The sequence below is a fragment of the Specibacter sp. NPDC078709 genome, assembly GCF_040686795.1.
Classification (GTDB): Bacteria; Actinomycetota; Actinomycetes; order Actinomycetales; family Micrococcaceae; genus Specibacter.
Genome location: NZ_JBFBLU010000001.1, coordinates 686,052 through 801,394, shown reverse-complemented (window position 1 = coordinate 801,394; position 115,343 = coordinate 686,052). Strand labels below are relative to the sequence as shown.

Annotated in this window: 101 protein-coding genes, 1 pseudogene and 3 riboswitches (2 of these 105 cut by a window edge); of the genes and pseudogenes, 53 read left to right on the top strand and 49 right to left on the bottom strand. The window is 61.2% G+C overall.

The window, feature by feature from the left end; all coding sequences use genetic code 11:
* Together AB0P14_RS03485 and AB0P14_RS03480 are read left to right on the top strand one after the other, a co-directional pair.
* Positions 1–2,226, top strand: partial view of a glycoside hydrolase family 9 protein gene (locus tag AB0P14_RS03485; RefSeq protein ID WP_363837766.1) — the 3' portion only. Its footprint begins 1,128 nt before the window's first position; the window shows 2,226 of its 3,354 coding nt (coding positions 1,129–3,354); its start codon lies off the left edge, out of view; its stop codon occupies positions 2,224–2,226.
* A gap of 112 nt (positions 2,227–2,338) precedes the next feature.
* Positions 2,339–3,418 carry a LacI family DNA-binding transcriptional regulator gene (locus tag AB0P14_RS03480; RefSeq protein WP_363837763.1) on the top strand — a complete coding sequence of 360 codons (1,080 nt, stop codon included), beginning with the start codon at positions 2,339–2,341 and terminating at the stop codon, positions 3,416–3,418.
* Between the two features lie 986 nt (positions 3,419–4,404).
* On the opposite strand, the gene AB0P14_RS03475 is transcribed toward AB0P14_RS03480, so the two are convergent.
* Complete coding sequence (locus tag AB0P14_RS03475; RefSeq protein WP_363837761.1) at positions 4,405–5,139, bottom strand: FCD domain-containing protein; 735 nt, start codon at positions 5,137–5,139, stop codon at positions 4,405–4,407.
* 190 nt (positions 5,140–5,329) lie between these two features.
* Here AB0P14_RS03475 and AB0P14_RS03470 point away from each other — a divergent pair, with 190 nt between their 5' ends.
* From AB0P14_RS03470 to AB0P14_RS03460, 3 genes are all read left to right on the top strand, one after another.
* Positions 5,330–5,875 carry a gluconokinase gene (locus AB0P14_RS03470; protein ID WP_363837758.1) on the top strand — a complete coding sequence of 182 codons (546 nt, stop codon included), beginning with the start codon at positions 5,330–5,332 and terminating at the stop codon, positions 5,873–5,875.
* 64 nt (positions 5,876–5,939) lie between these two features.
* Positions 5,940–7,343, top strand: a complete 1,404-nt coding sequence (locus AB0P14_RS03465) for a GntP family permease (protein ID WP_363837756.1) — start codon at positions 5,940–5,942, stop codon at positions 7,341–7,343.
* Positions 7,344–7,858: 515 nt separating this feature from the next.
* The gene (locus AB0P14_RS03460; RefSeq protein ID WP_363837753.1) at positions 7,859–8,635 is read left to right on the top strand and encodes a type 1 glutamine amidotransferase domain-containing protein; all 777 of its coding nucleotides are present in this window, start codon (positions 7,859–7,861) and stop codon (positions 8,633–8,635) included.
* Positions 8,636–9,078: 443 nt separating this feature from the next.
* Here the strand turns inward: AB0P14_RS03460 and AB0P14_RS03455 are convergent, their stop codons facing one another.
* Entirely contained in the window at positions 9,079–9,810 is a 732-nt protein-coding gene (locus AB0P14_RS03455) for a hypothetical protein (RefSeq protein ID WP_363837750.1), read from the bottom strand.
* Between the two features lie 179 nt (positions 9,811–9,989).
* On the opposite strand from AB0P14_RS03455, the gene AB0P14_RS03450 reads away from it, so the two are divergent.
* The gene (locus tag AB0P14_RS03450; RefSeq protein ID WP_363837747.1) at positions 9,990–11,210 is read left to right on the top strand and encodes an MFS transporter; all 1,221 of its coding nucleotides are present in this window, start codon (positions 9,990–9,992) and stop codon (positions 11,208–11,210) included.
* An 89-nt stretch (positions 11,211–11,299) separates the two neighbouring features.
* On the opposite strand, the gene AB0P14_RS03445 is transcribed toward AB0P14_RS03450, so the two are convergent.
* From AB0P14_RS03445 to AB0P14_RS03435, 3 genes are all read right to left on the bottom strand, one after another.
* Positions 11,300–12,610, bottom strand: coding sequence for an LLM class flavin-dependent oxidoreductase (locus tag AB0P14_RS03445; protein WP_363837744.1), 1,311 nt, complete (start codon positions 12,608–12,610; stop codon positions 11,300–11,302).
* Between the two features lie 27 nt (positions 12,611–12,637).
* Positions 12,638–13,402, bottom strand: a complete 765-nt coding sequence (locus AB0P14_RS03440; RefSeq protein WP_363837741.1) for a 3-oxoacyl-ACP reductase — start codon at positions 13,400–13,402, stop codon at positions 12,638–12,640.
* A 73-nt stretch (positions 13,403–13,475) separates the two neighbouring features.
* Positions 13,476–13,569, bottom strand: a riboswitch (TPP riboswitch).
* 77 nt (positions 13,570–13,646) lie between these two features.
* The gene (locus AB0P14_RS03435) at positions 13,647–14,213 is read right to left on the bottom strand and encodes a TetR family transcriptional regulator (RefSeq protein WP_363837738.1); all 567 of its coding nucleotides are present in this window, start codon (positions 14,211–14,213) and stop codon (positions 13,647–13,649) included.
* A gap of 76 nt (positions 14,214–14,289) precedes the next feature.
* Here AB0P14_RS03435 and bioB point away from each other — a divergent pair, with 76 nt between their 5' ends.
* Genes bioB through bioD form a run of 5 tightly spaced genes read left to right on the top strand, consistent with a single transcriptional unit; the run spans position 14,290 to position 19,908 of the window.
* Entirely contained in the window at positions 14,290–15,417 is a 1,128-nt protein-coding gene (gene bioB, locus AB0P14_RS03430; RefSeq protein WP_363837735.1) for a biotin synthase BioB, read from the top strand.
* A 58-nt stretch (positions 15,418–15,475) separates the two neighbouring features.
* Complete coding sequence (gene bioA, locus AB0P14_RS03425; protein ID WP_363838173.1) at positions 15,476–16,789, top strand: adenosylmethionine--8-amino-7-oxononanoate transaminase; 1,314 nt, start codon at positions 15,476–15,478, stop codon at positions 16,787–16,789.
* On the top strand, positions 16,789–18,099 hold the full coding sequence (locus tag AB0P14_RS03420; protein ID WP_363837732.1) for an 8-amino-7-oxononanoate synthase: 1,311 nt from the start codon (positions 16,789–16,791) through the stop codon (positions 18,097–18,099). The genes bioA and AB0P14_RS03420 overlap by 1 nt, the downstream gene beginning before the upstream one ends.
* On the top strand, positions 18,086–19,204 hold the full coding sequence (locus tag AB0P14_RS03415; protein WP_363837729.1) for a cytochrome P450: 1,119 nt from the start codon (positions 18,086–18,088) through the stop codon (positions 19,202–19,204). The genes AB0P14_RS03420 and AB0P14_RS03415 overlap by 14 nt, the downstream gene beginning before the upstream one ends.
* Complete coding sequence (gene bioD, locus AB0P14_RS03410; protein WP_363837727.1) at positions 19,201–19,908, top strand: dethiobiotin synthase; 708 nt, start codon at positions 19,201–19,203, stop codon at positions 19,906–19,908. The genes AB0P14_RS03415 and bioD overlap by 4 nt, the downstream gene beginning before the upstream one ends.
* A 251-nt stretch (positions 19,909–20,159) precedes the next feature.
* Here bioD and AB0P14_RS03405 read toward each other — a convergent pair whose 3' ends face one another.
* From AB0P14_RS03405 to AB0P14_RS03390, 4 genes are all read right to left on the bottom strand, one after another.
* The gene (locus tag AB0P14_RS03405) at positions 20,160–20,969 is read right to left on the bottom strand and encodes a DUF1206 domain-containing protein (protein WP_363837724.1); all 810 of its coding nucleotides are present in this window, start codon (positions 20,967–20,969) and stop codon (positions 20,160–20,162) included.
* Positions 20,966–21,709 (bottom strand): phosphatase PAP2 family protein, encoded by a 744-nt coding sequence (locus tag AB0P14_RS03400; protein WP_363837721.1) that lies wholly within the window; start codon positions 21,707–21,709, stop codon positions 20,966–20,968. The genes AB0P14_RS03405 and AB0P14_RS03400 overlap by 4 nt, the downstream gene beginning before the upstream one ends.
* An 83-nt stretch (positions 21,710–21,792) precedes the next feature.
* Positions 21,793–22,725, bottom strand: coding sequence for a diacylglycerol kinase family protein (locus AB0P14_RS03395; protein ID WP_363837718.1), 933 nt, complete (start codon positions 22,723–22,725; stop codon positions 21,793–21,795).
* Positions 22,726–22,795: 70 nt separating this feature from the next.
* On the bottom strand, positions 22,796–23,980 hold the full coding sequence (locus AB0P14_RS03390) for a phosphatase domain-containing protein (RefSeq protein WP_363837715.1): 1,185 nt from the start codon (positions 23,978–23,980) through the stop codon (positions 22,796–22,798).
* 154 nt (positions 23,981–24,134) lie between these two features.
* Between AB0P14_RS03390 and AB0P14_RS03385 the strand changes: the two genes are divergently transcribed.
* Positions 24,135–24,521: a VOC family protein gene (locus AB0P14_RS03385; protein WP_363837713.1), complete on the top strand. Its 387-nt coding sequence runs from the start codon at positions 24,135–24,137 to the stop codon at positions 24,519–24,521.
* A gap of 60 nt (positions 24,522–24,581) precedes the next feature.
* Here the strand turns inward: AB0P14_RS03385 and AB0P14_RS03380 are convergent, their stop codons facing one another.
* Positions 24,582–24,992 (bottom strand): VOC family protein, encoded by a 411-nt coding sequence (locus AB0P14_RS03380; RefSeq protein WP_363837710.1) that lies wholly within the window; start codon positions 24,990–24,992, stop codon positions 24,582–24,584.
* A gap of 398 nt (positions 24,993–25,390) precedes the next feature.
* Here AB0P14_RS03380 and AB0P14_RS03375 point away from each other — a divergent pair, with 398 nt between their 5' ends.
* The 5 genes from AB0P14_RS03375 to AB0P14_RS03355 all read left to right on the top strand — a co-directional run bounded on the left by AB0P14_RS03375 (position 25,391) and on the right by AB0P14_RS03355 (position 31,610).
* On the top strand, positions 25,391–26,434 hold the full coding sequence (locus AB0P14_RS03375; protein WP_363837708.1) for a LacI family DNA-binding transcriptional regulator: 1,044 nt from the start codon (positions 25,391–25,393) through the stop codon (positions 26,432–26,434).
* A 113-nt stretch (positions 26,435–26,547) separates the two neighbouring features.
* Positions 26,548–27,867: an ABC transporter substrate-binding protein gene (locus AB0P14_RS03370; RefSeq protein WP_363837706.1), complete on the top strand. Its 1,320-nt coding sequence runs from the start codon at positions 26,548–26,550 to the stop codon at positions 27,865–27,867.
* A 109-nt stretch (positions 27,868–27,976) separates the two neighbouring features.
* A complete protein-coding gene (locus tag AB0P14_RS03365) occupies positions 27,977–29,032 on the top strand; it encodes a sugar ABC transporter permease (protein WP_363837703.1) in 1,056 nt (351 codons plus the stop codon).
* Positions 29,029–29,949 carry a carbohydrate ABC transporter permease gene (locus tag AB0P14_RS03360; RefSeq protein ID WP_363837701.1) on the top strand — a complete coding sequence of 307 codons (921 nt, stop codon included), beginning with the start codon at positions 29,029–29,031 and terminating at the stop codon, positions 29,947–29,949. Before AB0P14_RS03365 ends, AB0P14_RS03360 begins: the two co-directional genes overlap by 4 nt.
* Positions 29,946–31,610 (top strand): alpha-amylase family glycosyl hydrolase, encoded by a 1,665-nt coding sequence (locus AB0P14_RS03355; RefSeq protein WP_363837698.1) that lies wholly within the window; start codon positions 29,946–29,948, stop codon positions 31,608–31,610. Before AB0P14_RS03360 ends, AB0P14_RS03355 begins: the two co-directional genes overlap by 4 nt.
* A gap of 84 nt (positions 31,611–31,694) precedes the next feature.
* Here AB0P14_RS03355 and AB0P14_RS03350 read toward each other — a convergent pair whose 3' ends face one another.
* Together AB0P14_RS03350 and AB0P14_RS03345 are read right to left on the bottom strand one after the other, a co-directional pair.
* Complete coding sequence (locus tag AB0P14_RS03350) at positions 31,695–31,877, bottom strand: hypothetical protein (protein WP_363837695.1); 183 nt, start codon at positions 31,875–31,877, stop codon at positions 31,695–31,697.
* Between the two features lie 423 nt (positions 31,878–32,300).
* The gene (locus AB0P14_RS03345; RefSeq protein ID WP_363838186.1) at positions 32,301–32,573 is read right to left on the bottom strand and encodes a hypothetical protein; all 273 of its coding nucleotides are present in this window, start codon (positions 32,571–32,573) and stop codon (positions 32,301–32,303) included.
* Between AB0P14_RS03345 and AB0P14_RS03340 the strand changes: the two genes are divergently transcribed.
* Entirely contained in the window at positions 32,526–32,669 is a 144-nt protein-coding gene (locus AB0P14_RS03340) for a hypothetical protein (RefSeq protein ID WP_363838170.1), read from the top strand. The two genes, AB0P14_RS03345 and AB0P14_RS03340, sit on opposite strands and share 48 nt — an antisense overlap.
* 32 nt (positions 32,670–32,701) lie before the next feature.
* On the opposite strand, the gene AB0P14_RS03335 is transcribed toward AB0P14_RS03340, so the two are convergent.
* Positions 32,702–33,286 carry a MarR family transcriptional regulator gene (locus AB0P14_RS03335; protein ID WP_363837692.1) on the bottom strand — a complete coding sequence of 195 codons (585 nt, stop codon included), beginning with the start codon at positions 33,284–33,286 and terminating at the stop codon, positions 32,702–32,704.
* Positions 33,287–33,394: 108 nt separating this feature from the next.
* On the opposite strand from AB0P14_RS03335, the gene AB0P14_RS03330 reads away from it, so the two are divergent.
* Entirely contained in the window at positions 33,395–35,695 is a 2,301-nt protein-coding gene (locus tag AB0P14_RS03330; RefSeq protein WP_363837690.1) for an MMPL family transporter, read from the top strand.
* Positions 35,696–35,700: 5 nt separating this feature from the next.
* Here the strand turns inward: AB0P14_RS03330 and AB0P14_RS03325 are convergent, their stop codons facing one another.
* The 12 genes and pseudogenes from AB0P14_RS03325 to AB0P14_RS03270 all read right to left on the bottom strand — a co-directional run bounded on the left by AB0P14_RS03325 (position 35,701) and on the right by AB0P14_RS03270 (position 48,450).
* A complete protein-coding gene (locus tag AB0P14_RS03325) occupies positions 35,701–36,894 on the bottom strand; it encodes an ROK family protein (protein ID WP_363837687.1) in 1,194 nt (397 codons plus the stop codon).
* Between the two features lie 82 nt (positions 36,895–36,976).
* Complete coding sequence (gene deoC, locus AB0P14_RS03320) at positions 36,977–37,684, bottom strand: deoxyribose-phosphate aldolase (RefSeq protein ID WP_363837684.1); 708 nt, start codon at positions 37,682–37,684, stop codon at positions 36,977–36,979.
* Positions 37,685–37,702: 18 nt separating this feature from the next.
* Entirely contained in the window at positions 37,703–39,781 is a 2,079-nt protein-coding gene (gene tkt, locus AB0P14_RS03315) for a transketolase (RefSeq protein WP_363837682.1), read from the bottom strand.
* Positions 39,782–39,971: 190 nt separating this feature from the next.
* Entirely contained in the window at positions 39,972–40,247 is a 276-nt protein-coding gene (locus AB0P14_RS03310; protein ID WP_363837679.1) for an HPr family phosphocarrier protein, read from the bottom strand.
* Between the two features lie 30 nt (positions 40,248–40,277).
* Positions 40,278–41,987, bottom strand: a complete 1,710-nt coding sequence (gene ptsP, locus AB0P14_RS03305) for a phosphoenolpyruvate--protein phosphotransferase (protein ID WP_363838167.1) — start codon at positions 41,985–41,987, stop codon at positions 40,278–40,280.
* A 12-nt stretch (positions 41,988–41,999) separates the two neighbouring features.
* Positions 42,000–43,112 (bottom strand): annotated as a pseudogene (tal, locus tag AB0P14_RS03300) (transaldolase); the annotation flags it as partial.
* A 134-nt stretch (positions 43,113–43,246) separates the two neighbouring features.
* Positions 43,247–44,776 (bottom strand): PTS ascorbate transporter subunit IIC, encoded by a 1,530-nt coding sequence (locus tag AB0P14_RS03295; RefSeq protein WP_363837676.1) that lies wholly within the window; start codon positions 44,774–44,776, stop codon positions 43,247–43,249.
* A gap of 33 nt (positions 44,777–44,809) precedes the next feature.
* Complete coding sequence (locus AB0P14_RS03290) at positions 44,810–45,082, bottom strand: PTS sugar transporter subunit IIB (RefSeq protein ID WP_363837674.1); 273 nt, start codon at positions 45,080–45,082, stop codon at positions 44,810–44,812.
* 58 nt (positions 45,083–45,140) lie between these two features.
* Positions 45,141–45,599: a PTS sugar transporter subunit IIA gene (locus AB0P14_RS03285; protein WP_363837671.1), complete on the bottom strand. Its 459-nt coding sequence runs from the start codon at positions 45,597–45,599 to the stop codon at positions 45,141–45,143.
* 165 nt (positions 45,600–45,764) lie between these two features.
* Entirely contained in the window at positions 45,765–46,928 is a 1,164-nt protein-coding gene (locus AB0P14_RS03280) for an ROK family protein (protein WP_363837669.1), read from the bottom strand.
* Positions 46,929–47,235: 307 nt separating this feature from the next.
* Positions 47,236–48,090 (bottom strand): HAD family hydrolase, encoded by an 855-nt coding sequence (locus AB0P14_RS03275; RefSeq protein ID WP_363837666.1) that lies wholly within the window; start codon positions 48,088–48,090, stop codon positions 47,236–47,238.
* Between the two features lie 99 nt (positions 48,091–48,189).
* Positions 48,190–48,450 carry a metal-sensitive transcriptional regulator gene (locus tag AB0P14_RS03270; protein WP_253598339.1) on the bottom strand — a complete coding sequence of 87 codons (261 nt, stop codon included), beginning with the start codon at positions 48,448–48,450 and terminating at the stop codon, positions 48,190–48,192.
* A gap of 104 nt (positions 48,451–48,554) precedes the next feature.
* Here AB0P14_RS03270 and AB0P14_RS03265 point away from each other — a divergent pair, with 104 nt between their 5' ends.
* The 3 genes from AB0P14_RS03265 to AB0P14_RS03255 are packed head-to-tail and all read left to right on the top strand — an operon-like array spanning position 48,555 to position 51,237.
* Complete coding sequence (locus AB0P14_RS03265) at positions 48,555–48,734, top strand: hypothetical protein (protein ID WP_253599511.1); 180 nt, start codon at positions 48,555–48,557, stop codon at positions 48,732–48,734.
* A 7-nt stretch (positions 48,735–48,741) separates the two neighbouring features.
* The gene (locus AB0P14_RS03260; protein ID WP_363837663.1) at positions 48,742–50,469 is read left to right on the top strand and encodes an FAD-dependent oxidoreductase; all 1,728 of its coding nucleotides are present in this window, start codon (positions 48,742–48,744) and stop codon (positions 50,467–50,469) included.
* A 51-nt stretch (positions 50,470–50,520) separates the two neighbouring features.
* Entirely contained in the window at positions 50,521–51,237 is a 717-nt protein-coding gene (locus AB0P14_RS03255) for an SRPBCC domain-containing protein (RefSeq protein ID WP_363837660.1), read from the top strand.
* On the opposite strand, the gene AB0P14_RS03250 is transcribed toward AB0P14_RS03255, so the two are convergent.
* Together AB0P14_RS03250 and AB0P14_RS03245 are read right to left on the bottom strand one after the other, a co-directional pair.
* A complete protein-coding gene (locus tag AB0P14_RS03250) occupies positions 51,234–52,304 on the bottom strand; it encodes a CAP domain-containing protein (protein ID WP_363837657.1) in 1,071 nt (356 codons plus the stop codon). The genes AB0P14_RS03255 and AB0P14_RS03250 overlap by 4 nt on opposite strands.
* A 35-nt stretch (positions 52,305–52,339) precedes the next feature.
* Positions 52,340–52,822, bottom strand: a complete 483-nt coding sequence (locus AB0P14_RS03245) for a hypothetical protein (protein ID WP_363837654.1) — start codon at positions 52,820–52,822, stop codon at positions 52,340–52,342.
* Positions 52,823–53,089: 267 nt separating this feature from the next.
* On the opposite strand from AB0P14_RS03245, the gene AB0P14_RS03240 reads away from it, so the two are divergent.
* The 7 genes from AB0P14_RS03240 to AB0P14_RS03210 all read left to right on the top strand — a co-directional run bounded on the left by AB0P14_RS03240 (position 53,090) and on the right by AB0P14_RS03210 (position 62,123).
* Positions 53,090–54,634, top strand: coding sequence for an aldehyde dehydrogenase family protein (locus AB0P14_RS03240; protein WP_363837651.1), 1,545 nt, complete (start codon positions 53,090–53,092; stop codon positions 54,632–54,634).
* Positions 54,635–54,641: 7 nt separating this feature from the next.
* On the top strand, positions 54,642–55,889 hold the full coding sequence (locus AB0P14_RS03235; protein WP_363837648.1) for a CaiB/BaiF CoA-transferase family protein: 1,248 nt from the start codon (positions 54,642–54,644) through the stop codon (positions 55,887–55,889).
* Positions 55,882–56,694: an enoyl-CoA hydratase/isomerase family protein gene (locus tag AB0P14_RS03230; protein ID WP_363837646.1), complete on the top strand. Its 813-nt coding sequence runs from the start codon at positions 55,882–55,884 to the stop codon at positions 56,692–56,694. The genes AB0P14_RS03235 and AB0P14_RS03230 overlap by 8 nt, the downstream gene beginning before the upstream one ends.
* A 208-nt stretch (positions 56,695–56,902) precedes the next feature.
* On the top strand, positions 56,903–57,535 hold the full coding sequence (locus AB0P14_RS03225) for a helix-turn-helix domain-containing protein (RefSeq protein ID WP_363837643.1): 633 nt from the start codon (positions 56,903–56,905) through the stop codon (positions 57,533–57,535).
* The gene (locus AB0P14_RS03220) at positions 57,532–59,196 is read left to right on the top strand and encodes an MDR family MFS transporter (RefSeq protein WP_363837641.1); all 1,665 of its coding nucleotides are present in this window, start codon (positions 57,532–57,534) and stop codon (positions 59,194–59,196) included. The genes AB0P14_RS03225 and AB0P14_RS03220 overlap by 4 nt, the downstream gene beginning before the upstream one ends.
* 282 nt (positions 59,197–59,478) lie before the next feature.
* Positions 59,479–60,552: a peptidoglycan bridge formation glycyltransferase FemA/FemB family protein gene (locus tag AB0P14_RS03215; RefSeq protein ID WP_363837638.1), complete on the top strand. Its 1,074-nt coding sequence runs from the start codon at positions 59,479–59,481 to the stop codon at positions 60,550–60,552.
* A gap of 131 nt (positions 60,553–60,683) precedes the next feature.
* Positions 60,684–62,123 carry a threonine/serine exporter family protein gene (locus AB0P14_RS03210; protein ID WP_363837635.1) on the top strand — a complete coding sequence of 480 codons (1,440 nt, stop codon included), beginning with the start codon at positions 60,684–60,686 and terminating at the stop codon, positions 62,121–62,123.
* A gap of 142 nt (positions 62,124–62,265) precedes the next feature.
* On the opposite strand, the gene AB0P14_RS03205 is transcribed toward AB0P14_RS03210, so the two are convergent.
* Complete coding sequence (locus AB0P14_RS03205; RefSeq protein ID WP_363837632.1) at positions 62,266–63,120, bottom strand: siderophore-interacting protein; 855 nt, start codon at positions 63,118–63,120, stop codon at positions 62,266–62,268.
* An 82-nt stretch (positions 63,121–63,202) separates the two neighbouring features.
* Positions 63,203–63,856: a uracil-DNA glycosylase gene (locus tag AB0P14_RS03200; protein WP_363838164.1), complete on the bottom strand. Its 654-nt coding sequence runs from the start codon at positions 63,854–63,856 to the stop codon at positions 63,203–63,205.
* Positions 63,857–64,179: 323 nt separating this feature from the next.
* Here AB0P14_RS03200 and AB0P14_RS03195 point away from each other — a divergent pair, with 323 nt between their 5' ends.
* From AB0P14_RS03195 to AB0P14_RS03180, 4 genes are all read left to right on the top strand, one after another.
* Positions 64,180–64,473 (top strand): DUF3263 domain-containing protein, encoded by a 294-nt coding sequence (locus AB0P14_RS03195; RefSeq protein WP_363838161.1) that lies wholly within the window; start codon positions 64,180–64,182, stop codon positions 64,471–64,473.
* Positions 64,474–64,560: 87 nt separating this feature from the next.
* Positions 64,561–65,163: a LytR C-terminal domain-containing protein gene (locus AB0P14_RS03190; RefSeq protein WP_363837629.1), complete on the top strand. Its 603-nt coding sequence runs from the start codon at positions 64,561–64,563 to the stop codon at positions 65,161–65,163.
* Between the two features lie 303 nt (positions 65,164–65,466).
* The gene (groL, locus tag AB0P14_RS03185) at positions 65,467–67,092 is read left to right on the top strand and encodes a chaperonin GroEL (RefSeq protein ID WP_363837626.1); all 1,626 of its coding nucleotides are present in this window, start codon (positions 65,467–65,469) and stop codon (positions 67,090–67,092) included.
* A gap of 219 nt (positions 67,093–67,311) precedes the next feature.
* Positions 67,312–68,379: a ribonuclease HI family protein gene (locus AB0P14_RS03180; protein WP_363837624.1), complete on the top strand. Its 1,068-nt coding sequence runs from the start codon at positions 67,312–67,314 to the stop codon at positions 68,377–68,379.
* A gap of 128 nt (positions 68,380–68,507) precedes the next feature.
* Here the strand turns inward: AB0P14_RS03180 and AB0P14_RS03175 are convergent, their stop codons facing one another.
* From AB0P14_RS03175 to AB0P14_RS03135, 9 genes are all read right to left on the bottom strand, one after another.
* Positions 68,508–69,920, bottom strand: coding sequence for a DUF222 domain-containing protein (locus AB0P14_RS03175; protein WP_363837621.1), 1,413 nt, complete (start codon positions 69,918–69,920; stop codon positions 68,508–68,510).
* Positions 69,921–70,379: 459 nt separating this feature from the next.
* Positions 70,380–70,673 carry a WXG100 family type VII secretion target gene (locus AB0P14_RS03170; protein WP_363837619.1) on the bottom strand — a complete coding sequence of 98 codons (294 nt, stop codon included), beginning with the start codon at positions 70,671–70,673 and terminating at the stop codon, positions 70,380–70,382.
* 120 nt (positions 70,674–70,793) lie between these two features.
* Positions 70,794–72,332 (bottom strand): HAMP domain-containing sensor histidine kinase, encoded by a 1,539-nt coding sequence (locus AB0P14_RS03165; protein WP_363837616.1) that lies wholly within the window; start codon positions 72,330–72,332, stop codon positions 70,794–70,796.
* Positions 72,333–72,356: 24 nt separating this feature from the next.
* A complete protein-coding gene (locus AB0P14_RS03160; protein WP_062294031.1) occupies positions 72,357–73,067 on the bottom strand; it encodes a response regulator transcription factor in 711 nt (236 codons plus the stop codon).
* An 87-nt stretch (positions 73,068–73,154) separates the two neighbouring features.
* On the bottom strand, positions 73,155–74,516 hold the full coding sequence (locus AB0P14_RS03155) for a sulfatase-like hydrolase/transferase (RefSeq protein WP_363837613.1): 1,362 nt from the start codon (positions 74,514–74,516) through the stop codon (positions 73,155–73,157).
* Positions 74,513–75,988: a sulfatase gene (locus AB0P14_RS03150; RefSeq protein ID WP_363837610.1), complete on the bottom strand. Its 1,476-nt coding sequence runs from the start codon at positions 75,986–75,988 to the stop codon at positions 74,513–74,515. The genes AB0P14_RS03155 and AB0P14_RS03150 overlap by 4 nt, the downstream gene beginning before the upstream one ends.
* Positions 75,988–76,944, bottom strand: a complete 957-nt coding sequence (locus AB0P14_RS03145) for a carbohydrate ABC transporter permease (RefSeq protein WP_363837607.1) — start codon at positions 76,942–76,944, stop codon at positions 75,988–75,990. The genes AB0P14_RS03150 and AB0P14_RS03145 overlap by 1 nt, the downstream gene beginning before the upstream one ends.
* 10 nt (positions 76,945–76,954) lie before the next feature.
* Positions 76,955–77,911, bottom strand: coding sequence for a sugar ABC transporter permease (locus AB0P14_RS03140; RefSeq protein ID WP_363837604.1), 957 nt, complete (start codon positions 77,909–77,911; stop codon positions 76,955–76,957).
* Complete coding sequence (locus AB0P14_RS03135) at positions 77,911–79,221, bottom strand: extracellular solute-binding protein (RefSeq protein WP_363837601.1); 1,311 nt, start codon at positions 79,219–79,221, stop codon at positions 77,911–77,913. The genes AB0P14_RS03140 and AB0P14_RS03135 overlap by 1 nt, the downstream gene beginning before the upstream one ends.
* Before the next feature lie 270 nt (positions 79,222–79,491).
* Here AB0P14_RS03135 and AB0P14_RS03130 point away from each other — a divergent pair, with 270 nt between their 5' ends.
* Complete coding sequence (locus AB0P14_RS03130) at positions 79,492–80,712, top strand: substrate-binding domain-containing protein (protein WP_363837598.1); 1,221 nt, start codon at positions 79,492–79,494, stop codon at positions 80,710–80,712.
* Between the two features lie 7 nt (positions 80,713–80,719).
* On the top strand, positions 80,720–81,712 hold the full coding sequence (locus AB0P14_RS03125; protein WP_363837595.1) for a Gfo/Idh/MocA family oxidoreductase: 993 nt from the start codon (positions 80,720–80,722) through the stop codon (positions 81,710–81,712).
* 77 nt (positions 81,713–81,789) lie between these two features.
* Here AB0P14_RS03125 and AB0P14_RS03120 read toward each other — a convergent pair whose 3' ends face one another.
* Entirely contained in the window at positions 81,790–84,162 is a 2,373-nt protein-coding gene (locus tag AB0P14_RS03120) for a polysaccharide lyase 8 family protein (RefSeq protein WP_363837592.1), read from the bottom strand.
* A gap of 281 nt (positions 84,163–84,443) precedes the next feature.
* Between AB0P14_RS03120 and AB0P14_RS03115 the strand changes: the two genes are divergently transcribed.
* Positions 84,444–87,620, top strand: a complete 3,177-nt coding sequence (locus AB0P14_RS03115; RefSeq protein WP_363837590.1) for a chondroitinase family polysaccharide lyase — start codon at positions 84,444–84,446, stop codon at positions 87,618–87,620.
* A gap of 55 nt (positions 87,621–87,675) precedes the next feature.
* Here the strand turns inward: AB0P14_RS03115 and AB0P14_RS03110 are convergent, their stop codons facing one another.
* Entirely contained in the window at positions 87,676–89,283 is a 1,608-nt protein-coding gene (locus tag AB0P14_RS03110; RefSeq protein WP_363837587.1) for a sulfatase-like hydrolase/transferase, read from the bottom strand.
* Between the two features lie 122 nt (positions 89,284–89,405).
* On the opposite strand from AB0P14_RS03110, the gene AB0P14_RS03105 reads away from it, so the two are divergent.
* From AB0P14_RS03105 to AB0P14_RS03085, 5 genes are all read left to right on the top strand, one after another.
* Positions 89,406–90,350: a TIM barrel protein gene (locus tag AB0P14_RS03105; protein ID WP_363837584.1), complete on the top strand. Its 945-nt coding sequence runs from the start codon at positions 89,406–89,408 to the stop codon at positions 90,348–90,350.
* Positions 90,351–90,410: 60 nt separating this feature from the next.
* Positions 90,411–91,826: a sulfatase-like hydrolase/transferase gene (locus AB0P14_RS03100; protein WP_363837581.1), complete on the top strand. Its 1,416-nt coding sequence runs from the start codon at positions 90,411–90,413 to the stop codon at positions 91,824–91,826.
* 496 nt (positions 91,827–92,322) lie between these two features.
* The gene (locus tag AB0P14_RS03095) at positions 92,323–92,679 is read left to right on the top strand and encodes a WHG domain-containing protein (protein ID WP_363837578.1); all 357 of its coding nucleotides are present in this window, start codon (positions 92,323–92,325) and stop codon (positions 92,677–92,679) included.
* Positions 92,680–92,690: 11 nt separating this feature from the next.
* A complete protein-coding gene (locus AB0P14_RS03090) occupies positions 92,691–93,047 on the top strand; it encodes a maleylpyruvate isomerase N-terminal domain-containing protein (RefSeq protein WP_363837575.1) in 357 nt (118 codons plus the stop codon).
* Complete coding sequence (locus AB0P14_RS03085; protein ID WP_363837572.1) at positions 93,044–93,382, top strand: hypothetical protein; 339 nt, start codon at positions 93,044–93,046, stop codon at positions 93,380–93,382. The genes AB0P14_RS03090 and AB0P14_RS03085 overlap by 4 nt, the downstream gene beginning before the upstream one ends.
* 46 nt (positions 93,383–93,428) lie before the next feature.
* Here AB0P14_RS03085 and AB0P14_RS03080 read toward each other — a convergent pair whose 3' ends face one another.
* The 4 genes from AB0P14_RS03080 to AB0P14_RS03065 form a co-directional block, all read right to left on the bottom strand.
* Positions 93,429–94,220, bottom strand: a complete 792-nt coding sequence (locus AB0P14_RS03080; RefSeq protein ID WP_363837569.1) for a class I SAM-dependent methyltransferase — start codon at positions 94,218–94,220, stop codon at positions 93,429–93,431.
* Between the two features lie 232 nt (positions 94,221–94,452).
* Positions 94,453–96,198, bottom strand: a complete 1,746-nt coding sequence (locus AB0P14_RS03075; protein ID WP_363837566.1) for a DNA repair helicase XPB — start codon at positions 96,196–96,198, stop codon at positions 94,453–94,455.
* Positions 96,191–98,185: a helicase-associated domain-containing protein gene (locus tag AB0P14_RS03070; protein ID WP_363837563.1), complete on the bottom strand. Its 1,995-nt coding sequence runs from the start codon at positions 98,183–98,185 to the stop codon at positions 96,191–96,193. The genes AB0P14_RS03075 and AB0P14_RS03070 overlap by 8 nt, the downstream gene beginning before the upstream one ends.
* 20 nt (positions 98,186–98,205) lie before the next feature.
* Positions 98,206–98,445: a hypothetical protein gene (locus tag AB0P14_RS03065; RefSeq protein ID WP_363837560.1), complete on the bottom strand. Its 240-nt coding sequence runs from the start codon at positions 98,443–98,445 to the stop codon at positions 98,206–98,208.
* A gap of 198 nt (positions 98,446–98,643) precedes the next feature.
* On the opposite strand from AB0P14_RS03065, the gene AB0P14_RS03060 reads away from it, so the two are divergent.
* Both AB0P14_RS03060 and AB0P14_RS03055 read left to right on the top strand, forming a co-directional pair.
* On the top strand, positions 98,644–99,024 hold the full coding sequence (locus AB0P14_RS03060; RefSeq protein WP_363837558.1) for a cold shock domain-containing protein: 381 nt from the start codon (positions 98,644–98,646) through the stop codon (positions 99,022–99,024).
* Between the two features lie 11 nt (positions 99,025–99,035).
* Entirely contained in the window at positions 99,036–99,620 is a 585-nt protein-coding gene (locus tag AB0P14_RS03055) for a DUF3027 domain-containing protein (protein WP_363837555.1), read from the top strand.
* 143 nt (positions 99,621–99,763) lie between these two features.
* Here AB0P14_RS03055 and serC read toward each other — a convergent pair whose 3' ends face one another.
* Positions 99,764–100,891 carry a phosphoserine transaminase gene (gene serC / locus AB0P14_RS03050; RefSeq protein ID WP_363837552.1) on the bottom strand — a complete coding sequence of 376 codons (1,128 nt, stop codon included), beginning with the start codon at positions 100,889–100,891 and terminating at the stop codon, positions 99,764–99,766.
* A 267-nt stretch (positions 100,892–101,158) separates the two neighbouring features.
* On the opposite strand from serC, the gene AB0P14_RS03045 reads away from it, so the two are divergent.
* From AB0P14_RS03045 to AB0P14_RS03030, 4 genes are all read left to right on the top strand, one after another.
* The gene (locus AB0P14_RS03045; protein ID WP_363837549.1) at positions 101,159–101,854 is read left to right on the top strand and encodes a metal-dependent transcriptional regulator; all 696 of its coding nucleotides are present in this window, start codon (positions 101,159–101,161) and stop codon (positions 101,852–101,854) included.
* A gap of 109 nt (positions 101,855–101,963) precedes the next feature.
* Positions 101,964–102,223: riboswitch (cyclic di-AMP (ydaO/yuaA leader) on the top strand.
* 64 nt (positions 102,224–102,287) lie between these two features.
* The gene (locus AB0P14_RS03040; protein WP_363837546.1) at positions 102,288–103,037 is read left to right on the top strand and encodes a M23 family metallopeptidase; all 750 of its coding nucleotides are present in this window, start codon (positions 102,288–102,290) and stop codon (positions 103,035–103,037) included.
* Positions 103,038–103,188: 151 nt separating this feature from the next.
* Positions 103,189–103,390, top strand: a riboswitch (cyclic di-AMP (ydaO/yuaA leader).
* Between the two features lie 4 nt (positions 103,391–103,394).
* The gene (locus AB0P14_RS03035; protein ID WP_363837543.1) at positions 103,395–104,192 is read left to right on the top strand and encodes an NlpC/P60 family protein; all 798 of its coding nucleotides are present in this window, start codon (positions 103,395–103,397) and stop codon (positions 104,190–104,192) included.
* Between the two features lie 76 nt (positions 104,193–104,268).
* Entirely contained in the window at positions 104,269–104,451 is a 183-nt protein-coding gene (locus AB0P14_RS03030) for a hypothetical protein (RefSeq protein WP_363837540.1), read from the top strand.
* Here the strand turns inward: AB0P14_RS03030 and AB0P14_RS03025 are convergent.
* Together AB0P14_RS03025 and AB0P14_RS03020 are read right to left on the bottom strand one after the other, a co-directional pair.
* Positions 104,448–106,046 carry an MDR family MFS transporter gene (locus AB0P14_RS03025; protein WP_363837537.1) on the bottom strand — a complete coding sequence of 533 codons (1,599 nt, stop codon included), beginning with the start codon at positions 106,044–106,046 and terminating at the stop codon, positions 104,448–104,450. The two genes, AB0P14_RS03030 and AB0P14_RS03025, sit on opposite strands and share 4 nt — an antisense overlap.
* Positions 106,047–106,232: 186 nt before the next feature.
* Entirely contained in the window at positions 106,233–106,952 is a 720-nt protein-coding gene (locus tag AB0P14_RS03020; RefSeq protein WP_363837534.1) for a TetR/AcrR family transcriptional regulator, read from the bottom strand.
* A gap of 145 nt (positions 106,953–107,097) precedes the next feature.
* Here AB0P14_RS03020 and AB0P14_RS03015 point away from each other — a divergent pair, with 145 nt between their 5' ends.
* From AB0P14_RS03015 to AB0P14_RS03000, 4 genes are read left to right on the top strand one after another with little or no spacing between them, the layout of a single operon-like run.
* Positions 107,098–107,838, top strand: coding sequence for an NTP transferase domain-containing protein (locus AB0P14_RS03015; RefSeq protein ID WP_363837531.1), 741 nt, complete (start codon positions 107,098–107,100; stop codon positions 107,836–107,838).
* A gap of 3 nt (positions 107,839–107,841) precedes the next feature.
* Positions 107,842–108,174, top strand: a complete 333-nt coding sequence (locus AB0P14_RS03010; protein ID WP_363837528.1) for a DUF6457 domain-containing protein — start codon at positions 107,842–107,844, stop codon at positions 108,172–108,174.
* A 7-nt stretch (positions 108,175–108,181) separates the two neighbouring features.
* On the top strand, positions 108,182–109,510 hold the full coding sequence (locus AB0P14_RS03005; RefSeq protein WP_363837524.1) for a molybdopterin molybdotransferase MoeA: 1,329 nt from the start codon (positions 108,182–108,184) through the stop codon (positions 109,508–109,510).
* The gene (locus AB0P14_RS03000) at positions 109,507–110,382 is read left to right on the top strand and encodes an alpha/beta fold hydrolase (RefSeq protein ID WP_363837521.1); all 876 of its coding nucleotides are present in this window, start codon (positions 109,507–109,509) and stop codon (positions 110,380–110,382) included. Before AB0P14_RS03005 ends, AB0P14_RS03000 begins: the two co-directional genes overlap by 4 nt.
* 136 nt (positions 110,383–110,518) lie before the next feature.
* Here the strand turns inward: AB0P14_RS03000 and AB0P14_RS02995 are convergent, their stop codons facing one another.
* The gene (locus AB0P14_RS02995; RefSeq protein WP_363837518.1) at positions 110,519–111,232 is read right to left on the bottom strand and encodes a hypothetical protein; all 714 of its coding nucleotides are present in this window, start codon (positions 111,230–111,232) and stop codon (positions 110,519–110,521) included.
* A gap of 577 nt (positions 111,233–111,809) precedes the next feature.
* Positions 111,810–114,137: an FdhF/YdeP family oxidoreductase gene (locus AB0P14_RS02990; RefSeq protein WP_363837515.1), complete on the bottom strand. Its 2,328-nt coding sequence runs from the start codon at positions 114,135–114,137 to the stop codon at positions 111,810–111,812.
* 68 nt (positions 114,138–114,205) lie between these two features.
* Here AB0P14_RS02990 and fdhD point away from each other — a divergent pair, with 68 nt between their 5' ends.
* Together fdhD and AB0P14_RS02980 are read left to right on the top strand one after the other, a co-directional pair.
* The gene (fdhD, locus tag AB0P14_RS02985; protein ID WP_363837512.1) at positions 114,206–115,039 is read left to right on the top strand and encodes a formate dehydrogenase accessory sulfurtransferase FdhD; all 834 of its coding nucleotides are present in this window, start codon (positions 114,206–114,208) and stop codon (positions 115,037–115,039) included.
* An 89-nt stretch (positions 115,040–115,128) separates the two neighbouring features.
* Positions 115,129–115,343, top strand: partial view of an alpha/beta hydrolase gene (locus tag AB0P14_RS02980; protein ID WP_363837509.1) — the 5' end (the start) only. 862 nt of this gene lie beyond the right edge of the window; only the first 215 of its 1,077 coding nucleotides appear in the window; the start codon lies at positions 115,129–115,131; its stop codon lies beyond the right edge, outside the window.

Below are 115,343 nucleotides of genomic sequence, written 5' to 3'. Positions count from 1 at the left end.
GCCGGCGTCGTAGCGGTTGGCGGAAAGACTGTGCCCGCGGGAATCGATGAAACAGCCGGTCTGAACGTCCATGAGCTGGACTTCAGCGATTTCACCAAGACCGGAACATACACCTTGGCCGCAGATGGGGAGGAAAGCTACCCATTTGCCATCGACGCCGGCATCTACCAGCAACTCCGATACGACGCCATGAACTACTTTTACCCTGTGCGCAGTGGTATCGCGATCGATGGTTCAGTCATGGTGGGCCAGCCGGATGCCGACAAATACACACGGCCCGCCGGGCACGTGGAGAACCCCGACAGCTCTCTGGCGGAAGGCAGCGTCAATCAGGGAGATTACGACGTACCCTGCCTTACCCCGGCGACCGAGGGCGAGTACTGGATGTACGGCGACTGGTCTTGCAACTACACAGCCGACGTCGTGGGCGGTTGGTATGACGCGGGTGACCACGGAAAGTATGTGGTCAACGGTGGTATCGCCGTGGCACAGGTCCTCAGTACATATGAGCGCACGCTTTACAGCCCCACCGGCGCTAGTGCCGACCTTAGCGATGGATCTTTGAACATTCCCCTGGATGAGAGCAGCAACGGTGTCCCGGACCCGCTGGACGAGGCCCGTTGGGAACTCGAGTGGATGATGAAAATGCAGGTCCCCAGCGATGCAGATATGTACGCCGGCATGGTCCACCATAAAGTTGCAGACGCCGATTGGACCGGGCTGCCGCTCCTACCCTCAGATGGCCCGCAGGAGCGTTATCTGCACCGTCCCTCGACAGCCGCCACACTGAACTTTGCTGCCGTGGCGGCACAGGGCGCACGCTTGTGGGGCCAGTACGACCAAGAGTTTGCCGCCGAGCTACTTGCGGCCGGAAAGGTCGCCTGGGCAGCAGCCGTCGCGACCCCGGACCTGTACGCACCAGCTCCAAATGCAGATCCCAGCCCTGGCAGTGGTCCGTACAACGATGACAACGTCCTTGATGAGTTTTATTGGGCAGCCGCGGAACTGTTCTTGACCTCGGGCGAGGCTGAATTCAAGGACTACGTGCTCGCGAGCGAGTACAACACCGCCGACATTTGGTCTGCCGGGGGATTCAACTGGTTTGAAACGGCCGCGCTGGGACGCATGAACCTGGCAACGGTTGAGTCGGACATCCCGGGCCGGGCGGAAATCCGCCTATCGGTGGTCACAGCGGCTGAGAAATACCTCGAGTGGCAACAGGGACAACCGTTCGGCACGGCATATCCTGGCGTCAATGGACAATACGACTGGGGCTCGAACAGCTCGATTCTCAACAACCAAGTCGTCATGGGCACTGCATTTGACCTCACCAGTGAGCAACGATTCGCTGACGGCGTGGTGGAGGCGATGGACTACTTGCTGGGCCGCAACGCCCTCAACAATTCCTACATCACCGGCTACGGCCACGAATACTCGAAGAACCAGCACAGCCGTTGGTTCTCCCATTCACTTGAACCGAGCCTGCCCAACCCGCCTCGCGGGTCGGTATCTGGCGGCCCGAACTCCATGACGGAAACCTGGGACCCCGTCATTCAGATGTTCTACAACGAAACCGACACCTGCGCACCACAGCTGTGCTACGTGGACGACATCCAATCATGGTCCACCAACGAAATCACGGTGAACTGGAACTCAGCACTGTCCTGGGTGGCATCCTTTGTCGCGGACCAAGCGGCCGGCGACCAGTCGGGCGCAGGAGACATTGTGCACGTGGACAAGCACCCTGCAGATATCTCAGTCCTAGACGGGGAATCAGCCCAGTTCACGGCCTCGGCAACAGGCAAACCCACTCCGGCCGTGAAATGGCAACAGTTCATCGACGGTGATTGGAAGGACGTCTCAGGTGCCATTGCCTCGACCTTAAAGCTGTCAGCCACCACGGCTGATGACGGGCGGTCCTACAGAGCTTACTTCTTCAATGAATTCGGCGGTTTTTACTCTGACGATGCCAAGCTGACAGTGAATAAGAGTCCAGACGTAGCTGTGCCGGTTCCGACGTCGGAACCGACCATCGAACCCACACCGGGCCCGACGTCGGAACCGGGTGACGACCCGACCCATGAAGCTGCGGCTGAAAACGGCGAAGAGTCAAAACTGGCGGCTACGGGCTTTGGCATGCAGCGGGCGACCTTGGCCATCCTGGTTTTGCTCATCATTGGTGCTGGCGCCATCTTTGTAGGAAGGCGTGTCAGTAAAAATGAATAGGACAGGCGGTCTCTTCGTGAACTGATCCCACACCTCGCCCCTGAGACCTCGACGGTCTCGGGGGCGAGGTGTCTCGTGCAGGGGACAGAAGCGTGGCAGTAGACTTCAAGCCATGCAAGAATCCACGAGCGAACCTTCAGAGCCACGCCCCAAGGTCGCACCTCAGCGTCAGTCCCATGAACCACAAACGAGGCCAACGCTTGACGAGGTAGCACTCCGCGCCGGGGTGTCACGTTCCGCGGCTTCGCGGGCCATGAACAACGCGCCGCATGTCAGTCCGGTCAAGCGTGGCGCCGTCATGAAAGCTGCTCAGGAACTAGGTTATTTTCCCAACGCGACGGCCCGCGCACTCGCCACAAGCAAAGTAGGCTCCGTGGTTCTGGTCGTCTCAAATGAGGACCCAGCCTTCTTTGCCGACCCATTCTTCTCCCAGATCATCGTGGGGATTGCCACAGCCCTGGAGAAGACTGACCTTGATTTGACGCTGATGCTCGCATCTCCGGATGATGGCCCGATACGTCTGGAACGGCTGTTACGGTCCCGCCGTGCGGATGGAGTGATGGTCTTGGCCATGCGCAAAGACGACCCGCTGAACCAGATACTCGCGGCGACTGACCTCCCCATCGTGTTCTGTGGCCGCACACTGGGTATGGAGCCACGTTGGTACGTCGACGCGGACAACCGAGGCGGCGCACGACTTGCCACAGAGCATCTTCTAAACGCCGGGCGCAGACGTATTGCCACCATCATCGGCCCCATGGATTTGGAAGCCTCTGTCGCCAGATACAGGGGCTTCGCAGACGCCATGGCTGTCGTCGGTCTTGCTTCCGACTGGATCGCAGAGGCCGACTTCACCCGTGAAGGCGGTGTCCAAGCCATGACGAAACTCTTGGACGATCACCCTGACCTCGACGCAGTTTTTGTCGGTTCGGACAACATGGCGGCGGCCGCGATTCGTGTTTTGAAGGCTCACGGACGTTCCATCCCAGAGGATGTCATGGTTGTGGGATTCGACGACCTGGCTATTGCTCAGCAGACAGAACCGACCCTGACCACGGTAAGCCAACCGATTAGGGCCCTCGGACTTGAGATGGCAATGATGTTAATGCGCCTGATTGAAGGCGAGAGCCCGAGTCCTATCATTTTGCCCACTCGTTTGGTGGTGCGGGAGTCTGCGCCCTCGCCTGGATGAGGTTCCGACGTGAACCCAGGATAGGTGGGGTGCCAAGCTGCAAACAATTGCCGGCGCGCTCTGTGCAAAGTCGACGTGGCCTCGATACCAGCTACCTCGCAGAACGGGATCTGCCAATTCCGTAAGATTCAGGGAACATTGCCGTGGATCACAGCGATCGGTAGAGTTGCCCCGCCAGCACCATTCGTCACAGTGACCTTAGCTCGGATCACGCCGAGCCATCCCCCGGCCGAAACGCTTCCCAGCACCTTTCGCAATCGATAAACTCGGGATGAACGGTTCGGTGAGATGCCGACCGAAGGTCACGGCGTCTACGTGCCGAGCGAAATCGGTCGAAGGTGACTATCGGTGATGCATGATCCAGGAAGATACCCGACCTGGACTGGTTCAGGACCTGGAACGGAGTTCGTCCATTGGCGTCCACGGTGGGTGTCGATTCGCGGAACGGACGGAGTTACTCGCGAACGTGTACTAACCAAATATGTGCAGCCGGGTGGCCACATCATCTCCTTCGCCGATCAATGTCTCACTGATGTTGGCCGTGTGAATGAATACCACGTTGTAGCCAAGGCTCTAGGTATTTCGCCGCTGGGCGCCCCGCTGAAGAAACCGTCCCGAGTGGTGAGGTGAGCGGATTGATCGTGACGCTTATCCTTAGCCTTATCCATAGTGCGGCACGGATACAACCGACTCATTAGAAACTCATTAAATTGGGTGACAACTGTCACCTGTTCAGTACCATCCATTGTTGCGCGCCTTTCGCGCCGACAAAGGCCAAGAATGACTTTTGGCAAGTCGAAATTGACGATAGAGGCGACAGCGGGGGTCGTCGGTTCGAATGCCGCAGCGGTTGAAACCGTCAAGAGTCTGGCATCACGGAGGGCGCATGTTCCGCCACGGGGCACCTTCGCAAGAGAATCAGCCTGAGCCGTGCGGCGAGCGGAATGAAGATGATGGTTCAAAAATCGTCCCGCAAAGTAGCGGAGTCAGCGCAGGCCCATCGCGTTCCGAACCTCGTTCAGGATGTGGTGGACGGCGGTCTCCGCCATGACAGCGTCACCGCGGGCCACCGCCGCCGCAACATCCTCGTGGGCCTGCAAAGCTTCGTTCCGTGGCTTGAAAGGCATCAAGCCCTGCTTGGTTCGGCTGGTGAGCACCTCGGCCACCATGCCTTCGAGTGCCGTGAACATCTCATTGCCGCAGCTTTCGAGCAGCAAGCTGTGGAACTCGATGTCCACCGCCAGGAACGCCTCGAGCTCGCCGACTTCGCCAAGCCGCCTCAACTCTGCAGCCAAGAAAACCAGCCTGGCCCGTTCCGCCGCGCTCGCCCGGCGGGCAGCTCCGGCAGCCGCAATGGGCTCGATGGCGATGCGCAACTCCGTGAGGCTGCTGTACTGAATATCGCGCTGGGCAGAGCCCAGACGCCAGCGCACCAACTCGGGATCAAAGACATTCCACAGCCTGCGCTCCTGGACCACGATGCCCACCCGCCGACGCGAATACACCAAGTTCATGGACTCCAGGACCTTCATGGTGTCCCGCGAAACGGTACGGGAAACGCCGAACTCCTGCTGAAGGCCCTCAAGGGTCAGCCGGCTGCCCGGCGGAAGGGTCCCTGCAGCGATGGCGGAGCCAACCGCCTCGAGAACGCGTTCATGCATAGCGGGGGAGGCCCCGCCGTCGTGCGCGTTATCCGCGTTCGGTACTGTCGCCGTCGACATCTTCCCTGCTTTCCTCTGCGCTTGCGCGCCCTTCGATCGTACCTAGAAATTTGCAAAGGTATGACTTGTGACACCAAAAGATAGTATCTATCGACAGAAATGGTGATACCTTATTTTTCGGCGGACTTTCTTGTGAGTTGCGCAACGAACGTTCTTCATTGGCCAACGGCGTCTTCTTCGGAGTTGATACATGCAGTATTCAGCCACACATCTGGTGGTGATGGGCGTTGCCGGTTCCGGCAAGTCCACCATTGCGGCAGCTCTTTCCCAGCAGCTTGGCTGGGCATGTGCCGAAGCGGACGAGTTCCACCCGAAGTCCAACATCGAGAAGATGACCCGGGGCATTCCCCTACAGGACGAGGATCGATGGCCCTGGCTGCGGGAAATTCAGGCCTGGATGACCGCCCATGCCGCGGCCGGGAGGAGCACCGTGCTCACTTGCTCCGCGCTCAAGCAGAGCTACCGCAAGCTGCTCTCCGAAGCAAAGGGCCGGGTCCTGTTCATCCACCTCGACGGCGGCGCCGCGCTGATTGGCCAGCGCATGCAGGGCCGCGAGGGCCACTTTATGCCGCCCACGCTCCTGCCCAGCCAGCTGGCCACCCTTGAACCGCTAACCACCAACGAACTTGCCGCCGGCAGCCTACGTCTGGACATCTCCAATTCCCCGGCGGAGATCGTCACCGCTGTGCTGGCTGGCCTCACACTTCCCGCTCAGACCGAGCTCAGTACCCGCTGAGCTCGGCCACCGAGCTTGTCCAATATTTCCCCACTCCCCACGTAGTTCAGTTCAAAGGAGAACCATGGTCATCGAAGGATGGACCCAAACGCTAGGCGCAGGACCTCTGCTGCTCATCGCGGCGGCATCGATCTTCGTACTGCTGTTCCTGATCATCAAGCTTCGGATGCATGCACTCGTCGCCCTGATCGTGATCAGTCTCCTCACCGCATTCGCCACCGGAATCCCCGCTAACCAGGTGGTTCCCGTGTTGGTCAATGGGTTCGGTACAACCCTCGGCACCGTGGCTCTCCTCGTAGGCTTGGGTGCCATGCTCGGCCGCATCGTTGAGACCAGCGGTGGCGCCAAGGTGCTGGCCGACTACCTGATCGGCGTGTTCGGCGAAAAGCGTGCCCCGTTAGCCCTGGGCCTCGCCTCTTTGATCTTCGGCTTTCCCATCTTCTTCGACGCCGGTCTGGTGGTCATGTTGCCCGTCGTGTTCGCCGTGGCCCACCGGCTGGGCGGGGGAGTGCTGCGTTACGGCCTCCCGGCTGCCGGCGCCTTCTCCGTGATGCACATCTTCCTGCCGCCGCACCCGGGCCCGGTCTCCGCCGCTGCCTTCTTTGATGCCAACATCGGCCTGGTCCTGATCGCTGGCCTCATCACCGCCATCCCCACTTGGTACGTCACTGCCTACCTGTTCGGCCTGTGGACCGGCAAGAAGCTGGTCCTTCCGGTCCCGGCGATCCTGGGCCAGGCCAGCGCCGATGCCGAGTCCAACCCGCCGCGCTTCCGCACCATTATCAGCCTGCTGCTCCTGCCGCTTGTCCTGATCTTCATCAACACCGGCCTGAACACCCTGGCATCCTCCGGGGTGCTGTCCGAGGAGGTCAAAAACGAGCAGTGGTTCCAGGTTCTGCGCACCATCGGTGAAACCCCTGTTGCCCTGCTGATCGCCGTTCTGGTGGCCGTGTTTGTCCTGGGCACCCGCCGCGGCCAGAACGCCGGAGCCATAGAGAAGCTGCTCGAATCCTCGCTGGGCCCCGTATGTTCGGTCATCCTGATCACCGGCGCCGGTGGCATGTTCGGTGGTGTGCTCCGCGCTTCTGGCATCGGCTCGGCACTGGCCGATGTTCTGGGTGACCTAGGTATTCCACTGATTCTGGCAGGCTTCCTGATCGCCGCCATCCTGCGCATCGCCCAGGGTTCCGCCACCGTGGCCCTGACCACAACCGCTGGCCTCATCGCCCCGGCCGTGGCCATCGCCGGTGTGAACGGCATGCAGGTTGCCGCCCTGGTAATCGCCGTGGCAGCCGGCTCCGTGGTGGTCTCCCACGTCAACGACTCCGGCTTCTGGCTGGTGGGCCGTTTCTTCGGCATGGACGTCAAGACCACTCTGAAGACCTGGACCGTGATGGAAACTCTGATCGGCGTCATGGGCTTCGCCATTGCCGTGGTCATCTTCCTGTTGGCCGGTGTAGCGGGTTAGCTCGGCACCTGCCAGCCACGGCTGACTGAAGAACGACGGCGGGACGTCCAGATAGATTCTGGCGCCCCGCCGTGGTTCTTGATCAAGGCAAACCTCCCAGAAATAGTCTCCTGTGAAACTCTCGTTGGCAGGTTCTACGGCGGCAAGGCTCGGCATCTTTGGTTTCAGCTGCCCAGTCCCTTCGCCGCATGCCCCACCGAACGCATGCAACCCCTTGATTAGGGGACACGAGGCCAAATTTTGGGGCAAAAATCCTGTCCCATGTGCTCAACTCCCGAAATTGAGTCGATGATGACGGAGTTGCACCGTTCGCGGGGAGGGTGTGGACTTGTTGCGTTTGCCAGGGTTGCGAGAATCAAGATGGTATGTAATCGATCTCGCGACAAGGACCATTAGGGCCCTCGTTGGCTGTGACGGCAACGATTTTGCGCGCGCAGCTTCCGGAAGCTTTTTATCCAAACAGGACAGCTTGGCCTGACTCAACTAGGCTGGAAAGTGGACGAAAGGAGCATTTCATGAAGAAAATCCTCATGGTATTGACCAGCGTTTCCGAGATCGGCGATACAGGCGAGAAGACCGGTTACAATGTGGCTGAGGCTGCGCATCCTTGGAAAGTCTTCAAGGATTCCGGGCATTTCGTTGATTTTGCGTCCATCAAGGGCGGGCAACCTCCTCGTGACGAGGTGGACTCGGCAGATCCCATCCAAGTTGCTTTCACGGAAGATGAGACCACGCGTGCCGGTTTGTACAACACGGCCTCTGTCGACGTCGTTGATCCCGAACAGTACGACGCCGTCTACCTCGTGGGAGGCCATGGCACCATGTGGGACTTCCCTGACAGCGAAGGCCTGCAGACCCTAGTGGCCAGTGTCTACAATGCCGGCGGCGTGGTGGGCGCTGTCTGCCACGGTCCTGCCGGCCTGGTGAACGTCAAATTGGCCAACGGCATCCACCTCGTCAATGGCCGTAAGGTTGCAGCTTTCACCAACGATGAGGAAGTTGCCGCAGGAAAGGACAAAGTCATCCCGTTCTTCCTGGCTGACAGACTTGGGGAACTGGGCGCCACGCACGTCTTCGCTGACGTCTTCGAGGAGAAAGTTGAGGTGGCTGACCGTTTGGTGACAGGTCAGAACCCCGCCTCAGCTGCTGGCGTAGCCAAGGAAATGGAGAAGCTGCTGGCGGAGGTCATTCACCAGGAGAAGGCTGAGGAGCAGGACGAGGCGGAAGCAGTCCGTGCCCAGAAGGACGCTGAGAAAGCGGCCAAGAAGGCCGCAACCGATACCGGTCACTGACTCAGCAACCCACACTGGAGCTGGCTGCCGCACCGAAGATGGTGCGGCAGCCAGTTCTCGTTTGTCTAGAAGTCTGCAGGCTCCTCGCTCGGTGGGGGAGAGGGTTGAGGCAAGGATTCACTGCGACCGTTTTTGGTTCCCGTCCATCGGGACGCGAAAATATCACAAGTCCGGCGATCAAAAGGATCGAGGACCTACCCCGCCACGGTTCCGCTGGTTGCCCCTCTGGAGCGCAGCTGCTCGATGAGTTGTGTGAACGCAGCGATGTCTGTTGGACAAACGAAGGGGGGAGAAACCGGAGCCCTCAAGGCCGGAATCCTCGGTGTCCGTGTGGTGGCTGACTCTGTCGCCTACCAGGAGCATAAAACGGGACAACAGCCGGCCTGCGAGCTCATCGTCCAACATGCCTTTGAAACCTTTGGCCGGATACCATGACCCGTGGACTATTTAGCGCTCTTCTTCTCTGTAACAGGAGCATGCATGAGCCCTTCAAGCCCTGAATTCTCCGTCTCAGTGGCTTGTTCCTCGCCGTCGGTAGCGTCGGTAGCGTCGGTGGCGTCGGTGGCCGTGCCGTGGGCTTCGTCGTCGGACGTGTTATCGACAATGGCGAGGGCTGCCGTTTTGGGTGCCTCGACCACTTCTGCGGGTTCTTCCGGAGAATCCGTGGCTGAGGTGTCTGCCAGGTTGACCTCCAACAGTGAGCTGCGATGACGGCGAGCGTTAGCCAACATGAACAATCGTTCTGCCGCGGCCGTATCGCCCTCCTCCTTAAGGAGAGAACCGGCTGCCATCAAGGCTTCGGCAGCAACGGCGTTTTCGCGGTAATCCAGAAATGCCCTAGCGGCTGATTCCGAGGAGATCTTGTTGATCTGGGCGCTGACGCGGCTGGCGTCCTCCAGTGAATATCCATGTCCCAGCTGGTAAACCTCGTGATAAAGGAAGGCATAGTTTTCCTCCCTGAAGTCCATGGAACGATCCAAACGAGCCTTCAACTCGGTCTGCTCCGCAGGGGAGAGATCGTCCACTTCAAGTCCGATGCGGTGGGCAAACTCTCGCAAGTATTCGGGGCTGGCCAGAGGCATGCCGCTCAGCGCGATGCGAGTTTCGCTCGCCTCTGCTGGCAACGGCTTGGGAGCGGAAAAGAGGGCAAGGAATTTTTGGATCAAGGTGTTCACGGGTTCTCCATTGGTAAAAGCTGCCCTTAAATCTTCTCAGTCTTCGGGGACTTTGCATGTATGGGAACCAGTGATACTCGACGCAGTGTGAGGGCGGGGTAGGTCCAGGTGGCTCGACAGGGGAGTCCGGCACGAAGCAACCCCGCCCCCGCATGCCCTGACCGCATAGGATCGTAACCATGACCAAAACCCCCTCGGATTTCTCCCGGCGCCGTCTTGCCATTTTCGCTTTCATGCTGACGTTCGGTAACGGCATGTCATCGTGGGTGGTCCGGACTCCGGCCGTGCGAGATCTTCTGGACGCCTCCACCGCCGAGATGGGTCTGGTGCTGTTGGGCCTCTCCGTAGGTTCCATGAGCGGTGTGCTTTCCTCAGCCTCCGTAGTGCGCCGCCGCGGCGTACGATTCACGGCAATGGTGGGCGGAGCCAACTTCATCATCGGCATCGCCATGATCGGCATCTTCGCGGGGGCGTCCAACCATGCCGGAGTTTTCGCCGGACTGGCACTGGTGGGCTTCGGCATTGGCGTCTCGGAAATCGCCATCAACATTGAAGGCGCGGCACTGGAAACACTGTCCGGGAAATCGGTCATGCCCGCCCTCCACGGTTGCTTCAGTCTGGGAACCGTGATTGGTGCGGTAGTGGGCATCCTGCTGACAGCCATCAACTTCTCCGTCACCTGGCAATTGGTCCTAGTGGCCTTGCTCGGTGCCGCCGTCTTGGCTACCTTGACCCGCTTCATCTCGGCGGAAACTGGCCGCGTCAGCCGCCTCCCGCGCGACGAAAAAATGCAGCAACCCCGCACATCCTGGCTCGATGCCTGGCGCGAACCCCGCATCCTCATGCTCGGGCTGATCATCCTCGCCCTGGCGCTCGCCGAAGGATCCGCCATGGACTGGCTACCCCTGCTCATGGTGGACGGACACGGCCTCACGCCCACCCTCGGCTCCGTAATTTTCGCCGGCTTCGCGGCCGCCATGACCATTGGCCGGTTCCTCGGCGCCCCGCTGCTGAAACGGTTCGGCAACGCGACCGTCCTGCGCGCCAGCACACTGATCTCCGCCGCAGGTATTGCGCTGGTGGTCTTCGCCGACAACCCGATCATCGCCGGCGCCGCAGTGTTGCTCTGGGGTGTGGGCGCCTCCTTGGGCTTCCCCGTGACCTTGTCCGCCGCGGCCGACAGCCCTGACCCCACCTCCGCCGTGGCCGCCGTGGCCACCGCCGGTTACGCTGCCTTCTTGGTAGGACCGCCCTTGCTCGGTTTCCTCGGCGAGGAGTTCGGCCTGCGCGGCGCCATGATCCTGGTTTTGGTCGTGGTGGCTCTCGCGTCCCTGCTGACCAATGCCGCCAAATCGCGGCCCCGCAAGGACACCACCGAATTGGAGTCAGCTGCCCTCTGACTCTTCTTTCTCAAAAGGTTCGACGCCGGGAGCCCACCTTTCGCTGGAAGGTGGGCTCCCGGCGTCGTACGTGAAAAAGGCGAGGTTACTCAGACTGGTGGGCGCGCAAGGCCCAAGGTTTCACGCAGGGTGCTGCCTGGATAAGCGGTCCGGAAGAGGCTGCGCTCCTGCAAGATGGGCACCACCAGCTCCACGAAATCCGTCAGCGATTGCGGATAGGCGGGGCACATGAGGTTGAAGCCGTCGCAGGCGCCGGACTCAAACCACTCCTGAATTTCATCCGCAACCTCGGTGGGCGTGCCAATCATGGTGGCATGGCCACCGCCTGCAGCCAGGAAACCCAGCAGTTCCCGCAACGTTGGGTGCTTCGTCTCAATGATGCGCTGCACCGTCAGGTAACGCCCTTGCGGACCTGTGAACAATTCAGCAGGCGGTAGCGGCGCCACCCGCTCATCAAGTCCATGGGTGCGGTAATCCTGACCCGTGAAGACGCCCAGTTGCGCAATGGCTGCGTCAATATCCAAGTACGCATCGAGGGCCCGTTTCTTCTCCAGCGCCTGGGTCTGAGTTGCCCCGATATAGGTGACCAAGCCGGGCAAAATGGGAACTCCCGTGCCGCCGCGCCCTGCTTCATTCAGCCGCATTTTCATGTCTGCAGCGAACTCGAGCGCTGATTCCTTGTCCCATGCCACCGAATAAATGGCCTCGGCACAGCGGGCGGCGAAGTCCCGCCCGGATTCCGAAGATCCTGCCTGAAACAGCACCGGCCGGCCTTGGGGAGGGCGCGGAACATTCAGTGGACCTGCCACCGAGAAATGCTTGCCCTGATGATTGATGGGGCGAATGTGCTCGGGATCGATGAACGTCCCGCTGTCCCGGTCCCGGGGGAGTGCATCATCAGACCACGAATCCCAGAGCTGCTTGAGAACCCGGACAAACTCGTCGGCGCGCTCATACCGCTCGGCATGGGGCGGAAGTGCGGCCATTGAGTGATTCTGGGCCTCAGCATCAAACATGGACGTGACGATATTGGCCCCCGCCCGGCCGCCACTGATGTGATCCAGCGAGGCCAGCATCCGCGCAGCGTGGAACGGCGTGTAAAAACTGGCGGACACGGTGGTGACCAGCCCGATGTGGTGGGTGGCCCGGGCCATGGCGCTCAACGCCGTAATCGGTTCAAGAAGCCCCGGAACGCCTGCTGAATACCGGCGGTTCACGCTGTGCCCGTCGGCAAAGAACACGGCGTCAAGGAAGCCGCTTTCGGCCAGCTGGGCCAGCTCCTCGAAGTAGGCAATGCTGCCGACCCTATCGGCACTGGATGCTGGATGCCGCCAGCCCATGGTGTGGTGTCCGGTGCCAAACAAGAAGGCGTTGATGTGTAATTCTCGTGTCTTTTCCATGGTGTCCGTCCCCAATTTCACTCTCTCCTAATTCATCACTAGTCCGCCGTCGACCACCAGATTTTGTCCCGTGATAGCCCGTGCCCACGGCGAAGCAAAGAACAGGGCCGCGTCAGCAAATTCGGCAGGGGTGGTGACCTTGCGCAGCGGTGTCCCGCCGGCGATCAAGTCAAAGACCTGCTCGGGGGTAGCCGAGGAAGCGTCTGTGCTGCGCAGCAGACCTCCGGAGACCATGTTGACGCGGATGTTTGCCGGTCCCAGATCGGCCGCGAACGTCCTGGTCAACGCCAGCAAAGCCGCCTTGGCCGCGGTGTAGTCGTGGTAGGGGACCACCGGATTCTGAAAAAGGTTGGTGCCGATGTTCACAATGGCACCGAAGCCGGCTTCCTTGAGCCCAGGCAGCACGGCTTGGATGGTGTTCAGCGCCCCGCCCACCACTCCAGCGAACTGGGCCTGGAAATCTGCAAAGCCAATCTCATTGGCCTTGGGCCTGGCGTCTCCGTTGAAGGAAAAGTCCGGGAGGGCGTTGTTGATCAGGGTGGTGATGGGTGCGCCGAAATGCTCGGCGGCGGCGCTGACCATGGCTGCCACGTCATCGCTCTTGGTGACATCGGCACGCAGCGCAATGGCTTGATCGGGGCCGATTTCGGTGGCCAGTTGCTGGGCCCCGGCTTCACTGTTGCGGTAGTTCAACACCACCCGGGCGCCTTCACGGGAAAAGGAGCGGGCAATCTCCACGCCGAGCCCGCGACCGGCGCCGGTGATGAGAACAATCTGGTCTTTGATGAGCATGTGTGCACCTTTCAGAAGCGCGAAAGGATGCACAAAATTACGAGATATACACCAAAAAACGGCGTTCTCGTCCTTGATTCCGGACCGGCATCCCTTCGCTCGGATTATCGAGATCAGGTTCGACGGGTCTAGCTCTCAGCCGCGATGCGGCACCCCGTGCAGTGTCCAAGAGCAAAGCTACCACGTCCCGCTCGAAGCCCAGCCGCGGATTGGTTCTGAGTGGTTCGGATTGGCCCAGCGTGGTTCAGCTAGCTGCCAGCCCGCTCAGCATGAGATCCAGTCCGAAGGTGAATATTTTGCCAGCATCCCGTTCCGTATCAGCCAGCAATCCTGCGCCCGTCAATCCGGTCCGGGTCTGTTCATCGGTCACCGAACCCAAAACGTAGGAAAGCAGCGCCTCGGCGGCCCACTCGGCTTGATCCGCGGCGAGCTTTTCGCCTTCCAGCAGTGCGCCAAACTGTTGTAGCGGGGCCGTGGAACGTGGATCCAGGGCGTGTGCCAGTGCCACCACCTCGGCGCTGTCCCGCACCGTCAGCAGCGTTTCCCGAACACGCACCGCCAGCTCGCGAAGGCTATCCGGTGACTGAGCTGCTACGGGTGCCAGGATCAGTCCGGCGAGCACGGTGAGCAGTTCCTGCTTGTTTTTCACATGCCAATACAGTGCGCCCGGCTGCACCCCTAGATCACGGGCCAAGCGGCGCATGGACAAGTCAGCTAGGCCATACTCACGCAGGATTTCCATGGCTGTCTCCACGATTGCCTCACGCGTCAACGCCATCTTGGCCCCACCCTTTCCAGAATCCCATGCCACCGCAGCACCCCTCCATCTTCCCCCATCAGCAGGGCCCGTGATTGACAATGTCCACAGCTCACCCCACTATTGAACGGTGTTCAATTACTTTACAGACCTCGCCGATCGCCAACTCGACGGCGCCACCTTGACCCGCGATCAAGCCCTCGCCATCCTGGAATCCACCGATGATCAGCTGCTCGATCTGGTCGCGGCCGCCGCCCGGCTGCGACGTGCCCACTTCGCCAACACGGTCAAAGTGAACTACCTGGTCAACCTCAAATCCGGGCTCTGCCCTGAAGACTGCACCTACTGCTCCCAACGCCTTGGATCAGCTGCCCAAATCCTGAAATACACCTGGCTCAAACCCGAAGATGCCCTCGCTCAGGCGGCCACCGGCATCCGCGCCGGTGCCTCCCGGGTCTGCCTCGTCGCCAGCGGCAAGGGCCCCAGCGACCGCGACGTGGACCGCGTGGCCGGGATGGTGGGCAACCTCAAGGAGCAGTACCCCGCCGTGGAGGTATGCGCCTGCCTCGGCATCCTCAAAGACGGCCAAGCCCAGCGTCTGAAGGCCTCCGGGGCCGACGCCTACAACCACAACCTGAACACCAGCGAAGAAAACTACGCCGACATCTGCTCCACCCACACCTTCGCCGAACGCGTGCAAACCGTGGAACATGCCAAGGACGCCGGCCTCTCGCCGTGCTCGGGACTGATCGTGGGCATGGGAGAGAGCAACAATGACCTCATCGACGCAGTCTTCGCCCTCCGCGCCCTGGGCAGCGAATCCATCCCCGTCAACTTCCTCATGCCCTTCGACGGCACCCCGCTGGAAGGCACCTGGCTGCTCTCCCCCGCCCACTGCCTGCGCATCCTCGCCATGGTTCGCTTCGCCTGCCCCGACACCGAATTACGCATGGCCGGCGGGCGCGAAATGCACCTGCGCACGCTCCAACCCCTGGCCCTCCATGTGGCCAACTCGCTCTTCCTCGGCGACTATCTCACCAGTGAGGGCCAATCCGGGGCCGACGATCTGGCCATGATCGCCGACAACGGCTTCGTCGTGCTGGGTGCCAAGACGTCCGCTCTCCAAGTTGCGGGCCTCCCTGACGTTGCCCGCCCTGAACTGAACCGTCAAGAAGCGTTCGACGCCGGAACCTCCGTGGTCAGTCCCGTCACCATCCGCCGGCGCGGGGCCGGGACGGCCGTGGCGCCCAATGCTTGAGGCTGCCACGATCGCCGCAGCAACCGCTGTGAAGGTTGTGCCTGGTGCGGATCCCGGGATGCGATCGCTGATTGCCAGGGACAGAGGACTGCTCTGGCACCCGTATGCGCCGCTGGATGGGGACGCACCTTATGCCGTCCATGCCGGCAACGGGGTAAGGCTGAGCCTTGGAGCTGCCGATGGCAGAGGATTTGAGGCCATCGACGCCATGAGCTCGTGGTGGTCCATGATCCATGGCTACCGCAACCCGGTCTTGGATCAGGCACTGCAGGAGCAAGCCGGGAAGTTCAGCCACGTCATGTTCGGCGGGCTCACACACCAGCCCGCCGTGGAACTTGCCGAACGGCTCATCGCAATGACCCCGGATGGTCTTGACCACGTGTTCTTTGCCGACTCCGGCTCGGTCTCCGTGGAAGTGGCGCTCAAACTCGCCATCCAGTACCAATTGGGCCGCGGCCGCCCTCAACGCACACAGTTCCTGGCACTGCGCGGCGGCTACCACGGCGACACGTTCGCGGCCATGAGCGTGTGCGATCCCGTCGACGGCATGCACGCAGCCTTCCCCTCGCTGGTAGCTAAACACCATTTCCTGCCGCGGCCACCTGCCGCCCGGCTCATAGATGGAGAACTGCTTGCCGACCCTGCCGAAGTGGCTGGGTGGATCACTGCGCTGGAGGAAACCGTCGCCCGCCACCGTGACGAGCTGGCCGCCATCATGGTTGAACCCGTGGTGCAAGGCGCCGGCGGCATGCACTTTTACGCACCCCAGTGCCTTGCCGCCGCCCGCCGCGTAGCTGACGATCACGGACTGCTGCTGATCGTGGATGAAATTGCAACAGGTTTTGGCCGGACCGGCAAGCTCTTTGCCTCGGAGTGGGCCGGGATCGTCCCGGACATTATGTGCGTGGGCAAGGCACTCAGCGGCGGCTACCTGACCTTGGCGGCCATGCTGTGCTCTGCCCGCGTGGCGCGCACTATTACAGATTCCCCGCTGCGTGCCCTCCTGCACGGGCCCACCTTCATGGCCAATCCGCTGGCATGCGCCGTGGCTTGTGCCTCCATGGACCTGCTGCTGTCATCGGATTGGCAGAGCAACGTGCAGCGGATTGAACAGAATCTTGCCGTAGCTCTGGCTCCGGCCACCAACCTCGGATCCGTGCGGGATGTGCGGGTCCTTGGCGCCATCGGTGTGGTGGAGCTTGCCGAAGCGGTGAATGTTCCCGCGGTGACCCGTGCTGCCTTGGAACACGGTGTCTGGGTGCGGCCCTTCCGCAATCTGGTTTATACGATGCCGCCGTACATCAGTAGCCCGGCGGATGTGGCCACGATTGGGGCGGGCATCACCGCAGCCATTGCCCAGGCGCACGGCTGATGGCCAGCACTCCTGAACGTGCTGGTGCCCCCGCTGAAACCACCAGTGCAAGCACGGCCATGGAGGCATGGCTTGCGGCACGGGCTAAGGTTCGGCGGCAACGTGGCCTGGTGCGCACGGCCTCGATGCGGCTCTGGCCGGAGGAGTCAGGATGGCTGGTAAACCCGCTAGATCCTGACAACCCCACCGGCGCCGCCTCTGGGGAGATCATTGACCTAGCCTCCAACGACTATCTGGGACTCTCCGGCGATCCGCGGGTCATCGCCGCCTCGGTGGCAGCGCTGCAGGATTTCGGCGCCGGAGCCAAAGCATCGCGCGTTGTTTGCGGCACCACCCCTGCCCACGTGAAACTCGAAGAACAGCTCTGCGCCCTCACCGGGCAGCAAACTGCGCTCGCATTCTCCAGTGGGTACACAGCAAACCTTGGTGTGGTGACAGCACTGGGCGGGCCGGGCACCCTGATCATCCACGACGCCCACGTGCACGCATCCCTCATCGACGCCGTCCGGCTCTCGCGCTCGCAGGCCATTGCCGTGCCCCACAATGACCTCAATGCCATCTCGGTGGCACTGAAGAGTCGAACCCAACCACGCGCCATCGTGGTGGTTGAATCCGTCTATTCAGTACTGGGCGACGCGGCCGATCTGCCGTTGCTGGCGCAGTTATGTGCGGAGACCGACGCCCTCTTGCTCGTGGATGAGGCCCACAGCTTGGGCGTGGTCGGTGGCGGGAGGGGTGCCGTTCATGCGGCGGGCTTGGCTGGTACCCCGCACGTGGCGGTGACCGCCACACTGTCCAAGTCACTGGGATCCCAGGGCGGTGCTGTGCTGGGTTCGCCCGCCCTGCGCGAGCACCTGGTGAACTCGGCCCGGACGTTTATTTTCGATACTGCTTTGGCGCCGGCTGCGGCTGCCGGGGCTGGTGAAGCGGCACGGATTGTGCTGGCCGAGCCTGAGCTGAGCAACCGCGTCCGAGCCAACGCAGCCGCCCTGGCCCGCAGTTGTGGAGTGCCTGTGGCGGCGGGCGCCGTGCAATCTGTCCCGATGAAATCGGCCGCCCACGCCGTCCACGTAGCTGAGCAATTGCGGACGGCGGGCATCCAGGTGGGCTGCTTCCGCCCGCCCAGCGTGCCCGACGGTGTGTCCCGGCTCAGGCTCACCGCCCGGGCCAGCCTCACTCCGGAACAACTGCAGCGTGCCACGGACAAGCTGGCACTGCTGGTACCGAATTCCCGGGTTAGTCCCGCGCCCAGAAAATTAACTGACGTCCAGCAGCACGAGGAGCACGGTTTTGACCTTGACAAGCATTAGCAGCCCGCAGCTGGTTAAGGAGGTCATGCGGCGCACGGAGGATTTCATCCCCAGCAACGCCCTAACCTCGGTGGTCGATATGGCGCCTGGCACACTGCGCATTCTGGCCAAGGCGCGCTTCGCTTTGCCCCCGGTGCTGGCCTCGGCGACGGGGGAGAAGCATCGCGCTGTCCGGACCATGGTGGGCAAGTTTTTTACGCCTGCCAAGGTTATGGGCATCAGCGAGCGAGTCCGTGAACTGAGCGCGGAGCGGCTGGCAGTGACGGCTGCGGCACTGGCCCCTGCCGCACTGAAGTACGGTGCCGAAAGCCGTGGTGTTCCGGGACATCGCATGGTGGACATGGCTGAATCGATTGCCATGCACATTCCGCCGGTCATCATGGCAGAACTGACAGGTCAGCCGATGCCCGAGCTTTCCCTGCTGAAACGCTGGAGTCAGGACTCCCTGGAACTGTTTTGGGGCTGGCCCGATCCCGATCGGCAACAGCAGCTGGCCCACAGTGCCGCAGAATTCTACGGGTGGCTTCGCGGTGAAGCCGATGCTGCGCGTGGGACGGATTCCCTCTTCGGGGTGTTGCACGCCGCTGGTCTGAGCCAAGCCGAGATCTGTTCTCTGGGCTATTTTCTGGTCATTGCCGGCCAGGAGACCACCTCCTTGCTGATCAGCACGGCACTGTATCGAGGAATCCAAAAGGGCTCGTATCCGGACGCCCCAGCGTGGGCGGACTTGGCGGAGCCCGCCGCTGCGGCAGCGCACGTCCGTAACGTACTGGCCACCGAATCGTCCGTGCATACGTGGCGGCGGGCAGTTGCGCAGAACACCACGCTCGGCGGCCTTGAGCTGCCAGCCGGTGCCGAGATTTTGCTCGAGCTCAGCGGCCATCACCCTGCCGATGCCAGCCCTACCGCGTATTCGCTGGCCTTTGGGCACGGCCTACACCGCTGTCTGGGCGCCAAATTGGCTGAAATGGAGGCTGCGTTGGTAGTGGAGGAAACCGCACGCGCCCTGCCGGGGCTGGAACTTGCAGGTCCCGAACCTGAATGGCTGCGCTTGCTGTCCTTTCAAGCACCGCTCACCGTGAACGTCGCTGTAAGGAAGCCATGAATCAGCCCACCACTATTTCGCCCAGCATCATTTTCATCACCGGCACCGATACCGACGTTGGAAAAACAATCACGACCGCGGCCCTGGCAGCTTCCTTTGCAGCAGCCGGCGCCACCGTGGCCGCATACAAACCCACCCAAACTGGCGTCTCTGGCGCCGAACCGGGCGACATGGACGAGGCGCGCCGGCTCGGCGGCATCTCCACCGTGGCGGAGGGCATCCGGTTGAGCGCACCCATGGCTCCAGTTGCCGCAGCAGAACGAGAAAACCGAAGTCTGCCGTCCTTGACTGACCATGTGAACACCATCAGCGCATTGGCAGGCTCCCATGACGTTGTCCTCGTTGAGGGTGCCGGCGGGCTGCTGGTGGAAATGGACCAACAAGCTCACACGCTCGCGGATCTGGCGGCGAGCGTGAAAGACGTGGCCCAGGTCCTCATAGTGCTGGTCTGCCGCTGCGGTTTGGGGACCTTGAACCACACACAATTGACGCTTGAAGCCCTGGCGCACCGCGGACTTCCTGCGACAGGTTTGGTCATTGGTTCATGGCCGGAGTTGCCCACCGATCTTGAGCTGGGAAACCGCAGCTATCTTGGTTCCCTCCCCGTGCCATTGCTGGGCGCCTTACCAGCGGGCGCGGCGGCTCTGGCGCCCGACGTTTTCCAGCAACGTATCCCGAGCTATCTGCAGCTCCCCAAGGAGTGAGGTCTTGCTCATAAGGTTCGACGCCGGGAGCCCGCCTTCTCGCGAAAGGTGGGCTCCCGGCGTCGCACGTGGTTTGACGACGGGCACCACAAGCACGAGTACCACGTGCCTGGTGGCCGATCATGGACTCATGACGATTGAGTTCCTGTACACATTGATCAGCAATGCGCCAGACATTGTGGGGACGGCGTTTGGGGGTTCGCCCCCATCGCACTCGAGGGCGTGGATCTTTTCCCTGGAGAGCCTGCCGATTAGAGCCGGGCTAGGCGTGCGCGGGCAAAACTGTAGAGTCCATAGGCGATCAGCCCCACGCCGATCATGATCAAGATGGCCTCCCCAAACGGCAGCGCGGCAAGGGCCTTCAGCGCACCGTCCAGACCCGCGGCATCCTTGGGATCCACCTGCACGGCGGCGATGACGAACAGCACACCGAGCGTGACAATGGCGATGCCCTTGGCAATGTATCCTGTCATTCCCAGCGCGTCCACGGCCTTCTTCGCCTGACCGGATGGCAGCGCAATGTCCTCGTGGAACTTCTTCGTGGCGCCCTTGTAAATGAAGTACCCGCCAATGCCGGCCGTGACCAGCCCCACCACAATGAGCAGTGCCTGCCCACCCGGCAGCGACAGAATGGTCCCGCTGGTTTGTTGCGCACTTTCGGAGGAGTTGGACGGGTTCCGCAGAGCCAGCGAGAGCGCTGTCGAGGCCAGCGCGGCATAGGCCACACCCTTGCCGAGCGAAACCAGACTGCGCACCCACCGCTTTTTGGACGAGGAACCAATACCCAGCGCGGCCTGGACCAGAAGCCACAACGCCAGTGCCGCCAGGCCCACCACGGCGACCCACAGCAGGATCATGCCGCCGGGCAACTTCGCCATCTGCGCGAAAGCTCCGGACTGATCCGATTCACCGCCCTGATGGTTCGCGATCTGGATGGCGAGGTAGCCCATGAGCAGGTGCATGAGGCCACTGGCCGCGAAGCCGATCCTTGCCATGATGGTCAGCGCCCGGCTGTTTCCGGTTTTGCTGACAGCCTGATGAGCCTCGTTGGCGGCATTCATGTTCCATCCACCTGAGGCTGAGACTTTTCGCCGTGGACATGTTCCCCACGGATGCGGACGGTCCGCTGTGTATCGATGGCCATGATGGCTCCTAAGATGACAAGGGATAGAGAAATGGATGCCGCTGTGTCAGTGATCCAGTGGTAGCCAAGGTACAGCCGGCTGGCCACCTGCGCCAGAATGACCACGGCGGCAATGCTGAACAGCAGCACCGTCAGAGCCTGATTTTGGCGCCGGCTCGCAATCAAAAAAGCCAGTATGAGCAGGAAGTCTGCTGTGCCCAGGACGTGGCCGGACGGGAATGAGAATGTACTGTCCGGGCTCATCAGCATGAGGTCTACCGGAGGCCGCGGATGCTGAACTAAGGGCGCTAAGACCTTGGCCAAGATCACCCCGGTGATCATTCCGCAAGCCAGCAAAATGGGCCGCCAGGCGTGTTTGGCCAGCAGCGTCCAGCCCACCAGTACCACCAGGACGATGATGGGCAGCGCCGTCGGCCCGAACACCACAGCCAACACGGACATGATGGCCGTCAGCCCGTCGTTGCGCAGCGAGACAAACCAATCTGCCACGGGCTGATCGAAGCGCTGCAGCCCGCTGTGGGTCATGACGCTGACAACCAGCACCGCGAACAGCGCCAGGCCCACCACCATGAGAACTAATGCGGTGCGGTACAGCCCGCGCCTGGTGGAGGCAGCAACGAACCTTTCCTCCACAATGAACTTTTGCCGCCAACTCATCGCTTCGCTCCCTTCCGTCGGCCGACGTCGGCTTACGTCTGCTTACTTTGCTCGGCTTACTTGGTCGGTTTACTCTGCTCGGTTTACTTGGCCGGGGCGCTCATTCTGATGGTCAGCGCCTGTGGCTCCACGCTGACTTTGAGGTGGCGCACCTCGCCGAGATGATCGCCGTCGAGCTCGAATTCCTGCGGACTATCCAATTCAATGACAGCACTCTTGCCCGAGTAGCTCTGCACCGACTTATTGCTCTTAGTGCCCTTGCCAAAGACACCGGCCACGACGCTCAACCAGCCAAAGCGGCCGCGCGGTGCCAGCACCAGCAGGTCCAGGATGCCGTCGGTGAACAGGGCGTCGGGGAAAATCTGGACGTCTCCCATCAGTTTCCCGCAGTTGCCCACCATGACGCTGCGCATTTTTCGGTGGATGGGGTGCTGGCCGTCGATGGTGATGGTGGCACCGACAGGCTTGCCCTGCAGCTTGCGAATCCCGGCTTCGACGTAGGCCAGCCAGCCCACCCGATCCTTGAGTTCATCGTTGGTATCGCCCATGATGGCGGCGTCGTAGCCAACTCCGGCGGCGACCAGGAAGATTTGTTCCTGCTTGCTGTGATCGAGCACGGCCTTGACCACATCGATCTTCGTTTCGGAACCGGACAGCACGCTCTGAGCTGCGTTGAGCGGATTGGTGACGTCCATCCCCAAGTTGCGGGCCAGCAAATTGCCGGTGCCCAGGGGCAGCAAACCCATGGCCATGTCCGTGCCGGCCAAGACGGAGGCCACCGTGCGGACGGTGCCGTCGCCGCCTGCTGCAATAACGACGTCGACCCCTGCCTCAAGCGCCTGCCGCGCCTGACCAGCTCCTGGGTCTTCCTCCGTGGTTTCCAGCCACAGTGGCTCGGCCCAACCCGCGTCGGCGCACAGCTGGAAGAAGTCCGCTTTGAACGATTCGTCAGGGGCCTTGACCGGGTTAATAACAACGGCGGCGCGTTGGTTCTGCTGTGAGTTGTTCTCGGTCATGACGTCTCCTGAGTGAAGGAATGTGGAACTGAACAGAATAGTAGCCTGTGGTTCGGCAGGGCAGCAGCTTCTAGAGCAGTCCGAGCGCTGCGAGTTGTTCCGCGAGGCCGGCCCCATCCGGCGCAGAAACCCAGGGTGCTTCGCCGTGGTTGAAGGCAGGGTCGTCAGGGGCGTGGGAACCAGCATGGGCGTGGCCGACAGCATGCGCATGGCCACCGGCCAGCAGCGCCTCGCTGGGGGACAGTTGGCGGATGGCAATGGCTGCCGTCTGCTGCGGATGGGCCCGGGAAAACTCGGCGTAAATGGCGGGATCGTGCTGGCCGTCGTCGCCAATCAGGAGCCACTTGACACCAGGGAATTCCTGGGCAAGTCGGGCCAGGTTCTGGAGTTTGTGTTGGGGCCCACTGCGGAACCAGTGCTGTCGGGTGGGGCCCCAATCGGTGAGCAGAAGGACGCCGTCGGGATACAAGTTCCGGGCCAGGAAGCGGGCCAGTGCCGGTGCCACATTCCAGGCGCCGGTGGATAAATACAGGACGGGTGCGCCGGAGTTTTGAGCCACGACCCGATCCAGCATGACGGCCATGCCCGGAGTCGGTGTCCGTGCGCGCTCGCTCAGAACCAGCGTGTTCCACAGTGCCAACAGGGGCCGTGGCAAGGCGGTGACCATGACGGTGTCATCAATATCGGAGACGATGCCGAAGCTGGCATCCGGATCGACGATCTGAACGCGAGTCTGCGCCGGTTTGGCGTCTGCGCTGCGCAGCGTGATGGTGTGCCAGCCCGGCGTCAAGGAGCATTCCAGAACCACATCCACCAGCCCGCCGGCATCGGCCTGCACGAGGTGAGTCACGCCGTCGACCTCTACCTCAACACGGCTGCTGCGAACGGGCACGCTCATGAAGGCCCGCCAGCCGCGCACCGTGCCTGTGGTGTTGGTCCCGGAGGTGCGCATCAGGACCACCCGGGCCAGAACGCGCACCCAGGTGGTACTGCCGTAGCCGGGGTAGGCCACCACGGTGGGGACGGCGCCGGTTGAGGTGGCGATGCGTCCACGGATGGTGTGGATGGCGTCGGCCACGTGGATGACCTGCTTGAGGAGCGCCCGGGCCCGAGGGGGTGTTGCCGTGGTGGCTGCGGCTGTTGTTGCTGCTGTGATTGGCTCTCTGGGCGTGCGTGGCGTGCTGGGCGTGCTTGGCATGCCGGATTGCTGCTTAGCGGTGGTGCGGAAGAGTGATTTTCGCGAAGACGTAGGCATGGTTCACTGTCCCACAAATACGGTCGGTGGTGCGAGCGCGCGGAGACTGATGGCGTTCGGACGCCTCGGCTGACAGGCTCACAAGTAATATGTTTCAAAGGCAGGCTGCAGGCCTGCCGCGATGCAGCAAACCGAGCCGAAAATTGGAGTCCTTATGGATATGCGCTTGGAATTAGTCCCGCTACCCACCACTGATGTTGATCGGAGCAAAGCCTTCTACGTTGACCACGTGGGATTCACCCTCGATCACGATGTGGAGCCGGGCAACGGTATGCGAGTTGTCCAGCTGACTCCGCCGGGGTCCGCATGCTCCATTGTTATTGGCGTGGGCATCAGCGACCCCACCGCAGCGCCCGTCCACGGACTTCATCTGGTGGTGGATGATCTTGATGCTGTCCGCCAGACACTGCGAGGCAAGGGGGTGGACGTTTCCGACATTAGCGATATGGGTGGCGGTGTCCGCTATGCGTACTTCAGCGATCCTGACGGCAACTCATGGGCCCTGCAGCAGATTTCCGTTTCGGCACGCTTGCCTGAGTAGGGCGGGGCGCGCCAGTCGGGCGAGCCGGCGAGTTCTTAGGCCGGCGTCACAATTGGCGTCCTATTTGGGCGGCGCAGCAGCGGTCACTTGCCATACGTGCCCATCGGGATCGGTAAAAGCGCCAACATAACCCCAAGGCTGTTGCGCAGGCGCAGTGACTAGCGTGGCTCCGGCGTCTTGGGCCTTCTTAATCAGATCGTCGACGCCGGATTCGCCGTCTGCTGTGATGCTGATAAAAGTCTCGCTCTGGCTACTGGATGCTACCTCGCGGTTTCCCACAACCCAGCCAAACCCGCCACTAGGAATGAGCATGAGCTGCACCCCGTCATTGATCTGGAACTGCAATGGTTCCGGGATGCCGTCGTCGGCAACTTCACCCAGGGGGCTCAGCCCCAGTCCTGTTGTGTAGAAGTCGAACGATGTGCGGCGATCCGCGATGGGAAAGCTGATGATTATTGGTGAGTTCTCCATGGTTTCATTATGGGGGCTGTGCTGGGCTGTGCTGGGCTGTGTAACAGCATAAGAGGGCCTCGAACGTGGCCACACGAGTCGTGACTTGGTTGGGCGAAGTTCGTTGAACGGGCTTCAGCTCACCGACAGGCTACTTTCAAGGTGACGCTGGTCTGCCGCGTTCCGGTCTGGCCCAACAAGGATTCGATTACGTCGACCGCATCTTTGGGCGAATTTGGCTTCGACATTATTTGGTATCGTTGCCCGTTTACGAAACGTATGGTGATCTGAAATCCTTCAATTATTGTTGTGTATGCAGCTTACGAAACCGTTTACGTAAACCGTTTGCGTGATTCCTTGCACAGCAGTGTGAGGCAAAGCGAGCGGTGGAGTATTCACACCCTGAAGGAGAGCAAACAGTGGTCACTATCCGTGATGTCGCCAAGCATGCGGGCGTGTCTCCGGCCACCGTTTCGAGGGTAGTCAATGGCCTTGTCGGTTACTCTGACGAGACTCGGGAGCGGGTCGAGGAAGCTGTCAAGAGCCTCAGCTATGAGCCTGATTCCTTAGCCCGCGGTCTAAAGACTCGGCAGACAGATGTGATTGGCTTGCTGGCACCCCTGGTCTCTGATGCTTTAGCTTCTCAGGTCATGCTAGGAGTTGAGGAGGAGGCGCGAGAACGCGGCTACGCTGTGATGTTGGGCCGTACGGGTGCCCAGTCCGCCTATATTGCCGGCTACCTGCGGACTCTGCGGACGTATCGGGCAGCTGGAGTTATTCTCATTTCTGCAGTGATTACACCGGAGACCAGGCTGCTGCTGGGCCCTAAAGTTCCGTTGATCTCTGTCGCCATCAGTGACAAATCTGGATCTCCCAGCGTCGCCATTGACGATGAACTAGCAGCCTATGACGCGACCCGTTATTTGCTGAAGTTGGGCCACCGTCGGATCGGTCTACTCAACGGCGATCTGACCTCGCTTTATGTTGCCAGGCCTCGGCAACGTGGCTACCTCCGGGCGATGAGAGACGCAGGATGCATACCCGTAACAGCTAGTGGCAACTCCTTTTACGAAAGTGGTGCTGCTGGCGTGGAGCAGCTCCTCCAACAGGATCCAGAGCTCACCGCCATTTTCGCGATGAGCGATGAGATGGGGGCCGCCGTAGTCAACGACTTGCATCGGCGTGGACTCCGGGTTCCTGAGGATGTCTCTGTTCTGGGCTTCGACAACACCTCAACCGCATTGCACGTGAATCCACCGCTGAGCACCATGGGGCAGCCGCTCGAAGAAATGGGGAGGATGGCCGTGAAAAAGCTGCTTCGTGCCCGTGACCTCGGGCCCAAGATCATGTCACACCGGCTGATCGAGCGAGGCTCCACTGCGCTGGCGAACCCAATAGCTCGGGGTTCATTGCCTCCAGATCGCCCGGCTCCATCGTCCCTGATGCAGAAGCCAACTCACTAAGTTCCTCTTCAAATCCGCAGCGATTTCTGACGCTTCAGTGCGCCCAAAAGCCGTCGCTTCGTATTCTTCACCCAAAAAACAGTCTTATCCACTAGGAAAACAAGGAGCATCACATGAGGCAACGCCGCCACAACTGGCAAACTCTTCTCGTCGCTAGCGCATCTCTGACCGTAGTCGCCCTCGCCCTCACCGGTTGCGGGGGCGCCACCACGGCACCGAAGGGTGCCGAGGAGATCTCCACCAATTCATTTGAGGGCAGGGGACCTATCAACTATGTTTCCAACCGCGACGCCTCTGGGGCTGCAGGTAAGAGCATAGACGAGTGGAACACTGCTCACCCTGAGGAAAAGGTAACTTTCGTCGAGCTGCCGGACAACGCCGATCAACAGCGTCAGCAGCTCGTCCAGAACGCCCAGATTAAGTCAGACACTTTCAGCGTCCTCAACCTTGATGTGGTTTGGACGGCTGAGTTCGCGGCAAACAAATGGATCATGCCTCTCCCTGAGGACAGCATCGTCGCTGAGAAGATGATTCCGGCAACTGTCGATGCAGCGACGTACCGCGACACCCTGTTTGGCGCCCCTAACTACACCGACGGTGCCTTGATGTACTTCCGCTCCGACCTGCTCAAAGCCGCTGGAATCGCTACTCCGCCAAGCACCTGGGATGAGATGAAGGCTGCTTGCAAGCAGATATTGGCCCTGCCTGAAGCGAAAAAGATGTCCTGCTACGCCGGCCAGTTCGACAAGAACGAAGCGCTCACCGTCAATTTCTCGGAGGCTGTGGCCTCTGCAGGCGGAACAGTAGTCGACGCCGCAGGCAAGCCCACCGTAGATACTCCGGAGGCCAAGGCCGGCCTGAACCTGCTAGTTGACGGTTTCAAGGAGGGGATGTTCCCTTCAGACGCCATTACGTACTTGGAAGAGCAGGGACGCCGTGCGTTCCAGGATGGCGAGTTAGTCTTCTTGCGCAACTGGCCCTTCTTGCACGCATCCCTAAGCGCCACGGACGGATCCAGCAAGGTGGCTGGCAAGTTTGATATCACGTCCATCCCCGGTGTTGACGGTCCCGGCGTCTCTACACTAGGTGGTCGAAGCCTCGCGATCTCACCCTTTGCCAGCAACAAAGCCACTGCGTTGGATTTCTTGAAGTTCTTCACGAGTGAGGAGCAGTCCGAAAAACGTCTCGAACTTTCATCCCGCGCCCCCGTTTACGCATCTCTGTTTGAAGATCCGAAGGTGGTAGCCAAGCGACCGTTCTACCCAACGTTGCTTACCTCGCTGAACAACGCGCAACCGCGTCCCAAGGTGGTTCAGTACGGTGCCACGACCAAGGCTATTCAAGAAGAAGCCTATGCGGCTATCACCGGCAAAAAGGACACGGACACTGCACTGAAGGATATGCAGGCCAAACTCACCGAGTTGTCCAAATAGTTCGGACGCAGTAATCCAACAGTTCATTCAGTAGACGAATAAACAGTATTGCTTGGGCTGCTGTCCCGACTAGCCGCCCAAGCAATACAATTTCAGTGAGGTTTCAGACATGACTTCGACCGCCCCGCCCACCGGCGTGCAGAATGGCACACCCAGCGCAGAGCCGCCCCACAAGCGCATAAAAAGAGGACAACGCTCACCAGGCGAAAGCCGGATGGCGGCGATGCTACTCTCTCCCACTATCTTGGTGCTTGCACTTGTCATTGTTTACCCCCTACTTTCCGCCGTGCATCAGTCCTTGTTCCGTGCAGAGTCGGGACTCGACGCGAATGGATACGTCTCCGACGTCAACTCCTTCGTTGGGTTTGCCAACTACGTTGATATGTTCGTCGGGGAGTCAGGCCGCAGGTTCCTCAACGCCTTCGCCAACACAACATTCTTCACGCTCACTACGGTTTTCCTTGAAACAGTTCTAGGTCTCACCTTGGCGATCGCCATGAACCGAGCCTTTCGCGGTCGTTCGTTTCTGCGTGCCAGCATTTTGGTCCCGTGGGCTGTTCCCACTGCAGTTTCAGGTCTGCTCTGGCGCTGGATTTTTCAGTCGGATGGCATTGCCAATGAATTGATCGGCAGCGAAGTCCTCTGGGTTGCTGAAGGGAACGCTTCCAAACTCGCCATCATCATCGCCGAGGTGTGGAAGACTGCGCCGTTTATTGGGCTGCTGGTGCTGGCCGGGATGCAGGTAATACCCGGGGAAGTCTACGAGGCAGCCAAGATTGACGGTGCCGGCTGGTGGAGGCAATTAGTTTCCATCACGCTCCCGCTGGTTAAGCCCACGCTGCTGGTAGCTGTGCTATTTCGCATGCTGGATGCTTTGCGGATGTTCGATTTGCCGTTCGTCTTGATCGGTCCGGGCAAGGAGTCCGTGGAGACCCTATCGATGCTGGCCTGGGATGAATCCAATCAGTTGCGCCACGGCTCGGCGTCCGCGTTCGCCGTCGTCCTCTTCCTCTATGTCGCTGTTGTGGCGATCGTCTTTGTGAAAGTCCTCGGCGCCGATGTGACCGGCGCTAAAGAACTGAAGATGTTGTCCAAGAAGAGCCGCGCCAAAGCAAAGCAAATCCAAACGAATTCTGAACAGAAGAAGTCCGAGGCTACCCGATGACCATCACCGATCTTCGTGACGCCGCAGCCTCATCCGGCGCCGTCACCGATTCTGCAAACGGCGGCGTTGCCGGTCGCCAGAAGCCTAAAGAGAAGCGCACGTGGCGCTCATACAGTATTTATGTTGGTCTGGCCATGATCTTCGTCTACTGTCTGGCGCCGTTCTACTGGATGCTGGTGTCCAGCCTGCGCCGTACCGCTGACATCTTTGACAATTCCCTCGTGCCGGCACCCTTCTCTCTGGAAAATTACACCAAAGTGTTTGACGGCTCCACCATGTTTGGGCAGGCACTGCTGAACTCGCTGATCGTAGCCACCACGACCACGGTGCTGGCACTGATCTTGGGTGTTTTTGCCGCTTATGCTATTTCCCGGCTGAACTTCCCGTTCAAGTCGGCTATTCTCGGCGTCATCATAGCGACCTCAATGTTTCCAGGCATCTCCGTGGTTGTCCCGTTGCTGCGGCTCTTCACCGACATGGGCTGGATCAACAGCTACCAGGCCATGATTGTCCCTAATCTCTCCTTCGCGATCCCGCTGGCGGTCTGGAACCTGACCACGTTTATGAAGGCTTTGCCTTTCGATCTTGAAGAAGCAGCCATGATCGATGGCTGTACCAAGTGGCAGGCGTTTAGGCGCGTTCTTCTTCCGCTCGCGGCTCCCGGTGTTTTCACCACTGCGATCCTGACGTTCATCCATAGTTGGAACGAGTTCATTATTGCGCTGTCGATGATCAACGATCCACGGATCCAGACTGCAACCGTGGCGATCTCCAAATTCACCGGAGCGACGGAATTCCAAGCTCCATTCGGTGAACAGATGGCGGCAGGCGTGATTGTCACCGTGCCGCTGGTAGTTATGGTGCTGATCTTCCAGCGCCGAATCGTTGAAGGACTCACCGCAGGAGCCACCAAATGAGCGCACAAACTCTCACCGTTCCAGGAAATAACGGCACCTCAGCAACTGTGGAGTGGTGGGAATCCGCAGTCATTTACCAGGTCTACCCTCGATCCTTCGCAGACGGCGATGGGGACGGTGTGGGTGACTTAGCTGGACTCATCGCCCGGCTGCCCTACATTGCTGATCTTGGTGTGGACGGTATTTGGATCACCCCATTCCAGCCTTCTCCGCAGGTGGACCAAGGCTACGATGTCAGTGACTACTGCGGCGTGGACCCGCTCTTTGGAACCATGCAACAGTTTGACGAGCTACTGGAACTTGCCCACTCGCTGGGTCTGCGGATCCTGCTCGATGTTGTTCCCAACCACTGCTCTTCCGAGCACCCTCTTTTTCAGCAGGCCCTCCTAGCAGGCCCGGGATCACCGGAACGAGACATGTTCCACTTTGTTACTGGACAAGTGGCCGCATCGGCAGCCGGTGCTCCGAATGGCGGGGGAGACACACCTCCAAATAACTGGCGGAGTGTATTCGGTGGCCGGGCCTGGAGCCGCGCCAATGCTGACTCCAGCACGGATCATGATTGGTATCTTCACCTATTCTCGGCGGGCCAGCCCGACTGGAATTGGCGCAATCCCGCAGTGGGAGACTACTTTGAATCCGTTCTGCGATTCTGGTTCGACAAGGGCGTTGACGGACTCCGCATCGACGTGGCTCATGCGCTGTTCAAGGCAGAAGGCCTGCCCGACTCGGCCTACTCTGGAGACGTAGTAGACGGTCTGCGTTCCAACGCGGAGGTCTCGGATCAAGAAGAAGTTCACGACGTTTACCGACGCTGGCGAACCCTGGCAGATCAGTATGAACCGCACCGCTTGCTCGTAGGGGAAGTCAACCTTGAACCGGCTCGGGCAGCCCGATACACGCGGGCAGATGAGCTGCAACAGGCGTTTGCGTATGCGTTCGTCAAGCTCGGATGGAAACCGCAGGAGTGGGCAACCGTAGGAAATGATCTGGAAGCTGCCCGCCAACAGCATGGCGCCACACCCACATGGGCACTGGAAAACCACGATATTGTCCGGTCAGTCACTAGGTTTGGCGGCGGAGAACTGGGCGGCACCCGTGCCCGCGCAGCTCTCGTGGCACTGCTTGGCCTCCCAGGGCCGGCCTACCTCTATCAGGGGCAAGAGCTCGGCTTGCCTGAGGTTGACGTCCCGGTCGAGGCCCGCGTCGATCCGATGTGGGATCGCGGCGGTGTCTGCAGGGACGGCGCCCGCATTCCCCTGCCTTGGACAGAGAATCCTGCACTAAACTATGGATTCGCTGTACCTAATACCGGGGCGACGGCCGAACCATGGCTGCCAACCCCTCCGGGATGGGGAGGACTCGCCATTGAGAAGCAGCAGCAGGACTCGGCATCTTCACTGACACTTGTCGCAACGGCGCTGGCGCTGCGCCGGACGCTGTGGCAAGAAGGTATTTTCACTGCGAATGACGGTGGCAGCTGGCGTGTTGAGTCAGGGAACCTTTTGATCTGCGAACGGAGCTCAGAATTCTTGGTTGCGATCGCCATGGGAGACGAGCCCGTTCAGCTGCCAGCCGGTTCCGTAGTCCTGAGTGCGGCACCGCTGGAAGAGGCTGGCTGGTTGCAGCCGGATAACGCAGTCTGGTTGCTACGGAAATAACAGCCTGGCCCGTCACTCCTCCGTCTCTGGGGAGTGACGGGCCGGAAACTGTGATGATGACACTGGCGCCGGTCGCTGGCTCGGTTAGCTCAGCTCGGTCACCTTGAGGTCTTCGAGGAAGGATTGGAGTTCTTTCACGAAAGCTTTGGACAGATTCCCGGATTCGTCGAGACTGGTGGCCATGGTGAGAGTCAGGTCCTCAGCATTCTCCATTTGATCGAGCGCAACAGGTTCCTTCTTGAGATTGCGGTGCTCGGGTTTCGGCATCAGAGTGAGCGCCGGGTGGTACCGCTTCGGACGAAGCAAAATGCCTGCCCTTGGAGCTGATCCAGTGCCGGGGCCGCGAGGACTGACTCCATGAGCACATGCAACAAACTGGATTTCTTCGGGGAAGTAGTGAAAGTTTCCCGACGAAGGAACAATGTTGAATCTATGTGGCATGACATTGATGGCCTCAATGGCACCGATGGGTGATTTCAGAGCCAGGGATACCCAGCAATGATCGACGTAGACGCTATGTGCGCCGCCCGTACGGAAAAAGATCTTTTGATACCAGATAACGAGCCTTCTGTGCCCGCCTCCGAGGTGGGCACATTCTTAGGCAGTGCGTTGCCGAACGCTTCAACGAGAGCGGCGCAAAATTCATCGATTTTCATAGCTTCCCCATGGTTGTTGGGTGAGGACCGGAGCCTACCTTCGCGCTGAAGGTGGGCTCCCGCCGTCGTGCTTCATGCGGAAATTACGGTGGGGGCTGGGAATCGGCGCCGGTACTTGTGCTCGGCTGTAGTCCTCGATCGAGGTGTGGAAGCGGTGCAAGAGGTCCGCGAATTGGTTGACGTCGGCTGCTGGCCAGTCGGCGAGGACTTTGGTGAGTGCGGTGACGGAGCGTTCTCGCCCGGCAAAGGTGCGCTCGCCATGTTCTCGCCGCCACTGGACTCCGCCGGCAACAGCGTCCGCGGCCAACGAGCCGGCGCGTTCCTATCCCGCGGCCTGGGCCTGAACGTGTTTGCCTCCGCGCCTCATATCGCGGAACAGAATGGACGTGCCGCTCGCGGCTAACGTGGCTTCTTAGTTTCGGCGCTCCGGGCGAGCTAGCCCGCAGTTGCTTCCGGCTGGGCCCACTGCAGGTTCTTGATGGAGAGTTGCTCCGCCATGTCATCGAGGAAACGGATCACCACTTCACGCTCGGCGGAGTTGAGCCGGGCAGCCGAATAAAAGCGTTTGGATTGCTGGCGCCCCACCGTGTTCATGGCGGATTCGCGCGTTACTTCGGTGATGGCAATGGCCAAAGCCCGCCGATCACTGGGATGCGGTGAGCGGGTGATGTGCTCCGCGCGTTCCAGCCGGTCCAGCAATTTGGTGGTGGACGCCGTCGAAATTTTCAGGTGCGCGGCAATGGCTCCGGGGGTTGCGATGGTCCCGGTGTTGGCTGACACAATGAGGTAATGCAGCGCTCGCATGTCCGTCTGATTCAACTTCATGTACTTCAGCGACGCGTCAGAAAGTTGCTGCTCGGCTTCACGCAACCGGCCCAGTGCGGCCATTACCGAACCGATCTGACGCACATCCTCGGGGTCCATTTCGGAGCGATCCACAAGCTTGCTCGCGGGGTCGCTGGCATCGACGTCGTAAATGCTCGGCGGCAACGCTGTGTTTGCTGCCTGGGTACTTTCCATAGTTGGATTCTATCCTGATTGAGGTATAACCGCCTCAGCTTCTATCATGCTAGGATATTTGCTAGCTAAGCGAGATTAAATTGCGGGACAACCACGGAGAGTACGGATATGAGCACTGCGGAGAAAACTGCCAAGCGGGGCGAGCACAAAGGCGAGCACAAAGCGCCGCGCAAAATCGCCAAATGGGTGCGCATTCTTTTGCCCACACTCCTGATCGTGGGCTGGCTGGCAGGGGCTGCTGTTGGTGGGCCGTACTTTGGACGGGTCAGTGAGGTTTCCTCCAACGACCAGACCACATACTTGCCGTCCTCCGCTGATGCCACTCAAGTGCAGAAGATTTTGAGCGAATTCCGCGCTTCGGATGAAATTCCGGCGATTGTGGTCTTCGCGGCAAATGACAAGCTCACCCCCGAGCAAATTGCCAGCGTCTCAACCGAAGTCAAGGCACTGACGGAGATTGCCGGGGTGTCAAAGGACATCTCCCCGGCCATTCCTTCCGAGGATGGCAAGGCTCTGCAGGCATTCGTTCCCATCCAGGCGGACTCCGAAATTGGGGACGTGGTGGCCGAGATTGGGGACACTCTGCGTTCCACCGCGCCCGACGGCGTGAGTGTTCACGTCACCGGGCCTGCCGGACTCACAGCCGATCTCGTTGCCGGTTTCGCCGGAATTGACGGCATTCTCTTGGGTGTGGCGCTGCTGGCCGTTTTTATCATTCTGATCTGTGTTTACCGTTCCCTCTTGCTCCCCGTAGCGGTGTTGGCGACCAGCATGTTTGCCTTGTGTGTTGCCCTCTTGAGCGTCTGGTGGATGGCGAAGGCTGGCATTTTCATGCTGAGTGGCCAGACGCAAGGCATTTTGTTCATTCTGGTGATTGGTGCGGCAACGGACTATTCCCTCCTCTATGTCTCTCGCTACCGTGAAGAGCTCCGTATGACCAAGGACAAATGGTCTGCCAGTATCCAGGCCATTAAGAAGTCCGCTGAGCCCATCGCAGCCTCCGGTGGAACGGTGATTGTTGGCCTGCTCTGCTTGCTGTTCAGCGACTTGAAGTCAAATAGTTCGCTGGGTCCGGTGGCCGCCGTCGGCATTGTCTTCGCCATGCTCTCGGCACTCACCCTGTTGCCTGCGTTGCTGTTCGCGTTTGGTCGTGCTGCTTTCTGGCCGCGCCGCCCGAAGTATGAGCCGGAGGTCGTTGCCGCCGAGCATGGCATGGCAAGCAAGGGGATCTGGGTCAAGCTTGCTCGTGGCATCAAGAAGCGTCCGCGCACCATCTGGATTGTGACCTCCTTGATCCTGATTGTGGGCGCCATGGGTGCCACTCAGCTCAATGCCAGTGGCGTGCCCCAATCCGATTTAGTGTTGGGCGCCTCCGAAGCCCGCGACGGTCAAGTGGTTCTGGGCGAGCACTTCCCCGGTGGTACCGGCAGCCCGGTGTTGGTTGTTGTACCCAAGGCTGAACTTCAGGAAACCGCCAACGTGTTGCTGGGTATGGACGGTGTGGATGGTGTAACTGTTGTTGCGACCGATTCGCCGAGTGGCGCTGCGACCGTGACTGCCGACGGGATCCAAGCCATGGGCGCTCCGGGCACCCCCGCTCCGGAAGCTACGGTGGTCAACGGAGACATCATGCTTCAGGGAACGCTGGTGTCAGCGGCAGATTCTGACGCCGCGGCCGACGTCGTCCGTACTTTGCGCGATAACCTCGCCAACACTGTGCCAGATGCGCTGGTGGGTGGTGTCACGGCGACGGCCATTGATACGAACGATGCCTCCATTCACGATCGCAATTTGATCATTCCCGTGGTGCTCGTGGTGATTCTGCTGATCCTGATGTTGCTGCTGCGCTCCGTGCTGGCTCCGGTCATCTTGATCCTGACCACGGTACTGTCCTTCGGAACCGCGCTAGGTGTTGCGGCGCTGGTCTTCAACGGCGTGTTCAAGTTCCCAGGTGCCGATCCTGCGGTTCCCTTGTTCGGCTTCATTTTCCTGGTGGCGTTGGGTATCGATTACAACATTTTCCTGATGACCCGCGTGCGCGAAGAATCGCTCAAACACGGGACCCGCGAAGGCATTATGCGGGGGCTGGTGATCACCGGCGGGGTCATTACATCGGCCGGTCTGGTGCTTGCGGCCACGTTCTCGGCCCTGGCCGTCATCCCCATTCTGTTCTTGGCGCAGATTGCCTTCATCGTGGCCTTCGGCGTCTTGCTCGATACCTTCGTGGTGCGCTCGGTGCTGGTTCCGGCCCTCACCTACGACATTGGGCAGAAGATCTGGTGGCCGTCCAAGCTGAGCCGCATGACCGATGAAGAGGTAGCCAAAGCCGACGCTGCATCGAACCTCGCCGAGGACGTAGCTGCTGCGAAGGCTGCCGAGCATGAGACGGCGCTGCACGCCGGGAAGTAGCTGCGCTACCGCCAAGCCTGCCCGTGGGCAATTGCATCATCGACACGGGCAGGCTCGAGCAATGACTCCAGTGCCAATTCTGCTGCGCCAGTAAGCCCTGCTGCTGAGCCCACCACGGAGGGGCGGATCTCCAAACCACTGGTCAATGAGGGAAGGAAATTCCCATAGACGGATTCGCGGATGCCAGCCAGCAATGGTTCGGGTGATTCAGCCAAGTTTCCACCCACAATGATGATGGATGGGTTCATGACAGCCGCCAAGATCCCCAGCATTTCGCCTAGCTCGCGGCCTGCCTGCCGGACAAGTTCCACGGCCTGCCCATCACGTTTACGCACCAGATTGACGATGTCTCGGCTGCTATGGACTATTTGACCGCTGTCCATCAAAGTCTTGGCAATGGAGCGGCCACTGGCCACAGCCTCCAAACAACCCCACTGTCCGCAACTACACTGAACCGTGCCACCGCGAGGGATATGCCCAATGCTGCCAGCTTCGCCGGCAGCACCCTGCAGAATGCGGCCGTCGATCACAATGCCGCAGCCCACACCCATTCCCACTTTGAGAACAATCATGTTTTGGTATTTCTCCGGGCTTTGACGCTGCTCACCTCGGGCCATGATGTTGGCATCTTTATCCACCAGCACTGGGACCTGTGGAAAGACTTGCGCAAAGGCATCGGACACCGAGGTGTTTTCCCAACCGGGGATTTCTGGGTGGGTCAGTGGCCCCTGCTGGACAGAGTTGGGCACGCCCACTCCGATGGCCCGAATACGCGAGATATCCAGCTCCTCCTGGTGGCACAGACCCTGAAGATCAGTGATCACACCACTGAGCACGGTCTCTGGGCTGTCTTCAGGATCCAAGTCGTTCTCCGACGTGGCCAGCAGTGTGCCGGCCAAGTCGGTGACACCTACACGCACATGGCTTCCGCCAATATCTGCCACCAGCAAGTACCCGGCGAGATGGTTGAACGAATACGTTTCGGCAGGACGGCCGCCAGTTTTGCTCGGCTGCTTATTGGAGGAGACATATCCAGCGCTTTGGAGGTGGTCAAGCCGTTCAATGAGTGTTGTACGCGCCAACCCGGATTCGCGGACCAGCTCGCTCTTGGTCCACCGGTCCGCAGTCCGAATCAGCCGCAACAGCACGCCAGGTCCTGTTGATCCCCAGGACTGGCCTGCTTTTCCTTCTTTACCCATTGACTTTCAGTCTTTCGCTTGCCGTGTCCCTCCAATGTAGGGGAAATGCCGGCGAGGGACTAAAAGTCGCCGGGTTCCTGAATTAGTATCCCGTCGATTCGGCGGCGGGTGCATCCTCAGAGAGGACTGTGCGGGAACCGGAGACTCCAAGTCGCGTGGCGCCAGCAGCAATCATCGCCAGCGCAACTTCACGGCTACGGATGCCGCCGGATGCCTTCACGCCCAGCTTGCCGGCAACTGTTTCTGACATGAGCCGGACTGCTTCCACGCTGGCGCCACCGGCCGGGTGGAAGCCCGTGGACGTCTTGACGAAGTCAGCACCGGCTGCCGCCGCTGCTCGGCAAACAGCAACGATTTGTTTATCGTTTAGCGCAGCAGACTCGATGATGACCTTCAAAACTGTCGGAGCCGGGACAGCCTGGCGCACTGCCGCGATATCCGCCTCAACCTTGCCAAAGTCACCCTCCACTGCAGCCCCAACATCAATGACCATGTCAATTTCATGGGCACCCTGCGTTACCGCCAATGCGGCCTCAGCAGCCTTGATGCTCGAGGCGTGCTTGCCACTGGGGAAGCCACACACTGCTGCGATCTTTAGTGACGCGGAATCTGGCAGCTGAAGTGGGAGCATATTGGGGGAGACACAAACGGAATACGTGCCCAACTCCAGTGCCTCGTTCACAGTGGCTTGGACATCGGCGGCCGTAGCCTCCGGCTTGAGCAGCGTGTGATCAATGAACTGGGCCAGATCTGCTGAGGAAATCGTGGTGCTGGAATGAGTGTTCGTCATGGGTAAAGTCCTTCTACGTTAGTTGCTGGCAGTCATGGTTACGGAAGCGCTGCTGCGCAAAGTTTTCTGCGCGGCCTCCAATACGGTCTCCAAGCTGATCCCCTTGCGGCGCAATACTTCGGCACCATTGCCCGAGAGGCCAAAGCCTTCAACGGAAACTGCCTCACCGTAGGTGCCAAGGAATCGGTACCAGCCCTGCGCGGAGCCGGCTTCAACGCTGACGCGAGCGTTGACCGAGCGCGGAAGTACAGACTGCTTGTATTCCTCGGGCTGGGCATCGAACCATTCAATGCAAGGCATGGACACAACGCGTGTGCCGATGCCCTGATCGGTGAGTGCGGTGGCTGCCTGCACGGCCAGATGAACTTCAGAACCGGTGGCGATGATGATCAGCTCAGGTGTTTCTTCGGTGTCTAGCAGAATGTAGCCGCCCTTCTTGGTACCGTCGCGGACAGCATCCACCTGCTCGAGGGTTGGAATATTCTGCCGGCTCAAGACCATGGCCGTGGGGCCGGATTTTTCTTGGAATACCCGCTCGTAGGCCGCCACGGTTTCATTTGCATCCCCTGGGCGGACAACCGACAAGCCGGGGATGGCTCGGTGCGCCCACAAGTGTTCCACAGGCTCGTGGGTGGGGCCGTCCTCGCCAACGGCAACAGAGTCATGGGTCCAGATGTAGGTAATTGGCAATTGCATCAACGCGGCGAGGCGTACTGAGGGGCGCATGTAGTCGGAGAAGACAAAGAACGTTGCTCCAAAGATGCGGGTCAGGCCATTGAGCGCGATGCCGTTCAGAATGGATCCCATGGCGTGTTCGCGGATGCCAAAGTGCAGGACCCGGCCATACTCATTGCCCGGCCACTCGGCGCTGACAACTCCCGGCGGCAACATGGACGGGAATTCGTTGGACCAGGTTCCGTTGGTCTCGGCCAAGTCGGCGGATCCGCCCCAGAGTTCTTCAATGCTGTGGCCCGCAGCGGCGAGCACCTTGGAACTGGCGATACGGGTGGCCAGGCTGCTTCCCGGTTCAAAGGTGGGGAAGTTGGCGTTCCAGCCTTCAGGAAGTTCGCCCTTGAGAAGGCGGGTCAAGAGCGTAGCTTGCTCGGGGTGGGACTCTTCCCACGCGGCGAAGTTATCGGTCCACGGCCCCTTGAGTTCCAGGGCGCGGTCAGCGGCGGCTGCACGCGTCGAGGTCAATAGCTCATCGGGCATGACAAAGCTCTTGGTGGGATCCAGGCCTAGGGCGGACTTGGTGGCGGCCACTTCGTCGGCACCGGGAGCGCCGGCGTGAGCCTTGGCAGTGCCGCCAAGAGTAGGCATCGGGAAGCCGATCCGGGACTTGAGTCGGATGAAAACAGGAGCAGCTCCTGTGTCCAATGACGAGTCCAAGCCTGTGCGGATAGCGGCCAGTGATTCGGCGTCCGCGATTTCTAGGACCCTCCAGCCGTAGGATGCCATGCGTGCGCAGACGTCGTCGCTGGTGGCAATGGCTGTGGAACCCTCGATCGAGATCTCGTTGTCATCCCAGATCAGGACGAGGTTATCGAGCTTCCAATGTCCAGCTAGTGATGCGGCTTCGTGGCTGATGCCTTCTTGCATGTCGCCGTCGGAGGCTAGGCAGAAGATCTTGTAGTCAAAGACACTGCTTCCCTTTGCGGCTTCGGGGTCCATTATGCCGCGAACCCTGCGGGCTGCCAATGCCATACCAACAGCGTTTCCAATACCCTGGCCCAAGGGACCCGTGGTGGTTTCAACGCCGGCAGTGTGGCCAAACTCGGGGTGTCCGGGGGTTAAGGAATCCAGTGTGCGGGCGGCTTGAAGGTCGACCATTTCCAGTCCGTATCCCTGCATGAATAACTGCACGTAGAGGGACAAGCTGGTGTGTCCGCAAGAGAGGACAAAGCGGTCGCGGCCCAGCCACGAGGGGTCTTTCGGGTCATGACGAAGGTATTCCTGGAACAGCGTGGATAGGAAAGGGGTCAAGCCCACGGCCGTCCCGGCATGTCCTGATCCCTTAGCCTGAACCACGTCCAGCGGCAATACTCGCGCATGCCGAATAGCATCGGCGGTGGATTCGAGGGTGAGGGCATAGGTCATGGGGCGCTCCTTGCAGAATTTATAGGGAAGAATCTACGGCCAAAAACATCTTATGATGAAATTTTATAGAGTAATGACGAAATAAGCAATAAGTGATGGAGGGTTGGTTGATTGGGCTCGAAGGAATCAAAAAAAGACGGCGGGACCACCCCGCAGGGTAGTCCAGCCGTCTCGATCCAAGCCGCAGAAATTAGGCGTCGTGGTCTGTTTCCAAGACTTTGACAAGCTGCTCGAGCGCTTCTTCAGCTCCGGCGCCCTCGGTGCGCAGCACCACAACTTCACCAAATTCAACGCCCAAGCTCATGAGTCCAAGCATGCTGGCAGCGTCCATGGCGTCCTCGGCAGGCTCACCCTGGCGGGCAATGGTGATGTCCAAGTCGAAATCCGCGGCGGCTTCGGAAAAAATTGCTGCGGGGCGGGCATGCAGTCCCACGCGGGTTGCAACAGTGGCGGTACGTTCAATCATGAGTCTTCCTTCGGTTGGTGGGGGAGGGGCCTAGAGGCCGAGTTGTTCAAGGATCGGCAGCTGCTCACGAACAGCCTTTCGGGCCGCGGAGGCGCTTGTGGCATGCAGTGCCACGGCAGCCAGTCGTTGGGCATCGGCCAGGGTGACTGTGGCCAGAACCGCAGCCACCGGAGCCAGTGCGCGTGCGCTCATGGACAGGGTTGAGACGCCCAGTCCCACAAGTACGACGGCGAGAGCCGGGTCCGCGGCGGCCTCGCCGCAGACGCCCACTGGCTTGGGTAAGCCCGTGGAGACCTGTGCTTGGGAGGCGCCGTCGGCCGTCAGCTTGATGAGCTGGAGCACGGCCGGTTGCCAGGGGTCATTGAGTGTTGCCAAGGGACCCAGTTGACGGTCAGCGGCCATGGCGTATTGGGTCAAGTCATTGGTGCCCAAGGAGGCGAAGTCGGCTTCGCCCAGAATGGCCGAGGCAGTCAACGCTGCAGAAGGAACCTCCACCATGACACCGGCCGTTGCCAGTCCAGCAGCCTTGGCCATCGCGGTGAAGTTGGCGGCTTCCTCTGCGGTGGAAATCATCGGGGCCATGACCCAAACATCAGCGTTATGGTCGGACATTGCCGTGGCAATGGCTTGTAGCTGGCGTTCCAGAACGCCAGGAGAGGTGGTGTCTGTCCGGTATCCGCGAACACCGAGTGCCGGGTTGGGCTCATCAGCGACAGTCAGGAACGGCAAAGGTTTGTCGGCACCGGCGTCGAGCGTCCGGATGACAATCTTTTTGCCGGGGAACGCTGCCAGTACGCCACCGTAGGCGGTAATTTGTTCCTCGACCGTGGGCTCGGTCTCGCGGTCCAGAAAACAGAACTCTGTACGCAGCAGCCCAACGCCTTCAGCTCCCGCTGCGGCAGCCTTGAGTGCGTCCGCTCCGGTACCAACATTGGCCAGCAGTGGAATATGCAGCCCGTCGGCCAAGATATTTTTGCCACTGAAAGCAGGTATTTGGGAGGCTTGGGCCGCCCACGTGGCGGCCGTTGCGCACAGAGCATCGTCCGGGTTGGTTATGACACTTCCGGCTGCGCCATCAACGTAGACCTCGGTGCCATCGGCAATGCCGTTCACGTCAGGGGCGGCAACGACGGCTGGCAGTCCCAGCATACGAGCGAGAATAGCCGTGTGTGATTGCGGCCCTCCGTCGGAGGTAATCAAAGCCAGGACCCTTGCCGGATCTAGTGTGGCGGTGTCTGCTGGCGCCAAATCGGTAGCTGCCAGAATATAGGGGACATCGGAGACCGGGATGCCCGGTGCCGGAAGTCCTTGGAGCGCTGCCACAATACGTGAACGCACATCCAGCACATCCGTGGCTCGGTCGGCCATGTAGCCGCCCAATGCAGTGAGCGTATTTGCCACGGTCTGACCGGCCTCCCAGATGGCTCGTTCCGGGGAGCGGGGGCCGCCGAGGGCATCCGGCGAGAGTAATTTGATGGCGGCCTTGATGAGCATGGGATCGCCGGCCATCAGGGCTGTGGCCTGCAAGATTTCCTTGCTTTCTGCTACTGCAGATTCGGCTCGGTTGCGCAGTTCTGCCTGCACAGCCTCGGACGCGGTCTTGATGGCAGCCTTATTCGTCTCCAAAGAAGCTGCCGCATCGTGGGGAGCATCTGCCGCGGGTTCTGAGATTGGCTCGGGCATTTGCAGCACTGGTCCCAAGACACGTCCAGCGTTGACGCCTACTCCCTGAAATACCATGGCAGCTGGACGGGCTTCGCGTGCACGTTGCAAAGCAAAATCCACATCGGTGAGCAGTTCATTCCAGCTGGCTACGAACTTCTTCAGGCCTTCGGCTTCCAAAAGTGCAGTGACCTCATCGTAGGAAACACCGAGCTTATCCAATGCCACCATGGTGTCGGCGGCGGCTTGGGTGTTGCCGGTGATCGTGTCCCCGGTAATGATGCCGTGGTCAAAGGTGGCTTGCAGGGTGGCTTCCGGCATGGTGTTAACGACGCCATCTGTGACCAGTCCACTGACGTACTTGGTGTCGGAATAGGAAGGGTTCTTGGAGCCGGTGGAGGCCCACAGCAAACGCTGCGGCACGGCCCCGAGCTCAGCCAATGCGTGCCAGCGCGCAGTGGCCACGCTGGCACGGAAAATTTGGTGGGCCAGGACGGCGTTGGCCACGGCCGCCTTGCCGGTCAATGCCAAGGCTTCCGGGGTGCTCATGGCCTCCAGCCGCGCATCAATCTCAGCATCCACCCGGGAAACGAAGAAAGACGCCACGGAGTGGATAGTGGAGAGGTCATGACCGTTCGTGACGGCCAATTCCAAGCCACTCTGGAAGGCGTCCACGACCTCGGCATAGCGAGTGAGGGAGAAGATGAGGGTGACATTGACACTGATGCCATCGCCCAGCACGGTGGTGATGGCGGCAAGGCCCTCGGTGGTTGCCGGAATCTTGACCAGGGCGTTGCTCTTGCCGACTTTGGCATGGAGTGTTCGGGCCTCGGCAACAGTGGCTTCGGTGTCCCAAGCCAGACGCGGGTCCACTTCGATGGACACCCTGCCGTCAACCCCGTTGCTCGAAGTAGCCACGGGGAAGAGGAGATCGCAGGCGTCGGTGACATCCGCCGTCGTAATTTCCCAAACGGCCTGTTCAGCAGTGGCACCCTGTGCCGCGAGAGCGGCAATGGTGGCGTCATAATCGCTGCTGGAGGTGATGGCGGCATGGAAAATACTGGGATTTGTGGTCACGCCGACCACATTCTTCTCGCTCACGAGTTCTTGCAGGCTGCCGGTGGATAGCCGTGAGCGGGAGAGATCGTCGAGCCAGATGGATACTCCTGCGTCTGACAACTGGCCGGTTGGTGTGGAAGACATGTAATTCTCCTGGACGTTTCAAGGGGTGAGCCTGCCGGGAGCGGTGTGCTCCGGGCAGGCTCACGGGGTGTTGATCAGTGGTCTGGCATCCCTGAAAAACTTTCGGATTTCAGGGAGGCCAGACGTGGTGATAGCTAGGAAGCGGCGGTTTCTGCGGCTACCTTCTGGGCGGCAAGCTCAGCCTTTGCCTTTGCAGCAATGGCAGCCTCTGCGGCCTTCTCCTCAGCCAGCCAAGCATCACGTTTGGCGCCCGGGACCCAGCCACGGTTGACGACCTTGACCTGGAAGATGATTCCGGCCGTCACCAAAACAACGGCGATCAGGACGGTCAAAACGGCGCCAAGGGCGCTGCTACCGAGCAAGCTCACACCGACCAGCGTGCCGAACCAGCCAAAGTCAGCATCACCAAAGGTGCTGTTGGCAAAGCCAAAGTCACCCAGTACCAGCAGCAGAATGGCAGGCAAGATGGTGATGATGATGCCGTTGACGAAACCGCCTACTACGGCGCCTCGGCGTCCACCAGTTGCATTGCCGTATACGCCGGCACCACCACCGGTGAAGAAGTGGGGGACCATACCGGGCAGGATCAAAGCCAAGCCAAAGGCCGGGTTCAACCAGATGGCCAGCAGGCCAAGAGCCAGCAGACCGCCAGCGAAGGAGCTCAGGAAGCCAATGAGAACTGCGTTGGCACCGAAGGGGAACACGATGGGGATATCCAGAGCCGGCTTGGCGCCGGGGACAACCTTTTCGGCGATGCCCTGGAAAGCGGGGACCAATTCGCCAAGGACGGTGCGTACACCGTAGAGAATCACAGCCACACCGACACCGAACTGCAGCGCCTGGGCCAGACCGGCCATGATGAAGGCTCCTCCATCAGCAGCACCAAAGATCGCTAAGGCTTCGTCCATGGGCAGGGCGATCAGGCCCCAGATGGTGAAGACCATATAGATGGCGATCATGGACAGGGAAGTTGCAACCATGGAATCACGCAGGAACTTCAAGCTCTGCGGGAATTTGATGTCTTCCGTTGACTTGCTGCGCTTGCCTGCAACCTGGCCGGCCGCACCGGCAGCCAAGTAGCCCAGAGAACCGAAGTGACCGATGGCGATGGAGTCGTTTCCGGTGATCTTCTTGGTCCACGGGTGAAGGAACGCCGGCATGACCACCATGATGACACCGAGCAAAAGTGCTCCGATCAACACGACTAGCCAGCCCAGGTCAGCTCCCAGACCCACCGATAGCACCACAGTGAGCATGGTGGCCATGAAGACCATGTGGTGACCCGTCAAGAACACGTACTTCAACGGGGTAAAACGGGCCAACAAGAGCATGACAACGAAGCCAAGGGTGAGCACGTAGGCGCTTTGGGCGCCAAACTCGTCTTGGGCCATGGCTGTGATGACTTCATTGGTGGGGATGACGCCCTGTGCGCCAGTGACTTTGAGAATGAGCTGACCCAAGGGATCCAGCGATCCGACCACTACGTTGGCACCCGCACCTAAGATCAGGAAGCCAATGGCTGCCTTCAAACCGCCGCCGATGACCTGACCGGCGTTCTTGCGAAGCGCCATCAGGCCCAAGGCGGTGATGATGCCGATGAGATACGCGGGGACATTGAGGATTTGTTGCCCAATGAAATTGAGTATTACTACGAGCCACTCCATAACGGATGCTCCTTTCGATGCGGGTGGGCCAGGTTACTGGAGGGCTTCGGTGATTTTGGCGGTGATCTCTTCTAGGTCAAAGAAGTTGTCGATGATGATGACCTTTGCGGGCACATCTCCGAGCTCGCCTGCCAGTTCGTCAGAGGTAAGCACGATCTCTGCTGTCTGGGCGGCACCCTTGGCAACGCCAATGTCTGCGGCTTCAACGTCTGCGTCGATGCCGAGCTTCTCAAGTACCTTTTCTGCGTTCATTTTGAGTAGTACTGAGGTGCCGATACCCATGCCGCACACTGCAACAATCTTCATGGTGGTGCCTTTCATTGAGTTTGATTCATTGATTTGATTCGAAAACTGGGGAAATGATTTAGGCTGCGGATGCTGCGTTTGTCAGAAGTGCGTGCAACTCATCTTCTGATTCGGCAGCCACCAGCTGCTCCAACTTGCCTTTTTGGGAGAGGATTCCAGCCAAAGCCTTCAAGACATCCATGTGGGTGGTGTGGTCAAGGGCGGCCAGACCGATGACAAGGGAGACTGGATCGTTTTTCGGGTGGCCGAACTCCACCGGATCCTTGAGGCTGACCCAGCTGAGCCCGCCCGTCAAAACAGCTTCGGAGGGCCGGCCGTGGGCCAAGGCAATACCCGGGGCGATCACGATGTACGGGCCGTGCTCTTCGACCACTGCAATCATTTGGTCCGTGTAGGCATCTGTTGTGGCGCCTCCAGCAACGAGGCCTGCGCCTGAGATTCGAATTGCATCGCGCCAATCCTGAGCACTCGCTTTGGTGGTGATTGAACAGAGGGCTTCAGCCAAATTAATTGCCACGGTGATTCTTTCGTCAGTGAAAAAGTGGAAGCGCCATTCCCGGAGGACTTGTGCTTGAAATCACGCTACATGCATTTAGGTCTTTTGTCTATAAATAGACCAAAGTCACTCGAGGGTGGTGCTGAGGTCGATCGGTGCGTTGCAGCGCGTTGCGCTGGGCAGTGACTATTGGGCCTTGGTGGCAGTGCGGGTAAGTCTGCTGATTCGGTCAGGGGCAAAAAGTGCATCCTGAGCAATGAGGGAGGCGCCTGTGACTCCAGCAATTGAGCCCAGTCGAGAGGGTTCCACCACGAGTCCCTTCAGTGAGTACTCTCTGGCGCCTGCAAAAATGGCTTCCCGGATGGTTGCCACAAAGGCCTCGCCTGCCTGAGCCAGGTTTCCGCCAACGATCACTGCCTGAGGATTGAGCAGACCCACCACGCCGGCCAATGTCTGGCCGATGTAGGTGCCATGTTTGGATAGCAGCCGCAAGACTTCTCCGTCTCCAACCCGTGCAAGATCGACGATGTCCTGGCTGGTGCGTACCTTGTAGCCCAGAGCGCGTAGTTCCTTTCGAATGACGCCGCCACTGGCTACGAGCTCAAGGCGCTGGAGGCGTCCGCCATTGGCGGTGGGCCAGCTTAGATCGCCGGCTCCACCCCGGGATCCTTGATAAATGGAGCCGTCGAGCACAAACGCAGAACCAAGTCCGATACCTGCCTTGAGAACTACAACATCTCGGTACTCGCGCCACCCTCGCCGGGCTTCAGCGAGTGCTAAGACGTTGACGTCCCTATCGACCGCGAAGACCGCGTGACCGTATCGCTCCGCGAAAAACTCCCGAACCAAAACGTTTTCCCATTGCGGGTCTAGTTGAGGGCTACCCAGTCGACCGCTCTCAAAGTCCACAGGGCCGGGGACGCCCACGCCAATTCCTACCACGTCCTGGTGGCTCTTATTGAGGCGGCCTAGCATGTGGTCAAAGACTTGACCTGCCCAGTCAAAGATCTCTGTGGGGCCTTCGCTCGGGGCAATGTCGGCTTCGTCTTCGATGAGGACATTGGAGACCAGATCGGTGATGGCCAATCGGGTATGGGACCCGCCGATATCGACGGCTAGGAGGAGGCCGGCGTCGGGATTGACGGCAAACTCTTCCGCAGGTCGCCCGCCTTGGGAATCTGATTGACCCACGCTGATGATGATCTTAGCTTCTAGGAGTTCGTCCAAGCGCTTGGCTAAGGTGATTCTCGACCAGCCAAGCTGGTTGATTAGGCTGCGGCGCGAGGTGGCCTGACCGGAACGAATGAGGCTCAAAGCAACTCCGGAGCCAGTGGCGAATGCGTGCTGCATGAGTTCCTGTTCCTTTTCTGCTGGCTGACCGGAATCTGCCACTGCTAATAACTTATGGATATTTTTATACCAAAGGTAGCAGGGTATGGCTTGCCGGGACAGAGCCTGCCGGTTAGAGCTACCGGTCCGGGATAGTTTATGCGCACGCAACGCGGGGTGGGGTTGCGGTGCTGTGAGTGTGCCGCAGCTGCGGCGCCCTGGGTTGCGCATACGCAAAGTCGCAGGGCAGCGCAGCGCAGGGCAGGGGCAGGATTCGGAGGTCGGCGCTCGCCGCCTATATCGATACTGAGATCAGCCGACGAGCCACTTAGATCAGGCCAAGCTCGGAAAACGCGGTGGCGATGCCCAATTCGCTGGGCCGCGGTGCCGTACGGTCGGCGATGGCGAGCAACTCGGGGGAGGAGCCTTCAATGGCCACACCAAGGCCTGCGAAGGCCAACATTTCAAGGTCGTTCTGGCCATCGCCAAAGGCAATAGAATCTGATTTGGGGATGTCGAAGTGGGCAATGACGGCAGCAACGCCGTCGGCCTTGCTGATGCCGCGCTGAAAAAGCTCACCGGCGTGCGGGCCCTCGGCAGCGATGGAGTTTGCCACGACGTCAATGTCCTCACCGATCGCGTTGACCAGATCCGCCATGGGGACGGGTGATTCGAAGACGGAGATTTTCGCAAAGCTCAGCCCGCTGCGATTCGTGAAGCTGGTCAGCGAGCCAACGATGGATGAGGATGCAGTGGGCTGATCCGCAGGAGCGCTGGCAAAGTGTGCGGCAATATGAGCCCGGAGCCGGTCTTCGGCGGCTGCCGGGACACGGACGGAATCCTGTGCTTCCAGGATATAAACTGCGTCGTGGGCGTCAAGAACATCCAGTGCTCGGGAGGTCAGATCCGCCGAGAACGTGGAGTTGATGAGCGCCTCATCGCCTACTTGGGCGTATGCACCGGCACTTGCCACCACGCCGTCAAAACCGGCACCCAGGATACTATCCGGCAGCATGGGAAGCGGGCGGCCGGTGCAAATAAAGACCTTGTGACCTGCCGCTCGAGCCTGCCGGACGGCGCTCACATGGCCTTCCGGGACGACCCCAAAATCTGCGTAGGTGCCGTCAACATCAAGAAAAATGGCGCGGGTGGTGTGTGCAGTGGCGAGAATGTTGGCGTTCATGATCACGGAGTCTACCTGCGTCAGATGAATGCGGGATGACCGGGTACCTCCAGTTTGGTCCATGCGCCCGTCAGTTGCTCTGGTCCACGTGCCCGTTCGCTACGCCAAGGACAGGAACAGCTTTTCCAGCTTTCCGCTGTCCAAGTCTTCGCCTTGGCCAGAGGCTAGGCACTCCTTCAAACTGCCTGCTACTAAACCAAAGCCAGCACGGTCTAGCGCCTTTCCGACGGCGGCCATCTGCATGACGATGTCCTCGCAATCGCGGCCCTCTTCAAGCATGCGAATGATGCCGGCCAATTGTCCATTGGCGCGGCGGAGCCGGTTAATGATGGGTTTTGAAGCTTCCTCAGACAGTTGCATGATGCCCCTTTGTGGTTCTATGTCGTTTTGACAGCATACCCCAGGGGGTATGTATTCTGGAAACATCAGATACCCATGGGGGTATCGCAAATGAGGAGAAAACCATGTGCCGTGCCGTGAAATGCCGTTCCTGCAACAAGACCACTTGGGCGGGGTGTGGCAGTCACGTGGATGACGTCATGCGCCACATCCCGAAGGCTGAGCGCTGCTCCTGCGACCCGAATGCACCCAAGAAGGCCAAAGAAGTGTCCGGCTGGTTCGCCAAGATCTTCGGCGGAAAGTAAACACACCATGACCTCGAATCAATTGCGCGTTGTCATCGTGGGCGGTGTTGCCGGTGGCATGTCTGCTGCCACCCGCCTGCGTCGTAACGACGAATTTGCCGTCATCACTGTCTTTGAACGCGGCGAGCATGTCTCCTTCGCCAACTGCGGCCTGCCATATCACGTGGGCGGAGTCATTGCCGAGCGCGATGCTTTGCTGCTGCAAAGCCCGCAATCACTGAAGTCCCGCTTCAACATCGATGTGCATACTCGCCATGAGGTCACCGCCGTGAATGCGGCACAGAAGACCGTGACTGTCCGGAACCTTCTCACAGGTGAGAGTTTTGAGCAGGCCTATGACGCCCTCGTGTTGTCCACCGGCGCCAAGCCAGTCCGGCCCGAGCTGCCCGGTATTGAACGTGCCCACACCCTACGCGACGTGGCCGATGTAGATGCCATCATGGCAGAACTTACGGCCATGGAAGCCGGTTCCAGCGTGCCCTTGCATGCCGCGATTCTTGGTGGTGGTTTCATTGGTCTGGAGCTGGCTGAAAACCTTGCCCTTCGTGGCGTGGAAGTGACCCTGCTGCAGTCGGGTCCGCAGATCCTGGCCCCGTTGGATCCCGAAATGGTGATCCCTGTGGTGGAACGGCTGATGGCCAATGGCGTCAAGGTACGCACGAATGTGCTCACCGAGACGGTGGAGAAGTACGACATCATCCTCACCGACGGAACGCGTATCGCCGCGGATCTGGTGATCACCGCCACTGGCGTGCGTCCGGAAAGCTGGCTGGCGAAAGCTGCCGGTCTGGCGGTGGGCGCTCACGGGGGAGTGGTTGTGGACGAATCCCAGCGGACCAGCGACCCATTTATTTACGCAGTCGGTGACGCAGCTGAAAAGCGCGACGCCGTTTCCGGTGAACCCACGCTGGTGCCTCTGGCACAAACGGCGAACCGGCACGGGCGCCTCGTGGCGGACGTCATCACAGGCCGGGCCGTGCGATCGGCCGCGGTCCTGGGCACCGCCGTCGTCGGTGTCTTTGGCATGACCGCAGCCATGAGCGGCTGGAATGAGAAGCGCCTGCGGGCTGCCGGGCGGGTGTACCGCGCCATTCATTCGCACCCTGCCAACCACGCCCGCTACTACCCGGGCGCCACGCAAATGTCACTGAAACTGCTGGTGGATCCGGTCACGGACGCCATACTCGGCGTGCAGGGCGTGGGCGGCGACGGTGTAGATAAGCGCATCGACGTCATAGCGACGGCCATGCGCGCCGGCATGAGTGCTAGTGAACTTGCTGACCTTGAGTTGGCTTATGCGCCGCAATTTGGCTCGGCCAAGGATCCCGTGAACATGCTCGGAATGATCGCCGACAACCTGGCCGCGGGCGTAGTGAGCACCGTGCAATGGCACGAACTCTCCGACGCCGTGGCTGCCGGCGCGCACCTGATTGACGTGCGCACGGCCGGTGAATTTGCCGCCGGAGCCATTGCTGGAGCCGTGAATATCCCGGTGGACGAGCTTCGTGAACGGCACGGTGAGCTGCCCGCCGGACCCTTGGTGGTCCACTGCGCCGTTGGTCAGCGCGGCAATACGGCGGCACGGATTCTGACGCATCTGGGCTTCACCGTCAGCAACCTCGACGGCGGATTCCTCACCTGGCACCGTGGGATGCGGGCCCAGAACTCGATGCGTGGGACGGCCTTTAGGGCGGGAGCGCCGCGTGAAGCTCAAGCTGCAGTTATTGCTGGATAGGGCTGGAAAGAGGTTCTGGGCAAAGCAAATTCTCGGTGTAAGACTGGAGCTATGAATAGCAAAGAGTTCACGATTGTGCACGAGACGGAGATCGAGGGGACGCCGGAGCAGGTGTTTGAGGCCGCTCACGGTGGCACATCCGGGTGGATGTGGCCCATGGAGATTGAGCCGAAACTTGGCGGCGCGGGGCCTTTTGGCAGCACCGTCACCGTGTGGGACCCGCCGCGCCGCTACGCCAACCGGATGGACGGTGAGGGCGGCTTCTTCAACCAGCTCGAGTTTGATATTTCCGAGCTACCGGACGGAAAGTCGTGGCTGCGGTACGTCCACAGCGGGGTGTTCTTTGAAGATTGGGATAACCAGTACGACGGCGCCGCCAAACACACCGCCTTCTACCTGCACACCCTGGGCCAGTACGTGCAGTATTTTGCGGGTCGTCAGGCGGCGTTCGCGGACGTGCAAGGGCCGGCCGTTTCCTCTGCGCCGGAGGCCTTTGACGCGGTCAAGGCCGCGCTGGGAATTCACGACGCCGGAGCCGGGGGACACGTCTGCGTCGCCATTGCGGGGCTCGGCACCGTGGACGCCGTGGTGGACTACCTGCACCCGAACTTCGTGGGGTTGCGCACCGAGGATGCCATGATTCGGTTCTTTGGCCGCAACGCCTTTGGTGCCGTGGTGGGCATGACCGTGCATTTGTTTGCAGAGGGTGCGGACGCTGAGTCCGCCGGCGCGGCCTGGGGTGCGTGGTTGAACGGGCTGTATAGCTAGCTGCCCAGCTTCAGCGCAGACCAGCCACCAGTACCGATCTGCAACTTAGAACCCCAGGAGTTGCGCAGGATCGGGTAGTACAAGAGGTTGCCGTTATTGGAGCGGGCAAGGACGCCGTAACTGCCCGCGCCCACGTGATTGGCGATGCCGGAAAGGTGGGTCATCGAGCCCCACCCGGTCCCCACCACCCGGCGGGCTTCACTGATGAATCCACCGGAGCCATTGCCGCGGTAGAGCAGCAACTTTCCAGCCGAGGTGCGAGCCAGTAGGTCTTGCTTCTTATCACCGTCAAAGTCGGCGGCAATGATGGTTAACGATCCCCAGCCATTGCCAATCTGCTGGCGTGCACCGAACCGAATACCGTCAAGGTTTGGGTAGAGGAAGAGCTGCCCGGTCGTGCGACTTTTTGCGACGATGGACGGATACACCGAGCCTGACTTCCACTTCGTGATGACAACCTCAAACGGTCCCCATCCTGAACCGATCTTTTGCGCAGCCTTCAAGGTGCCGTTGGCCTGGCCGAAGCTGGCCGTGAGCCGGCCATCGGCCCATACCGCGACCAAGTCTTGGCGGCCATCGTTGTTGTAGTCCACCACTGTCAACTGCTGAACTCCGGACCAGCCTGCGGAGATGAACTTGCTCTTCCACAAATCACCGCCTTTGGCGGAGGGGTAGGCGTACAGGTCACTGGCGGAGTTCACGGCAGCGACGTCGCCTGCTGCAAGGACAGGTCCAGAGCTTGGTGCCGGGGTGGTCGGGGCGGGCGTGGGGGTCGGTGCGGGAGCGACCGGTGTTGTCGGCGCAGGCGTAGGCGTTTTTGCCGGGTACCTGGCCAAGTTGCCCGCGACCACAGTCATACCGCTCCAGCCAGCCTTGCTGGTTTTGATGTAGCCCAGCCCAAAGTCAGTGAATCGTTTATCCATCAGCGCTGCGCGGTGGCCGGGGGAGTTCATCCACCAGTCAACAATCTGTTCGGCCGTGTTGTTGATACCGATAATTTTCGAGTACGTGTCAAAACCGGCAGGGAGGAGAGAGGTACCGTAATCCGGACGATGCAGCTTGGCCATGTCCAGTGTGTCAGTGTTGATGTGCCCGTTCAACTTCAGGACCCACTCTTGCGAGCTTGCGAGCCAGCGCTAATAGCCGTGTTCAGGACCAGCGGGGCTGCGCCGTTTTGGGCGCGGTAGCTATTGGCCCTAGCCAAGACCTTCGCGATAAAAACAACTTTGGCATCGGGGACATAGATACCGGCCAGCACTCGAGCTCCAGGACTCTTGGCCGGTGTAGTTGCGGCGGGGTCTGCCGTCATGATGGGCGACGAGGAGGCAATGGCTGCCGCCGTTCCATCAGCCGGGGCTGTTCCGTCAGCCGGAGTCGGTACGGCACCCGTGCTTGTGGCGGGGAGGGCAGAAGCGGCCGGTGAGGGATCCGCCGTCGTACGCGGGGTTGAAAAGGGTGCGGCGGAAGCGGCCGGTGATGGGCTTGAAGGAGCCGTCGGAGATTGTGCCAAGGCAGGGGAAAAACCCGAGGCCGCAAGGACGGCCGACGCCGCAACGGCGCACAGCAGTGGGGCAATTTTTCGCATGGTGAATCCTCCGGGACTGCGATGGATGGTGGCGCTTTCGAGACAAAGATGCGTTTTCATACCATCCGGACCGTCAATAGCTACTGGTCCAGTGTCCAGATCACGTACGTTTTCGTGGGAAATTCGGGGTGAATGGGCGCTGAGGCGTACATGATTTGGACAGTCACGGCCGCGCCGCAGTTGCAAGCAGGGCGTGCGTGTGTGAGCGTGGACTTGGCGGCCCACACCCATGGCCGCGGCACTTGATAAAGCAAAGGGGCTTTCGTCATGACAACGCACACACCCACCACGTCCTCACCCGAGCACGCCGTCGAAGACCATCCCATGTGGGTAGGCGGGGAACCCGTCACCTCGTTGCGGGAGCAATGGCACCAGGTCCACAACCCGGCGCGCCGCGAATCAGTGATTGCGCGCGTACCTGCAGGCACCGTCGAGGACGTGGACAGGGCCGTCGTTGCCGCCCGAAAAGCCTTCCCGGCTTGGCGCGCACTGCATTTCACCGGCCGCGCCCAAGCCCTGCTGGCCATCGCCGACGAGCTCGAATCCCGCATCGAAGAATTCGCCCGGCTCACCGCACTGGACACCGGCAACGCGTTGCGCACCCAGGCCCGGCCAGAAGCCACCAACCTCGTGGCCATGTTCCGCTATTTCGCCGGAGTGGCCGGGGAAGTCAAGGGACACACCCTGCCCGCGGGCGAGAACCAGTTGCAATACACCCGGCTGGAACCTCTCGGCGTGGTCGCGGCTATCCTGCCGTGGAACTCCCCGCTCATGATCGCCGCGTTCAAGGTGCCCGCCGCGCTCGCCGCCGGCAACACCGTGATCCTCAAGGCCGCCGAGGATGCCCCGCTGACCATCTTGTTGCTGGCTGAAGTCTGCAGTAAGCACCTGCCTGCCGGGGTGCTCAACGCTCTGACCGGCAGCGGTTCGATCATCGGCGAGGCGTTGGCCCTGCATCCCGGCGTGGACAAGGTTTCCTTCACCGGCTCCACCGCGGTGGGCCGGCGCGTGGGCGGACAGGCTGGCGCCCGGTTGGCTCACCAGTCGCTGGAACTGGGCGGGAAGAACCCCTCCATCGTGTTCCCCGACGCGCTGTCCTCCGCTGCAGCCACCTCCGCCTCCTCTGCCACGGACGACGACGAACTGTACTCAGGCCTGCTGCTCGCCTCGCGCTTCACTCGCCAGGGGCAAAGCTGCACGGCCGGTTCACGACTGTACGTGCATGAAGAGATTTTCGACGAGGTGGTGGGAACCCTCAGCTCAGGGCTCGACGCCTTGACGGTGGGCGACCCTCTGGATGAGGCCACCGATATGGGTGCCGTCATCAACGCAAAACAGCACAGTGCCATCAGCAACTTCCTCGACGAGGGTCGCAACACGCCCGGCATGAAGGCCGTGATCGGCGGCTCTGAACCAGCGGAAGGTCCCTTGACTGAGGGCTACTACCACCTGCCCACCCTGTTTACCGGGGCTCGAAACGACTTCAGGATTGCCCGCGAGGAAATCTTCGGCCCCGTCCTGGTTGCCATCCCGTGGCGCACCGTGGATGAGGTCGTGGAGATGGCGAACGACACTAACTACGGCTTGGCCGCCTACGTCTGGAGCCACAACCTCGACGACGCTCTCAACACCGCGCACCGCCTCGAAGCTGGCTGGGTGCAGATCAACCAGGGTGGTGGGCAGGTGCCGGGACAGTCGTACGGCGGCTACAAGCAAAGCGGCATTGGCCGGGAAGTCTCGCTTGAAGGGATGCTCGCTGGCTTCACCCAAACCAAGCAGATCAACGTGAAGCTGCGGGGCACAGGTGCCTGAGGCGCAAGTGTCTGTGAACCCACCCGCTTTGCCGCTCGCCGGCGTCAAGGTCATGGATCTGTCCCGCGCGCTGGCAGGGCCCTATGCGGCGTCGTTGTTGTCCGATATGGGTGCGACCATCATCAAGGTGGAGAGCATTAAGGGTGGGGATTCGGCTCGCAGCTGGGCCCCGTTCGACGGTGATCACTCCCTCTACTTTGACTCCGCCAACCGCGGCAAGAGCTCCATCGCCGTGGACTTTTACACCCCCGCAGGTAAGAAGATCCTCTGGGACCTGGCCGTTGCCAGCGATGTCCTGATTGAGAATTTCCGGCCCGGCGTCCTGAACTCCACCGGTCTTGACCCGGAGCTGCTGCGCGCAGCAAACCCGTCCCTGATCATTGCCTCGGTCACGGGGTTCGGACCCACTGGGCCGCTGAGCCAAGCGGCCGGGCTGGATCAGGTGGCACAGGGGATGAGCGGTCTGATGTCGGTCACGGGTCTGGACGCCGAAAACATGTACCGGGTGGGTGTGCCCATCGTGGACCTGGTCACCGGCATCTACACGGCCTTCGGCGTTGCCTCGGCCCTGGCCGGGCGCAAGGAGGGCGGGGCCGGGAGTGCTGTCTCGGCGTCGTTGTTGGAAACGGGGCTCTCGCTGTCAGCCTTCCAGGGCCAGCAATATCTGAGCACGGGGGAGGTGCCGGTGCCGCGCGGGAACAACCACCCGGTGCTCTCGCCGTACGGGGTGTTCAAGAGTGCCGATATTCCGCTGATCATCGCCGTGGGCAGCGAGAAACAGTGGGTACAACTGTGCGCGCTGCTGGGTGCCCCGGAGCTGGCGGAGCACCCCGATTACGCCACGAGCCGGTTGCGCACCGTGCATCGGGAGGCGCTGCGCGAGTTGATCGATGGCTTGCTGGCACGTCAGACCGCGGCGCAATGGCTGGCCGATCTACGCGCCGAGGGCATCCCCGCCGGCCCCATTTACAACTACGAGCAGGCGTTTGCCGACCCCCAGGTACAGCATCTGCAGATGGTGCAAACGGTGCAGCGCAGCGATGGGACGGCCCTGCCGCTGCTGCGCGGCCCGGTCTCGGTCAATGGCCGCGCGCCCGTTGTGGCGAAGGCGCCGCCGGCGCTTGGGCAGGACACCCTAGCCATATTGGAGGGGCTGGGGTTGTCCGCGGAGCAAATTACCGGGTTGATGGAGGCTGGCGTGGTGTACGACGGAGCACCCTCCTCAGTGCCCACCGGTGAGGTGCCCCGTGGTTGAGAGGGGAAACGGAACGCTCCGGGTTGAACGGCAAGGGCCTGTGGCGTGGCTCATCATGGACAACTCGAGCATGCGCAACGCCATCACGGCGGCGATGTGGCAACAGTTTCCGCCGTTGCTGGAAGAACTGGAAGCCGAGGAAGCCGTGAAGGTTGTGGTGGTGCGCGGGGCTGGCGAACACTTTTCCGCCGGGGCCGACATTGCCTCCGTGCAAAAGATTTTGCACAACCCCGCCACTGGACACCGGGACGGTGGGGACGTTAGCGCCGCCGAAAACGCACTCGCAGCGTTTCGCAAACCGGTCATTGCCGCGATCGACGGCTATTGCGTGGGCGGCGGCTGGCAGATCGCCGGTGCCTGCGACATCCGGCTCGCCTCCAGCCGTGCCCAGTACGGGATCACCCCGGGCAAGATCGGCATTGTGTATCCGCTCTCCGGGATCAAGCGGCTCGTGGAACTGGCGGGCCCGGCCGCAGCCAAGTACTTGCTACTCAGCGGCGACTTGGTGGATGCCCAGGAAGCGTTGCGGCTGGGGATGGCCACGAAGGTGTTGGCCGTGGACACTCTGTGGGATGAAGTGCATTCCTATGCTCTGCATCTGGCAGCGCGCTCGCAGTTCTCGGCGCAGGGTCACAAGGCCCTCATCAATGCGCTGAGTTCAGGTGCCAGCGAGGCTGAAGTGGAACAGCTCAGCGCTTATTGGCAGGGGCAGATGGCCATTAGCGACGACGCCGCGATCGGGGTCGCTGCGTTTCTAGCCAAGGAAACTCCGAAATTCACGTGGCTGCGCCCGCGCGAGGACTAGCGGCGGTGGGCTGCGCGGCAATAACGTCCCGGCAATGACCACCCCAGCAATAACTGCGCCCCGGAACCAATCCCATCCTGGTTCCGGGGCGCAGCTGTTGACGAAGTGCCGCAATTCTCGCCAATAGAGGACCTGCAGTGACGCAAAACATGCCCCAATGCAAACTTTGCACTTGTGCAATGTTTGCGCCAGTGCATAAACTGTAGTCATGCAAAAAACCCCCACAGTGCCGCTGCGTGAGCGGAACCGGCTAGACACTTGGGCGCTGATTCATGACAAGGCCTCGGCTTTAGCTCTTGAAGAGGGCCTGACTAAAACCACAGTGGAGGCCATTGCCGAAGCTGCCGGCATCTCCAAGCGGACGTTCTTCAACTACTTCGCCACGAAGGAAGACGCCATCATGGGCACCCAGCCGCCCACGCTGCCCGATGAGGCCGTGGCCGCGTTCCATGCGGACAGCCAAGATGATCTCTTTGGCCGCACCGTCCGTCTGATGGTTGCGGTGATCCGCTCTATGTTCCCGGAAGCATCGCAACAGGCGCGCCGCAAGGAACTCAAGAACAAATACCCTGAGCTCGCGCGCACCGTCTTCCTGCACGTCTCCGCCTCCGAGCTCTTGGTCGAATCAATCCTGATGGACCGCTATGACGACGCCGATCCTGAATTTGCCCGTGCCGGAGTACCTAGCGGTCGTGACGGAGCGAAAGCCCTATTGATGCTTGCCGGAACCGCTATGCGCTTCGCATTCAGCCGCAACCCAAGTGCCGTCTCCGCCGGCGAGACCAAAGCTGTGGATGAGTCCATTGAAATTTTCCGAGAGGCAATCAAAGCAACTTTATGAGTGCTCAAACCAAAGTTGAAACGCTGGTCGATCCCGGCGAGAAACGTAAAATAGTTCTCTTGTTCGCAGGCCTCATGGTCACCATGTTGCTGGCGTCTCTGAACCAGACTGTCCTCTCGACAGCGCTGCCCACCATGGTGGGCGAGTTGAACGGCGTCGAGCATATGGCGTGGGCCATCACCGCGTTCATTCTGGCGTCCACCATCATGATGCCGGTTTACGGCAAGCTGGGTGACCTCTTGGGCCGCAAGCCCATGCTGCTGTTCGCCATCTCCATCTTTACCATTGGTTCCGTCATTGGTGCGCTGGCTCCGGACATGAGCACACTGATCGTGGCCCGCGTCATTCAGGGTCTTGGTGGTGGTGGCTTGATGATTCTTTCCCAGGCAACCATTGCCGACGTCGTTCCTGCCCGCGAACGCGGCAAGTACATGGGTATCATGGGCGGCGTCTTCGCCTTCTCGTCGGTGGCAGGTCCGCTGATTGGCGGCGGGTTGACTGAGGGGCCGGGCTGGCGCTGGGCGTTCTGGATGAACGTGCCGCTGGCAGTTCTAGCCATCTTCGCCACCATCTTCTTGCTGCATGTGCCGAAGATTGTGCACGCAACACGACCCAAGATCGACTACTTGGGCATGATGCTCATTGCCCTCGCCACCACCGCACTGGTTCTGGTGGGCACCTGGGGCGGTTCACAGTATGACTGGAATTCGCCTGAAATTCTGGGTCTCGCTGCCGCCGCCATCGTCTTTGGTGTGCTGTTTGTCTTCGTGGAGCTGCGTGCCAGCGAACCGGTCATGCCCATGATGCTGTTCAAGAGCCGTAACTTCAACCTGACAACCATTGCCGGCCTGCTCACGGGCATCGCCATGTTCGGCGTGCTTGGCTACATGCCAACGTACATTCAGATGGCCACAGGCTTCTCGGCAGCTCAGGCGGGCCTGCTCATGATTCCCATGATGGGCTGCATGCTGATCGTCTCGGTTGTTGTGGGCCGTCGCGTCTCAACCACGGGCCGGTACAAGGTTGCCCCGATCGTTGGCTCCTTTATTTTGGCTGTGTCATTGGCTCTGATGGCCACACTCCATGCCGATTCGCCCGTCTACCTCATCTGCGTCTACATGGGCATCATGGGCATTGGGCTCGGGGCCAGCATGCAAATCATGACGCTGGTGGCGCAAAACTCCTTCCCGTTGAAGTTTGTTGGCACGGCCACCGCCGGGCAGAACTACTTCCGCCAGGTCGGTGCCACGCTTGGTTCCGCCGTTGTGGGTGCCATGTTCGCCACCCGCCTGCATGAGCTCGTCGCCGAGAAGATCCCCGGAGGCACAGGCGGCGGCGGTGCCAGCTCCTTCACCCCGCACCTGGTCAACGCCCTGCCGGATCCCATCAAGAAGCTTGTGATCGAGTCCTACAATGAGGCCCTGATCCCGTTGTTCCTCTTCATGGTGCCCCTAGCCGTCATTGCCGCGATCATCCTTTGCTTCGTCAAGGAGGTGCCGCTGTCCACCAAGCTGGACCGCGAAGCCCCCGTGGAACTCACCTCTGAAATGGCCGAGTTCGAGGCGGATGTCATCGAAGCCGATGCGAAAGGTGGCCCCATGACTCACGACGCCGGACGCGACGACGAGTTTGAGACGGCGGCTTCCAGCTCTCCCAAGTAAGGGACGCCACGCCAACCGCAGAAGCCACCGTTGAGAAGCCAAGGGCATGAATTCACAAGATTTCGTGCCGTTGGCTTCTCCGTTTGGTTACTCGGTTGGTTACTCGGTTTGGTTTCTCCGTTTGGTTCCTCCGTTTGGTTAGGAGGAAAATCAGCTGGTCACCGCCAGAACCACCACCGCGGGGCCCGGCGCACTGCATTGCAAAACATGCTGAATGGGCTGTGAGAAACCGGGCCGGTAGACTGCATGTAGTGAATAAATGCCGACGTAATTGAGGGTCTCTTGCCAGAATTTACTGCCCGATTTGCCACCGCCGCCGAGATCGCCGACTGGGATGCGCACGTCACAGCCAACCCCAATGGCGGCAATCTATTGCAGTCTGCTGCCTTTGCCGCGGTGAAGAAAAACTATGGCTGGGATACCCAATTTTTGGCGTTCGAAGGTGCCGGATACACCAGCTACAACCTAGTTTTGGAGAAATCCTTCCCGGTGTTGGGCAAGCTCTGGTACCTCATGAAGGGCCCCGATACAGCTGATGCTGCCCATGTTCCGGCCATGTTGGAGGCTCTACGAGCCTTTGTGAAAAGGGCCAGACTGAACGTCTTCGCCGCGAAAATTGAGCCGGACATCATCGACTCGGAAGAAGTCCGTGCCGTGTTCAACGCCGCTGGTCTGCTCAAGGTGGATGACCTGCAGCCCAATGACCACACAGCCATTTTGGACATCACTCCTGAGCCCAACGAACTGCTGCGCAAACTCCATTCTCGGGGCCGGAACGCTGTGCGCCGTGCCATCCGTGAAGGGGTCGAAGTCAAACGAGCCGAACCCACCGAGGAGACCATGAGGACCCTGTACGGGCTCATGGAAGGGACCTTCGAAGCGAAAAATGCTGGCAAGGCACGTGAGTTTGCCTACTTCCAGCAGTTCTGGACGGAGTTCTGCAACCGCGGGCAGGGACAGTTCTTCTTTGTCTACGAAAACGACGTGCCCTCGGTCGGCGCCTTTGTCATCAACTATGGAGCCAAGGCCACGTATAAGGATGGCGGCTCACTGCAGAAGCGTTCCCAGTATGGCGATTCGCACCTGATCCAGTGGGAAGCCATTTTGGATATGAAGGGGCTAGGCGCGGTGGAATACGATTTCTGTGGCACACCGCCGTCGGACCGGCTCAAAGACCCCACCCACCCGCACCATGGCCTGGGACTGTTCAAAACCAGCTTCACGAAGACGGTGACGGATTTCATCGGCTGTTGGGACCTGCCCTTCTCGCCCTTGAAGTACAAGATCTGGACCACGGTGGGTGAGCGGGTAGCCCGCCAGCTGTACGTGCGCCGCACGGGACAAAAGTTTTACTAGAAATTACTAGCTTCGACGGCAGCGCGATGGTCGCCATCGCGGCTATCGCCATCGCAACCGTTATAGCAAGAATCAACATGTTGGAAAGGTGACTTGTGGGAGTTGAGCGCCGGAGTCCGGTCTCGAGGGACATGCCAAAAAACGAGGTGGTGACCCCGGCGCAGGCACGGGCCAACGCCTCTGCCAAACGCATGCTGCGCAGACTGGTGCAAGGGGAGACTCCGCCCACGGCGCCCATGCAGATCGTTGACAGGCTGGCCGGGAGCCCCTACGCCAACTTCACCATTCAGGTCGGCAAGGCTGAGGAATCGGCACGGAAAACCATTGACTTCGCGCTACGACTGGCCGAAACCATGTTCCGCTACGGCGCCGGTGCCCTTGAAGTGGAGACCAGCATCATCGCTGTCACCGCTGCTCTAGGACTGCGCAACATCGAAGTCGACATCACCAACCAGTCAGTCATCATCAACTATGCCCCGCGCGATGCTGTACCGATCACGCTGCTGCGCGTGGTACGTTCCTGGACCAATAACTACGCCGGCCTCGTGGAAGTACACGAACTCGTCACCGACATTGCTGGCGGGGGAGTCAGCAGGGATGAGGCCTACCGGCGTCTGGATGTCATCATCAAGAAGCCCAAGCCCTTCCCTCGGTGGATGGTCTCTTTTGCGGAAGCCGTCTTTGCGGCCGCTGTGGTGGGCGTCATCGGTGGCACTGGCTTTGGCATGGGCGTTGCCTTTCTCACCATCTTGGTGGCGAGCCAGACCGCCCGTGTGTTGAGTAAGTGGCGGGTCCCAGACTTCTTTGTCACCGCCATCAGCTCCTTCCTCGTCACCATCGTCGCCGTACTGTGCTTCATGGCGGAGGTGCCGTTGAGTCCATCCGTAGTGGTGGCTGGCGGAATTCTATTGATGCTGCCCTCGGGGCGCTTGGTCTCGGCCGTTCAAGATGCTATCAATGGCTTCCCTGTGACGGCCGCTGGCCGTTTTCTTTCAGCGTTCTTGACCTTTGGTGCCATAGTGGCTGGTATTTCAGTGGCTCTGGTGACAGGTGCCGTGTTTGGGGCAGAACGGCTCAATGTGGCCGAAACCATCACCGGTTCCCTGCCCCTGTTTTGGGTGCTGGCCTTGGTCGCGGTGGCTACTGTGGCCATTTGTATCGCTGAACAGACTGCCATACGGCTGCTACTACCCACGGTGGTGGTGGCCTTGATTGGTTATCTGGTCTACTACGCCGGCATGGAGTTGGGGCTGGGCGGACGGTTTGCCCCAGCAGTCGCTGCCGTGGTGATCGGCATGCTGGCCCGCATCATCTCGCTGCGGCTCGGGGCCCCGCAGCTGGTCGTGGCCGTCCCCTCGATCATCTTCTTGCTCGTGGGACTCTCCATCTTCCGAGCCATGTTCGTCATGACACTCACACCGGATGATTCAGTCTCCGGCGCCGTGGGAATCTTCAACGCCTTGATTGTCATCCTGGCAGTAGCCGCGGGTGTGGTGCTCGGCGATAACGCCGCCCGACCCTTCACTCGCAGCAACGGCCAAAAAGACCGCCGCCGCAACCGTCGCCGGTAACTGGCGGTTAGCGGGGAGGCCCAGCGACACAGGCGGGCGTCCCGGAGCGAGGATGGATTTTGCACGCGAGGTACGAGCGGGAAAATCTTACTGCTCGCGAGGGACTCTCGCCTGTGTCGCCGAGCCCAGCTGTCACTTCCAGCTACAGAATTTGACCGATCGGCTCGCGCTTTTCGGCCTGGAAGTTATCTTCCGTGCGACCATAGGCCCAGTAACCCGAGAGGGAAACCTGTGAGCGTTCCAGACCGCGCTGCTTGAAGAGGAGGTCACGGAGCGCCTTCATGTATTCGCGTTCTCCGTGAACAAAGGCGTGGACGGTGCCTTCGGGCCAGGGGCCGTTGGCTACTGCATCCAGCAGGACCGTGGACTCGGCCGGGCTGGCTCCTTCGCGGAACACCCAGGAGAGCTCAACGCCGTCGGGCTTGTTGATGGGCTGGATATCAGCGGCCGAATCGACCTCAACGTAGGCGTGCCCCTTAGCTCCGGCCGGCAGCGATTCGATGGCCGCAGCGATGGCCGGCAGGGCGGCTTCGTCGCCAGCGAAAAGGTGCCAATCGGCGTCGGGGTTGGGCGTGTAGGCGCCGCCTGGGCCGGAGAAAATAATCGTGTCGCCAGGGACCGCTGCGGCTGCCCACGGACCGGCCAGACCGGATTCGCCGTGCAGCACAAAGTCAATGGCAAGTTCCTGCGCGGCCAGGTCAACCCAACGGACGGTGTAGGTGCGCGTCACGGGCCATTGCTCTCGCGGCAGCGACTCGCGCAGCGCTGCCACATCCACGGGCGCGGTGTACTCAACGCCGGGGTGCAGGAACAGGATCTTCACGTACATATCCGTGGCGTAACTGGGCTCAAATTTTGCCATCCCGGGGCCGCCGGCCACGATGCGCACCATGTGCGGGCTCAGAGTTTCCTTGCGCAGCACCTGCAGGGTGTGCTGAATGCGGGGCTTTCCGCCTCGTCCAGCCGGGCGTGTGGCAGCGGTATGAGTTGTTGTCACGATGAGCTCCTAGGTGCCGGGCACTGGCCGGCATGGTGAGCGAAATAATTACGCAAAGTTAGCTTGTCCTAATCAGTCTAGGTCATTGAGGTAGTGCCCAATCGATGGGGGAGGCTCCTTGCGCTACTAGCTGATCATTGACGCGGCTGAAGGGTTTGGAGCCAAAGAAGCCGCGCGACGCTGACAACGGACTCGGGTGTGCCGATTCAATCACGGCCGTGCCTTCCAATAATGGGGCCAAGTTTTGGGCGTCTTTGCCCCACAACACGCTCACGAGTGGTTTCTGCCGGGTGATTAGGGTGCGGATGACTGCTTCGGTGACCCCTTCCCACCCACGACGCCGGTGCGATCCTGCCGCCCCCGGCGCCACCGTGAGCACCCTGTTCAGAAGGAGGACGCCCTGCCGCGACCAGGCGCTAAGGTCACCATGGGTGGCTGGCGGGATGCCCAAATCAGTGGCGAGTTCCTTGTAAATGTTGTTCAGGCTGCGGGGGAGTGGGCGCGTAGCTCTATCCACGGAAAATGCCAGACCCACCGAATGCCCAGGGGTGGGGTAGGGATCTTGCCCCACAATCAAGACCTTGACATCCGCCAGTGGGGTGCCCAAGGCGCGCAACACCTGGGTGGGGTGGGGCAGGAAGCGAGTGCCGGCGTCGTACTCGTCTTGAAGCATGGCACCTAGTTCTCGCAGCGCGGATTCCTGCGGGGCTAGTGCCGCGGCCCAATCGGGCGCCATGTGCGAGAGGGGATCGGATTTCAGGGCGGCAAGGGCCTGCAATTGAGTTGTGTCCCACGGGGGTGGTGGCGGGAGGTCGAAGAGGCTGGGTGAGCTGTCCATAGTGTCCATTGTGAGCCATGCTGAGCCGTTGTGAGAGCGGGCCAGGCGTGGCTTGATTCCTCCACAGGTAGGTGTGATGCGTGTCTTGTTCACAGAAACCCAAATGACAGGGATGTGATTCACCCTTATCATTGACAATGCGGGCTGATGATTGCTGCCCTGCTGAGGATGAGGAATGGAGGGCTGTTGTGGCCGAAGCAGTCCGAACGGAGCACAGTCCAGTGGACCCTGCCGCAACGCCGGAATCTTCGGCAGTACCCGAAGCGCTGGCGGGACTCAGTGCGCGTGAGCAGCAGATGCTCGACCTGGAGCGCCAATGGTGGAAGTATGCCGGCGCCAAGGAACAAGCCATCCGGGAGCTGTTCGACCTCTCAGCAACCCACTATTACCAAGTTTTGAACGCGTTGATCGACACGGAAGCCGCGCTGGCCTATGACCCCATGCTGGTCAAGCGGTTGCGTAGACTACGTACGTCGCGGCAACAGGCCCGGTCCGCACGCCGGCTCGGGAATTGATCCACGGTTTCGCCAACGTAGCCATTCGCCGCCGCGCCTACTACCGCCGTACCAACAGGACCGTACCCACAAGGATGACACTGCACAATGAGTAATTACCCGCGGGATGAATTCGACGCTATCGAGGAGAACTCGGCGCGCCACGGCGTCCACCGTGCTTCGATTGCACCCCAGCGGCGCTCACTGATGCCGTTGATGGTTGTGGGCATCGTTGCACTGTGTGTAGGGCTGCTGGCCTTTTTCATCATGCCGAAGATGCTCAATAACAACATCACGCAGCCGCCGGCCACCGTGAGTGAGACCGCTACCGCGCCGCCGAGCACCACCTCAGCTCCTCCCACGACGCCAGCACCCTCCACGACTCCTGTGGAGACTCCGACGCCGACCCCTTCCCCGTCGCCGAGCCCCGACTCCGTCGTGGACAAGAGCATTCCTGTGGCTATCTACAACGCCACCGGTATACCGGGTCTGGCCGCAAGTTATGCAGGGCGGGTTCAGGTGGACGGTTGGACGGTATCGACAGCCGCCAACTGGAATGGTCAGGCTCAGGCTGCTTCGGTCATCATGTATAGCGGCATTGAGCAGAAGGCAAACGCAGAGGCGCTCAGTGCATTGCTGGGCATCCCTGCCCTGGCGGAGGCGCCGGAGTTTGGCGTGCCCCTCGCCATAATTTTGGGTCCGGGCGCCTAAACGTCGCACGCAGTGCTGGCAGTGTGGGGTTCGAAGTTGCTGCTTAGACGTTCGCCGCAAGCTCATAGTGACGCTCCCGCTTGCACTCTGGGGTGTCGAGTGCTAATTATTGAGTTAGCACTCTGAGGTGGTGACTGCTAGTTTCTAGCTGTTTTGTCGCTGTCAGGGTATTGAACTTTCCTCACTGGGCGAGGGTTTGCCGCTGTTGTAACTAGATCAACAGAGACTGATCCGTCCGTCGCGGGCGCCTTGCGAGGAGATAAGAATCGTAAAAATGACTGTCCCGAAAGGACTGAAGCCTCCATGGCCAAGCTCATTGCATTTGATGAAGAGGCACGCCGCGGTCTTGAGCGTGGGTTGAACATCCTCGCCGACGCTGTCAAGGTAACCTTGGGCCCGCGCGGTCGCAACGTTGTTCTCGAAAAGAAGTGGGGCGCCCCCACGATCACCAACGATGGTGTATCCATCGCCAAGGAAATTGAACTTGACGATCCCTATGAGAAGATCGGCGCTGAGCTGGTCAAGGAAGTCGCCAAGAAGACTGACGACATCGCTGGCGACGGCACCACCACAGCCACCGTTCTGGCTCAGGCTCTGGTCAAGGAAGGCCTGCGCAACGTAGCTGCCGGAGCCGACCCGCTGTCCCTCAAGCGCGGCATCGAGAAGGCTGTTGCAGCCGTCATCGAGCAGCTGCTCGCTTCCGCCAAGGAAATCGAGACCAAGGAAGAGATCGCCGCTACCGCGTCCATCTCCGCCGGCGATCCCGAGATCGGTGCCCTCATTGCTGAAGCCTTGGATAAGGTCGGCAAGGAAGGCGTCATCACCGTCGAGGAGTCCAACACCTTCGGCTTGGAGCTTGAACTCACCGAAGGCATGCGCTTCGACAAGGGTTACATCTCCGCTTACTTCGTAACCGACACCGAGCGTCAGGAAACGGTCCTCGAAGACCCGTACATCCTGATCGTGAACTCCAAGATCTCCAGCGTCAAGGACCTTGTTGCAGTTCTGGAAAAGGTCATGGCTTCAAACAAGCCGCTGCTGATCATCGCCGAAGACATCGAAGGCGAAGCACTGGCAACACTGATCGTGAACAAGATCCGTGGCCTGTTCAAGTCCGTCGCCGTCAAGGCACCGGGCTTCGGCGACCGCCGCAAGGCTCAGCTCTCCGACATCGCCATCCTCACCGGTGGCCAGGTCATCGCTGAAGAAGTAGGCCTCAAGCTGGAAAACACCACACTTGACCTGCTGGGTAAGGCTCGCAAGGTTGTTGTGACCAAGGACGAGACCACCATTGTTGATGGAGCCGGCGACGCCGAGGCCATCGCAGGTCGCGTTGCTCAGATCCGTGCCGAAATCGAAAACTCCGATTCCGACTACGACCGCGAGAAGCTGCAGGAACGCCTGGCCAAGCTGGCCGGCGGCGTTGCAGTCATCAAGGCTGGTGCGGCAACCGAAGTTGAGCTCAAGGAACGCAAGCACCGCATTGAAGATGCAGTGCGTAACGCCAAGGCTGCTGTCGAAGAAGGCATCGTCCCCGGCGGTGGCGTTGCTCTGATCCAGGCCGGTGTCAAGGCCTTCGATTCCCTGAACCTGACCGGCGACGAAGCAACAGGCGCCAACATTGTTCGTGTTGCCATTGACGCCCCGTTGAAGCAGATTGCTCTCAACGCCGGCATGGAGCCCGGCGTTGTTGTGGACAAGGTCCGCTCACTGCCCAACGGCCACGGCCTGAACGCTGCAACCGGCGAGTACGAAGACCTGCTGGCTGCCGGCGTCAACGACCCGGTAAAGGTGACCCGCTCTGCACTGCAGAACGCGGCCTCCATTGCTGCATTGTTCCTCACCACAGAAGCAGTCATCGCCGATAAGCCTGAAAAGGCTGCTCCGGCCGGTGGCGGCGACGACATGGGCGGCATGGGCGGCTTCTAATCCCCACCCCCTCCCCAATTGAATCCGCTGGCGCGTATTCAATTGGGGCCCCTCGGGTGCGTGGGCCCATATGTGGGTTCGCGCCCTGAGTGGGTTGGTTACAAAATTGAAAGGCTCCCTTGCCATTGCTGTAAGGGAGCCTTTTGCTTGCCCTGGCGGTTGGTTGTTGGCGCCCCCTTGTGTGCGTGAGTGTCAGCGGAGTCTGAAAGTATGTAACTTATGACAATTATTGCTGCCGCCGATGGTTCGGCTTTGGGAAATCCTGGTCCTGCTGGCTGGGCTTGGTACGTCGACGACAGCTGCTGGCGGGCTGGCGGTTGGCCACACGGCACCAATAACATGGGCGAGCTCATGGCCGTGCTGGATCTGTTCAAGTCCACGGCCCACCTACCGGAGGAGCCGCTGCACATCTTGTGCGACAGCCAGTACGTGATCAACAGTGTCACCAAGTGGATGCCGGGCTGGAAGCGGAAGGGCTGGCGGAAGTCCGATGGCAAGCCCGTGCTGAACCTTGAACTGCTCAAGGAGATTGATGCGGCGCTTGTGGGCCGCAAATACACCTTTGAATGGGTCAAGGGCCACGCCGGTCACGATCTCAACGAAGCCGCCGACGACCGCGCCCGCGATGCTGCCACCGCTTACCAGGCCAAGCGCCAGCCGAACTCGGGTCCCGGATTCCCTGGCGCCCAGACCGCTGCCGCGAACCAGACTTCAGGCGATTCCCCGTCCTCTAGGGACACTCACGCTACTGGCGTCGTGCAGGCCGATAGTGCTTCCAAGAACAACGCCGCCGGGCCGTCGAGCCCGCTTCAGAGCGCAACAGCTCCGGTTCGGAACCTAGTACCCCCAGCTTTTGGTGAACAAGCACTCTTTGGTGATCAAGATCAGCCGGACCTCTTCTCGGTCATGGACGATGAGCCGGATCCTTCGTTTACCCCGGGCCGTACAAAGGGAATTGATGCAGTCATCGAGCAGGAGAGGGAACTACTGGACCCTGCTGTCCGCGCCGATCCATTCCGGGTTGCAGAGCTGCTGCACCCTGATTTCGAAGAGATCGGCAGCAGCGGTCGAGTGTGGACCAGGGCCGAAACCATTCAGATGCTGAGTGAGGAAGAATCAGTGACCGTCGATATGGAGGTTATGGGGCTCGCTCAGCTTGATACCTCCACCGCTTTGCTGACGTATCGGAGTAGTGCACCGGGACGTTCCGTTCTGCGAAGCTCCTTGTGGAACTTCGACAACGACCAATGGCGACTGCGCTTCCACCAAGGGACACTCGAAGCATAGAACCACGAAAGTTGGTCAGCGTTGGGGCCCCAGCTCCAGCAACCGGACCGTCAGCCGAACTCTTGCCGCACCGTCAGCCGAACTCTGGCTGAAGCGTAGCCGCACTCGGCAGGAATGCTTCGTCGTGCTCAAAACGGCGGCGCCATGTCACCTTGCGTTTGAAGATAGACCCGGCCGGTGGGTGTCACGGTCCGGGTGACTCCCGGGCTGACACTTTCGACAGTCCAGCCGGTGTGCGGATCATCCTTGACGTGGTGGCAGTACGGGCATCGGGGGCGTAAGTTCTCGATGCTGGTCTCGCCCAGTGGCAGAATTACGCCATCGTCGGTATAGGCAAACTTGTGGTAGGGCGTGGTGTGGTCTAGTTCGCAAGATCTGGCAGGTCGGTCGCAACCAATGCCGGTACAGACAGGGTCCCGAAAACGTACTTCCCGGGCCATCGCCTTGGGTGGTTTTCGCGTTTTTCTACCAACGCTCACAATGCGCCCCGAATCGGGGTCGGTGAGGAATCTTCGCCAGAATTTTGCGGTGGCGGCCAATTCCTTTTCGTCATCGATTGGAATGGGCCCGAAGCCTTCGAGTGTGGCTGGGTCAGCGGATGTGCCGAGGAGTCTGTCAGCCGAAACGGTGATGTTCAGAACTGCCGGTATACGGTTCTTGAAGTAGGGGCCGCATTGCTGAGCACGATTGGAGTGCGCTTGATCGGATTGCTCTGCACTGGATTGCTCAGGATGGGAACCGGATGAGTTGTGCAGCAGCACTTGATGGAGCAAATCCATCAGGACATCGGCACGATACTCTCCAAGTGAGCGCGACGGCCGCCCTGTGGGCGTGAACCCGTGGCTGTCATCTCCGTTGCTCTTGGCTGCCTTGGCCCAGTCTTCCAATGAATTGAAAAGAAGCGCGGCTTCGGTTGCTGGTAGGCGGGCTCCCAAGTAAGCCATGCCGTCCGGCAGAGGGCTGATCCAGACGTCGCGGCTGGTCCGGGCCCTGCGGTGGCGCTGCTCAATGGGTTCGGGATTGTGCCGTTCGGCGATACCGCGAACTTTCCGTGTCAGCGCATTCGGATTGCAACTCATGGCGTAATTGAGGAACTCGGTCTCGAGTTCGTGCAGAATTTGTGGGGGCGTGTTCTCGCATCCGCGAATCACTGCCCGTACACGGCGAATGTCCAAGGAACCATCGTTGAACTGGGCGAAGGTATCGGGGAGGTGTTGGATCAGAAGCTCGGCGTCGGTGATGAGATGTTCTGCGGCTCCGCTGCCAATGGCAAACATGGCCATGAGTTCCGCGGCTGCATAGCGTGAGCGGTCTGGGTGTTTGGCTGAGGGTTCCTCGCCAAGAACAGGTGGACGCCGTGTGGCAAACTCATTGATCGCGGCTGCTTGCCGGGCCATAGACCAAGCCGCCTGCCGTTCAGTGGCTTGAATGAAATTGAGCAGTTCCTCATCGGTGAGATCTGCAGGGTCCAACTCAGCCAGAGCAGCAGTTCCACGCTGAGGTGTCCATTCAATGTAGTTCGCCTGTTCCTCGGCCGTCATAGGAGGCAAAAGCCGTTGAACTCTCTTGGACCCACCGTAAACCGGCTCCATGTTTGGCCGGGGCATGGTCAGGGGTTCGGCAAAGCGCAAGACATTGCGGTGAATCCACGCAGGATCTGCGCTTAGCTTGTTTGGCTTTTGTGGACGAGCGACGGCTGGAGATTCCTGGGATGCCTCAAAGTTCACAGCCGAGTTACTCTCGAGTGGTTTCTCGGGATTAGATCCTGAAACTGACGGTCCGGAAAGGTTGGATTCCTCTGAAGATCCGGGCCACTTCGACGTGCCCATAGTCAATTTTATCCTAGTAAACTTAGAAACAATAGTGTTTTCTCAAACAAATATCTGAATAATTGAAAGTTGACTGTCCGTGAAAGCGAGTCCAGTTTTCCGGCCAGCGCCGCCACTAAAAGCGGGCGACGGCCGGAATCAGTCACCAAAGCCGGCCGGGAATGGCCACGGTTAGCGGGCCGTAAACATGCGGGTGTTGGCAGCCTCGGCCTGTGCGTATTGCGTTGCGGCCATGGACAAGGCGGAGTTGATGCTCTCCAGAGATGCTTCCACTTTGAGCTCCGTGGAATGCCACTCCACCATGAGGGACTGAAAGTTGGTGGCCGCGGTTCCCGTCCACGAGGATTGCAGATCCAACAGGTTGCGCTTCATGGCGTCCACCTCGGCCCGGATCCTTTCTACAGATCCCTTGACGGCTGTGCTCTTCAGGGCGAGATCGTCACTGTTGACGTTGAACTGTGCCATGGGAATTACCTTGCCTTCGTTGCTGGTGTCCAGTGAATGTCACTGATAAATCCAGCCTAGAAGTGGCCCTGAGGCAGTGAAACCCCTGACGATGGAACCGTGGGAAGCAGGGCTCGCTGGTCAGTCTGTGGAGGAATCAATCCCGGGTTCGCCGCCGGGTTCTTCGGCCCCAAGATCTTCGGCTCCAAGTTCATCGGACTCGGCTTGTTCGGCTTTGTAAGGCAGCTCTATGACCATGGTTGCCCCGCCGCCGGGGGTGTCTTCCAGCCTGACAGTTCCTTCGTGGGAGGCGACAATGGCTGACACTATAGCGAGTCCCAGACCGCTGCCGCCGGTGTTCCTATCGCGGGAGGAGTCCGCGCGGTAGAACCGTTCGAAAACACGCGGCGCTTCCTCGGCTGAGATACCCGGCCCATGGTCACGAATCTTGATCACGGAGTAGAGTGAGATGCCCTCGTGCCGGGTGCCGACCATGATTTCAATGGGGGATCCCTCGGGGGTGTAGCGCAGAGCGTTGCCCATCAGATTTGCCACGACCTGGCGCAGTTTCGCCTCGTCTCCGACGGTCGGCGCGGGGGTGCCGGGTCCGCCGTCGAGCCCTATAACGGCAAAGGACCGGTCCCGGGCGGTGGCTCTGGCGTCCAGGACGGCGTCGTGGCCCAAGATCAGCAGGTCCACGGGTTTGAGTTGCAAGGGGCGCTGCTCGTCGATGCGGGCCAGGACCAGCAAGTCCTCGACCAGCTCGCCCATGCGCTTGGCTTCGCTCTCGATCCGGCCCATGGCTGTGCCCACATCTTCAGGCGTTTGCAGAGCCCCGTGGCGGTACAGCTCTGAGAAGCCGCGGATGGTCACCAGCGGGGTGCGCAGTTCGTGAGAGGCGTCGGCGACAAAGCGTCGCATCTTCTTTTCAGAAGCCGTCCTAGCGGCGAAGGCATGCTCAATATGGGCCAACATGGCGTTCAGTGAGCCGGACAAACGGCCCACTTCCGTGGCAGGATTCTCAATGTCCACGCGGCGGGAGAGATCGCCGGCGGCAATGGCTGCTGCTGTCTTCTCTACACGGCTCAAGGGTCTGAAGGAGCGGGTGACGGTCCAGTAGGCAATCATGGTGCCCAGGGTGACGGCCAAGATGGCGACCCCGGCAATGACCACAGCAAGGCGTTCCATGGTCATGTTTAGGTTTTCATAGGGCAGCCCCACGACAACATAACCAACATAGGAAGTGCTACCCGGGTTCAGTTCACCCGTTCCAAAGCTGAACTTCTGCGGGGCGACGATTGTCACTCGCCAAGGGGCGCCACCGTCGCTGCTGGGGACGGTGAACGTCTTGCCATTCAGCGCGTGTGCTTCATCCATGGAGTAGTTGGGATAGACAGGTTTGTCTTGGCCCGAACGGTTCTGATCCGCTAACGAACCATCAGAAAAATGGAACCCCACGTAGTAGTCAAAGGCAAAGGGAGTTTGCCCGGTGTTCTGCGAATCCACCGTTCCGATGTTCACAATGGAGCGCTGGAAGGTGGTGAGCTGCGTGTCCATCTGATCTTCCAGAAAAGAGTGCAGCAAAAGAAACGTTGTGGCTCCCAGAGCCAGCAAGGAAACGCTCAACAGGGCGCTGATGATGGCCACCAGCTGTGAGCGCAGGGAGGCGTTTTTCCACAACGTAATCAATGTACTGGTGCGGCGCTAGCGCTTATCAGCCGTCCGCAGCACGTAGCCCACGCCGCGCTTGGTCTGGATGAGGGCAGGCAGTGAAGCGTCAATGTCCACTTTGCGGCGCAGGTAGGAGATGTAGGACTCCACGATCGAGGCATCCCCGTTGAAATCGTATTCCCACACATGGTCAAGGATTTGAGCCTTGGACAGCACACGATTCGGGTTGAGCATCAAGTAGCGCAGCAGCTTGAACTCGGTGGGGGACAATTCCACCGTCTTGCCGGCGCGGCGCACTTCGTGGGCGTCGTCGTCGAGCTCTAGATCGGCAACGCGCAGTACGGCATCGTCATCTTCGGTGGGCTGAGTGCGGCGCAGCACGGCACGGATACGGGCCACCACCTCATCGAGGCTGAACGGCTTGGTGACGTAGTCATCGCCGCCAACGGTCAGGCCGGTGACCTTGTCTTCGGTGTCATCTCGAGCCGTCAGGAACAGCACAGGGAAGTGCCGTCCGGCGGCACGCAGGCGGCGGGTCACGGTGAATCCGTCCATGTCGGGGAGCATGACATCCAGGACAGCAAGATCGGGGTTGTGCTCCTCGGCGGCGGCCAATGCGTCACGACCGTTGGCGGCGGCAATGACCTCAAACCCGGCGAAACGCAGGGAGGTTGAGAGGAGCTCACGAATATTGGGCTCGTCGTCTACAACAAGCAGTTTGGCTTCAGGTCCAGTCTTTTTCACCATTTCAGTCTCCGACTATTCGCTGGGAATACGCTGGATATTCCGTGGGTATGTCCTGTCAGCTTACGCCCAGAGAGTTCCCAGCTGCTAGTAGGGGCGGCGAAAAATTTCTGCATGGGTCCCGGATGCCGCGCCAAAGGGCAAGACCAGCTTCTTCAAGAACACAGAGTCTCCGGTTGCCAGTGCCCAGCGGAGCAATCCCGTGCGCATCCGTTCAAGCACCGGCGCATGGGAGCCCTCCACGGCAAGATTGCGCTGCTCGCCGGGGTCCGCGTCCAAATCGTGCAGCTGCTCGCGGTGCGCGCCCCAGCTGTACACCGAGTATTTCCACTGTCCCATGATGAGCGCCCTCCCCGAGGTCCCTGCGCCGGGTAGTGCGGCAGCGTCCTGGAACGAGGTTTGCACTACCACCGGCTGCTGGTCCCGCTGCAGTGCCGATGGTGCTGCGAGTCCATCCGGAGCCGAAATTCCCGCCACCTCGCACAGCGTGGGGAGCAGCCCTAATACGGCCGCCACGGGGTCATCGACCACGGCTGCAGCCCGGCCAGGGACATGAACCAGAAATGGCACCTTGATGCATTCCTGGTACAGCGCCGTCTTCTGGTTCCAGCCGTGGGAGGCGTCGCCGTCGCCATGGTCGCTGACAAATACGACGGCGGTGCTTGCCAAATCGATCCCGTCCAGCAGCTGCCCCACGCGTTGGTCAACGCGTGCCACCAAAGCGGCGTAGGTGGCGCGGTAGTCCCGCCAGGCGTCGGGGCTGAACCCGGAGGTGCCGTACAAGCGGGCCGCCGCATGTTGTTCCATGGCCAAGGCCTCGGGGGCGTACGGCGCCTTGAGGAAATTGGGCGGCAGGGGCGGGGCGTCCGCGGTGGGAATGCCCGCGACCGGACCATAGGGCATGGGCTGGGATCGGGCGTATTCGCAGATGGTGTGGGGATCGTCGAAGGACGCGACGAGAAAAAAGGGCCGGTCCGCATCGGGTTGGCCCGGCGTGCTGCTGGAGCGGGCGTTGCGCCTGCCCAGCCACTCGTGACAGGCCTCCACCAAACCCTCATCGCCGAACGGATGGATAGGCGCAAAGCCGTCATGTTCCGTGGCACTGGCCTGCAGGGCATGCCACTTCCCGGCGTAGGCGCAGTCCCAGCCGGCGGCCGTGAACCAGTGGCCCAGCGAATCTGGACCGTGGCCCGGTTCGGCTGGACCACCGGCTCCGTCTGCTCCCGCAGGCTTGTTGGACATGATGCCCAGCTGGTGCGGGTGCCTGCCCGTGATCATGGCGCTGCGTGCCGGCACGCACAACGGGAACGGAGTATAGGCCTGCGTGAACACCGTGGAGACGGCTGCCAGACGGTCGAGGTTCGGCGTATGGAAATGCGCATCTTCGGGGCGGGACCGGGTCAGCGCATGGGCCGCGAACTGGTCGGCCATGATCAGAAGAATGTTCACAGGTGTGCTCCCAACGTAGTGTTTGCCAATTCTTCCAACGCTTCTTGTCCGCGCCAGGACTGGCCCGCCGCCACCAGCGCGTCGGAGAGGTCCCCCGCCCAGCGCCGGACCACGGCTGGATCGGTGATGTTCTCTAGTTCGTAGGGGTCATCCAGCAGGTTGAAGACAGAAATGCTGAGCCCTTGCCCCGCATGGAAACGGGCAATTATTTTTCCGGTCGCCGTCCGCAGCCCCCGGATAGCAACGTCGTTTTCATCGCGGGGGTAGTAGAAGTACAGGGACGACGGCGTGCCCAGCCTCCCAGCGCATCCCTCCTCCGCGGCGCCCTCGCCTTGGGCGAGCAGCACGGCGGAGATGTCCTTGCCGTGCATGGCTGCCGGCACCGCGGCGCTGTGGCCCAGCAGCCCCAGCAGTGTCGGTGCCATGTCGATGCTGGAGATACCCACCCGGTCTGCGGCGGTGCTCTCCAGGCGTCCGGGCCAGCGCATGACCCAAGGGATCCGCATGGATTCCTCAAAGGGGACGTTTTTGTAGAGCAGGCCGTGGCTGCCCATCTGCTGGCCGTGGTCCGAGGTGAAGATGACAAGGGTGTCATCCGCCAGTCCCAACGAGTCAAGGGAGCCCAGCAGCCGGCCCACCTGGGCATCGATGGCGCTGACGGCGGCGTAGTAGAGCGGTGCGATGGCCGCTGCCTCCCCACCGATGAGGGAATCCAGCTCCACATTGGGCCGGTTCAGCAGCTCGGCGGGTGTGCGGGACGTGTAGCTGGTGTCGTGGTCTGCTGGCAGTTGGTCGAAGGGCTGGTGCGGCGGGTTCCATGACACGGCCAGCGCAAACGGGCGGCCCCCGGTGGAGGGGCCCGGCACGCCGGTGGCACCGCCCGGGGGATCCGTGGCGGCCCGTTGCAGAAACTCAATCGCCACGTCGCTCTCATGGGCGGCCGACCACCCGGTGACGTTGACGCGCTGGTGCCGGCCGGCGTCGGACGTCCAATAGTGCGGGGTGAGATGCTCATCGCAACAGCCGTAGGAATACCAAAAATCAAAGCCATGGCGGCGATCCGGCGGGGACCAGGCATCCCAGTAGCGGCCGTCTTCGAGCGGACCGGTGCCGTGGACGGCGTCCTCGGGCACGGGCGCTTCCAAATGCCACTTGCCAATGTAACCGGTGTTGTACCCGGCGTCGCGCAACACAGCAGCCCAGGACGGTGCGTCCGGGCGGAGGCCAACGCCCCAGATGGCAGTCTCGGAGTTGACGTTGTGGGTGACGCCGTTGGCCTCCGGATACTGCCCGGACATCATCATGGCCCGGTGCGGGCTGCACACCGGGTAGCTGCTGACCGCGTGGGTGAGGGATACGCCGTCGTGCTTCATGGCATCCAAAAACGGGGTGGAAACAGGGTCGCCGCCCGGCTCCAGGCACATGGCCCGGAACTGGTCGGCGACAATGAAAAGCAGGTTGGGTGAGGACACTATTTGCCCATGCCCAGGGTCAGGCCCTCGGTGAGGCGCCGGCCCAGCCAGATATAGATGATCAGCATGGGCAGGACCACGATGCAGAGGCCCGCGAACAGGCCGCCCCAATCGGCGCCGGAGTAGGTCTGCTGCTGCACAAAGGAAATCAAGGCAACAGGCAGGGTGTACTTTTCGGTGGACTGGATCAGGGTCAGTGCCAGCAGCGTCTCGTTCCAGTGCGCCACGACCTGCAGCACAAACGCGGTCAGGATGCCGCCCTTGGCCAGTGGCAGTGTGATCCGGACGAAGGTGCGCAAGGCGGAGGCGCCGTCGAGCGCGGCGGCCTCCTCCATCTCCATGGGCAGGCTGCGGAAGAACGCGGTCAGCAAGAACACCGTGAACGGCATGGAACTGGCAATGTAGACAAGGTTCAAACCGACAAGGCTGTCCGTCAAATACACCTTGTTCAACATGACGAACAACGGGATCAAGATGACCTGTGCCGGGATGCCCAGGCCCAGGATGAAGTACAGGCTCAGCCCGTTGGTGAAACGGCTTTCCACCCGGGCGAGATAGTACGCAGCTGGTGCGGCGAAGGCCACTGTCAGGAACGATGAAACGCCCGTGGTGATGACCGAGTTCCAGGTTGCCGTGGCAAAGTCGCTGACGGTCCAGGCGTTGACAAAGTTGGAGAAGTCAAGGGTTTCCGGCATGCCCCAGGGGCTGGCGAGGATGGAGCGGGTGTCGCGGAACGCCTGCAACACCATCCACAACAGCATGCCGACGCTGATGGCGACAACAGCCCACAGCAGGACCACGCCAATGCTGCGGATGATGTTGCTTTCCGCGCGGAGGGCAGGGCTGACGCCGCGGTGGTTCTTGCTGCGCTTGGTGCTGTTCTTGCCGGGGCCGCTGGAGCCGGGGCCCTGTGGAGTGCCCGCGGAAGTCTCTTCGGGGGCGGTGAGAATAGACATGGACAGATCCTTAGAATTCAACGGCGTCACGGCGCATGGCGCGGCGCAGGAACACCACGAGGACGGATACCAGGGCCAGTGAGATGATGGCGGAGGCGGTAGCCGCGCCGTAGGCAGGTGTGGACTGGCCGGAGAAGGCCGTGACGTAGGTGTACACGGCGGTGGTCCAGCTCTGTGTGGGCGGAATGCCGGCACCGCTGCTGCCGCCGAAGACCCAGATGATCTCAAAGATCTTGACGGAGGAGATGGTCCACAGTACCGCGCAGGTGCCGAACACGTCCCAGGTCAGGGGCAGGATCACGTAGCGCAGGCGCTGCCATGCGTTGGCACCGGCCAAGGCGCAGTCCTCGTAGTAGTAGGGGGGAATGCGGTCGACGCCGGCCATCAAGATGGTGGTGAAGTAACCGGTGGTGGTGGCCACCAGTGTTGCCATGATCAGCGGGAAGATGTTTTCCTGGGCCAGCCAGGCTGGTGGTTCGGTGACACCAAAGGGCTTGAGCAGGGTGTTGACCATGCCGCCGGGGTTGAAGATGAACCCGGCCAGCACACCGAAGACCAGGGCGTTGATCAGGTGCGGGAAGAAGATGACGTTGCGGACAATCTTCTTGCCTGCCATGTCGCGCAGCACCAGGGTCATGGCGAAGGCCAGGATGAAGATGGCTGCACCAACCACGAACAACAGCAGGAGAGTGTTGCCGAAAGATTTCATAAACAGATCGTCTTGGAACACTCTGATGTAGTTCTTGACGCCTACAAATTTCATGGGACCTGCGCCGGCCCATTCGTGCAAGCTGATCCAGGCCGCACCGATGGCGGGAATAATGAACAGAAGCGTGTAGACGATAAAGGCGGGGCCGACGAAGGGTACAAGGAGCTTGCGCCGCTGGCGGTCAATGCTGCTGCCGCCCTGCCCCCGCGCGGCGGCTGCTGCCGAGGCGCGGGGACGACGGGCTGTTGTGGCCGACATCAGCTGTTGTCCTTCCAGTACTTAACCGTTGAGGTTTTCATCTTTTGGACGAATTCGGCAGCGTTGATCTTGCCCAGGAACAGCTCATCATTGATGGGCCAGAAGACCTTCTCAACGTAGCCGGGGTATGTGACGCCATCATTTTGGAGGTAGATCTCCTCGGCGCTGTCAATGGACTTCTTCACGGACGCCATCTCCGGGGAAGTGGCTGCATCCTGGCGAATGGGCAACACCTTGGCCTCAACACCGTAGGCGTCCTGGTACTCCTTCCTCAGCAGGAAGGTGGCAAGTTCCTGTGCCAGCTGCGGGTTCTTCGCCTTTTTGGGGATGGCCCAACCGCCAAAGTCTGCGCGTACAGATGCTGGCTGTCCAGCGACGGCAGGGAACGGAAAGGAGGAGAACTTGAAGTCTTCGGAGGCGTAGGTTCCTGTTTCCGTCGGGATCCAGGAACCGTTGAGCATGAGCTCGGCGCCGCCTGTCGCCCAAACCTGCTGCTGGGCAGGCCACTTGCTGGCGTTGTAGCCCTTGATCAGGTAGTCACCCTGGACGATCTGCTCAACCTTCTTTGCGGCTGCAAGGACGCTCGGGGCATCCCAGGCGGCGCCTGTTTTGTCCTGGACCACCTTCGCGAAGGAGCCTGCTCCGTCGGTGCGCACCAGTGCGGTGGTGAACCACATGGAGTTGTAGCCGCCAATGTCGCCATCCGCAGCGAGAGGCACTTTGCCCTCCGCCTTGTACTTGTCCAGCAGTGCGATGAAGTCATCCCAGGAGGCTGGCGGAGCGGTTTCCAGCTCGGGGTTGGCGGTGGCGTCAAACCAGAAGCCATCCGATGTGAGGCTGTAGGGCAGCATCCAGGGCGTTCCGTCCGCATCCAGAATGTTGTTCGCGTTCAGGTACTTTTTTGGAATCAGTTCCGAAACTTTGGTGCCCTCAACCTCAGTGTCGTAAGCATCCGTCAGGGGAAGGGCCTGTCCGGTGTCGCCCAGAACGGGGGCCAGCTTGGCATAGGAGCCGTCAACAATGTCAGGGACATTGTTGGTGTTCAGTGCCGGGACGAGCTTTTGGACGTTGGACCGGCCCTGCCATTGGACGTTGACAGTTGCGCCCGTTTCAGCTTCGAAGTCCTTGATGGCCCCAGCAATGATAAGTTGCTGCTGCTCGCCCTCTTTCCACATGGACCAGTACGACACCGTACCGCCCTCTGTGTCGCTGCCTGAAGAGTTGCCGGTTCCGCCGCCACAGGCGGACAGCGCCAATGCTGCACCGGCCATCACGGCGAGTGTCCGGGCCAAACGGAATTTCGTTGTCATGGAATACTCCTAGTTTCAAATAGTTGTGCTGTGTGTCACGGTCAGTGAGAACACTCAAGCAGCGAGGAAAGAGATGATTCAAGGAGTATTTGGGAGTATCTTTGTGAGGCGCTTTCGGCTACCCTCAACAAAACTGGCGTTCAAGCCCGTTGAGTCCGAGTGAATGCGCAGAATGCTGCCTAGGTTAAAAGATGAATTTTCCAAGTCCTTGTGGATTCCTCTCTTAGTCATTTGGCACACTCAAGCCATGCGACAGCATGAAAGGGAGCCTTGAAGAAGAAACCACTGGCGGAAAAGACGCAGGCAGGAACAACGCAAGCGGGAACAACACAGGCGGGAAAGCCGCTGGCGGGGAAGATCCGTGACGCAGACTCCAGGGAGCTGAAATTCCAGGCCCTGGCCGGGGAATTGCGCCGCGGCATCCTGGCCGGCACCTGGGCTGTGGGCGCCAAGCTGCCCACCGAGGCACAGTTGGCCGCCGAGACCGGGTTGTCCCTGACCACGGTGCGCCGCGCCTATGAAGAGTTGGAGCAGACTGAGCTGGTGGTGCGCCGCCAGGGCGCCGGCAGCTTCGTGGCTGAGCGCCAGCCTGCCCGTCGGCGTTCCCGGTTCACTGTTGGGGTGCTGCTGCCCGACACCCAGCTCTACTACCCGCGCGTGCTGCAGGGCATCGAGGAAACCCTTTCGGCGCAGGGCGTCAGCCTGCGCCTGGCGACCTACAACTACATCCCGGAGCGTGAGGATTCAAGCATCCAGTTTCTCATCGATGCCGGTGTGGACGGGTTGATCCTGGTGCCCACGCTCTCCGGGATCGCCGATCCGCAGCAGCGGGTGCGGGAGCTGACCTCGCTGAACGTTCCGGTGGTATTGCTGGAACGCAGCCTCATGGATCTGGGGCCGGGGGACCGGACGGAGCACGTGTGTTCGGACCACCAGGGTGGCGCGTACGACGCCGTCTCCCACCTGCGCGGGCTGGGCCACCGCAACGTCGCCCTCCTCACACGATCCAACACCCCCACTGAACCAGCGATTGTGGCCGGGTATGAGCGGGCCGCCGCCGATCTTGGTTTCGCACCACTGGTGCTGAGGGCGCTGAAGGTCGAGTGGGAGGCCGGGGCTGCCGAACGACTGCTGCAGGACGTCCTGGCTGCCGGGGCGAGCGCCGCCCTGGTGTTTGGCGACAGGGAGGCTGCCCTTCTGGAAGCCGCAGCCCGGCGGGCCGGGGTGAACATTCCCGCGGACCTGGCACTGGTTTCCTATGACGACGAGCTGGCCGACCTGGCGGAAGTGCCGCTGACAGCGGTGTCCCCGGCCAAGCACCGCATGGGAAAGATGGCGGCAGAAATCCTGCTGCGCCGCCTCGTGGAGGGCGATGACTGCCCTGTCCACCAGGTCCGGCTGCGGCCGCGGTTGGTGGTCCGTGACTCCTGCGGGGCAAAGAACAACGCCGGCGACGGTGCACGAAAACTACAACAACCATTAGGGAAATGAGCTAAACATGCGCTTGGGAATCATTGGGGCAGGGGCTGTCGCCGGACTTCATGCACAGGGGGCCGCGGACCTTGCCGGGATTGCACTGGGAGCGGTGTGCGACCTGAATGCCGAGACAGCGCAGCGGGTTGCCGCGCCTTGGGGAGCCGCAGTCTTCACCGACTACGTGCAGATGCTGGAAGCGGGAGTGGTGGACGCCGTCGTCATCAACACCCCGCACAGCCTGCACAAGGAAATGGTGGTGGCTGCCGCCTCGCACGGCGTGCACGTGCTGGTGGAAAAGCCCATGGCCACCACGCTTGAGGACGCCAGGATCATGGAGGAAGCCTGCGAGGCGGCCGGGGTGGTCATGGTGGTGGGGATGATCCAGCACTTCATGGCCGAAAAACTGGCACTCAAGTCCGCATTGGCGAGCGGGGGGCTGGGCCGGGTGCTCATGATCCACGACTACCGCAGCACCGATTACCGCCCCGGCTCCCGCCCCGACTGGTTCTTTGACAAGGCGGTGTCTGGCGGCGGCGCGTTCATTAACATTGGTGCGCACTGCCTGGACCGGAGCCTGTGGATTGGCGGGGCGCCCGCCGTGCGGATCTCCTCGAGCACCCTGAACCGCTTCGGGGCGCCCGTGGAGACCGACGGGACCATGGAGCTGCTGCTGGCCAACGGTGTTCAGCTGCGCATCACGATCGCCTCGGACACCCCGGACCACATTGATGAAATGCTCGTGGTGTGTGAACGCGGCACCGTCACGGTGGATCCGCGCCGCGGCACCTTCATGAAGATCGACGGAGTCCGCACCATGCTGCACACCCGCTCGGAGCACGACATCCAAGACGCGTTCACGGCGCAGCTGGCCGACTTCCTTGCCGTGCTGGAGGGCGGGGCAGTGCCAGCCGTCAGCGGCGAACACGCAAAGCATGTGGTGGAACTTGTTCTGGCAGCCTATGAATCCGCCGAGCGAGGGGCCCCGGTGGAGCTTTCCCCGGTGCTGGCCCGCTGAGCAAACTGGGGCGGCAACGTGAGGGGCGGATCTTACGATCCGCCCCTTTTCGGTTCAGGGTGCTCCGGGAGGGGTGATTAGCGGTGCAGCCCGATTGCCGCCGTGGCGCCCATGAGTCCGGCGGTGTGCACCGTGACGACTGTGTTGCCGGCTGCGTCCAGGGACAGTGTGGCCCCGCTGCCGGAGGTGATGCGCCGGTACTTTGTGCCGGCGATGGTCACTGAAACCGACTCGGCAGCCTGTGTCGGGTCGGACACGGCCAGCTGCCCCTGGCCCGGGTTGCCCTCGTAGAGCACGCAGGCGGGGCCAGTGGCGGAGATGGATCCCACCGTCCCGGGCTGCCAGAAAATGGCGGCTTCCTGCTTGACGCCGAAGGAAACCCCTTGGGCCACGGCGTCGTTGCGCAGCACCCGGGGCGCCTTGCGGGCAGCTTTTTCCGTGTCCTTCGGTGTGGCCCCGGGCAGCAGCGCGTATGCGTAGCCGGCCGCGTCCGGGCTGGTTCCGTGGTCAATGAGCAGCGTGGCGTATTCGCGCTGGATGGCCGCGGCCGGGCCGCTGGTGTGGATGTTTTTCCAACTTCCCCCGCGCTGTTCCCGGAGCACCGTCAGCGGTTCCATGCCAAGCATGAGATAGCCGCCGGTCCCTTCCACATGAGCCCACGTCGCATTGCTGTGCACTGCAGGGGTGCCGATGGCCGCGGTGTGGGTTGCGCCGTCGACCGTCATGGTGTGGCCACCGGCGGCACCGAGGTTCCTGTGCTCGACGATGGTTTCCACGGATGCGCCGCTGTCGGTGTGGATGTCCGCACCCAGTGCCACCACCATGTCGGGGGTGTGGAACCAGGACTTGCGCGCACGCATGCCGGTGCCGCCGGGTGCAATCAGGTGCATGCCTACAGCGCCGTTCCGGCCCAGGGTGGCCCCGCCTGTCCACTCGTTCTTGGGGGTGATGGCGCCCCATTGCCCTTCGACGCGGCGCGGCAGGGGCGTGGTGTCCACGGTGGTGCCCGGCAGCTTGGCGAGGTTGGCGGTGGGCCAGAACTCATCGTCAAAGTGGTCGGCCTTGCCCGTGTACAAGTAGGTCATGCCAGAGCCCGTCTGGGCACCGAGGTCATTTTCGCCGTTGCCGCATTCGTACCAGGCAATGCGGTTGCTGCACAGGCCAAGGGCCATGGTCCAGCCGTTGCCGCGGTACACGGAACGGTCCATTCCGGCGAAGAAGCTGTGGCCAGGTGTTTCGGCGATGGGTGCGGTGCCGGAGGCTGCCAGTTCCTTCAACAAGGCGGTGCGAGGGATTGAGGCTCCCGCCATCGGGCTCTCAAAGCTGTTCCGTGAGATCCAGCCCTGGCACAGGCCGCGCCAGCGTGTCGCCGTGGCCGGGTCCGCCGCCCTGGCCAGCAGCAGGATCGCCTCAATCGCCATGTTTCCGTTGTAGTAGCTGCGCTCGTTGGCGCGGGAAATGGCGCGGCCGCGCACGGCATCCATCATCTGGCCGTTGTGCAGGAACGGTGCAAAGGAATCCTCCACAGTCTTGAACAGGATCTTGCGGCTGGGGTCGGCAACGGCGTGTTCCGACTCGCCGAGCAGGGAGAACAGCTTGGCCAGGCCCGAGAGCAGCACGAGCCCGTATGTTCCCGTGTAGGCGATGGTGGAGTGCTGGACGAACGAGCCGTCGGAGAAGAAGCCGTTACCGCTGGTGACGTACTGCCACACGGGGCTCAGGGCATTGATGGCTGCAGCAAGCCGGACGGGATCATTGCCAATTATTGACCGGATGATGATGCCCTGGCAGATGTCCACCCGGTTCGCACCCTCGGAGAGGATCGGGCCGCGCTCAGCGGGGAACTGCATGGTGGGGTCCGGGATGAAATGGTCGACGGCGGCCATGTACCGTCCGCGCAGCTCCGCCGGCACATGGCTGCCGAGGATGGCCAGGGTTTCGCCCAGCGGCCGGGGAACCCCAATTTCCCAGTTCCACCAGTTGCCGAACTCCTTCTGGTCCTTGTTGTAAATGAGGCGGCTGCCGTCATCCAAGGCAGCCAGCATGTGGGCCAGCAAGGTGGCACTGCCTTCATGGATGGAGCCGGGCGTGGTCCACGCCGCGGCCATTTGGGCCAGCCGCTTGTAGGTGGTGACCACCTGTACATCGGAGGTGAACGGGGCATCCGCGAACACCTGTGCCCGGTTTCCCTCCGGCAGCAGCCTGGCCGTCGAATCGCTCACGGCGGCGTCGAGCTTGGCCAGGGAGGCTGCGAAGTCCGCGTCCCCTGCCGTAATCAGTTTCCGGCCGGTGACCTGGTCGGCCCAGCGTTCGCGCAAGGCATCAAGGTCCGCGTCCGTGGCGGTCTCCGCAGCCTGGGCCAGCGGGGCAAAGCCGGCCGAGAGCAGCCCGGCGAATGTCAGTGCACCGGCGCCCTTGAGGATGTGCCGGCGAGTCAGTCCATGCATCATTGCATAATTCCCTTGCTTCACGGGTTCCGGCACTTGGCGCCGGGACCCTGCGGTACCAAGCAGTCAAGGGTGATCGAGGGGTAGGAATAAAGGACTACTTTGCTTTATGACTTTTTGGACAGGCATATAGTCCGCAGGAGCCACAGAATGCTGGGAATTTCGATGCGGCCAAGGTCATTGTTCGTGTGGCAGTGAAGTCCTTCTTGATTCGTTGCTCTAGAGGCATATGTACTGTGGGTCACATTTGTTTTTCCGCAGTGTTCCTCAGGAGGACGATCCTAATGCCCGGTCCAATCACGAATATCAGCCGTCGCGGCCTGCTTGTTGTTGCAGCCGCCGGTGCGGCCACAGTGGCCGCTGTGCCGTTGTCTCCAGCCAGCGCCGATACCCCTACGGCGGTCCAAACCCCTCTAGTCGCAGCCGTGCCACCAGCAACGCTGGCCGAGCTGGAAGCCACTGCGATGGCACTTAGGCCACCGGTGTTCCTGTTGGAAACCGTAGTTCCGGCACAGTTCAGCACCTCCGACAAATCACTGTTGAGCATTGTCTCCGAGGTACACCACACCGGCAATTCCAGCCTGCGCTGGGACTATGAGTCCCACTCCATACTCACTGTGCAGGCACCCTTGGGAATTGTCGCTCCCTCGGCTGCCTCGGGAGGTAACGGCGTTGATATTGGTTTGGACGTCAACACGCTGGCCTTCTGGGTGTACCAGTCGACGGCGTCATCCGGGAAGCTGCGCATTGAGGCCGGACGCGGTCAGCGAACGGATGCATGGTGTGAGATGAACCTGAATTTCACCGGGTGGCGGACTGCGTGGATCCGGTACCAGGACATGGAGGGGGAGGCCAAGGCAGACATGGACACGCTGCGTTTCATTGCCCCAGCCGATGCCGGCACCGTCCATCTCGACGAGTTGATCGTCAACCGGCCGCTGCGCTCGAACTTCCCGAGCCCTGACCGGCAGGCGCCGTTCGTCAACCCCGAGATCCACGCGAATGCGAACCAGCACTGGCAGGACCTGCTCTGGTTCTCCCAGCTGGCCGGGGAACCACTGCCAACCCCGGCTCCCACTGCCGGGCAACTGGCAGACCTCGACGCTGTCAAGGAAGCCTACTATCAGACGGTCCGCAAACAAGTGAAAGTCACGGCGGCTTCTGTCGATGCCATGGTGGCGAAGATCGACGAGCTGGGTGTGCCTCAGGCAGGTGTCCTTGGTGGCGGACGTGCAATCAACGGGTATCAGGTCGCCATCTACCCGCCGGTCATTGCCGCTGACCTCAAGCGACTCGCTCCGACCATTGGGTTGAAGGCCTTCACCAACCACATGTTTGAGGTGGCCTCGGCCTACGACTCGACGAAGGATTCGGAGCTGAGGGGCAGGCTGGCGGATCTGTATATCCGGTTGCTCGACTACTTCGATGATCAAGGATGGAGTGAAGGCAGCGTCCAAGGGACCATTCACCACCTCGGCTACCAGAACCGGGGGTTCTACGACTCGGTGTGGCTGATGCGGGAGCTGCTGGCCTCACGTGACAGGCTCGAGAATGTTCGCGGAACCCTGCACTGGATGGTGGGTATGGGCAGGCTCCGGATGGGGACCGGGCATGCCGATGTTTTCTACAACGGTATTTTCGACATCCTCAACACCACGCTGCTGGGCTTGCTGGGTGGTGCCTTAATGGCCGACGGTGAATCAGCCCAGGTGGCGCATCTGGGGTTGTTGCAGCAGTGGCTCAACCGCGCCATCAGTCCTTCGGCGGGGACCCAAACCGGCTTTAAGCCCGATTCCGCAACCTTTCACCACATGGGCCACTATCCGGCATACGCCCGAGATGGGCTCAGTAATGGGGCGCCGGCGTTGGCTGTGCTCTCGGGTACCAGCTTTGCGATCTCCCCGGAATCGCACGAGCGCTGGAACCAGGCCCTGTTGGCGATGCGCTTCTATTCCAACAAGAACAACTTTCCGATCAGTCTGTCCAACAGGCATCCCAAGGGTAGCGAATCGCTAAGTCTGGAGGGCTACCGGGTGATGACATTGGCCGGTAGTCCGGATGGCAAGCAGGCGCTAGACCCGGTTATGGGTGCGGCGTTCCTGCGGCTGCTGCCGGTAAAGCCTTCTTCGGCGCAACGTGAATTGGCGGAGCAGCTGGCGGGTGCAGGTGTGGTCGCGGAACCGGCCCCGAGTGGGTGCCAGGTGATGAACCATGCCGCGCTGGTTTCACAGCGGCGGGATGGCTGGCTGGTCTCCGTGCGAGGGCACAACCGACACCTGTGGTCCACGGAGATCTATGGTGGTTCCAACGAGTACGGTCGCTACCTCACCTATGGCCAGGTGCAGGTGCTCAGTGGTGGGGACCCGGTGAGTAATGCCGGCTCGGGCTTTGTCCAGCCCGGCTGGAATTGGAACAGGTTCCCAGGGACCACCGCGATCCAGCTGCCCTTTGAGCAGTTGGCAGCTGACATCCACCCCTTGGGTGAGGAGATGCTGCTGACCGACCAACGTTTGGGCGGTGGCGGCGTGATTGGTGGCAAGAATGGCGCGTTCCTGATGAGCCTGCATGAAAGTGCTGTTTATGACGGTACGTTTTATGCCCGCAAGTCAGTGTTCCTTTTTGATAACAGGGTGGTGGCTCTGGGGAGCGGGATCGAGAACCGTGACCGCACCAACAGCACACAAACAACGCTATTCCAATGTCACCTTGCCGATACGTCCGTGCCGACGCAGGATTCGCGGCAAGGCGCGATCACTGCACTTCCCTACAGCTTTGCCGGACAGCTGCATGATCCGGCGTGGCTCCTTGACCCCCAAAATGTGGGCTACTACGTGCCTAGGGGCCAGCGCTTGGAGGTGTCCCGGTCAGTGCAAACAGCCCCGGATCAGAGCGGCAAGACTGAGGGGACGCTGCCATATGCGAGCGCCGTTCTTGATCACGGGACCAAACCGAAGCGCGGGAAATACGAGTACGCCATGGTGGTGGGAGCTACGGCGGAATCCATGACGTCCTTCGCCGACGAGATGAACCGGCCGGACAAGGCGCCCTACAAGGTGCTCCGGCACGACGACACGGCCCATGTGGTGCAGGACCGGGCCACCGGTATCACTGCGCACGCCGTGTTCGAAGCCACCAAGAAGCTCAGCGACGGTGTGGTGAAGGCAGTTGACACCCCCTCAGTGGTGTTAATCCAGCCAGAGGGTGAGGAGCTGGTCCTCTCGGTGACCGACCCCGACCTGCGCTTCTACAATGGCAAGGCCAAGTCCGAACCGCTGCTATCCCCGTATGCGGCGCCGTGGCGTCAACTGCCCAGCCAAGCAAGCCTGATCACAGTGGAAATGGAAGGACGGTGGGCATCCAGCTCGCCGGGAGCCTCAGTGCTTGCCGGGCGCCGAACCACAAAGATCCTGGTGTCCTGCGCGGACGGCCTGACGAATGAATTGCGGCTGACGCGGCTCTAGAACGGCGACGGAGCAGGAGCTGCGGCGCCGGCCTCCGGGCGCCCGGTTGCCCCGCCTACGCACCGTCCCAGTTCGGCCCCGTAAACGCTCTCAGCGGGTCGGGGATGCTGCCGGTTTCCCCCGACGGCCCGGGCCCGGCCGCATACAGCGGCCGGTGCTGCCCGGCCCCCGCAACAGGGAGCGCGGCACCGTCAAATTCCGGCACGCCGTGTTGCGCGAACCAGCCGGCCAGCTGCGCACGGAGACCCGGCAACGCGGGGTGCGGGGCGGCGTCGTGCATCAAATTCATGCGCTCACCGGGATCCGCCGCCAGGTCGTAGAGTTCGTGCGGGCCGTGCGGGTGCCGGTGGACGTATTTGAGCTCCTGCGTGCGGATCATGCGTACGGGCCCGTATTCGTCATAAACCACGACGGCGCCTCCCGCCCTTTCCTGTGCAGCCCCGCCGTCAGCTGTGGTGGCGTCCGGGCGCAGCAGCGGGGCAAAGGAGGTTCCGGGGCCGGTCTCGAACGGGGCGGGGTCCAGGCCGGTGAGGTCCAGGATGGTGGCGGCGATGTCGTAGGCGGAGAGCAGCTCGTGGCGGACCTGGCCGCCGGTGATTCGCCCTGGCCAGTGGAAGATGGCGGGGACCTTGACGGAGGAGTCATACATGTTCTGCGGGAACGTGCCGTTGCCCTTGCCCCACACGCCGTGGTGGCCGGCGTTGAAGCCGTTGTCGCTGCTGAAGATGACCAGCGTGTTCTCCCGCAGGCCCAGGCGTTCAAGTTGCTCCATGATGCGCCCGATCGCGGCATCCATGGCGCTGACAGCCGCAAAGTAGCCCACCAGTGCTGCCCGTACGTCCGGCTCGCCGCCAATCGCGACCCCGTCAACGGTTGGCTGCCAGGGGTGCGGCTCCTCCTGTGGGCAGCTCTCAAAGGCGCAGTCGGCGTAAAGGTCCTCGAATTCCTTGGGGTGCTGGCCCTTCCAGGGCTTGTGCGGAGCGGTGTAGTTGACGGCCAGAAAGAACGGCTCCGGCGCCGTCGCAGCGCCAGGCGCCGTCGCAGCGCCAGGCGCCGCGCCGATCCCGGTTGCCTGTGACACCGAGACCTGCCGAGCCGACTCCCTGTCCAGGAAGGCGTGGGCATCTTCGGTGATGGCGTCGGTCAGGTAGGTGGTGGTTTCCTCGCGCTCGCCGTTGCGGTACATGGTGGCCCCCGTGTACGGACTGCCGCCGCCTTCGAGCCCGTACCAGTGCACGAAGCCCCTGCGCGGGGCGTCGTTGGCGCCCATGTGCCACTTTCCGGAAAGCCCCATCCGGTAGCCGTTGTCCGCCAGCACGTCCGTGAAAATCTGCTGCCCGGCCAGGTAGTCCGGGGCCCCGGCTCCCACCTCAACGCCTGTCAGGTAGTCGTGGATGCCGTGGCGTGAGGGGATTTGCCCCGTCATCAGGCTGGCCCGGGCGGGGGAGCAGACGGGGGAGACGCAGAAGAAATTTTCCAGCCGTGTTCCTTCGGCCGCCAGCCCATCCAGCACGGGGGTGTGGATGTCGTCGTTGCCGGCGCAGCCCAGCGCCCACGGACCCTGGTCATCGCTGAGGATGAACACAATGTTGGGCAGACTTGGCTGATGTGCTCTGGCACCTGCGGTTTTTGTGGTGGGGGTGTTGTGGGCAGGGCCGGTCATTGCTTCTCCTTGGATGTGGGGTAACCACCACAGATACCAGTGTTCCACGAGAGGAATCAAGGAGTGCTTTTCGGTGGCCAAACATTGTTGGAAAGCGCATTCCGGACTAGTCTTGGAGGACATTGACGATTGCTGCAGAGAGGGCCACCATGCCTTTGGCGTTTTCCACATTGGGGTGTCCGGGGGACTCTCTGGCCCAGGTCATTCACACCGCCCGCGCCACCGGGGCGACCGGCATTGAGATAAGGGCGGCCGAGGGCCAGTTTGTGTTCCCCGGCATGACTGCGGCGGAACGTGCGGGCGTCGCCCGGGAGCTGGCCGGCGCCGGCCTCACCGTCCTGGCCCTGGCCAGCTACGTCCAGGTGTGTGCCCCGCTTGAGCAGGACAGGCACGACGGCGGATCCCGCGGCCCGGGTGCCGCTGCCCAAGGAGGCCCCGGCGCAAACGATCCGGTGCTCGCGGACTTGCTGGCCGCCGTCGACCTTGCCGCTGACTTGTCGGCAGGCAATGCCGGTACCGGGGCGCAGGTGCGTGTGTTTCCCGGGGCGGGGCTGAAGCCGTGCGGGCCGGGGGAGGATCCGTCGGCGGAACTGCTGGCGGCGGACCTTTTGGGCGCGCGCCGGCTCAATGCCGCGGCGCAGCGGGCCAGGCAGCGGGGGGTCACCATGCTGCTGGAAACGCACGATTCACACCCGCGTGCCGCCGACATTGTGCGCATTCTGGCCCATGTTGAGCAGGATGCGCCGGTCAAGGTGATTTGGGACTTGATGCATCCGTGGCGTCATGACGAGACGCCCGCGCGCACGGCCGAGCTGCTAGCGGACTCGCTGGCCTATGCCCAGTACAAGGACGGCGTGCGGAATCCGGGCACCAACACCGTGACACTCACACTGCCCGGCGACGGCGAGCTGCCGCTGCTGGACATGAGGCAGCTGGTGGCTGGCATTTCCGCGGCGCACGGCATCGCCGACCCGTGGGTCTCACTGGAATGGGAACGCGCCTGGCATCCGCAGCTGCCGCCCGTTGCCGAAGCACTGGAATCGCTCAAGCAGGTCTTGGGCGCTTGAACGCCCGGGCGCTTAAAACCGCATCCCCATGTACGTCCCCCGTTTTGTATAGGAGCAGTCATGCCCACCGCCGCAACGAAGCGCAAGCCCAACAGCCCGAACATCATGGTCATCATTTCCGACGACCACGGCTATGCTGACCGTTCCATCCTGGGTGTCCAGGACGATGTTGACACACCCGCACTGGACCGGCTGGCCCGGGAGGGGGCGTCGTATTCCAACGCGTACGTGACGGCGCCGATTTGTTCGCCGTCCCGGGCGGGACTGGCGGCCGGCAGTTACCAGCAGCGGTGGGGTGCACGCTGGTTCACCGACTCGGAAATCTGTCCGGAGAAGGTTCCTACCATCGCCGAGCTGCTCCGCAACGAGGGCTACACCACCGGCTACTTCGGCAAGGTCCACTACGGCACCGAACACCACGGGGACCGAGGCACTCCGCCGCAGCACGGCTACGACGAATCGTTCTACGGGCTGGCGGGGGAGTCCATGGGCCGGCTCAACTACCTCCACCACTCTGAAGAGTCGGTGGAAGAGTATGGCGAGGCGGCAGTCCCCATGGCCGTTCAGCCGCTGTGGAACGGGGAAGAGCCGCAGGCGCTGGAGGGCTTCCTGACCGACGCCATTGGCGAGCGGACCCGGGCCTTCGTGGCCGAGCACGCGGACAAGCCCTTCCTTGCCACGGTGGCGTTCAACGCCGTCCACAACTTTTGCTGGCAGCTTCCCGCCGAGGAGCTCGCCAAGCGCGGCCTCCCCTCCTACGAGGACTGGAACCCGGGCGCCGGCGAATACCTTGACTGGTATGACGGCGCCATCAGCCCACACCTGGAAAACGGCCGGGCCTACTACCTGGCACAGCTGGAGCTCATGGACGCGCAGATCGGACTCATCCTGGACCAACTCGACGCGCTTGGCCTGGCCAAAGACACCATCGTGGTCTATCTGACGGACAACGGCGGTTCCACTTGCAACTACGGGGTCAACCTGCCCCTGCGTGGCACCAAGTACACGCTCTGGGAGGGCGGCGTGCGAGTGCCGTTCCTGCTGCGCTGGCCGGACCGGGTGCCCGCCGGCGTCGTCCGCGAGGGACTCACGAGTTCCATGGACATCCTCCCGACGGCCTTGGCTGCCGCCGGTGCCAACCCTGCCGCCTACGCCCACAGCGACGGCCGGGACCTGCTCGCCACCGACGGACACGAGGCCCTGCACTGGGATTGCGGCTGGCAGTGGTCGGTGCGCCGCGGCGACTGGAAGTTGCACTGGGTGGAACCCGGCTCGCCCGTGGCGGAGGCCATTCGCGACGTGGAGCATGCCGAGCCCGGCAGCGGCTACTTCCTGTCCAACCTGGCGCAGGATCCTGCCGAGACCACCAACCTGTACGACGCCGAGGCAACAGTTGCCGCCGAGCTCGCCGCCCTGCATGCGGCCTGGGTGGCGGACGTGGGGAGTGCCGGTGTCGAATCTGCAAGCGTTTCCTAACAACCCCCGCCATGGACCCTGATCCACTGCCAAGTAACACTCCTGGAATCCGCTGCTAAGGTCGCCCAAAGCCTGTCGCAAAAACGGTCGGTCGAAGGAATGTACTTGTCAATGGACTCTCTCGCATCGGCGCCGTTGTGGGGACTCCGGTGCTGGCTGGCGGCATGATGGACCAGACCAGACCAGACCAGACCTGACCTGACCTGACCTGACCTGACCAAGCACAAGATCCATCGATCGACACCTCCACCACCACCGACTGCCCCCGCGGCTACACGCCGGGCCCAGCGGTCTCGGGCAACCCGCCGTCCGGTGGTGCTGTCAGTATTATCTTGGGCGCCTGATCCCGTATGCATCCGGTGGAGCGGCTGACCCGGAACCGCCCAACTCCCGCCGCCGCCGTCGAGCTGATGGCTCGCGACGGAGTGGCAGGCATGTCGCTCTCCGCCGTGGCCCGCGCCGTGGGCAGGACCACCCCCGAGTCCACGATGATCCCGTGGCTGCACTCTTTGCCGGGGCCCGCGCCTATGTGGACTGGTCGCTGCGGAATCCCGTCAGTGCCCAGTTGCTGCACCGGCGGCCAGTGCCGGGCTTCGAACCCTCGGCGCAGGCCTTCGCGCCAAGCATCGCCATAATTGCCTCATTGCGAGCCCTACTGGTGCTCGCCGTCGAGCGGGGCCGGCTCATCCCGGAAGCCGCCACCGAGGAGGCCGTGCTGCTGTTCACCTCGGTGGTTGCCGGCGTCGTCTCTCAACAATTAGCCAATGAGCCCCAGGCCGGGCCCGAGGATGGCCGGTACGCCCGGCTGCTGGACCCCGCGCTGGCCATGTGGCTGGCCCACTACACTCCCTGAGGGAGACCGCCATGAATTCCACCGTCAATGCCGCCACCGTTGCCACCTCAACCAAGGCCGATGCGGCCGCCGCCTACCCAGCCGTCATGCGAGCTGTGGCTGATGCCTTCGAGGCGCTCACTCCCGAGCAATGGCGGCTGGACACCGAATGCACGGGGTGGACTGTCCGCCACCTGGCCGCGCATTTTTTGGGTGCCCAGGAGGATGTGCTCAGCGTGCCCACTGTTCTCTGGCGCCGGGAACGCGGACGACGCCGGCATCCTCACCTTTCGCTCTTGGACGCCGCCAACGAAGTACAAATTGCGGACCACGCAGGCTTGTCTACTGCGGAGCTGTGCCGCTGCGTTTGGGCTATCTCTTCAATGTGATCTATCTGCGCGACGCCTGGATGCATGGCTTCGATCTGGCGAGGGCCACCGAGATGCAGCGCTTCGCCACTGACAAGGATGCCGTGGTGATGGCCCAAATTGTGCGGGACGCAGCCACTGCGTGGGGTGCGGGATCCGCCGTCGAACTTGAACTGACGGGGGAGCAGTCCGGGGAATGGCAGCTGGGCCAAGGCGTGCCGGAAGCGCGGCTGCGCACCGACGGCCTGGAGCTGTGCCGCAGCCTGTCCGGGCGGATTCCGACCAAGGGTATCAGCACAGTTTCGGGGAATCCGCAGCTTGCGCACACGCTGGGCGGGCTGCGAGTTCTGTTCTAACGGGGCTGGCGTAAGAGGGGGCCGTTCTATCGGACTAGGAGGATTTTCAGGCGAGGTGGGAGTAAATCTCCACCGGAGCAAGAAGCCCAGATTTGAAAGCTGTGAGGAGGTTGGACATGGCTCCGGCCTCAACGCCAACGGGGCCTCCGGAGGCTAGCGCCTTCTCCAAGAATGCAATTCCTTCTGCCAGCGCTTTGGCTTCCTGGTCGACGTCGAAACCAGCTTGGGCCAGCGCGTCGCTGTAGGCCAGGGGCGGTTGCACAAAGGAGGTCTCCGGGGTGAGCGCCCAGGGCAGGGGATAGGGTTCGATGTCGCCGCCGAGGAGCATGATGTCGTACACGGCAAAAACGCCGCCGGGGCGAAGGACGCGGGCGGCCTCGGCGAAGACCTTGTCCTTGTCTTGGATGTTCATGCCCACATGGATCATGAGTGCGATGTCGAAGGAATCGTCGCCGAAAGGCAGGGCGAGAATGCTGCCTTGGCTGAAGTCGACTTGGCCGGACAGTCCGGTGCGCTTGGTGAGTGAGCGGGCGGTGTCCACGAATCCTGGTGTCAGGTCCACACCGTGGACTGTGGCGCCGAAGTCGTGCGCCACATGGCGGGCCACCCCGCCCGTGCCTGAGCCTAGATCCACCACATGGCTGCCAGCATTGATGCCGGCACGGTGGGCAACGCGGGTTGTGGCCGCTGCACCGCCGATATGGAGTTGGTCCGCGCCGTGTAGATCAGCCGGGGCGAAACTCTCCGGGTTCCCGCCGGCAGCCTTGATGATTCCCAATAATTGGTCTTCTACGTTGCTGCGTCCGTAGTGGGCGGCAACTGTCTCCTCGGTGTTCATGGCGTCTCCAAGCGGTCCACGCGAACTGCGGAGAATCCCGCATTTTTTGATCCTACTCCTGCGAGGGTGCTAGCGAGAGGGGTCTGCGCCGACGGAGTTGGGCGGGAGCGAATGCGCTCTTGGTTGCCGGACACATTTATTGGATCCCAGTGAGATAGCGTCGGCGAAAAACGCGCCATTGCTGCGATAGCGTCGCCGGAAAAGCCGCCATTGGTGAGATAGCGTCGGTCAGTCAGTCGAGAGGCTCGGCGATGTCTGCAGCGTCCACAATTCTGTAGGCGTAGCCTTGTTCGGCGAGGAAGCGCTGACGCTTGGCGGCAAAGTCGGCGTCCACGGTATCGCGGGCAACGACGGTGTAGAAACGAGCCGTCCGGCCGTCGGCCTTGGGACGCATGAGCCGACCCAATCGCTGCGCCTCTTCTTGCCGGGAACCGAAAGCCCCGGAGACTTGAATGGCCACGGAAGCCTCCGGCAGGTCCAGCGAAAAGTTTGCCACCTTGGAGACCACCAGCACGGAAATCTGGCCCTGCCGGAACTCCTCGAATAGACGTTGGCGTTCCTTGACGCTCGTGCTGCCGGTGATCAGCGGAGCCCGCAGTGCCGCAGCCAATTCGTCCAACTGATCCAGATACTGCCCAATCACCAAGATTTGCTCATCCGGATGGGACGCTACAAGGGCTTGCGCAACCACAGACTTGGCAGGGGAGGTAGCGCACAGTCGGTACCTCCCGCCGTCGTCTGTGATTGCGTAAGCGAGCCGCTCGGCACGGCTCAGATCCACACGAACCTCAACGCAATCGGCTGGCGCAATATGGCCCTGAGCCTCAATATCTTTCCACGGAGCGTCATAGCGTTTGGGGCCGATCAGGGCGAAAACCTCGCCTTCGCGGCCGTCCTCGCGCACCAAGGTGGCGGTCAGTCCCAGCCGCCGACGGGCCTGAAGGTCCGCGGTCATCCGGAAAATAGGGGCCGGCAGCAGGTGTACCTCATCGTAAATGAGCAGGCCCCAATCGTGATCGTTAAGCAGATCCAGGTGCGTGTACATGCCGTTGCGGCGTGTGGTGAGCACCTGATAGGTGGCAATTGTGACCGGACGCAGTTCCTTGACAGCCCCGGAGTATTCGCCGATTTCGTGCTCGGACAGGGTGGTGCGCTTGAGAAGTTCGGCCTTCCACTGCCGCGCGGAAAGGGTGTTGGTGACCAGAATCAGGACGGTGGTCCCCGAGGCGGCCATGGCGGCAGCACCCACAATCGTCTTGCCCGCACCACACGGTAGAACCACGACGCCCGAACCGCCAGCCCAAAAATTCTCCACAGCCTGGCGCTGGTACGGCCGCAACGTCCACGGGGTTTTGGGTTTGGCGGTGTCACCGGCGGCTGCGTCACTGGCGGACACAGCATCGGCGGTCTCGGCGGGCAGCTCAGCGTTGGTAGCGCTATCGCCGTCATCCGTCAGCGCAATCAGGTGCGCGGTGCCATCGACGTATCCAGCCAGATCCTCCGCGGGCCAGCCCGCCTGCAACAGCAAGGCCTTGAGCTCACCTCGCGCCGAACCATGGACCACCGCCGTCAGCGGATCAATGCGGGCGCCGAGCAACGCCGCCACCTTCTTGCCGTGCGCCACTTCCGTCAGAATCAACTCGTCATCGCTGCGCAGTACCAAACCGTGAGTGGGGTCATTCTCCAACCGGAGCCGGCCATACCGCGCCATGATCTCCACAATGTCCAGCAGCAACGGATGCGGCACGGGGTAGCGGGAATAACGCAGCAGTGTATCGACCACATGTTCGGCGTCGTGCCCTGCCGCCCGCGCATTCCACAGCCCCAACGGTGTAATCCGGTAGCTGTGCATGTGCTCGGGCGCGCGTTCCAAATCAGCGAACGACGCAATGGCATGCCGGGCATCCTCGGCCTCCGCATGCGCCACTTCCAGGAGGATGGTCTTATCGCTCTGAACGATCAACGGTCCGTCAGCCATGACGCTCCTTGCTGGTGGTAGATGTGCTGGTGGCAGGTGTATTTGCGTGGTCCGGGTCTGCGATCTGAGGTTCTGTGAGCTGAGGTTCTTTGAGTTGGGGTTCAGCGTCCTGCCGTGCCGGGGCCGCCGAGATGATCCGGTGAATGCTGAGCCGCCGCTCTCGATTTGCGCCCGACAGTCTCGCTCGCAGCGTCCCCGCCACCAACGACACCGGCCGCAGCAGCAGTTCCTCAATCTCCCCGGTGCCGTCCACAACCCGTACCCTGAGGAGATCGCCGAGCCCCAGCGCCCGCCGTAGTTCTTCCATGACCAGTGCTGGCCCGGATTCGCCCACCCCATCGTTCGCCCAGACAGGCTGACTGCGCAGACGCTCTAACTGTGCCAGCGCTAAGGCCTCTGGGTCTTCATGGACGACGCCGTAGCCCGGCTGAATTTGTTTCGCCACCTGTCGCCGGGCTGCTGCCGGGGACGGTGGGGTTGATGAGCTTGCGTCATGATTGCTGCGGAAGACCTCGGCAATGAGGAACGCCAAAGATTGTGGCACAGCTGTGCTTGAATGCTGTTGGAGGAAATCGAGCACAGCGGTACGGCTCAGGCCAGAGGCTGCGGCGAACTCCAGCGATTGCTGGCTGAATCTGAAGATTCCGGCAGCACCGCGACCCTCGGGGAGTGCCATGAGCTTGAGTTTCGAGGTGATGCCCGGGACCAGAAAACCCGGTGCGATGGCCGTGAGATCACCCTGCAGCACGAAGTGGTCCACGGGAGCGGGCAGCAAGGCATGCATGGCGGCGATCGCCAGAGCTGCTTCAGCCAGAGCGGCATCGTCAGCCAACGCAGCCTCACCGCTGGCGGCTGCCCGGCCCGGGGCACTGAGGGCGCCAGCGCCTGTGATTCCGAGCCATTCCAGTTCGCACAAAAGATCCGGAAGTTCGTGGCTCAGGGCTGCAGTCTGCCGCGGATGGTGCCAGCTCAAGGCATCGAGGACCGAGTGCACGTCAGGCGCTGGTGAGCTTGATGCCGCAGAGCCAGCCGTAAGAGCGGCCATAACTGTTACTAGCTGACGGCGCCATTGCCGCGCCTGCCGGGGAGGATCGTAGGGTTCCAGCGCATTGAGAAGCGCTGAGGGTGGCCGGGCGTTGTCCAGCCATGAGCGAACGAGGACAAACCACTGCTCGGCTCTCTCCAACGAGCTCCACTTCGCGGCAGGGCCGTGCAGGGTATCAGCGCGCCAGCAGCGACCAGAGCCGTCAAAGGATAAGAGGTCGGCGGCTGCGGCTAGTTCTAGATAGAAGTCCACGGTTGGTGCGTCGAGCCCCAAGGCTTTCGAGAGCTCACGCAGCGTGCGGACACCGAGGGTGCCATCTCGCAAAACGGTCAGTCCAGGGGCCCGCAGCCCGGCGAGGCTGCTGCCGGCGCCGCCGGCCACCTCCAACAATTCGCTCATGGTGCGCACTAACGTCTCGACCGCGCTGCCAACAGCGTTGTCGCGCATTGAGGAGGAAACAGGAGACAGGCGTGGTTGAGGTACCTCGGAAAAACCGGGAAAATCGGGAAATCCGGGGAGAACGTGAAGAGCACTGACGGGAGGCGAGTCCTCGCTGCCCAAGGCAAGTGTCACAGCGGTGAGGGGCTGGATGAGGTGCGTGCCGGCGTCGTGCGTCAGGGCAGGAAGGTGGGCAGGAACCAGAGCAGGACGAGCGGCGGGATCCGCCCGGAGAAGGAGGCCGAGCTCGTGGAGTTGACTGAGCTCCGGCAAACCCTCGGAAAGCAAACCGCCAACAGGCAGCTCGGCTAGGACACGCAGCGCCGGGAGGCCGAGCTGATCGAGCGCTGCATTGATGCTGGCCGCGGTGGAGAGCCGGCTAGCGAGATCCGCGAAGGTGGCTACCGGGGGAGTGATCGCGTCGGGACGCCGGGCGAAAAGCCGGAGCAAGTCCGCGTCGCTGCGGACTGCGAGACTGGTGGCAAACTCCTGCAAAGTGCCCAAGGAACGGTGGGGCGGGCGGCTCAGAGTCGGCGGCGGGCGGCCACGGCGTACAAGACGCTGGTGCCCATCATCAGAAATGCTGCGGGGAGGGCGATCATGGCGATCCAGTTGAAGCCGGGCCATGGGGTGCCGCCAACCCATTTGCTGACCAAAACCACGATCAAGGCGATCAGGGCGGCAAGGGCCAGCGCCATGGCGGTGTAATTGAACAGCTGCCAACCGCGGTTGAGGCGTTGTGGGGCGGAAAAATGGGGGCTCATGAACATAACGCTAACAGCGGACAGGTGAGGCACAAAGCCGCACGGGTTTCGCCGACACGGTAACCTAGTACCCAGTAGAACTGCGCAACCTGCTGCTGCAGGCACCGCCCGCCAGATTCCCGGGACCGGGAACGGCGTAGAGCAACCGCACAGGCATGGAAAGCAGTTCGCGACTTTCAACTTATAAGGGGTAAGCAAGTGCCTATCGGCAAAGTGAAGTGGTACGACAACGAAAAGGGCTTCGGCATCATTGCGGCCGACGACGGCCGTGAGGTTTTCCTGCGAGCCAACGCCCTGCCCGCCGACGCCGGCGATATCAAGCCCGGCATGCGCATGGAATTTGGTGTGGCTGACGGACGCAAGGGTGCCCAGGCCATGGCGGCAAAGATTCTTGAGCGCAGCGCCTCCGTGGCCAAGGCTAAGCGCATGCCTGCCCGCGACCTGGCACCGATTGTCCAGGACCTGGTCTCGCTGCTTGAGCACTCGATTGGTTCCCTCAATAACGGCAAATATCCTGACGGTGACGCAAGCAAGATTGCTGCTGCGCTGCGCAAGGTTGCCGACAACTTCGACGCGTAACGGTGCCCATCATGACCGAAATTTCCAGTCCCACAGAAGCCCAATCAGCAACCGTTCCCGCGCCACTTCCCGGCGTTCCGATGTGGCGGGTGGGCAAGCCTGATGCTTTCTTGGCAGCCGACGTGGACGCTGCACGGGACGCCGTGGCGAGTATTGCCAGTGACTGGGCCATCGGTAAGCACCTTGGCGCGCGCAGCGAAGGCGTCCGGTGCGTGACCCACTTGTTCGAGTCCCTTCAGCCCGGCTATTCGGGCTGGGTCTGGTTCGCCTCGCTGAGCCGTGTTTCGCGCAGCAAGGAATCCACGGTCAACGAGGTCGGCATGCTGCCCACCGAGGACTCCGTGCTGGCGCCGGCATGGGTGCCGTGGGCCGAGCGGGTTCGTCCCGAGGACCAGCAGGACGAGGAGCACGCCGCCGCCGAGGTGGCCTCAACGGAAGCGGACGACGCCGAAGCTGACGCCACCACTGGTGAATCCGGAGACGATGCCGAGGCTACTGATGACGACGCGGCTAGTTTCGATGGCGATGCTGACGACGAGACTGACGACGCAGACGGCGAGCCGGACGAGGCTGACGGCGAAGTCGGGAACAACTAAAACACATCTGGGCTCGGTCCTCACATAAGGGGACAAACTCGGGCAGCCACAAGGTGCTAGAAGGTGCCAGCCACAAGGTTCTAGGCAAAAGATAAGGCCGCTTCCCTGAACGGGTAGCGGCCTTATCTTGTGGTGCTTAGGAATCAGATGTTCTCAATGACGTAGTCGATGCACTTGATCAGTGCGGTGACGTCTTCGGGATCGATCGCCACGAAGGTGGCGATGCGAAGCTGATTGCGGCCCAGCTTGCGGTAAGGCTCGGTGTCCACGATGCCGTTGGCACGCAGCACCTTGGCAACCGCGGCGGCGTCGACCGATTCGTCGAAGTCGATGGTGACGATGACGTTGGAGCGGTCTTCGGGGTTCACCACGTACGGGGCAGCGACAGCCGATTCTTCGGCCCAGGTGTACAAGCGGCCAGCGGAATCAGCCGTGCGTGCCGAGGCGAAGTCAAGGCCACCGTTGTCGTTGAGCCACTGGACCTGGTTGTTCAAGGTAACCAGCGTGGAGAGCGCAGGCGTGTTGTACGTCTGGTTCAACAGGGAGTTGTCAATGGCTGTCTTGAGGTTCAGGAAGTCCGGAACCCAGCGGTCGGAGGCGGCAATGCGTGCTGCACGCTCAAGGGCTGCGGGTGAGAACAAGCCGAGCCACAGGCCGCCGTCGGAGGCGAAGTTCTTCTGGGGTGCGAAGTAGTAGACATCGCTCTCACTCACATCAACAGCCAGGCCGCCGGCTGCGGAGGTCGCATCGATCAGAACCAGTGCGCCATCGTCGGCGCCTGCAACGCGCTTCACCGGGGCAGCAACGCCGGTGGAGGTTTCGTTCTGGGGCCACGCGTAGACATCGACGCCTGCTTCAGCAATGGACACCGGGCGGGTGCCGGGCTCAGCCTTGATGATGGAGGAAGCAGCCAGGAACGGGGCCTTATCGGTGGCGGCTGCAAACTTTGAGCCGAACTCGCCGAAGGAAAGGTGCTGGGCCTTGTTCTCTACGAGACCAAAGGTAGCTACATCCCAGAACGCGGTGGAGCCGCCAACGCCGAGGATCACTTCATAATCATCGGGTGCGTTGAAAAACTGCTTCAAACCGCTGCGGACATCGCCCACGAGGTTCTTGACCGGTGCCTGACGGTGGGAGGTGCCGAGTAGGGCTGCTCCGGCCTCGGAGAGCGCCGCGACCTGCTCGGGGCGAACCTTGGAGGGACCAGCGCCGAAGCGGCCGTCGACCGGGCGCAGGTTGGCAGGGATGGTGAGGGGCGTGGATTCGCTCACGAGTTGCTCCAAAATTAAGCGATGGAAGTTGTGTTTTGAGCCAAGGGCTGTTGCCAATTCTGCCGTAGAAGAGCGCGCAGAAGAAAATGCAAGACATCAGTCCCGCAATATGGGGTTTTAATACAACTGCGCCAGTTCAGCTCTTCTTTCAATCTACATGTGGACCCCTTCTAGTCCTGTCGGGTTTCCCCGCAAGGGCGCAAGCAGGCTAACGTAGAGACGATGCTTACTGCCATAAAACTCGCCCAATAACAGGAGGTCATTGCCGTGGCTGATCTGATCGACACAACTGAGATGTACTTGCGTACCATCCTGGAGTTGGAAGAAGAGAACATTGTCGCCTTGAGGGCGCGTATTGCCGAGCGCCTGCACCACTCGGGTCCTACCGTTTCCCAGACCATTGGACGCATGGAACGCGATGGCCTGGTCATCGTCTCCGGTGATCGGCACTTGGAGCTGACAGCCGAGGGTCGCGACAAGGCAACGAGGGTCATGCGCAAGCACCGCCTTGCGGAGCGTTTGCTCTCAGATGTGATCGGGCTGGACTGGGCCTTTGTGCACGAAGAAGCCTGCCGCTGGGAACATGTCATGAGTGAGCGGGTTGAACAGCGTCTGTTTGACTTGCTGGGACGTCCAAATGAATCTCCGTACGGAAACCCCATCCCGGGTCTGGAAGAGCTGGGAGGTGAGGTAGCTCCCGTTTTTGCTGCGGGCTTGGTCACATTGGTGGAGGCCATGAGTGGCTACACAGTCGGCCAAGAAGTGATCATTCACAGGCTGTCCGAACGGATACAGGTGGACCCTGAACTCCTGCTCCAATTGGATGAGGGTGGATTACGCCCTGGGGCCCGGATCTCCTTGGGACAAGTGGGGGAGTACATCTCCGTGCGGGTGCCAGGAATTGAGGGCGCATTGGAGCTTCCGCCAGAGGTCGCATCGCACGTTTTCGTGTCCTTGGGCTAACGGCGTTTTTTGACACTGCACTATTGATGAATAAGGTAACGGAATTATTACGTTTACCGCTTGTACCGTATAGTAAACATCTGACGCTGTAACCAAAGCGTTACCGTACTGCGACACCTAACCTTGCCTTCGCAGCACGGACAGTAATCATTTAGGCAAGGGCGGGGGAACCACTTTTGACGGACCATGGGTCCGTCTTGGGGTGAAGCCCACACTCGAAATGCAACACTCGCAACACCTATGACGCAGCTCCAACGCTGACTGCGCCTTGGCTATGCCTGTGTCAAAAGAGCGTGGGCCGGATCAAAAGTTACACTCTCTGATCCGAATCCGACAGCTAACTTCGCAGGTGCTTTATCTAGAGAGGTTTTTAGTGTCAGAGGTCAAAGTGCGGGGACGCCGTCGTGCGTCTTCGTTGGCAACTCATGAGCTGTTGTCAGTACCCGGTAGTCGCCGGGAAGCAATTGCCGCAGAGCGTGCAAGTGCCCCAACAAGTAGTGCAGTAGCCCAGTTGCTGCGTGCCGGAGTCGCCAGCGGCGCCGGCCAAAAAATGGGCGTAGCCATGGCGGCCACGGGTCTAGTCCTGGCTGTCACGCTTCCTTCCACGCAGGTTTCCGAAGACCTTCACCTCGATACTGCAGCAGCTGTTTCCGCGGAAACACTGGTCACAGCAGGCGCGCAGATCCCCATCACCTTCGCCACTCCGGAAATCGGCAGTGCCTTGAACCCTGATGGTCAGCTCAAAGAAACCCTCAAGGTCAACGCCTCCAACGTGACGCCCCAGGCTTCCAAAGGGACCCTCTCGGCACCCCTGCTGACATTGGTTGAGAGTTCACCCTTTGGTAACCGCATCAGCCCCATCACCGGCCAGATCGATGAGCGTCACACCGGCCAGGACTACGCCGTCGCAAGCGGCACAGAAGTACTTTCCGCCGCTGGTGGAACCGTTACCTTCTCGGGCTGGCATGACTTCGGTGGTGGCAATCGCGTGGTTATCGACCACGGCAACGGCCTCTCAACCTCGTACAACCACATGAGCGCCAATCTGGTGCAGGTTGGCCAGAAGGTTGAACGCGGAGATGTTGTGGGCCTCAGTGGCTCCACAGGCGCCTCTACCGGCCCCCATCTGCATTTCGAGGTCATCATCGACGACGAAGTTGTCGATCCTAAGGGTTGGCTGTAAGTCCTCCACAGGGCCTCCATAGTTACGACTTAGTCACACGACCGTGACCTGAACGTGACATTGAGAAAAAACTGTTGTACCGTCGTAATCGCGCCAACTTCGAATCAAGTCGGCGCCCATGAGTCGATTGCCTAGCTCTGCCACTACTCATGGTCCGTTCGTATCAATCGTCTGGCAGGGGCGGGGGAACCAATAATCGGGATTCGCAGCGGTTTTGCGAAACCCTAGGGGTGAAGCCGCGAAGCGTTCAGTCACTGGCAGGGAAGAAATTCCTTGGGTGGGACAACGTGGAGCGGCCGGGTGACTCCCATCCGAATCCGACAGCTTACCTCGCAGGCTTTGGGAGAGGAATCCTTCTTGGCTTCAAACACTGCCCTCGGGCGCCACCGCGCCGAGGTTGTTAAGACCAGTCCGATCTCCACCCTCACGAAAGCCGTCAGTTTCAATGTCGGCGGGGTTGGTCGTCAGGCTGCTGTCATCGCAGCAGCTTCAGGGCTTGTACTGACTTCCGGTATCGCCGCAAACGCCGCAACTCCCACAGTGGAGCGCGCTTCGGACGGTGCCACAACGCTGAACCTGAACACGGAACTCGCTTCCGCCATCACGGCAGCTTCCACGGTGAAGATTTCCTTCGCTACACCCACCATCACCTCCACCCCGGCTCCTGTCATTGAAGAGCCGGTAGTTGTAGAGGCGCAGTCCAGTGAAGTTGCAGTTGCAGCTCCGGTTGCTGAAGCAGCACCCGCAGCAGCACCGGCTGCAGCGCCGGCCGTAACGGTCTCAACGCCTGAGCCGGCTGCAACCCAGTCTGTAGCCCCGAGTGGCGTTGGCGCGATCATTGCCAGTGCTGCCTTGGGTCAGCTCGGAATTGGCCAGGACTGCACCGCGCTGGTTCGCAACGCTCTGTCTGCCGCGGGGATTTCCTGGGTTGGCTGGCCCGGTGACTACCTGAACAAGGGCCGTCTAGTTTCTCAGGGCGAAGCACAGCCCGGCGACTTGATCTACTATGCAGACGGCGGCGTGGGTCTGGCCCACATCGCCGTTTACATTGGCAACGGCCAGGCAGTTCACGGCGGTTACCAGGGAACCACTAAGATCGCAGGAGCTTCTATTTATGGAGCTTCCGCTCCCGTCTTCATTGCTGTGGGTCACTAAGTAATACCAGCTTTTGTGCCCAAAGCCCCGTCTTTTGACGGGGCTTTGGCATTTAACGGTGCATCTACTCGCCTGCTTGAGTTCTAGCTCGTTGCACCTTGGCGGGGCGGCCGACCGTCCCCGTCCGGTCCGGATCCCCGGAGCCGCCAACCCCGGACTGGGGCACTATGACTGCACCTTCCGTATCAATGGCGACGTCGCGCCGTACATGCTGTCCAAAAGGTCAGTGGCTTCCCGGGCTGCGGAACCGTCCACTTAGGATCCTTCTGAAGCCTCAACACCTTCCAGCGGCCCGCCCCGGTTGATGCTTGTGGCCAGCGGGATCTCCTTGACGAACAGTAACAAGAGCCCGGCTAACAGCAGCAACGGCACCATGTAGACAAAAATTGGTGTCAGGGCATCGCTATAGGACCCAATCACAATGTGGCGCAACTGTTCCGGAAGCCCCCGAACAATGGCTGGCGTGAGCGAGTTAATGCTGCCGGAACCCTGCGCACCAGAGCTACCCGCAGGAATCCGCTCCGTGAGCAGCGTTGCCAACCGGTGCGCAAAGAGACTGCCCACCACGGCTGATCCCAGCGACGCGCCAATCTGACGGAAGTAGTTGCTGGACGCAGTCGCCATGCCCACCTGGGACGCAGTCGCCATGCCCACCTGGGAGTTCGGGAACTGGTTTTGCACAATCAGCACCAGAATCTGCATCGAGGTGCCCAGCCCGATGCCCATGATGGCCAGGTAGCAGCAGATGATCCAAACGGGCAGGGTAGCGGTCATGGTTGAGAGCAGGACCAGAGCGCTGGCCACAATGAACATCCCCGTGATGGGCAGCCACTTGTACCGTCCGGTTCTGCTGACCAGTTGTCCCGAAGCTATCGAAGTGACCAGCAGCCCCATCATCATGGGAATCATCAAGAAACCTGCCTGCGTGGCATTGGCGCCGGTCACCATCTGCAGGAATGTGGGCATATAGGCCAGTGTTCCAAACATGGCAATCCCGGTGATGAGGCCGGCCGCCGTCGTCAGATTGAAATTGCGGTCCTTGAACAAATGCAAAGACATGATGGGATGATCGGCTTTGCTCTCTACCCAGACAAATAGCACAGCGGCAGCAATAGTGCCGGCACCCATGCCGATGATTTGCACCGAACCCCACGCATATTTTGTTCCTCCCCAGGTGCTCACTAGAACCAAGAGCGTTGATGCGATACCCAACAATGCCATGCCAGCCACATCAACACGGGCCTTAACCTTGGGATGGGCGGGCAGCCGCAGGAAGAACACGGCGGAAACAATGGCCAGCAGGCCCAAGGGGATGTTCATCCATAGGCCCCACCGCCAACCGATACCGTCAGTGAACCAGCCGCCTAGCAGCGGACCAGCCACCGAGGACACCGCAAACACGCCGCCCATGATGCCCATGTACCGTCCGCGATCACGGGCAGGGACCACGTCGGCAATGATGGCCTGGGACAGCAACATCAAACCGCCACCTCCCAACCCCTGAATGCCGCGGCCAATGATCAGCCACGTCATGTCCTGCGCAAAACCACCCACGATTGAACCGAGGATGAAGACGGAGATCGCGCCGATGAACAGGCCTTTGCGTCCTAGGAGATCACCCAGCTTCCCGTAAATGGGGAGCATGATGGTGGAGGCGAGAATGTAAATGGTGATGACCCACAGCATGAGATTGACGCCATGGAGCTCACCAACAATCGTGGGAAGTGCGGTGCTGAAAATGGTCTGGTCCAGCGACGCCAGCAGCATGGTCAGGATCAGCCCTGCGAAAACCAGGAGGATGCTGCGGCGGTCGGACGTTGAGATTTGATCCACAGTGTTAGTAGTTGACGTCATGATGTTTTCCTAGCGGCCGTGTGAGGTGCGGGCGGCTGTGGTTGATGACTCTAATGAATGTACGGCTGAATGTGCGACGGCGTTTCTCAGCTGTTGTTCAGGAGTTCTGGCTTGTGCGGTGGCTCGCCGGGTGAGGAGATGGTGCGGCAGTGGTTGAGTACTGCGCTGCTGACTGTTAGTGGCTGCTCACGGCCAGTGTTCGTTGGCGGTGATGTGCTGGATGAGCTCAGCGGTGGTCTGCATCAAGGACTCACGGTTGGCAGTGAAATTTCCTGCGGCCCATTTTTGCAGGGCAAAACGGAGGGCACCTGAGACGAGGGCGACAACGATGTGTGCCTCGTCCTCAAGATCCGGGGTTTCTGTGGTGCTGCGCCCGTCATGGCGGAACCGCTCCAGTATGTAGCCCACAAAGATCTCTTCCGTCTCGCTGATCTTGGCTTTTTCTCGCTCCAGCAGCCCGGGAGTCTGGTGGATGAGCCGATGCCTGGCTTGAAACAGTTCCAGATCGGTCTCGGCCTCGATAAAGGTTGTTGAGATCAGCCCGAACAACCCACCAAAAACACTGGTCCCGCCACCTTCGATAAAATCTCGGTGCTGCTTTGCGGTCGGCAGCGGCCTCCGTGGGCTGACGTAGGCGCCCTCTTTGTTGCCGAAATAGTTGAAAAACGTTCGTTGGGAGACGGAACTAGCCGTACAGATCATCTCGACGGTGACGTTCTCATGGCCGTGACGAAGGCCAAGCTCAATGGCCGCGCGGCGAATGGACAGCCGTGTGGCGGCCCGCTTTCTATTGCGCAGCGTGTCCCGGGTGTCCTGAGCATGTTGAGCGTTTTGAGCATGTTGAGCGTGTTGAGCGTTGGGGAGCGATTCGTCCTCGGACGACGACTGCGTTGTTTTCACGCTCATGCTGATTCCTGTGAAGGTGTGCACAGTGCCACGTGATTCCGTTGAGCACAGCTTCAATTCTATTTGTAGTTCCTGCAAATTTTTAGTGAGTGCACAATTATTCTCCGGTGAGTGCCACCGCTGGCGCGACCGATACGATGGCCATATGACTGGCGATCAAGACAGACCTCTGCAAGCACTGATTCTCGCCGGTGGGCTCTCGCGCAGACTGGACGGCGTACCCAAAGCGGGGCTCATAATGGAAGGCCAAACACTCTTGGCACGCACCCTTGATGCCGTCGTGGGGTTACTCGCAGGCCGGAACGCCGCTAGGCAGCTGACTTCCGCGCCCACCCCAGCCCAAACGGCGCCCATCCCAGCCCAAACGGATGGTGTAGGGAAAGTGGAAGGCGGCATCGCCGTCGTAGGTCCCGTAGAAAAGATCGCAGGCTGGCTGGAGACGGCCGAACACGCAAGCCAGGCGATGACAGTGCAGGAAGATCCGCCGTATTCCGGTCCTGCGGCCGGGATTGCGGCCGGGATTGAGGCTCTGGCAGCCGATCGCGGACACGTGCTAGTTCTGGCGTGCGATATGCCGTGGGCCGGTGCGGTGGCGCGACTTTTGCTGGATGCATCTGGTGACTGTTCTCCTGGGCAGGGCGTGATGGCGGTGGCTGACGGGAAGAAGCAGCCCTTGGCCGCCGTCTATCCGCTGCGTGAGTTGCGGGCCGCGGCTGACACGGCGCGGGCGGCGCACCGTCTGGAGAATGCCTCGGTTTTCGCGCTGGTTGCTAATGTGAACATGAAGGAACTCGTCGTGCCAGCAGAGCTGACGGCGGACATTGACACTTGGGCGGATGCTCGTGCGCAGGGGATCGCTGCGGGAGCAGCCGGTGCGGAAGGATGACTGTTGGAAAATCATGACGAGTTGTTGCAAGAGTGGACCCAGAAGCTTCTGGAGGCCTTTGAAATTGGCGACCTCGACGTGGACATTCACGCGGTCCTGAATGTTGCTGGTGTCGCTGCGCATTCGATCGTTCGTCCAGCGGCGCCTCTGACTACTTTTGTGGCGGGGCTGGCGGCAGGTTTGGCGGCGGGATCGGGCCAAGCACCTGAACCAGTGGCCATGAAGGCTGCGCTGGGGCTGGCCAAGAAGCTGGCTGCGGCACAGGCTCCAGCTGTAGAGGCCCCGGCTGTGGAAGCGCCTGCCGTGGATGCTGGCGAAAAGTCCCAGGGAAACTAGTACCGGCATGATGGATGACGCGGCCGCCGCTGCCACCGCTGCTACCGAGCCGACCGCTGCAACTGGGGAACCAACTGCTGGCACTGTGCCCGCTGATTCAGCAGGAGGTTCGAGGGCACAGGCCGAGGTTGTCCTACCCGAGGCCGTGCCCGGCAAAGTTTTGCCACATACCTGGCAGGAAGCGCGGGAGGCTGCATGGCATGCGGCAGAACCGCTGGTTGCACATACAGTTCCGCTGAGCATGGCTGTGGGCCGGATACTTGCCGCAGACGTGTTCGCAAGTCTTGCTATGCCGCATTACGCCTCTTCGGCCATGGACGGCTGGGCCATTGCGGGTAGCCCTCCGTGGATTCTGGCAGAGCCTGGCCGGCGGCTGGCACCAGGACAGGCCGTCCCCATTGTCACAGGGGGCCTGATTCCTACTGGTGCTAAAGCTGTGCTGCGCAGCGAAGCGGGCGAACTTGCCAAGGACGACGACGGACTGCCGATCCTAGTACGCGGAGGTGACGCTCGTCCCGGTGAGCCGAAGAATGCGCAGCATATCCGCCCCGCCGGGCAGGAGGCTGCGGAAGGGGAACTGCTGATCGCCGCAGGCGCTACCCTGAACCCGGCCCATGTTTCACTCGCGGCACTCGGTGGCCTCGATGAACTCTCGGTGTTAGGCCGCCCTGCCGTCAAGATTGTCCTGACCGGTGACGAGGTGGTGCCCTCGGGTCTGCCAGAACCCGGATTTGTGCGCGACGCTTTCTCGCCTCAGCTCGGTTCCGTGGTTGAGATGCTCGGTGGGACGGTGGTTGGCTTGCAACGCGCAGCCGACAACCTTGCCTCCATGCTGGACGCCCTGGCCGACGACGAAGACGACCCGGCCGACGTCGTTATTACCACCGGCGCAACGGGACATTCCAGCGCTGACTTCCTCCGTGCCGCCATCGAATCCATGGGTGGCACCTTCCACATTCCGCACATTGCCATGCGCCCGGGCCACCCCACCTTGCTGGCCGAGCTGCCCGACGGACGGTTCATCGTGGGCTTGCCCGGCAACCCGCTGGCCGCCATGGTGGGACTCATGACCTTGGGTGCACCGTTGCTAGCTCGCCTCGGAAGCCTGCCGATGCCGACGCTGAGCGAGGTGCCATGCGGCTCACCCATCAAGGAATATCAGGGACCCACCCGCATCATGCCTTACCGCTTGGTCTACGGGTTGGCTTCACCCGTCGCCCACACCGATTCGGCCATGATGCGAGGACTCGCAGCGGCCGACGGCGTCATGGCAGTTCCGCCGCACGGCGCCAAAATGGGGGAGCTGCTACCCTCCATGATTCTGCCCTGGAAATGAGCACTTCTTCGGCTACGGTGTTCAAGTGTGCCGACGGTCGGGAACTGCACGGCACGGTATTTGACGTGGCCCCTGGGACCCGGCGGCTCGGGACGGTTGTCATTGGCTGCGCCACGGCAGTGAAAGCAAATTACTACCACCGCTACGCCGCATTCCTGGCCACCAACGGTTTCACCGCCGTCACCTTCGACTACCGGGGAATTGGTGAATCCCGCGACGGATCGTTGCGCGGGCAGAAAGTCCGCTGGTACAACTGGGGATCGCTGGATATTGACTCGGTCCTGGCCTGGGCCTTGGAGCATTCGGACGGGCTACCGGTGAATTTCGTGGGACACAGCTTCGGCGGTTTCGGCGTGGGGATGGCCGAACATGCGGCCGGGCTTTCCCGCATCCTGACAGTCGGCGCCCAGCACGCATATTGGCGTGACCTCACGCCGCGGCACCAGATCGGTCACCTCGGACGTGCCGCCGTCATGCTGCCGCTGGTTGCCGTGATGGGCTATTTTCCGGCTAAGAGGCTGCGGCTCATGGAAGACCTGCCCGCCGGTGTTGCCCTGGACTGGGCTCGTTCCCGCAAAGACTTTACTACCGCAGCTACCGGTTCAGAACGTGAATCTCTCCGCGCCCATCAAGCTGCCGTGACGGCGCCGATCCTGGCGCTGGCACCGAACGACGATCCCTATGCCACGATCCCCGCCATGAAGCGGGCCGTTTCCTATACACCCAACAGTGCTTCCAGAGTGATCCACCTGCTGCCGGCGGATTACGGGGAGAGCAAGCTGGGCCACTTCGCCCTGTTTCACAGCCGCCACAAGGACACATTCTGGGAGCAGTCACTGCATTGGTTGTGCAGTGGCAGCTGGATCGGGTAACCGATCTCTGCACCGCTTCACTGCTTCACCGCTTCACCGCGAAATTGATCCGTGAGAAATGGTCGCTTTGACGGATCAAAGCGACCATTTCTCACGGATCGACGAAGGTTGAGGTGTCGACGTGGCGGAGATGCATTCACGTGATGTCCTTGCGGACATACAGCTGCCCTTCAAGCGAGTTTCGGGCTAGATTTTTTGGATCGTTCCACCCTCCGAGAACCAGCATTCGCGCTATTTTGGTGATGGCTACTAGACCGTCGTTCCCCATGTCGTTCTTGTTGATCACGCTTTGGTGCCATCCCAGCGAAGTGGTCAAGAAGTTCCGGTCGTGGTCCTTGGCTTGTTGTTCTGGAGTTAAATGATGGCCGCCATCGTACTCCGCACAGGTGCGGTAACGAGGGCAGGACAAGTCCGGAGCAACTTTGGGGTTCCCCGCGGCGTCCTTGATTTCAAAGTTGCATATGAATTCAGGCAGGGCCCAGTGGTTGATGCACAGCCGCAGCTGGGTTTCCGGTGCTGAATCGGCGCCGACCCTGACCAGCTTCATCGCCGCCTGCAACTTTCGTATTCCGCGAAGTCCTCGGTGCTGGGCAATGTATGAGTGCAGCTCACTGATGTCCACTATTGGAAGCTTTTTCGGGCCAAAGCTACGGTTGTGGGCGCAAACAATCTGGTCGGCAACAGCAACGAGTTCATCAATTGAGAGCTCCTGCGCAATATCCAAGAGCGTTCGTTGAACGGATGTGACTGGAATTCCTTGAACTATGTCGTAGTCCGTTGCCGCCAGAGATAATTCGTGGCCCTCGACTCGGGTGCGCTGAGGTCTGCCTTGGCCCAGGTTTTTGGACAAATGAATATCTTGTGTGTTGATGAACCGAAGTGGGAGCCGAAACCCATGGAGCTTGGCTGCTGTGATGTGGCTGATGAGACCTCCCGGGGTCACGGCAGTGATTGCTCTGCAGCTGTCAATCAGACTGACTGCCACGTTCTTCGGCAAACGGACATCGCGGCATGGTGTCCATAGGTCGGTTGCCCGGGTTCTGCCACGACTCACACCAGCCTGTCGGGCTTGATCGAACGTAAATGGTCTCCCGAGGAGGTGCAATGGAAGTGGCTTCGGAGTTCTCATGTCTCCATTGACGGCCAGGTCCGAGATGAACTCCACCCTGTGTTGTGCTTTTGTGGGCGGGACAGCATGTGGCGCCCAAGTGGAGGAAACAACTAGGCACTTAGGTGGGGGCTATTGCGGCGATCCGTGAGAAATGGTCGCTTTGCAAAATTGATCCGTGAGAAATGGTCGCTTTGACGGATCAAAGCGACCATTTCTCACGGATGGACGAAGCGGCTGGAGGTGCAGCGATTTCGAGGGGCCAGACCACCGGGGCAGGAGCCGACCACCGGGGCGGGGCCGGGCAAGACCACGGGGGTCAGGCCACGGGCTCCAATCGGATGACTACCGACTTCGAGGTGGGCGTTCCGCTGACGTCAGCCTTGGAATCGAGGGGAACCAAGACATTCGTTTCCGGGTAGTACGCGGCGGCGCAACCCACGGGGGTGGAATAGGCCACCACGCGGAAGTTGGGGGCGCGGCGGTCCACGCCGTCCTTCCATTCTGAGACCAGATCCACCATGGTGCCATCGGCAATGCCGAAGGAGTCCAGATCCTTCTGGTTGACGAACACTACGCGGCGCCCGTTCTTGATGCCGCGGTACCTATCGTCCTTGCCGTAGATGGTGGTGTTGTACTGATCGTGCGAGCGCAGGGTCTGCAACAGCAGCCGCCCCTCCGGCACCTTCGGATACTCCAGTTCATTGGCGGTGAAGTGTGCCAATCCGGAGTCGGTGGTGAACGTGCGGGAATCGCGGGGACCGTGCGGCAGGATGAAGCCGCCGGGCACGTCGATCTTCGCTTCGAAGTCCTCAAAGCCGGGGACCACTGCCGCAATGTGGGAGCGGATGAGGCTGTAGTCGCCCATCATGGCATCCCAGTCGGCGTCGGGGGCACCTGGGCGGGTGCCGCCGTCGTCCGAGGAAAACAGCAGCTTGGCCAGCCGGCACACAATGGCAACCTCGGAGAGCAAATTATCCGACGCCGGAGCGAGCCGCCCGCGCGAGGCGTGCACGGCGCTCATGGAATCCTCAACCGTGACGCGTTGGTCGCCGCCGGCCTGAGTGTCACGCTCGGTGCGGCCCAGCGTGGGCAGGATCAGGGCAGAGCGGCCCGTAATCAGGTGCGATTTGTTCAGTTTCGTCGAGATTTGCGCCGTCAACGACAAGCGGCCAAGGGCGGCCTCGGTGACATCGGAGTCCGGGGTGGCGCGGACAAAGTTGCCACCCATGCCCAGGAAAACTCCGGCCAAACCGTCGCGCATGGCCTCGATAGCGGCGACGGTGTCGAAGCCGTCGGGGCGCGGGGAGGCGAAGGAGAACTCGGCATCGAGAGCGTCGTGGAAGGCTTCCGGCATGCGCTCAAAGATGCCCATGGTGCGATCGCCCTGGACGTTGGAGTGGCCACGGACCGGGCACACACCGGCGCCGGGCTTGCCGATGTTGCCCTGGAGCAACAGCACGTTGACGATATCACGCAGCATGGCCACCGAGTGTTTGTGCTGGGTCAAGCCCATGGCCCAGCAGACCACCGTTGCCTTGGACGCCAAGAGGCGTTCGCCGGTGGTCCGGATTTGCGCCTCGGTGAGTCCGGTGGCCTTGACAATCTCGGCCCAGCTGACCTGCTCCAACTGTTCCAGATACTCGCCCAGGCCCGTGGTGTGGGAATCGATGAACGCGGTGTCGAAGACCCGGCCGGCATGCGCGGACCCCGGGCGGCGCTGCTCCTCGAGCAGGAATTTACCCAGCCCCTGGAACAGCGCCTGGTCACCGCCGAGCTTGATCTGCAAGAAATCATCTGCCAGCGCGGTGCCTCCACCCACCAAACCACGGATGGTCTGCGGGTTCTCAAAGCGCATGAGCCCGGCCTCGGGCAGCGGGTTGATGGCGACGATGATGGCCCCGTTTTTCTTGGCCTTCTCCAGCGCCGTGAGCATGCGGGGGTGGTTGGTGCCCGGGTTCTGGCCCGCAATCAGGATCAGCTCCGACTCGTAAATGTCCTCCAGCGACACCGAGCCCTTGCCAATGCCGATGGTCTCCGTCAGGGCAGAACCGCTGGACTCGTGGCACATATTGGAGCAGTCCGGCAGATTGTTCGTGCCCATCCCGCGCACCATCAGCTGGTACAGGAACGCTGCCTCGTTGGAGGTGCGCCCGGAGGTGTAGAAGATGGCCTCGTTGGGGTCTTTGAGCGCCTTGAGCTCATCGGCCAGAATCCCCAGCGCCCGTTCCCACGAGACCGGGACATAGTGATCGCTGCCCTCGGCGAGATACATGGGATCGGTCAGGCGGCCCTGCTGTCCCAGCCGGAAATCATCCCACGTGCGCAGCTCGCTGACGCTGTGCTCTGCGAAGAACGACGGCGGCACGCGCCTTTTCGTTGCTTCCTCGGCGACAGCCTTGGCCCCGTTTTCGCAGAACTCTGCCTTGTGCCGCTTGTCGGATTCGGGCCAGGCACAGCCCATGCAGTCAAAGCCGTCCTTTTGGTTGATCTGCACCAAGGTTTGGACCGACCGCAGCGGCCCCATTTGCTTGAGGGAGATTTCCAAGGCGTGCACGATCCCTGGAATTCCTACAGCTTTTTTCTGCACGCTACCCACCGAGAGTTGCTGTTCGTCAATGTTTTCCTGCGGCGCCTTGCCAGCCATGATGGTTCCCTTCATCGCGGAGCATCTACTGTTGATCTTAGACGCTTTAGTTTTATTGGAGGAATGTTATGGGACGGCTCATTCGCAGGCTCAAGGCCACCAAGGTCAGCATCACCGATGGCCGCCGAGTTATACGCGAGGAAGCTCTGGCCGTTGAGGAGCCCCTTGAAATTCGTTTAGGGGACGAGTCCTTCACTGTCACGATGCGCACCCCGGGCGATGATTTCGATCTGGTGGCAGGTTTTCTGGTCTCGGAAGGGATCATCTTTGAACCGGAACAGCTGATTTCGCTGCGGTTCTGTGCCGGTGAGGATGAAAACGGGCAGCAAACCTTCAATGTGGTCGAAGCTCAGTTGCGCCCCGATGTGGCCATGCCGTTGCCGGCAGCCCAACGCCACGTCACTACCTCCAGTGCCTGCGGAATTTGCGGGACTGCTTCCATTGATGCGGTCCACAAGTCATCACACTTTAGGGTCGCGGCGCCCTTGGATGAGGTACTACTTTCAGCTTCCGTGCTGGCTGCATTGCCTGACACGCTGCGGGAACAGCAGAAATTGTTTGAAAAGACCGGTGGTGTTCACGCGGCAGGGCTGTTTGCCCCGGATGGCGAGCTACTCTCGCTGCGCGAAGATGTGGGCCGGCACAACGCCGTAGACAAAGTGGTGGGTGCAGCGTTCAGGGAAAAACAGCTCCCCTTGAATAACACCATCTTGCAGGTGTCGGGAAGAGCCTCATTTGAGCTCGTCCAAAAAGCAGCGATGGCAGGGGTGCCGATGCTCGCGGCCGTGAGTGCGCCGTCGTCCTTGGCTGTTGAACTGGCCCAAACCGCAGGGATCACGCTGGTGGGCTTTAGCCGCGGCAGCACGTTAAACGTCTACACACATCCTGGGCGCGTGGGCTGACGCCACGGCTCACATATCCGGGCGCGTCACATATCCGGGCGCGGTGTTGTGCGGATGTGGCGTTTCTGGCGCCTGATGAGGAGAGAAACATGCCGACAAGTTCAGTTTCAGCCCGGGCAATTTCGGTCGGTGCGGTTTCAATGCGCGTAGCGCGTGGACTGATTCGTGCTGTTGCTGCGCTGCCGGAACCCGTTCAGCGGCTGATCGCCGGAAAGCCTGTGGAAATTGACGGCCAGCGGTTGTTCACCGAAGTGCAGATGGCGTTGCGGCTGCTCAACGCGCTCCCAGAGCCCCACGACCCCTC

What these genes read in the sequence shown, in the direction of transcription:
- AB0P14_RS03115 (WP_363837590.1), top strand. Translation starts at nt 84,444, where the DNA reads ATGCCCGGTCCAATCACGAATATCAGCCGTCGCGGCCTGCTTGTTGTT.
- AB0P14_RS03445 (WP_363837744.1), bottom strand. Translation starts at nt 12,610, where the DNA reads ATGGAAAAGACACGAGAATTACACATCAACGCCTTCTTGTTTGGCACC.
- AB0P14_RS03145 (WP_363837607.1), bottom strand. Translation starts at nt 76,944, where the DNA reads ATGTCTATTCTCACCGCCCCCGAAGAGACTTCCGCGGGCACTCCACAG.
- AB0P14_RS03295 (WP_363837676.1), bottom strand. Translation starts at nt 44,776, where the DNA reads ATGGAGTGGCTCGTAGTAATACTCAATTTCATTGGGCAACAAATCCTC.
- AB0P14_RS03135 (WP_363837601.1), bottom strand. Translation starts at nt 79,221, where the DNA reads ATGACAACGAAATTCCGTTTGGCCCGGACACTCGCCGTGATGGCCGGT.
- AB0P14_RS03450 (WP_363837747.1), top strand. Translation starts at nt 9,990, where the DNA reads ATGACCAAAACCCCCTCGGATTTCTCCCGGCGCCGTCTTGCCATTTTC.
- AB0P14_RS03140 (WP_363837604.1), bottom strand. Translation starts at nt 77,911, where the DNA reads ATGTCGGCCACAACAGCCCGTCGTCCCCGCGCCTCGGCAGCAGCCGCC.
- AB0P14_RS03265 (WP_253599511.1), top strand. Translation starts at nt 48,555, where the DNA reads ATGTGCCGTGCCGTGAAATGCCGTTCCTGCAACAAGACCACTTGGGCG.
- AB0P14_RS03480 (WP_363837763.1), top strand. Translation starts at nt 2,339, where the DNA reads ATGCAAGAATCCACGAGCGAACCTTCAGAGCCACGCCCCAAGGTCGCA.
- AB0P14_RS03000 (WP_363837521.1), top strand. Translation starts at nt 109,507, where the DNA reads ATGAGCACTTCTTCGGCTACGGTGTTCAAGTGTGCCGACGGTCGGGAA.
- AB0P14_RS03260 (WP_363837663.1), top strand. Translation starts at nt 48,742, where the DNA reads ATGACCTCGAATCAATTGCGCGTTGTCATCGTGGGCGGTGTTGCCGGT.
- AB0P14_RS03200 (WP_363838164.1), bottom strand. Translation starts at nt 63,856, where the DNA reads ATGGCGCCCGATTGGGCCGCGGCACTAGCCCCGCAGGAATCCGCGCTG.
- AB0P14_RS03355 (WP_363837698.1), top strand. Translation starts at nt 29,946, where the DNA reads ATGAGCGCACAAACTCTCACCGTTCCAGGAAATAACGGCACCTCAGCA.
- AB0P14_RS03395 (WP_363837718.1), bottom strand. Translation starts at nt 22,725, where the DNA reads ATGACCGAGAACAACTCACAGCAGAACCAACGCGCCGCCGTTGTTATT.
- AB0P14_RS03080 (WP_363837569.1), bottom strand. Translation starts at nt 94,220, where the DNA reads ATGAACACCGAGGAGACAGTTGCCGCCCACTACGGACGCAGCAACGTA.
- AB0P14_RS03380 (WP_363837710.1), bottom strand. Translation starts at nt 24,992, where the DNA reads ATGGAGAACTCACCAATAATCATCAGCTTTCCCATCGCGGATCGCCGC.
- AB0P14_RS03290 (WP_363837674.1), bottom strand. Translation starts at nt 45,082, where the DNA reads ATGAAGATTGTTGCAGTGTGCGGCATGGGTATCGGCACCTCAGTACTA.
- tkt (WP_363837682.1), bottom strand. Translation starts at nt 39,781, where the DNA reads ATGACCTATGCCCTCACCCTCGAATCCACCGCCGATGCTATTCGGCAT.
- fdhD (WP_363837512.1), top strand. Translation starts at nt 114,206, where the DNA reads ATGGGACGGCTCATTCGCAGGCTCAAGGCCACCAAGGTCAGCATCACC.
- AB0P14_RS03210 (WP_363837635.1), top strand. Translation starts at nt 60,684, where the DNA reads ATGCCAAAAAACGAGGTGGTGACCCCGGCGCAGGCACGGGCCAACGCC.
- AB0P14_RS03385 (WP_363837713.1), top strand. Translation starts at nt 24,135, where the DNA reads ATGGATATGCGCTTGGAATTAGTCCCGCTACCCACCACTGATGTTGAT.
- AB0P14_RS03470 (WP_363837758.1), top strand. Translation starts at nt 5,330, where the DNA reads ATGCAGTATTCAGCCACACATCTGGTGGTGATGGGCGTTGCCGGTTCC.
- bioD (WP_363837727.1), top strand. Translation starts at nt 19,201, where the DNA reads ATGAATCAGCCCACCACTATTTCGCCCAGCATCATTTTCATCACCGGC.
- AB0P14_RS03475 (WP_363837761.1), bottom strand. Translation starts at nt 5,139, where the DNA reads ATGTCGACGGCGACAGTACCGAACGCGGATAACGCGCACGACGGCGGG.
- ptsP (WP_363838167.1), bottom strand. Translation starts at nt 41,987, where the DNA reads ATGGTATTTCAGGGAGTAGGCGTCAACGCTGGACGTGTCTTGGGACCA.
- AB0P14_RS03270 (WP_253598339.1), bottom strand. Translation starts at nt 48,450, where the DNA reads ATGCAACTGTCTGAGGAAGCTTCAAAACCCATCATTAACCGGCTCCGC.
- AB0P14_RS03065 (WP_363837560.1), bottom strand. Translation starts at nt 98,445, where the DNA reads ATGAGCCCCCATTTTTCCGCCCCACAACGCCTCAACCGCGGTTGGCAG.
- AB0P14_RS03125 (WP_363837595.1), top strand. Translation starts at nt 80,720, where the DNA reads ATGCGCTTGGGAATCATTGGGGCAGGGGCTGTCGCCGGACTTCATGCA.
- AB0P14_RS03325 (WP_363837687.1), bottom strand. Translation starts at nt 36,894, where the DNA reads ATGGGTAAAGAAGGAAAAGCAGGCCAGTCCTGGGGATCAACAGGACCT.
- AB0P14_RS03075 (WP_363837566.1), bottom strand. Translation starts at nt 96,198, where the DNA reads ATGGCTGACGGACCGTTGATCGTTCAGAGCGATAAGACCATCCTCCTG.
- AB0P14_RS03245 (WP_363837654.1), bottom strand. Translation starts at nt 52,822, where the DNA reads ATGCGAAAAATTGCCCCACTGCTGTGCGCCGTTGCGGCGTCGGCCGTC.
- AB0P14_RS03465 (WP_363837756.1), top strand. Translation starts at nt 5,940, where the DNA reads ATGGTCATCGAAGGATGGACCCAAACGCTAGGCGCAGGACCTCTGCTG.
- AB0P14_RS03225 (WP_363837643.1), top strand. Translation starts at nt 56,903, where the DNA reads ATGCAAAAAACCCCCACAGTGCCGCTGCGTGAGCGGAACCGGCTAGAC.
- AB0P14_RS03100 (WP_363837581.1), top strand. Translation starts at nt 90,411, where the DNA reads ATGCCCACCGCCGCAACGAAGCGCAAGCCCAACAGCCCGAACATCATG.
- groL (WP_363837626.1), top strand. Translation starts at nt 65,467, where the DNA reads ATGGCCAAGCTCATTGCATTTGATGAAGAGGCACGCCGCGGTCTTGAG.
- AB0P14_RS03240 (WP_363837651.1), top strand. Translation starts at nt 53,090, where the DNA reads ATGACAACGCACACACCCACCACGTCCTCACCCGAGCACGCCGTCGAA.
- AB0P14_RS03280 (WP_363837669.1), bottom strand. Translation starts at nt 46,928, where the DNA reads ATGCAGCACGCATTCGCCACTGGCTCCGGAGTTGCTTTGAGCCTCATT.
- AB0P14_RS03360 (WP_363837701.1), top strand. Translation starts at nt 29,029, where the DNA reads ATGACCATCACCGATCTTCGTGACGCCGCAGCCTCATCCGGCGCCGTC.
- AB0P14_RS03340 (WP_363838170.1), top strand. Translation starts at nt 32,526, where the DNA reads ATGTTCTCGCCGCCACTGGACTCCGCCGGCAACAGCGTCCGCGGCCAA.
- bioA (WP_363838173.1), top strand. Translation starts at nt 15,476, where the DNA reads ATGCGATCGCTGATTGCCAGGGACAGAGGACTGCTCTGGCACCCGTAT.
- AB0P14_RS03090 (WP_363837575.1), top strand. Translation starts at nt 92,691, where the DNA reads ATGAATTCCACCGTCAATGCCGCCACCGTTGCCACCTCAACCAAGGCC.
- AB0P14_RS03310 (WP_363837679.1), bottom strand. Translation starts at nt 40,247, where the DNA reads ATGATTGAACGTACCGCCACTGTTGCAACCCGCGTGGGACTGCATGCC.
- AB0P14_RS03330 (WP_363837690.1), top strand. Translation starts at nt 33,395, where the DNA reads ATGAGCACTGCGGAGAAAACTGCCAAGCGGGGCGAGCACAAAGGCGAG.
- AB0P14_RS03120 (WP_363837592.1), bottom strand. Translation starts at nt 84,162, where the DNA reads ATGATGCATGGACTGACTCGCCGGCACATCCTCAAGGGCGCCGGTGCA.
- AB0P14_RS03400 (WP_363837721.1), bottom strand. Translation starts at nt 21,709, where the DNA reads ATGAGTTGGCGGCAAAAGTTCATTGTGGAGGAAAGGTTCGTTGCTGCC.
- AB0P14_RS03275 (WP_363837666.1), bottom strand. Translation starts at nt 48,090, where the DNA reads ATGAACGCCAACATTCTCGCCACTGCACACACCACCCGCGCCATTTTT.
- AB0P14_RS03110 (WP_363837587.1), bottom strand. Translation starts at nt 89,283, where the DNA reads ATGACCGGCCCTGCCCACAACACCCCCACCACAAAAACCGCAGGTGCC.
- AB0P14_RS03180 (WP_363837624.1), top strand. Translation starts at nt 67,312, where the DNA reads ATGACAATTATTGCTGCCGCCGATGGTTCGGCTTTGGGAAATCCTGGT.
- AB0P14_RS03175 (WP_363837621.1), bottom strand. Translation starts at nt 69,920, where the DNA reads ATGACGGCCGAGGAACAGGCGAACTACATTGAATGGACACCTCAGCGT.
- AB0P14_RS03055 (WP_363837555.1), top strand. Translation starts at nt 99,036, where the DNA reads ATGACCGAAATTTCCAGTCCCACAGAAGCCCAATCAGCAACCGTTCCC.
- AB0P14_RS03170 (WP_363837619.1), bottom strand. Translation starts at nt 70,673, where the DNA reads ATGGCACAGTTCAACGTCAACAGTGACGATCTCGCCCTGAAGAGCACA.
- AB0P14_RS03365 (WP_363837703.1), top strand. Translation starts at nt 27,977, where the DNA reads ATGACTTCGACCGCCCCGCCCACCGGCGTGCAGAATGGCACACCCAGC.
- AB0P14_RS02990 (WP_363837515.1), bottom strand. Translation starts at nt 114,137, where the DNA reads ATGGCTGGCAAGGCGCCGCAGGAAAACATTGACGAACAGCAACTCTCG.
- AB0P14_RS03025 (WP_363837537.1), bottom strand. Translation starts at nt 106,046, where the DNA reads ATGACGTCAACTACTAACACTGTGGATCAAATCTCAACGTCCGACCGC.
- AB0P14_RS03440 (WP_363837741.1), bottom strand. Translation starts at nt 13,402, where the DNA reads ATGCTCATCAAAGACCAGATTGTTCTCATCACCGGCGCCGGTCGCGGG.
- AB0P14_RS03255 (WP_363837660.1), top strand. Translation starts at nt 50,521, where the DNA reads ATGAATAGCAAAGAGTTCACGATTGTGCACGAGACGGAGATCGAGGGG.
- AB0P14_RS03005 (WP_363837524.1), top strand. Translation starts at nt 108,182, where the DNA reads ATGATGGATGACGCGGCCGCCGCTGCCACCGCTGCTACCGAGCCGACC.
- AB0P14_RS03350 (WP_363837695.1), bottom strand. Translation starts at nt 31,877, where the DNA reads ATGCCGAAACCCGAGCACCGCAATCTCAAGAAGGAACCTGTTGCGCTC.
- AB0P14_RS03190 (WP_363837629.1), top strand. Translation starts at nt 64,561, where the DNA reads ATGAGTAATTACCCGCGGGATGAATTCGACGCTATCGAGGAGAACTCG.
- AB0P14_RS03420 (WP_363837732.1), top strand. Translation starts at nt 16,789, where the DNA reads ATGGCCAGCACTCCTGAACGTGCTGGTGCCCCCGCTGAAACCACCAGT.
- AB0P14_RS03335 (WP_363837692.1), bottom strand. Translation starts at nt 33,286, where the DNA reads ATGGAAAGTACCCAGGCAGCAAACACAGCGTTGCCGCCGAGCATTTAC.
- AB0P14_RS03015 (WP_363837531.1), top strand. Translation starts at nt 107,098, where the DNA reads ATGACTGGCGATCAAGACAGACCTCTGCAAGCACTGATTCTCGCCGGT.
- AB0P14_RS03250 (WP_363837657.1), bottom strand. Translation starts at nt 52,304, where the DNA reads ATGGCCAAGCTGCATCGTCCGGATTACGGTACCTCTCTCCTCCCTGCC.
- deoC (WP_363837684.1), bottom strand. Translation starts at nt 37,684, where the DNA reads ATGACGAACACTCATTCCAGCACCACGATTTCCTCAGCAGATCTGGCC.
- AB0P14_RS03390 (WP_363837715.1), bottom strand. Translation starts at nt 23,980, where the DNA reads ATGCCTACGTCTTCGCGAAAATCACTCTTCCGCACCACCGCTAAGCAG.
- AB0P14_RS03220 (WP_363837641.1), top strand. Translation starts at nt 57,532, where the DNA reads ATGAGTGCTCAAACCAAAGTTGAAACGCTGGTCGATCCCGGCGAGAAA.
- AB0P14_RS03020 (WP_363837534.1), bottom strand. Translation starts at nt 106,952, where the DNA reads ATGAGCGTGAAAACAACGCAGTCGTCGTCCGAGGACGAATCGCTCCCC.
- AB0P14_RS03405 (WP_363837724.1), bottom strand. Translation starts at nt 20,969, where the DNA reads ATGAATGCCGCCAACGAGGCTCATCAGGCTGTCAGCAAAACCGGAAAC.
- AB0P14_RS03370 (WP_363837706.1), top strand. Translation starts at nt 26,548, where the DNA reads ATGAGGCAACGCCGCCACAACTGGCAAACTCTTCTCGTCGCTAGCGCA.
- AB0P14_RS03460 (WP_363837753.1), top strand. Translation starts at nt 7,859, where the DNA reads ATGAAGAAAATCCTCATGGTATTGACCAGCGTTTCCGAGATCGGCGAT.